Genomic DNA, 115,343 nt, shown 5'->3' on the forward strand with positions numbered 1-115,343 from the left:
CACCGCTAGCAACAATATTTCTAGCTGCTTCAGCAAAGGCAATTTGGCCTCCAATATAAGGGTCTAAGTAAATATAGCGACTATTACAATCAGTAGTCATCGATAATGATTTATTAGTATGCCTAACTCTTACAACGGCAGCATCACTACCAGGTGCCAAAACTGTGTTAGCTTGAACTCGACTATCATATTGACGATAAATATTTTCTTTAGATGCAATTGTTGGCTGGGATAATATTTTTAAAAGTGTTTCATATGAATTATCTATTTTAGGAATAAAGTCATCACTAGTATTTAGCAATCTTTCCGGTTTAATCACGGGATGCTTATACTCAGGAACATCGTCAACTAAACTGTTAGTTGGAATATCACAAACCAATTTGTTCTTGAAACTTAATCTATATTTTCCATCATCATTAACATTCCCAATTGTTATTGCATTTAAATTATATTCATTAAAAATATTAATAACTTCTTGTTCATGTCCTTGCTTAACACACAACAACATTCGCTCTTGTGATTCAGAAAGCATAATTTCATAAGGTGTCATGCCTTGTTCACGCTTAGGAACTAAATCAAGATTTAAATTAACTCCACTATTAGCTTTAGCGGCCATTTCAGCAGATGAAGAAACAATTCCGGCAGCTCCCATGTCTTGAATCCCAATTAAAATATCAGAATGATTTTTAATAATATCTAAGCAAGCATCTACCAGTAACTTTTCCATAAAGGGATCGCCAACTTGAACGGCAGAACGATCAGATTCTTCTTCTTTACTAAATTGACTTGAAGCAAACGTAGCACCATTAATCCCATCACGACCGGTTTTAGCTCCTACATAAATAATCGAATTGCCTAGGCCTTTCGACTGGCCTACTGCTAAATCTTTTTTGTCCATAATACCGACACACATAACATTTACTAATGGATTGCCATCGTAAGTATCATCAAAGCTAATTTCTCCACCTACAGTAGGAATTCCAATACAGTTACCATATCCAGCAATTCCTGAAACTACTTGATTTAATAAAAATCTGTTTCTAGGTTTCGATAAGTTTCCAAAGCGTAAACTATCTAATGATGCAATAGGTTTAGCACCCATCGAGAAGATGTCTCGAATAATGCCACCAACTCCAGTAGCAGCACCCTCATACGGTTCAACAAAACTAGGATGATTATGACTTTCTGCTTTAAAAACGACTGCCTGATTATCATTAATATCCAAAACTCCTGCTCCCTCACCAGGTCCTTGAATTACCCTTGAACCATCTGACCAGAACTTTTTTAATATCTGTTTTGAATTTTTATAAGAACAATGTTCACTCCACATGCCTGAATATAAACCAATCTCGGTATAATTAGGTAATCGATGTATTAATTTATTTACTATCAAGTCATATTCATACTCACTTAATCCCATATCAATATAAAGCTTTTTGTTTTTAATATCCTCTGGTGTTGGTTCCATATGCTCTTTTAACATGATTAGCTCCTTACATGACTTTTTAGAATTGATTGAAATAGTCTTAGACCATCTTTGCTGCCTAGAATTTTTTCCACTGCACGTTCAGGATGTGGCATCATGCCTAATATATTCCCCTGTTTGTTAGTGATTCCGGCAATATCGTCAACACTTCCATTTGGATTGTCTTTATAAGTGAAAATAATTTGTTTGTTTGCTTTTAGTTCTTTTAGTGTCTTTTGATCACAATAATAATGACCTTCACCATGGGCAACCGGTAAGTTAATTGATTCTTCTTTTTGATATTGATTGGTGAAAACACTATTGTTGTTTTGTACATTAATTTTTTCCCAAGCTGAAACAAATTGCATATTATTATTTTTGATTAATGAACCTGGTAATAAATTAGATTCAGTTAAAATTTGGAAACCATTACAAATACCAACAATGATTTTTCCGTCATTAGCTGCTTGTTTGATGCTTTTCATAATGGGAGCAAGATTAGCAATTGCACCACTTCTCAAATAATCGCCAAATGAAAATCCACCTGGAATTAAGATAACATTATATTTATCTAAGCTATCTTCATTAGAAGAAACCATTGTACAATTTTCTCCTAATGCATCCTTAACTGCATAATAAAGATCATTATCACAATTAGATCCAGGAAAAGTCACTACAGCAAAATTCATTTTTACACTTCCTTTATGTCATAATGATAAGTTTCCATATTTTGATTAACTAGTAGCTCTTTACATGCATCTTTTACAATTTGTTCTGCATCTTTTTTGTTATCATTGTCTAATTTCATTTCAAAATACTTACCTTGAGTAATTGAACTAACGTTTTGAAATTTTAAATTGTGTAAAGCATTTTTAATAGCTTCACCCTGTGGATCTAAAATAGATGGTTTATGTGTTACATACAGCTTGGCTAAATACATTATGATTGCTCCCTTTTTAATCTAATTTTTCTTGCAATTTATGTAACACTTTATAATAACCTTTCATCATATTTCCAGATTGATGTCTGAATATATCTTTATCTAGGGATGTATTTGTTCTCATATCAATTAAACGACATGAATCTGGAGATATTTCATCAGCTAGAATGACATTATTGTTGCTATCTATACCAAATTCCACTTTGAAATCAACTAATATAACATCAACTTCTTTAAAAAGTTTTGATAAAGCTTCGTTTACTTTTAAAGCAAGTTTGCGCATTGTATTAATTTCATCTGCACTAGCTATATTTAAAGCTTGTGCAGATGAATCATTTACCATTGGATCATGCAATTCATCACTTTTCATAAAAAACTCTACAACTGGTAAAGCTAGTTTAGCTAATGATTCAGTTCCAAAGCGCTTTTGAAAATGACCTGATGCTAGATTTCTAACAATAACTTCTAGTGGAATCATTTTAACCTTTTTATTTAATTGATCAGTTTTTGAAACCTGTTGAATAAAGTGATTGGGGACGCCTAGATTATTTAAATATTTAAATAATAAGCTGGAGATTTGATTATTAACGGCACCTTTATTATTAATCAATTCATTTCTTAATCCATCACCAGCCGTAGTGTGATTTGTATAATGAACTCTCAAAATATCTTCTTGATTAGTTTGAAATAGTTGCTTTGTTTTTCCAGAATCAATTAAATTAGTCATTTTTAAATACTCCTCAATTATTTAAACTGTTTCACTTTACCTAATAAATCTTCAATTGAATTTCCTATCACAGTGATGTGTCCCATTTTTCTTCCAACTCTAACTTCTGCTTTACCATAATCATGTAAATGCCAGTTAGGATTGTTCTTTAATTCTTTTCTAGCTTTTAAAACATTCTTACCTAACAAATTAACCATAACTGCTTTATGATCCATTTTGATTTTAGGTATTGATAATCCACATACGCATCTTATATGAGCTTCAAATTGTGATATATTACAAGCCTCAATTGTATAATGTCCAGAGTTATGTGGTCTTGGTGCCATCTCATTAACTATCAATTGATTATTCGGTAATAAAAAGAACTCAATGCCTAATACTCCAACTAAGCTCAATTTTTTAGCAATCTTTACTGCAATATTTTTAGCTTGTTCATGAACAGAACTTGGTACACGACCAGGAATAATACTTGTATGCAAAATATGATTCTTATGAATATTTTCACTTAATGGGAAAGTTTCAATTTGATTATCACTATTTCTTGCAACCATAATAGAAACCTCTTTACTAAAACTTACCTTTTGTTCTAGTAACCATTCGCGATCGCTTAAATTATTTGAGGCATATACCATGTCTCTTTCATTATTGATGTCAATTTGGTCGTGACCATCATAACCACCCTCACATGTTTTTAAAATGCTAGGAAAACCAATTTGATTAACTGCAGATGTTAATTCTTCCTTATTACTTACATATTTGTAGTTCACAACTGGTAAATCATTGTTAAACAAGAAATCTTTCTCATGTTTACGATGACTAGTAATAATTAATTCATTTAGCTTTTGTGGAACTAATACCTTATCTTCTATTTTTTGAATTGTATTTTGATCTACATTTTCAAATTCGTAAGTTATTACATCAGATTTATTAGCTAAACTATTTATAGCCTCTTGATCATCATAATTAGCAATGATTTGAAAATCAGAAACTTGAGCTGCAGGTGCATTAGGCGTAGGATCCAAGATTCCAACTTTATATCCCATTTGTTTAGCAGCTATAGCCATCATTTGTCCTAACTGTCCGCCACCTAAAATTCCTATTGTTTCTTGAGGAATGACTACGTTACTTAAGTTGTTCATTGCTTTCAATCGCCTCTTTGGTTTGATTTCTTCTAAATTCATTTAAATTTTTTTCTACAGATTTATTGCTTAGTGCAATGACTTGGGCTGCTAAAATGGCTGCATTTTTGGCACCAGCATCTCCAATTGCCACTGTAGCAACTGGAACCCCAGCAGGCATTTGCACTATGGATAATAATGAATCCATTCCATTTAAAATACTAGTTTTTACTGGTATTCCTATTACAGGTAAAGTAGTGTTCGCGGCTAACATACCTGGCAAATGAGCTGCACCTCCAGCTGCAGCAATGACAATTTTGTAATGTTCGTCTTTTAGCTTTGAAGCAAAATTTTGTAATTCAGTAGGCATTCTATGTGCAGAAATAATATGTTTATCAAAAGATACATTTAATTTTTGCAATAACTCAGCAGTGGCCTTTATTTTAGGCCAATCTGATATTGATCCCATAACTAATGCTACATCCATAAAAAAATTCCTTTCTAAATTTAATATCTTTATATTATCAATTAATTTTAAACTGGTCAACAAAAAAGCGAACTAAACATAAGTTTTCTTAAATAACGTTCGCTTTTTATTGTTAAAAATAAAAAAGCATGCGTTTAGCATGCTTAGTAGTCAAAATTTATGACATATATTAACAAGTTAAATATAATCATCAATATAGAAATAAATAATATTAAATTTTCTTTTTTGCCACCAACTTTATATCTAAAAGGACTTTTTTTACGGACATTAATACTTTTATCAAATGGATAAAACCATCGGACACCTTCAACTGAGAAGGAATCTTCAACTATATGTAATAAGGTGCCAAAAGAAATACCATAATATAAAAATAATAAAAATGGATTGTTAAAAAGGAATTGTCCATTTAAATAAGCATTATTAGATAGATAATATGATACAAAAAATAATAAAAGTAATATCCATATTGTATGTGACCATGTTCTGTGACCCCACCAGGTCATTGGTTTAGCTGCCATTCCAATTTTTTTATTTATTCTAGTCTGTTTTTGATCAATATCTGGTAATTGTGCGCCAATCCATATACCAATTATTTCTGCTCCTGATATTAATAATGACTGGTGTTCTATATTTATATAACCTAATGTAATTGCTTCTGATAAAGCAACGTGTGTTCTTCTTAAAGCCAAAAATAATCTTTCCTTTTGTTTTTCTTTTTTTATTTTATCATATTTTTTTGGTTAAAGTAACTATTTATTTTTAACAAATAATAAAAAAGAGCTCTTAAATTAAGCTCTTAATCTTTTCTATTTTTTCCATTTAGTATCTTTGAATTGTTGACGTCCACCAAGTTCTTCAATTTGATTTCTTAATGGATTTTTCTTATAGAAATCTTGGTGATATTCTTCAGCAGGATAAAATGGTTTGGCATCTTCAATTTTGGTAACTATCGGGTCATCAAACATCCCACTATTCGTCAAATCTTCTTTGGATTGTTCAGCAATTTGTCTTTGCTCATCACTATTGACGAAAATAACTGGACGATAGCTGTCTCCTCGATCTTGAAATTGACCAGAAGCATCTGTTGGATCTGTTTGTCTCCAATAAATATCTACTAATTGTTTGTAAGAAACTATTGAAGGATCAAAAGTTATTTCAACTGCTTCAGTATGACCAGTTGTATGTGAACATACTTCTTCATAAGTTGGATTTGGAACATGTCCACCTGTATATCCAGAAACTACTTTTTCAATTCCTGGTTGTTGATCAAATGGCTCAACCATGCACCAGAAACATCCGCCAGCAAAAATTGCAGTGTCTTTATTCATCATTTAAAGCCTCTTCCTTATTTAAAAATATCTAAATATTCTCCGTACCCTGAATTCTCTAATTGATCTACTGGGATGAATTTTAATGATGCAGAGTTTATACAGTATCTTAATCCCCCTTTATCCTTAGGACCATCAGGAAAAACATGTCCTAAATGAGAATCTGCCTTACTACTCTTAACTTCATTTCTAACCATACCATGTGATGTATCTAAGTTACTGTTAATATTTTTTTGATCAACTGGTTTAGTAAAGGCTGGCCATCCACAACCAGAATTGTATTTATCTCTAGATGTAAAAAGTGGTTCTCCAGAAACAATATCAACATATAATCCATCCTCAAAAAAATCATCATATTTATTTGTAAATGGCATTTCAGTACCAGCATTTTGGGTTACATTATATTGTTCATCGGTTAATACACTCTTCAAATCTTCTTTATTATATTTAGTCATAAGTAACAACTCCTTAGCAAAAGAATATATCTTGTACGACATATATTATATAATACTCAATTATATATATAATGCAAGTTTAATGAATAAAAAATACTCCTTAAGAATTTAAAATACTTAAGGAGTATCTCTAGAAAAACATTAATATAAAATATCAGTTAATGGTGGTACAACTTGTTTCTTTCTTGATACAACACCAGGTAAAGAAATTGTATCGTCTTCAGAAAGTTTACCATTGAAAGCCTTCTCAACAGCATCTTTAGGCTCTCCAACAACTAATAATTCTGAATTACTATCTAAAACATTAGTAGCAATAACTAGGAATAAATCATATCCCTCAGAATCTGATTCCGATTTCATAGCTTTTTTCAAATCATCTTTACGTTTTAAAACATCATTTAAATCAACAGTGTTAATTTGATCAATACGAATAGCTTTGCCACCCATTGTAAATGACTTAGCATCACCATCAATTAAATCTTTATCAGATCTAGCATCAACATTAGTACCAGCTTTTAACATTTTAATACCATAATCTTCATAATCAACATTAGCAATTTTAGCTAATGTTTTTACTGCATTTTTATCAACATCAGTAGTTGTAGGTGACTTCAATAATAAAGTGTCTGAAATAATTGCTGATAACATTAATCCAGCAATTTTTTCAGGAATTTCAACTGACTTTTCGTTAAACATTTCAAATAAAACAGTACTTACACAACCAACAGGTTCTGCACGATAGAATAATGGCTTTTCAGTATTAAAATTAGCAATACGATGATGATCAACAACGTGAGTAACATTTAATTTATCGATATCAGAAACACTTTGTTGTGGTTCATTATGATCAACTAACATAACTGAATCAACTTCTGGCTTAGCTTCTTTAATAACACGAGGAGCTTTTTGATTAAATTGATTTAAAACAAATTTTGTTTCTTCATTAGGTTCTCCTAAAGCTACAGCTTCAACATCATAACCTAATCTTTCTTGTAAATATGCGTATTCAATAGCAGCACAAATTGCGTCTGTATCTGGACTTTGATGTCCAAAAACTAATTCTTTAGCCATTAAAAAATCCCCTTTAAAATTTTAATTTTTTTCCTTAAGTCTAGATAAATAATCTTTTTCTTCCAAATACTTATCAAATTGATCTAGGAAATTACCAATACGAGGAATTAGACGCTTGTTTTTACGATAAACAAACGCTAAATCAAACTTAATATTGGGGGTCATTTTAGAAACCCATGTATCTACATTTTCCATTTTATTAACATCTTTGTCAATCATAAATGAGCTAGGTAAAGCCGTGTTAGACCCTGTTTTTAACGCAAATTTTAAAATTTGGTTCGGTGTTGTAAAACGAGCAGCACTCGTAGGTAAATCTACCAATTGATTTTTAAACTGTTCCTTTAGAATAAAGTCTAAGAAATATCCTTCTGGATAAGTAACCCAGCGAGTATCTAGAGTATCTTGAAATCTAACCTTACTATTTTTTGATAATTTATTATTATGATGAATAAACATTAAATCATCACTAATGATTTTCTTAGCTTCGTAAGGTTTCCAATTTTTAATGGATGAGTCTGGCAAATACATAATCGCTAAATCAATTTGGTTATTTTCTAAAGATTCCCAAATTTCTTTACGAGTTAACATACGAAGATTAATTGTTAAAGAGGGATTCTCTTTATACATTTCAATGCTAAAATCTTCGAGAACCTTATCTTGAATTGATGACAATACACCAATGTTAATTTCTCCACTAGTTGCACTATTAGATTGTTCAATTTCATCGGCTGTCTCATTTAAAATGCTATAAATTTCCTTTGTTGATTTAAGCATAATATTGCCGGCTGAAGATAATTTAAGCTTTTTACCAATAGAATAAAACAATGGTGAGCCAATTGTTTTCTCTAGTTTCTTAATTTGTTGAGTTAGTGCAGGTTGAGTTATTCCTAAAATCTGTGCAGCTTGGGTATAATTCATAGTATCTGCTAATTGCAAAAAATACGTTAATGTTTTAGATGAAAAAATATTTTCTTGTCTAGTCTTTTTCATAACTTACTCCTAATTTTTAATGATAACAAATTATTATAGTCATATGATTCAAACTACAATGATAAACTATAAAATTATAAATAACAATAATTTTATCATGATGATAAACATTTACTTTTATATAAAACTATTTACTATTAACAAAATTAGGATTAAGTATTTTCATTTTTACTGGCATCCCCTCATGATCTAAATCAATAATAGCAGATCCATTTGATTGTCTTTCATTAATAGGATGATCATTTGGAATAATATCATGATGTCTATTACGATCAGTAAATATTCTGATTGGACTAAACTCATTCTCAATTTTAGCAAGTTTTATAAAGTCGACTACTTCATGAGCATTACGTTTTAATGGTTTTAGAACTTGTACTCCTCTACGGCCACGACTTGCTAAAGGAATATCCATAGATAACATATTTTTGTAAAATCCACGTTGAGTAATCATAGCTAACGTATCATTATCATTAACTAATTGGCAATTAACAACGCGTTCATTGTCTCTAAGTTCCATAGATTTAACTCCAGTGGTTCTTGCACCATTAATTGAAACTTCTGCAAGTTCAAATCTAGTTGCTAAGCCAACATTAGATATAAGTACAACTTCTGGATTATCATTTTTACCTACATACTTAACATTAACAACTCTTGCATCATTATTCTTAAGTTTTTCATACATAGTTGCATGAGAACGATAAGTACGACCTGGTAATAGCTTACTAAATTCTGTTTGCTTAATATAGCCATCGCTAGTTGCAATTAAAAACTTACCTGACTCTTTAAGCGAATTAAAAGTAAAAATATTTATGATTTGTTCATCATTGTCTAAACCAATCGTTTGAGAAATATGTTCACCAGTTTCTTTCCATTTAGCCTCAGCTATTTCATGAACAGGTCGATATATTAAATGACCTTTATTGGTAAACATAAATATGTGATCCAAAGTACTCATTTCAGATGAAAAGATTGGATAATCATCTTCTTTGAGTCCATTTTCTTCAACATCAGAAGCTTTATAAGATCTAATACTACTACGTTTTAGGTATCCATCATGACTAACTAAAACAATTACATCTTCATCCGGCACAGTAATATTTTTACTAATCTTAAGTTCTTGTACATGTTCCTCAATTTTAGTACGACGAGAATTCCCATAATCTTTTTGAATTTGTTTAAATTCCTTAGTCAATACTTTATCTAATTCATTAGGATCATTTATGATTGTATTATATTCAATAATATCTTTACTCAATTTATCATTTTCTTCTTGCAGTTCAGTAACATCAGTATTAGTTAAACGATAAAGTTGTAATTTAACAATTGCATCAGCTTGCTTATTAGAAAAGTCATATTCTTTAACTAAATTTTGGCAAGCATCTTTTCGATTCTTACTTGATCTAATTGTTTTAATTACCTTGCTTAAAATAGACAATGCTTTAATAAGACCATTAACAATATGTTGACGATTCATTGCATTTTTTAAATCAAACTTTGTTCTGTTAGTAATGACATTTCGTTGATATCCAAGATAAGATTTTAAAATTGTTTTTAATGGTAATCTTTCAGGACGCATATGATTAATAGCAACTACATTAAAATGATAGTTAACTTGTAAGTCTGTATTCTTAAATAAATAATTTAAAATACCTTGAACATCGACATCTCTTTTTAGTTCGATTGCAATCGAAAGACCATTACGATCACTTTCATCTCGAACTTCTGCAATTCCATCAATTTTTTTGTTAATTCTAATTTCATCAATTTGCTTAACCATTTGTAACTTATTAACATCATAAGGAACTTCAGTAACACGGATAAGTGATTTATTACCACGTAATTGTTCAGTACTGGTCTTGGAACGAATAACAATTTTTCCACGACCAGTTTGATAAGCCTTTTTAATTCCATCTAAGCCTTGAACAATCCCACCAACAGGGAAATCAGGACCCTTGATAAATTGCATTAGTTCATCTAAAGATGCATCAGGATGCTTTTGTAAATATATTAAAGCATCTAATACTTCTGATAAATTATGAGGAGGAATTTCAGTTGCATATCCTGCAGAAATACCAGTAGCACCATTAACTAACAAGTTAGGGAAACGTGATGGTAATACAGTGGGTTCTTCTTCAGTATCATCAAAATTGGGTACCCAATCAACTGTATCCTTATCAATATCACGTAACATTTCAGATGAAATTTTACTTAAACGAGCTTCTGTGTAACGCATAGCAGCTGCAGGATCTCCATCCATGGAACCATTATTCCCATGCATTTCAATTAATGGTTCACGTAATTTCCAGTCTTGACTCATTCTAACTAAAGCTTCATAAATCGAGCTATCACCATGTGGATGAAAATTACCCATTACATTACCAACTGATTTAGCTGATTTTCTAAATCCTTTATCATAAGTATTACCATCTTTATTCATTGCATAAAGGATACGACGTTGAACTGGTTTCAATCCATCCCTAATATCTGGTAAAGCTCTTTCTTGAATAATTGATTTAGAATAACGACTAAACCGTTCACTCATAATTTGTTCTAGGGTTAATTTTTCAATAATTGATTTTTTGTCCAACTAAACTAACCTCCTTTATTCAGTTTCTTCTTTCTTAGTTTTATCCAAAATACTTCCATCTTCCTCAAGATTAAACTCAACATTTTTTTCAATCCATTCACGACGTGGTTCCACTTTATCACCCATTAAAGTAGTAACTCTCTTTTCAGCTAATGCTGCATCATCAATATTTACTTGAATTAAAGTTCTATTATCAGAATCCATAGTAGTTTCCCATAACTGATCAGCATTCATTTCACCAAGACCTTTAAAACGTTGTAATGATGGATGTTTACCAAAGTTTTTTAATTTTTCATCCATTTCATCATTGGTCCAAGCATAATCAACTTTGTTACTACGACCTTGCTTTTGTTGAATTTTAAACAATGGAGGCAATGCAATATAAACCCTTCCTTGTTCAATCATTGGACGCATATATTTGTAAAAGAATGTTAATAATAAAATTTGAATATGAGCACCATCATCATCAGCATCAGTCATAATAATGATTTTGTCATAATTAGCATCCTTAATGTTAAATTCAGGACCAACTCCAGCTCCGATTGTATAAATCATGGTACTAATTTCTTCATTTTTTAACACATCGTCTAATTTAGCACGTTCAGTGTTTAAAACTTTACCCCTTAAAGGCAAAATGGCTTGATGTTTACGATCACGACCTTGTTTTGCTGAACCACCAGCAGAATCACCTTCCACTAGGAATAATTCATTTTTTGAAACATCTTTAGATTGAGCAGGTGTTAATTTACCAGATAACAATCGCTCTTTTTTATGATGCTTTTTGCCACTTCGACTTTCATCACGGGCTTTACGTGCAGCTTCACGGGCTTTACGCGCTCTCAATGATTTTTGAACTAAGCTTTGTGCAAACTCACCATTTTCCATTAAATAGTACCCCAACTGTTCAGAAACTACATTATCAACAATTGAACGTACCTCAGGGCTTCCCAACTTTTCTTTAGTTTGACCTTCAAATTGAAGCATTTCTTCAGGTACCTTAATAGAAATAACCGATGATAGCCCTTCTCTAACATCTGAACCATCTAGATTTTTTTCTTTTGGTTTCAATAATTTAACTTTTCGAGCAAATTCATTAAAAGATTTTGTCCAAGCACTTCTAAATCCGGATTCATGAGTTCCACCATCTTTAGTACGTACGTTATTAACAAAAGACAAAGTATTTTCAGTATAACCATCGTTATATTGGGCAGCTACCTCAACTTCAACACCATCTTTTTTACCATCAAAATACATAATGTTGTCGCCTAATGTATGCTTATCTTCATTTAAGTAAGCAACAAATTCTTTAATTCCATCTTCATAATGGAATGTATCTTTTTGTTCTTGTCCACTTCTTTCATCGGACAAATTAATTTTAATCCCATTTAATAAAAATGCAGATTCTCTTAAACGTTGTTTTAAAATATTATAGTTAAAAATAGTTGTTGTAAAAATACTATTATCGGGTTTAAAAGTAACAGTAGTACCACTATGGTCATTTGTTTTACCAATATTTCTTAAAGTTCCTACTGGATGACCACCATCTTTAAAATCTTCTTCATATTTATATCCATCACGGACAATAGACACACTTAAATTGGTTGAAAGTGCATTTACAACACTAGAACCAACTCCATGCAAACCACCAGAAGTTTTATATCCACCATTTTCTGAGAATTTTCCCCCAGCATGCAATATAGTAAAAATGACTTCAGGCGTAGGCTTACCAGAAGAATGCATTCCCACTGGCATACCACGACCATGATCTACAACCGTAATACTATTATCTGGATGAATTGTAACGTCAATTTCGTCACCAAAACCAGCTAATGCTTCATCAACTGCATTATCAACGATTTCATATACTAAATGATGTAGCCCCTTACTATCAGTAGAACCAATATACATTCCAGGACGTTTTCTAACTGCTTCTAATCCCTTTAAAACTTGGATTGAAGAGTCATCATAATTCTGTGTATCTTTAGGCATTACAAAACACTCCTTTACTACAATATAATATATTACCTTATTTAATATGCATTTTAAAGGGTAATAAGTATAATTAAGAACATTTGTTCTCATTTATAAAGTTGTCATAATAAATATAAATGGTAAAATGAAATAATAATATATTTATGGAGGAAAAAATTTGAAACTAGTTATTTTATTGGTAATTGCATACTTGCTAGGTTCCATTCCTAGTGGTATATGGATTGGAAAATGGTTCTTCAATGTTGACGTTAGAAAACATGGATCGGGTAATATTGGTACAACAAATACCTATAGAGTATTAGGCAAAAAAGCAGGTACTGTTGTTATGATTATAGATATATTAAAGGGAACAATAGCAACTTCATTGCCTTTACTTTTCAATGTAAATATATCACCTATCATTTTTGGCTTATTTGCAATTGTAGGTCATACATTTTCAATCTTTGATAAATTTAAAGGTGGAAAAGCCGTTGCAACTAGTGCTGGAATGTTACTAGCTATTCATCCAGTATTATTTTTATGTGCATGTATTTTTGAATTATCATTTACTTATATAACAAGTATGGTAAGTTTGGCAAGCATGATTTCATTTCCATTAATTGTAATTTTATTGTTTCTAGATAAAGATCCATGGCTGGGTACAATCGGTTTATTATTAACCATCTTTATTTTTATTAGACATAGAAAGAATATTATTAGAATTAAAGATGGAAATGAAAACTTAGTCCCTTTTGGTTTGATATATAATAATAAAAACAAATAACCTTATTTTTAGGGTTATTTGTTTTTATTATGTTTAGTTAAAGTAACTTTTAATTTATACAATATAATAAAAAAAGAAACCTTTTAATAAAATGGCTTCTTTAAAAAATTCTAATCGAATAATCAGTATTAAACGTTTGTTCAGATAATAAATGTTTTATGCCATTCTTATGAGATAAAATACCGTCAGCATTTATATCATCAGCAACTCCCCACCATGGTTCTAAGCAAACAAATGATGCATTGTTAGCTGACCATAGTCCAGCATATTCTGGATTATTAGCTTTAACTTCAACTCCATGATTAAAGTTTTGGTTTCCTAAACGACACATCACTTTATTATCATCTATTTTAATAATTTTAGCATCATCATAAAAAATTTCATGCTTTAATTGCAGCGGCTTATACAAATTAATATCATAAGCATTTCTTAAGTCAATATAAGGTGCTTTAAAAGGAATCTGTTTATAAATTTTGTTTGGAGAAACATTAATATAATATTCATCATAATTTTTCTCAGCCAGGTTACCTAAAGGAACATTAAATGCTGGATGTGCTCCTATTGAAAATAGCATTTCATTTTTACCATCGTTAGTAACACTTAAGTTAATTTTTAATTCAGAATCAGATAATAGATAATTAATTTTCAAAGTGAAATCAAAGGGATACATTTTTAATGTTGCTGCATTTGATTTTAATTGCATTGTAACGGAATCATTAGTTTTCTTAACAATTTCAAACTCCATTTCCCTAGCAAATCCATGTTGACCCATAGAATAAATTTGCCCATTATATTCATATTTGTCATTTTTTAAGCGACCCACTATCGGAAATAAAATTGGTGCATGTCTACCCCAAAAATTACTATCTGCTTGCCAAATATATTCAATGTTTTGATCATTCTTTATACTTGTAACTTCAGCACCTTTTGTGTTGATTATGACATTCAAGTACTCATTACCTAAATTAACTAGCATCATAACCCTCCGAAAATTCGTAATATATTAATTTTACAATAAAAATAATTAAAAATAAAACAAATACTAAGCCCTAGGGAAAAATTTGTTATAGTTTTTTAACAAATTATCACTAGTAACATGCGTATATATTTGAGTTGTTGATAAACTACTATGACCCAATAATTCTTGTACAGTTCTTAAATCAGCACCATTATTAAGCATTTCAGTAGCAAATGTATGACGTAACATGTGCGGATGAATTTTAGTTGTCAATGAAGTGTTTCTTATAATTTCATTCATGGCATATTCAATTCCACGACTAGTGATGTGTTTTCCATATTGGTTAACAAAAACAAAATTATGGTTTTGATTATACTTATGCATCAAAGGATTACGACAATACTTAGCGTAATCATCTAGGGATTGAATCAGATATTTTCCAAATGGTAAATATCTTTGTTTATTTCCCTTACCAATAACAGTGATAATCTTATTTTCGAAATCAATTTCATCATAAGACAAGTTAGCACATTCACTAACACGCATTCCTGTATCATAAAGAGCTTCCAACAAAGCATAATTACGATAATTTAACATCTTATTATTACCTAATTTGGCTCCTTTGAATAACTCAAATAATTCCTGTTGATAAAGGAATCTAGGTAAATGTCCACTATGTCTTTTTAAATTAACAAAACTAAAAGGATTTTCATTAATTAACTCATTCTTCATAATAAAATTATAAAATGAGCTTAAAGATGATATTTTTCTGGAGATAGTATTTCTACTATCATCATTTTTGCGAAGATGATTTAAATAAGTTTCAACATCTAAATCATCTATTTGTAACAGTTTGCGATCATTATCATGCATTCCATTAACAAATTGATCTATATCATTTTTGTAAGCGATGGCTGTATTATCAGAATATTGTCGTTCATCTTTTATATATTCCATAAACCAATTAATTAATTTTGCATCATCATACTTTTTCATTTTTAATCACTCAATCTAATAAAAAGAGCTCTTAAGTGTATTAAGAGCTACATTATTATTTTTGGACATCCTCTTTATAGTCACCATTAGGGCAAACAACTTGAATGCCGCCTTTAACTTTTTTCTCAACTAAATATTCACCATCTTTAGGACAATTTCTCCCAATTGGCTTATTCCAAGTAACAAAATCACAATCGGGATATCTTGAACAACCATAAAAGATTCTATTTTTCTTAGATTTACGTTCAATAACATCGCCCTTTTTACATTTAGGACAAGTAACCCCAATTTTCTTAACTATGGCTTCTGTGTTACGACAATCTGGGAAACGAGAGCATGCATAAAATTTACCATAACGCCCCATTTTAATAACCATTGGAGCACCACAGATTTCACAATTATATCCTGCTGGCTCATCTTTAATTTGCACATCTTCCATATTTTTTTCAGCATTTGAAACTTCTTTGGCAAATGGTTTATAGAACATATCCACTACCTTGATCCAATTTTGCTTAGCTTCTTCTATCTCGTCAAGGTTGTTTTCCAAATCAGCCGTAAAGTCTATGTTAATAACATCAGGAAAGTACTTTTCAATAATATCATTAACAATTTCACCTAGTTCAGTCGGTTCAAACTTACGACCAACTAATTTTACATAATAACGACGTTGAATTGTACCAAGGGTTGGTGCATATGTTGATGGACGACCAACACCATTTTGTTCAAGCGCATGAATCAACTTAGCTTCACTATATCTTGCAGGTGGTTGAGTAAAATGTTGATCAGGATTATCCTTCAACATTTTAACTTGATCACCGTTTTTAATATCGGGTAATATGTTATCTTTTTCTTTACCTCGTTTATAAACCTTTAGGAATCCATCAAATTTTAGCTTAGATCCGTTTGCTCTAAAATCGACACCATTCTGATTCATATTAACAGTCATAGTATCCATAACAGCTGGAGTCATTTGACTTGCTAAAAAGCGACACCATATCAAGTTATAAAGCTTATATTGATCATTACTTAAATATTTTTTTAAACTAGAAGGTGTTCGATGAACTGAGGTAGGGCGAATAGCTTCATGGGCATCCTGAGCTCCTTCAGGCAATTTACCTTTAATTGGCTTAACTGCTGCATATTGAGCTCCATAATTTTCATGTAAGAAATTAGATGCTTCATGTTTAGCAACCATAGAAATTCTAGTAGAGTCAGTCCTCATATAAGTAATCAAACCTTGATTACCCTCTTTACCAATATTAATTCCTTCATATAACTGTTGAGCATTCATCATTGTTTTTCCAGTTTTGAAGTTTAATTTATTATTAGCATCTTGTTGCATTGTACTAGTTGTAAACGGTTGTTGTGGTTGACGCTTACGCTCTTTCTTAATAACACTGGTAACGTCAAAGGGCTTTCTTTTATCAATTTTATTTAAAATTGACTTTACTTCTTCATTATCATGAATTTCAGTTTTTTTATCATTCAAACCATAGAAATTAGCTTTAAAATCATCACTATCTTTTTTCATATCAGCATCAATGGTCCAATATTCTTTAGGAACAAATTTCTTTATTTCACGTTCTCTTTGAATAATCAACCATAATGCTATTGATTGAACACGGCCAGCACTCAAACCTTTTTTAACCTTTTTCCATAATAGTGGTGATATTGAGTAACCAACTAAACGGTCTAATACTCGACGAGCTTGTTGAGCATCTACTAAGCTCATATCAATCGTGCGAGGATGCTTAAACGCTTCTTTAACCGCATCTTTAGTAATTTCATGAAAGGCAACTCGATTTTCATTGTTTTCATCTAATCCTAATAAATGAGATAAATGCCAAGCAATGGACTCACCTTCACGGTCAGGATCAGATGCTAGATAAACGCTTTTAGCTTTTTTGGCTTCTGAACGTAATTCTTTGATTGTATCGCCCTTACCACGAATAGAAATGTAATGAGGAGAATATTCATTTTCAATATCTACACCCATTTTGCTTTTTGGCAAGTCACGAACATGCCCTTTACTTGCAATCACACGATATGTTCTCCCAAGATATTTTTGAATTGTTTTAGCTTTAGTAGGCGATTCAACAATAACTAATTTTTTCTTGGGTGATCTTCTTTTTTTCTTTTTAGTTGTTTTTGTAGTCATCCATATCCCTCATTAATTTATAATCTTAAATCAAAATATTTTATTTATAATAAAATTCTTCAATAATATCTTTGGCAGATAAAACTGGTTTTGTTCCTGCCAGAATTAACTCATTACACCCTACAGAAGCCAAACTATCTATTCTTCCAGGAACCGCTAAAACATTGCGATTGTTTTGCAATGCTAAATTTGCAGTAATTAAGCTACCAGATTTATTTTTTGCTTCTATAACCAATAATGTATCAACTAAACCAGCAATAATACGGTTTCTCTCAGGAAAATGAAAACGTAACGGCTTACTGCCAACTGGATATTCACTAATTAACAAATGATTGATTGCAATATTACGCTGCAACTTCTCATTTTCCTTGGGGTAATATATATCTAGCCCAGTTCCAATCACAGCCACCGTTTTTCCCCCATTAGCAATAGTACACTGATGGCTTAATTTATCAACCCCATACGCCAATCCAGAAACTACTACAATATCTGATTTCGCTATTTGAGGAATTAAAATATTTAAAATATTAACAGAATAATCAGTATTGTTTCTGGATCCAACAATACCTAACATTTTATTTTCTATTAAAGAAATATCGCCAAAATAAAAAACAATGATTGGTGGTAAATATGATTCTTTTAATCCAAGCGGATAATTATCATCCAAAATAGAAATAAAATTAACATGCTCCAAATGATAAGATAAACTATCAGCGACCTTTTCGCTATTAAAAGATTCACAAAATTTATCATAATATCGATTAGATAGATTAATAGAATTGGCTATATCTTTTGCATTCAATTTAATTTCGTTAGGTATAATCTTATATTTGTTTATTAACCATTTATAAAATGCATATTCTGATTTAATACCAAAGCCACTGGTAAGTTTTAGTTTAAGCAATAAATTACGTAGTTTCATTTTAAAATCTCCTAATTGGGGTTTTAAACTAATTACGTATTTAATAATTAGTTAAGTCTAAAACCGGTTTAAAAGATTTGCGATGAATAGGTGTTGCACCATATTTGCTCAGTGCTTTTAAGTGTTTTTTAGTTCCATATCCAGCATTATGAATAAAGTCATATTCTGGATATTTCTTATCATACTCATCCATTAAATGATCACGATATACCTTAGCCAAAATACTTGCAGCTGATACACTTGCACTTTTAGCATCACCCTTAATTAATCTAACCTGTTTATTAGGGATATCAATATTCATTGCATCAACGATTACAATTTTAGGCTCAACATCCAAATCATTAACTGCATCTTTCATTGCTAATCTAGTGGCCTCATAAATATTAATTTTATCAATTATTTTGTTTGATGCAACACCAATACTATAATATAAGGCTTTTTGTTTAATAATTTTAGATAATTCAAGGCGTTTTTTAGGTGATAATTTTTTCGAATCATTAACTTCATAAGCATCAAAGTCATGAGGTAATACGACTGCAGCAGTTACTACCGGGCCAGCCAACGGGCCTCTGCCAACTTCATCTACTCCAGCAATATATTCAATACCTTCATTCCAAAAATATTTTTCATATTTAAGTCTTTTTTGAAAATCTGATTTATCTTTTTTCAATTTTCTTAATTGATTTATTCTATGATTTAATGCAACTTGAATTCCTTTACGAGAATCATCTTTATACTCATTAAAAATACCGTCCGATAAAGTTGTAACTTTATCAACTACTTTTTTGAAATCATTAATGGATAATTTATTATTCATTTTGATTTTCCTTATCTAAACTATCTAACGTAAACAAACCTATTTTACCTTTACGACTATCCAAAATTAAACGCATGGATGCTCTTTCATAATCATCGCGCATTCCAATATTTTTGGTTATTTTTAATAATAGATTAACATCACTTAATGCCAAATCTTCTTTAGTTAAACGATATCTTTTAATTAAGCCCTCACGATTATGTTGTCTAAAGAATTTTAATGCAAACAAGGCTACATCATCGCTAGCATAAATACTGTCTTTTATAGCACCAGTTAAAGCTAATTTATTAGCAATTTCTTCGTTTTCAAATTTAGGCCATAGAATACCAGGAGTATCCAATAATTCTAATTCATTACCAGCTTTTAACCATTGTTGTCCTTTTGTAACACCAGCACGATTACCGACTTGAGCAGCGCGTCTCTTAACAATTTGATTTAGTAATGTTGATTTCCCCACATTAGGCACACCTACACAAATTGCCCGAATAGCCTTGTTATCAAGGCCTTTATCTTTACTAGCAGCAATTTTATCTCTTAATAGATCTTTTACTACTTTTGTGATGTATTTACCCGTAGTATTATTTTTAGAATCAACTGAAATAGCAGCATATCCTTTATTTCTAAAATAACTTAACCATTGATTAGTAATATTAGGATTAGCTAGATCACTTTTAGTTAATATCATTAAACGCGGCTTATCTTTACTAATTTTTTCAACTTCCGGATTAATAGAACTAAAAGGACATCTAGCATCTACTAACTCAAAAACAATATCTACTAAATGAATGTTTTCTTCAAACTGACGAATGGCTTTAGCCATATGTCCTGGAAACCATTGAATCATATATATTCGCTCCTATCTATAATTTTTATTGTACTATATTTTTTATCTTATTAGCATAAAAAAATAAACCTAAATCATAATCTAGGTTTATTTTTGTTTAATTATTGTGATCCTTAAAAGTTTGCCAAGCTTCATCAAAAATAGTCATACTAGGTAAATAACTTGCGTTTTCTTCTAAATATTCAGAAATATCATCATAATAAATTGATTGTTTAGGAAAAGATTGATCATAAAATGCATTGTTGGCAAATTGAGCAATTGGATCATTACTACCAGAATTACGCTCTGTCATCAAAAATTGATAAAAAGTTTTCATTAAACTCCTCCAAATTAATCATTAGGAACTAATGCTTTAAATCTAAAGTCTCCATCACCATTCATATCAATTTTATTAGCTTGATATGAAACCTTGTTTTTTCCACCTAATTCATTAATGTGTAATATAATTTTGCTTTCTTTACTATTAAGTTCTATCCAATTAGGAATATGATATTTTTTACCAACATACGCTATCACAAACTTGGCCGGAATATCAAGACGACCAACTTCAAGATTTTGAGTATCTAATTCAATATTTCCATCATTTAATAATTTAGGATTCATAGATAAAATATAATTAACACTAGATCCTAAAATTTTAATATTCCCATAAATATAAGCTTTCTTATCCAAAATAAATTTATAATTCATCGATGAATTATGATATTTGTCAAAGTTTTTTAAATAATAAGAAGAAAGGGAATTAATTTGATTTTTATTAAGTTGAACAGCAATAGGTGTACCATCCTTAGAGGTATTGTTATTTTGAACAGAATTAACAGTACTATCGTGAATTTGTAACCATAAATATCCTAATCCTAATATTATTAATATGATCAAAATAAAAAATAAATATTTAAAAATATTATGTTTTCTAGATTTATGCATTTAAATAATCCCCTTGAATTTTAATACCATTCATTATATTTTTTCATTGCATTAAATAATTGATTAGTCATAAAATCATATCCTAATGAGTTAGGATGAAAATGATCTTTTGAAGATAAATATTCATTTAATTCTTTTTTATTGTCATATAAGCTATCTAAAGACAAAGGATTAAAAGAATCATCACTAGATTTGAGTAATCTATTTTTTTGGTTATTAGTCCTGTATTGTCCATATGATAATGAATTAATATTAACAAAATGGATTAGCTTATGATTATAACTTATATTATAAATAATATTATTATATTTATTAACATACTCTTCAATTATATGCACCTTAGGAAAGTATACATAAAATGGATTATATATGCTAAAAATATAAATAGGTATTTCGTTATTTATATTACGAATGTTCTTAATTAAACCATCAAGATTATTTTTATAATTTTCAATGTCAGCACTCATAATTTTATCAAATCTATTTTTATCATTAACTAATGCGTTTTTTTGTAGTGCTTGTAATAAATCATTACCACCAGCAGTTAAAATAACCGCATTAGAATGTTTAATATGGTTGGACAAATCTTTTGTATTATTAGTAACTCTTTGATCAATTTGATCAGTTCGTTGTCCAGCAATGCCATAATTATAAACATTTAAATTAACATCTTTAAATTTCACAAACTTATCTCTGATTCTATTAACATATCCGTCATTATTATTGTTGTCACCAACACCTTGTGTTAAAGAATCCCCAATTGCTGTAAAAGTAAGGACTTGTTTAGAATTATAATTTTTAGATGAATTATAATGTTTATATGCATATAAACCGGATATTAACAAAATGAATAAAATAAGGAGTAGCAAAATATATTTTAATATTCTTTTCGTTTTAATCACTCCAAATAAAATTTATATTATTCACTATAATACATTAAAGCAAATGCCCCTAAACCACCATAAGTTGCTATGATAGGTACAGTTTCACGCATTACTATTTTGACATTTGGACAAATAGATTCTACTTCAGCTTTGATTTTATTAGTGAAATCAGTTGAACCAACATATGAAATACCAATATTTTTTATATTTTTGTTTTTAAGAGTTTCCTTCATTTCAGGATAAACATATTGAATAAAATATTTATGAATTGATTTCAAGCCACGACCTTTAGAATCAACTGTTATATCGCCATTAATTAATTTAACTACTACTTTAATATTTAATAAATTAGATATTGTTCCTGCCCATGGTTTTAGACGACCGCCCTTAACAATATTGTCTAAGTTTAAAATGCCCATATAAAGTTTCGTATTTTTACGAACATCATAAACTGCTTGAATAATTTCTTCCATATTTTTTCCTTGTTTTGACATTTCAGCTGCTTTTAATACTTGAAAAGCTAATGAACGATCAGTAGTTAAGCTGTCAATAACTTTAACATTAGATTTTGATAAATTAGCTGCTTCACAAGCGGTTTTATAAGTTCCACTAATTTTACTATCTAAATTTATTGATAAAACATCACTACCATCAGCACCTAATTTATCAAATTTTTCAATGAATTTTCCTAAAGGTGGCTGACTGGTCTTTGGCAGCCCCTTAGAAGTTTGCATTTTTTCATAAAATTCTTCATTAGTTATAGTTTCACGTTCTGTGTAAACAGTATCATCAATCATAACTGATAAAGGCACGATACTAATATCATAATTAGTAATTTCTTCATCGGTTAATCCTGCTGTTGAATCAGTAACAATTTTAATCTTTGACATTACTATCACCTTCACTGAAAGTTAGATTATTTTCTTTCAAATACATCAAATTTATGTGGATATATATTTTTACTATCTACTTTCCCTAATTTTTCTTTAATTAAATTAAACTTATCATAATTTATTTCAGGCATTTTTGTATCACCATCAAATTCATGATCAATCAAAGTACGGTATAGTCTATCAACATATGGAAGCAGTAGTTTAAATATTTGGGAACCACCAACCACAAATATTTCTTTATCTTTATTATCATTAGCAAATTTCAAAAAGTCATTTACATCATGAACAACCATTACTTCATCTGGGAAATTATTATCTGCTTGATGTGTTAGGACAACATTTAAACGATTAGGCAATGGTCTACCAAAGCTTTTGTAAGTCTTGGCACCTGCTAATATTATATTATTGGTAGTCGTTTGCTTAAAATAATGCATATCTGCTGGCAATCTCCAAGGTAAATTACCATTTACACCAATAATATGGCCTTTTGATTCAGCCCATAAATAAGAAATCATATTATCATCTCCATTTTAAACTGCAACTGGTGCTTTAATTGGATCATGATGCTTATAATCGATAACTTTAATATCATTAATATCATAATCAAAAATGCTCTTTTTATCAGGATTCAACCACAATTTAGGTGCTTGATAAGGTTCTCTGGATAGTTGTGTTTCAATTTGTTCAATGTGATTAGAATAGATATGTGCATCGCCCAAAGTATGAATAAAATCACCTGGTTTTAATCCACATTCCTTAGCAATTAAAGATGTCAATAGTGCATAACTAGCAATATTAAATGGTACTCCTAAAAAGACATCACCTGAGCGTTGATATAATTGGCAGCTTAATTTACCATCATTGACGTAAAATTGAAACATTGTATGACATGGTGGCAATGCCATTGAAGGAATATCTTCTGGATTCCAAGCAGAAACAATTAGTCTTCTAGAATTAGGATTCGTTTTGATTTGTTTAATAACATTTTTAATTTGGTCAATAGTACCACCTGTAGATTTCTTCCAATGACGCCATTGACTTCCGTAAACTAGTCCTAAGTCACCATATTTATCAGCAAATTGGTCATCCTCTAAAATTTTTTGACAAAATTTCTTTTTTTCTGCTAAATAAACTTTTTTAAATTCCTCATCTTCATTTGCACGTAAACCAAAATTAGTCATGTCAGGGCCATCATAATCTTTTGACTCAACAAAAGATTTAAATGCCCATTCATCCCAAATATGATTCTTATGCTGTAATAAATATTTAATATTAGTTTGTCCATGTAAGAACCAAAGCAGTTCACTTTTAATTAATCCAAAAGGAACTTTTTTGGTTGTAAGCAATGGAAAACCTTGGCTTAAGTCAAAACGCATTTGATAACCAAATGTACTAATCGTTCCAGTACCCGTGCGATCTCCTTTTTTATGCCCATTTTTTAAAATGTATTTTGCTAAATTCAAATAAGTATCTTCAAGCATTCTATAAACTCCTATTCTGCAAATTGACTTAAATATTCCCAACGTTGCATTTTTTGATTAGATTGTTTGTTTAATTTATCAACTTGTGATTGTAAATCAGCCAACTTATCATAGTCATCACCATAGTTTTGCATTTCTGATTGAAGAGATGAACTTTTAGAATCCAATTTATCAATTTCATCTTCTAACCCATCAAACTCAATCTGTTCAGCATAAGTTAGCTTTGTTTTCTTATTTGCATTACTTTTCTTTAACTTATTATCTTCATTAGATTTTTTATTATTTTTATCATTAGTTTTATTGCTAGTATCATTTTTCAAACTAGCTAAATAATCAGTAAATAATCCAACATGTTGTTCAATTTTACCGTTACCATCAAAGATTAATAGCTTATTAGAAACCTTATCTAAGAAGTAACGATCATGGGAAACTGTAATAACTGTTCCAGCAAAGCCTTTAATATAATCTTCAAGAACTGTTAATGTCGATATATCCAGGTCATTAGTAGGTTCATCTAGTAACAATACATTAGGTTGTTGCATTAATAATTTTAATAAATATAAACGGCGCTTTTCCCCACCTGACAATTTACGAATCAATGTTCCATGCATAAACTTAGGAAATAAAAATTGTTCTAATAAATCAGTAACACTAATTTTATTTCCAGTATTATCAGTAACATTTTCTCCAACATCCGTTAAATATTTAATCACTCTTTTATCATCAGGAATAGGTTCGGTTTGTTGAGTATAATATGCCATTTTAACAGTTTCACCAATTTCAACAACCCCACTATCTGGCTGAATTTTACCAGCAATAACATTTAATAATGATGATTTTCCAGCTCCGTTTTCTCCACTAATACCAATTCTTTCATTAGGTTGTACTAACAGACTAAAATCATTTAATATTTTTTTATTATCTAAAGTCAAATTAGTATCTTTCAATTCAATAACCTTTTTACCCAAGCGTTGTTGACCAAGGGTAATGTCAACATCTTCATCTGTTTGTAGGTTTCCAACATTATTTTTTAAATCATTAAAACGATTAATACGAGCTTGTTGCTTAGTAGAACGAGCTTTAGCTCCCTTTTTCATCCAAGCTAACTCTTGCTTGTATAATCGTTGCTTTTTATGTTCAGCATTAACTTCAAAATCAACGCGCTCAGCTTTTTGTTGTACATATTTTTCGTAATTACCTTCATACTCATATAGTTTTCCAAAAGATAATTCCCAAATATTATTAGCAATATTATCTAGAAAGTAACGATCATGAGTTACAAAGAGTAATGATCCTTTATATTTAGCTAATAAATCTTGTAGCCAATCGATAGAATCAAAATCCAAATGATTAGTAGGCTCATCTAAAATTAACAAATCTGGAGATTGTATCAATACTTGCGCTAATCCTACACGTCGTTTTTGACCACCTGATAGTGTTGATACTTTTTGATTCATATCATTAATTTTAAGTTGCGTTAAAATAGTTTTAACGTCACTTTCAGCATTCCAAGCATCTTCTTCGTTCATTTTTTCTTCAGCAGACAAATATTGATGCTCTGCTTTTTCATCTTCTGGATGTTTCGAATAAACATCTAAAGTATGTTCATAATGTCTAATTGTATTAAAAATATCTTGACTACCAGCAAAGACAGCATCAAGAACTGTCAATGATTCATCCAACACTGGCTCTTGCTTCAAATAACCAATTGTATATGTCTTGGAAGTAATAATATTACCAGTGGAATCATGGTCAAACCCAGAAATAACATTTAATAAAGAAGTTTTACCACTACCATTAGTCCCAATTAATCCAATTCGATCGTGCTCTTTAATAATGAAATTTAAATCTTTAAAAAGTGTTTTCTCACCATACGTTTTAGTTAAGTTTTCCGCTCTTAAAGTTTGCACAAAATCACTCTTTCAAATATTGTTTTGTAAAATTAATTATATCATCAGTATCATTATCTATATTGCCAATAATAACTTGTTTTTCAATCTCATCTAGTACTTTGCCAAGCATTGGTCCAGGCTTTATAATTCCATTTTTAATTAAAATCCCACCATTAATTGATAATTGTTTTTTATTTTTTATTGGTAAACAATTATATTTATCTTTCAACAATTCATTGTCGATTGAGAATCCATAAAAAGATGCAATGTAATTTGCTTCAATTAAAAGATGTTTGCCGGTTTGATACATTAGGAATTCACTCATCTCATCATTTTTAATAGAATTTAATGCACGACAACAAATTTGAGTACTTTTTATAATATCATTAGAAGCTTTCCAAGCTTTCAATAAATTACTGATTTGTTCTTTACCAAAATTAAATTCAAAACAAATTAAGCTCCATACTTCTACTTCATTATTTAAGTTAAGATTTTTCAAATGTGAAATGTCAGATAATTGTTTTCTGTAATTATCAAAAAAAGGAACATGCAAATACATATCAGTGCTTAACATGTCATCAATTCCCTGTTTGGGTCTTAATCCTTTCATCATCTTAATAAATTCTACATAAATTCTTTCAATAGCGATTTTTTCTAATAGTGAACTATGTCTTTTGATAGCATTAAAAGTGTCGCTTTCAATATTAAAATCCAATTTACTAGCAAATCTCACTGCACGCATCATTCTTAATGCATCTTCATTAAATCTTTCATTAGGATCACCAACAGCTCGAATGATTTTTCTTTCTATATCTTTAATTCCACCAAATAAATCAGTAACTTCACCATTTTCGCGCATTGCTAAAGCATTAATCGTAAAATCACGTCGTTTTAAGTCTTCTTTTAAAGAACGAACAAATGTTACCTTATCTGGTCTACGATAATCTTGGTAACCGGATTCTGTTCTAAAAGTTGTAATTTCATATCCTTTTTTATTATCAAGAACCATCACTGTTCCATGTTCAATTCCAGTATCAACAGTTCTTTTAAATAATCTTTTTATTTCTTCAGGATAGGCACTAGAAGCAATATCCACATCATGAATATTTTCGCCTATTAGTGTATCTCTAACACTTCCCCCCACAAAGTAAGCTTCATATCCAGCCTCTTCAATTGTCTGCATAACAGGGCGAGCTTTTTCAAATTCATCAGGTAAATTTTTAATCTTTATCATTGTTTATACCCCTATCTTTACTATATAAATATTAACAGATAAATAGTATTATTTACAAAGTTTTATATTTTTATGTTATTATGTTAGTTAAAGTAACTTTTGACATTTTAGAGGTGCAAAAATGACTACAAATAATTATCCTTATCAAAAAAGCTTTGAAAAATACTTAAACATTAACGGACTGGCTAAGGTCACAATTAAAGAATATACAAGCACTTTAATTGATATGTTTGAATATTTATCCAATTTTAATATTGGTTACCAAAAGAACCACCATGTTAATCAATTGTTTGATCGTGATATCCAACAATACATGAACATGTTAGTTGAAAAAAGACAGATTAATAATTCCACATATAACAAAATATTGTCACATATAAATATTTATTTTAAATATTTATTTAGTCATGATTTTTCGGAAAAATTGCCTACTTTAACATTAAAAGGTAGAGATCGTAACAAGAAATCTAAAATCAACATCAAATGGATCGCAGATATGCCAAAAATTTTAAACAATCCAAATATTCATCCATATACTAAAATGACATTATTATTAATAAGCAAAGGTTTTAAGTCTTCGGAATTTTTACAAAGCAATTTTTATAAAATCTTCTTAAAAATCAAATTCAATAATTATGAATCGAAATTTGTCGAACAATTTAATGACTTTATTAAACCTATTCAAAATAAACAATCTTCAAAAGATATATTTTTAAAGCAGCGGCTTTCCAATGATCCTCATTTAACTTTACCTGGACTGCATAAATATCTAAAACCAAGTGAAGAATATCTATCATTTAGTCTAAGCCCAACTGATCTATTTCAAGGTTATATTTTAAATTATGTAGTAAAAAATCCAGGAGAAAATGAATTTGAGCTTTCAAATCATCTTAATCTGGATTTAGCATCAGTTCTTTATTATAAAAAATTATCAACAAAAACAATAGAAGACTAATAGTCGCGATAATCTTCTAACATTAATGCAGCTTCATCATCGGACGGTACAGCTTGAACATATATTTCAAGCAATGATATAGCATTGTTAATATCTCCACTTTCTCTAAAGAATAAAGATGCAGACTTTAAGAAAGTTGTATTATCCATAAAGTATGGTTTCGCAGCCAAATAATATTTATGAGCTTCATTAATATCATCAATTGCAGCATAAGATTTAGCTAAATTCCAATAAAATTGAGGATCCATCTCATGATCATCTAAATATGAAGATAATAAGTTAATGTTGTCTTCATATTTTTCTTCAGAAACAAATAAGTTAGATAACTCAAGAACAATTTCAATATCATCAGGATTAATTTTATTACCTTGCACTAAATAGTTCTCAGCAAGTTCTTTATTATCCACCTTGGTTGCCGTACGGGCACTTAACAAATACAATTTTTCATTATATTGATCAACGCTAAGTCCTTCTTGATATACTAATAAAGCATCTTCTTCCTTATTCTGTTTTTCTAATGCTTGTCCTAAATAAGGATATAAAGTTGCATATTGAGGATCACTTTCACGAAGTTCTTGAAATAAATCAATTGATTTATCATAGTCTTTTAGCTGTAAATAAGTAAAAGCAGTTTCAAATTTAACATCAGAAGTCATATCAATTGTTTTAATTTGCTTTAAATAACCAATTGCATGTTCAAACTTACTATCATTAGCATAAGAAATTCCAACTCTTTCAACTAGATTAACTGAAGAAATATTGGTTACCCCTTCTTTAATTAGTCCTAAATACAATGGAATTGCTTTGTTATACTCACCCATAGTAAATAAAAGTTCAGCTAAAGCAAACGTTATAACATTTTCATGAGGCGCTAATTCTTTAGCTTTCAGTAGCTTTTCTCTACTTACGTCTAACAAACCTTGTGTTTGATATAAATCTGCTTGAGTCACTAAAGATTGTAAATAAGCATCAGAATCAGCAGAAATAATGCTTAATTGGGATAATGCTTCATCTGTTTTGCCTTCACTAATTAAAATATCTGAAATATCAACTCTTAAACTATCTTCATCAGGAAACTTTTTTAGCAATTTTTGATATATTTTTTTAGCCTGTTCACTAAATCCATATGAATATAATTCTTCAGCTAGTGAATAAAGCATATCATCACTATCATGATGATATGCTAAATTATATTGTTTATTAAAATCATCAATTTTACCAGATTCTAAAAATTCTAATGCTTTTTCAGAATAACTCATATAAAATTCCTCCCATAATAAAATTTGGAGATAATATAAAAAAGAGTCAGTTCGACATCATTAGCCGAACTGGCTCTTTTTATCAATAAAGTCAACTGTTTTATTTAACAGCATCCTTTAAAGCTTTACCTGGCTTGAATGCAGGTACTTTACTTGCAGGAATTTGAATTTCTGCACCAGTTTGAGGGTTACGACCCTTACGAGCGGCACGTTCACGTACTTCGAAATTACCAAAACCGATTAGTTGTACCTTTTCGCCTTTAGCCATGTTGTCTTGGATTGAACCAAAAACAGCATCTACAGCAGCAGTTGCATCCTTCTTAGTTAAACCAGTTTTTTCAGCAACATTACTTACTAATTCTGCCTTGTTAGCCATGTGTTTTCACCTCCCAATAGTTCGGAAAACAATCAATGCTTTTCGACATATGTAATAACAACATTTTTGGTGTCATTACATTTATTCAAGATATCACATAAAGCCCTACAATTCAATCATTTAATGGCTATTTTAATAAAAAGTCTGCAAAACTACTTACGTTTTCTAGTAATAAGTTTAATTGGAGTTCCAGAAAAATCAAAATGCGTCCTAATTTGATTATCCAAATATCTTTCATAAGAAAAGTGCATAAGTTCTTCATCATTTACGAAAATTACAATTGTAGGTGGCGCAGTTCTGATCTGAGTAGCATAATAGATTCTAAGCTTTCTACCTTTAATACTAGGAGTTGGCGTCATCGCAATGGCATCCATAATCACATCATTTAAATTGGAAGATGAAATTCGCTTAGAATGATTTTCATTAACCTTTTTAATTAAAACTGGCAACTTGGTTAATCTTTGCTTAGTTAGTGCTGAAACAAAGATTGTCGGTGCATATGATAGATATTGAAATTGAGTTCTAATTCCAGCTTCAAATTCACGTTGAGTTGAACTTGTTTTTTTAAGGGTATCCCATTTATTTACAACAATGATTACCCCTTTGCCACCTTCATGGGCATAACCAGCAATCCGTTTATCTTGTTCACGTATACCTTCTTCAGCATTAATCACAATTAGTGCAACATCACTATTATCAATCGATCGCATAGCACGCATTACAGAATAACGTTCAGTATTTTCATATACTTTTCCACGTTTTCTTAAACCAGCAGTATCAACCATCGTATATTCTTGACCATCTTGAATAAATTTCGTATTAATTGCATCTCTAGTTGTACCAGCAACATCAGAAACAATTACTCTCTTTTCACCCAGAATAGCATTTACTAATGATGATTTACCAACATTAGGACGTCCAATCAAGCTAAACTTAATACTATCATCATCATTATTATCTGTTTGTTCAGAAAAGTTTTTAATAACTTCATCTAATAAATCACCCAGTCCTAACCCATGTGCTCCAGAGATTGGATATGGATCACCAAAACCTAATGAATAAAAGTCATATATATCAGCACGAGCTTCAAAATTATCTACTTTATTAACTGCTAATACAACAGGTTTATTAGTTCTGTATAAGATTCTAGCAACGTTATCATCAGCATTTGTGATGCCTTCTTTACCATTAACCATAAATATAATAACATCTGCTTCATCAATAGCAATTTCAGCTTGAGCTGTAATTTGTTTAACGAACGGTTGATTATTAATTTCAATTCCACCAGTATCAATCATACTAAATTCATGACCCAACCATTCTCCATGAGAATAAATTCTGTCTCTTGTAACACCTGGAGTATCCTCAACAATAGATATTCTTTCTCCAGCAATTCTATTAAAAATTGTAGACTTACCTACATTAGGACGTCCAACAATTGCAACAACGGGTAATCCCATCTAAAAGTCACCCTTTCTATTAATAATAAAAAAATATCCTTCAACAAAAAGAAGGATATTTTTAAAGATTATAAACTATTATTGATTATCTTTGTCTAATCCTTTACCTACAATGTCACCTAAAGTAAATCCGTTTTCTTCTTCAGGAGCATCTTCAGTAGAATTATCAGAAACCTTAGCATTTTCCTTTGAAGAATCATCACCATTTTCAGGCTCTGGTTCAAGTGCTCTCATTGATAAAGCTAAACGATGATTTTCAGGTTGAACATCAAGTACTTTAGCTTTAACAGTTTGACCAACTTTTAATACATCAGCAGGTGTATTAACATGTTCATGAGAAATTTGTGAAATGTGAATTAATCCTTCAACACCAGGAATTACTTCAGCAAAAGCACCAAAGTCAACTAAACGTTTGATGGTAACTTCAACAATGCTACCTTGTGGGGCTTTTTCTTCAATTTCATCCCATGGTTGAGGCATAGTTTGCTTAATTGATAATGAAATACGACCCTTATCCTTATCTAAAGCAATAACCTTAACTTTAACTTCTTGACCATTCTTTAATACATCAGAAGGCTTATTAACACGTTCATATGAAATTTCTGAAACGTGAACTAATCCGTCAACTCCGCCTAAATCAACAAATGCACCAAAATTAGTCATACGTGCAACCTTGCCTTCAACAACGTCACCAACACTTAATTTACTCATAACTTCTTCAAGAGCTTTTTCTTGTTTTTGTTCCATTACATCACTATGTGATAGAACTAAGCGGTTCTTTTCAGGAATGATTTCAACAATCTTGCATTCAAATTGTTGACCATCATATTGATTTAAGTTTCTTACAAAATGATTAGTAATCATTGAAGCAGGAATAAATCCACGAACACCAGCATCAACAACTAATCCACCACGAACTGCATTTTTAACAGTTACATTGATAGTTTCATCATTCTTAGATTTTTCTTGTAATTCATCCCAAATTTTACGTTCTTGTAAGCGACGAACAGAAAGTAGAAAACTTCCACCTTCTTTATCATCACCAATTCTTGAAAGAACAACAAATTTGCCCTTATCGCCCACTTTGTATTGTGAGTCTTCATCATTGTTAGAACTTGATGAAATTTCGTGACGAGGAACAACACCTTCGACACCAGCATTATCAATTCCAATGATTAATTGATGATCGTTATCAATGGCTAAAACTTCACCACTAACTACATCATTAATATTGACTTGGTCCACACTATCCAAGGCTTCTAATAAATCTTTATTTGTTTTTTCATCTGATTCACTCATCTGATAATTCCTCCTTGAGACAACTATAACTAATATTCTAGACTAACTTTTAAAGAAAATCTAGTTATATGACTAAGTTATCCGTTATTTTTAATAATTTTAGATATTTCACGAACTACGTCATTTATCGACATTGAAGTAGTATCGATTTCAATAGCATCATCAGCTTTAACTAATGGTGAAATTTCACGATGTGAATCTTTATAATCACGATCTTCAATTTCATTTTTTAGCTGATCTAATGGAACATGAATATTCTTTTCTTTGTTGTCTTTAAAACGACGTTCAGCTCTTTCTTGAACACTAGCAATTAAAAATATTTTTACTTCAGCATCTGGTAAAACAGTAGTACCGATATCTCTACCGTCCATTACAATCCCACCATCACTAGCAATTTGCTGCTGTCGCTTAACTAAATCAGATCTAACACCACTTAAACTAGCTATTTCAGAAACTGAATTAGTTACATTTTCTTGACGAATATCGTCAGTAACTTCTTTTCCATCTAAAAACACTTTTTGCTGTTCTGCATTAGGTTCAAATGAAATATCAGTATCTTTCAACATTTTTACTATTTTTACTTCATCACTTAAATCATAACCTAATTCCATGGCTTTAAGTGTGATAGAACGATACATTGCACCAGTATCACAATAAATATATGAAAAGTTGTTAGCAACTAATTTAGCCACTGTACTTTTACCAGCAGACGCTGGACCATCAATTGCCACTTGTAATTTTTTTAAACTCATTTAACATACCCCAGTCAGTTTTATCTTACTCTGATTTTTTGATTAATTGAAACATTATCACTAGTTAATCCATTTAGTCGTTTTAATTGATCAACAGTAAGACCACTATTTTTTGCAATTCTGTATAAATCATTTTCACCATTTTGACCAACAATAGCATAATCTCTATTATTACTGTTATCAGATGATGAATTACTTACAGAACTACTACTCGATGCATTAGAATCTTTGCTTGCAGATGAACTTTCGCTAGAAGACTTTGAAGAACTATTAGCATTTTTTTTAGAATCTTCGTTATCATCATTCTTAGTGGTATAAGAACTACTTTGATTAGTATTATCAGAGCTTGAAGTAGATTTTTTAGTAGTTTTATTCTTTTTAGCAGAGTCTTTTTTCCTATTAAATTTTATCATACTTGAAGATGAACTTGAAGATTGATTCTGACCATTGTCACTAGGATTGCTCATCATTCCAAAAACAAGTGTAAATAGCCCTATAACTATGATGATAGTAATCAATATAATAGCTATTACTTTATGGCCGCGACTTTTTTTTCTTAATTCCATTCTTGATAAATCATTAGATTCATCTTTATTGTTATTATTCAAAATAACAACCCTCCTAATCTATTGTTAATAAAGATTATTATACATTATTTAATGTAATTTGTTGAAAAGAGAATTAATTATAGAATGCCAATCATAATTATCCTTATAAATTATTTTATCATTATTTGATCTAATTAAATTAGATGCCTGCAAATTTAGCTTAGTATGATTACCATCGCAACAATACTCATTATGATCATCAAAAGCTTCATCAAAATGTGTTAAAAGTTTTTTGCGACGACAATGATTGTTCAAAACATACGATAACATTTCTGCTAAACTATCTTTTTGCTCTAGTCGTCTAGCTTGAAAAATATTAGTAACATCATCTTTCGAGTAACCATTATCGTAATAATATTTTAGTAATTTAGTTTGTTCATCATTATTATCCAATTTGTTATAGTTTTGATAATAAAAAGAAATCATATCATCATCTGGAATATTATCCATTAATAAATTATACTGAAGAATTTCATCATTTTTTTGATAAAGAATAATAGAAATACTCTCGTCCATATCTCGTCCTGCGCGTCCCATTTCTTGAACATATGATTCAATATTGGAAGGCATATGATAGTGAATAACATATCTAATATTATTTTTATCAATTCCCATACCAAAAGCACTAGTAGCACATATAACATCTATTTGATTATCCATAAATTGATGCTGAATGCGATAACGATTTTCATTATTTAAATCTGAATGGTAAGCTTCAACTCTCAAATGAGCTTCTTTTCTTAAAAAGATTGTAACCATATTGGCCATTTTTTTACTAGAAAAATAAATAATTCCTGGACTACGTAATTTATTAACTAATGATAGTAATTTATTATTTTTATCATTAGAATCATCACAATATTCAACAGATAACATTATGTTAGAACGATTAGTAGACTTAACTATATTTTTAACATTATGCAATCCCAATTTATCAACAATTTCATAACGCACTTTTTTGGATGCAGTGGCAGTTAACATTAATACTTTAGGGTTATTTAAGTAATTAATTATCCTATGTAAGTTAAGGTATTCAGGTCTAAAATCAGTTCCCCATTGAACAATACAATGAGCTTCATCAATGACAAAAAGTCCAATATCAAGTTTTTTAAAAGATTCTAAAATATCAGATTGAGATATCATTTCAGGAGAAATATATATATAACTATATTTACTTAAATTCTTTAAAATTCTTTTTTTCTCTATAAAATTCAAATTAGAAGTTATGGCAACTGTATTTTTTGATCCTAAATATCTCATACGATCAACTTGATCTTGCATTAATGAAATCAATGGCGAAATAATAACAACTGGCTTTTTTATCATTAAACCAAACAACTGATATATAAGTGTTTTACCAGTACCAGTTGGTAACATGCCAAAAGTATTTTTTCCCTGATTCAAAGCAGCTAATACTTCGGATTGACCTGGACGAAAATCGTCAAATCCAAACCACTTTTTTAAATTCTGACGTAAATAATCCATAACTATTTACTCCTCATTATTTGATATAATCGAAATTTAAAAAAATCTATATTAGAATCATTTAATTTACTAAATTTCCATAAATCAATTGGCTGCTGCAAATATGTTTTATTTAAATAAGATATATTTGCAGTAGATAAAAGCTTGTTATATGGAAATTCTGTTGCACTTAAAAAAATTGCATTTTCTAATAAATGTTCCTTAATTGTAGATTCCTTAAGGTTGTATTTTTTGGCAATACTAGAAATTTTAAGTCCACTATTAAGTTCATTGAATGTTCTTTTGGCACTTTCATTAATTTTATTTTTCACTATATTCTTCAGTAAAATTTTCAAAAAGGAACTATTATTTTTAATAAAACGGATAAGCAAAATCCATAAATCTATATTAATAAAATATATTTCCAATTGGGAATAATTATATTGTTTTGATAATTGTTCATAAGTTAAGCCATAATTATCATGTCCAATCATTAAATTAGCAAAGATACTAGCCCTTTCTTTATCTAAAGTAGCTAAAAAAGAATTAATAATATTATAGATTTTATCAACAAAATTATCATTTTTATGTTTGTGAAAAAAAGCTTTGATTAAGTTAGTATCATAAAAGTCTGCTTGAACAGGATAATAGCTACTATTATTATAACTATATTCTGAAGCAACTTGTATAAGTAATAAAAATCTTGATTTAAACTCTTCAATATCATAATCAAAACCATAAGATAATTCTTTAGGTAAATAAAAGGATTCAATTAATGAATCCTTTTTTGTTTTACCCTTATTGGTTAATTTATATTGATATTTATCATATGGAAAAACATAACCATATTTGATTAATTCATTTATTATTTTATCTTCATTTTTAATGGAATCAAAATGTTTCATAATTCCTGAATAATCTAACATATGATAACGACTACCCCAAAATAAAGTTGAAACGGTTTTTTTACCATCTAATAAATTTTTAATTAATTTTAGTCTTCTGGGTTGTTTATTAGATAACATTAAAAGTAAAAGCTTCTTATTCATTAATTAATCTCTTTTCTTATAAGTAGACCAAACTTTACTACGACTTAAGATTATCACAAATACAATCCCGATAAAAATGCCCTTAATGATATTAAATGGAATTACGACATATAGAATGGAATCTGCAAGGCTAAAATTAAAATGAAATCCAGCAAGATTGATATATAGCGGAGTTATAACAAAATAATTTGCTAAGCTCATGATTAAAGTTAAAGATATAGTTTCAAATAAAACCATCAAAATATACTTAAGTTTATTAGAGAATATTTTATCGATAACTGCCATTGAAAGGACAATGGTTAAACTAGCAAGCAATAGTGAAGAAACACCAATCAAATTAATTATTGAAGGCCCCGTAAAAATAAAATATAAAAATGCCCTCATAAAAGCAACAACAATTCCACTACTAGTCGATAACAAAATTGTTGCTAGTAAAATTGGAATATCACCAAAATCTAATTTCATATAAGGTGCGATAGGAATAATTGATACTGAGATGTAGGATAATAAATAAGCTAACCCACTTAATATTGAAATTTGAACAATTCTTTGTAGACTAATTTTTTTTGCATTAAACATAAAAATTCCTCCAAATGAGGATTATCTTCAAAAAAAGGCCTCTGCTAAATAAATAACAGGGACTTTTCCACACTAAAAAATAGATCTTCTTTATACCAGACTTTACTGTCGGCTTTGGAATTTAACCAAATCAACCATCATAAAATGGGTAGCGGGCTGTACCGCCGGTCGGGAATCTAACCCTGCCCTGAAGATAAACCATATAATATTATTTATACTAATGTACCAAAATATTAAGCAAAAAACAATAATTAAGATTTCTTATCGGTAATTTCATAAAGTTTTTCAACTTCCATTTTCTTTAATGACCTAAATTCACCTGATTGTAAACCTCTTAAATTCAAAAATGCATATGATTCACGTTTTAACTTTTTAACTGGGTGATTAATTGCTTTAAACATATTTTTAACTTCATGGTTTTTGCCTTCATGAATTGTTAATTGAACAACTGCAGTTTTCTTTTTAGGATCAGTTTCCAAGACATTAGTTTTGGCTGGACTTGTTTTTTTACCGTGAATTTTAATTCCTAATCGCAACTGTTTTAGTTCATCATTTGTTGGAATCCCATCAATTTTAGCTACATAAGTTTTTTCTACTTCATATTTTGGATGAGTAAGACGATTGTCTAAATCACCATCGTTCGTTAATAATAACAATCCAGAAGTATCATAGTCCAATCTACCAACTGGATAAATTCTTTCTGGAATATCTGCAAAAAAATCTACAACTGTTTTTCTGTTTTTTTCATCAGATACTGATGAAATAATTCTCCTAGGTTTGTAAAAAAGAAAATAAACTTTCTTTTCTTTACCACCAATGGGTACCCCATCAACTTCAATCGAATCAGAAACTTTAACCTTAGTTCCCAGCTCAGTTACAACTTTACTATTAACTGTAACTCTTCCTGAAGCAATAATTTCTTCTGACTTTCTTCTAGAAGCAACTCCAGCTTTTGCCATTACTTTCTGTAATCTTTCAGCCATTATTTTTCCTCCCTAGTAAGTAAATTTTTATCGATTTTTGGTAATTCATCTAAGCTAGATATTCCAAACAGTTTGAAAAAGTTACCAGTAACTTCATAAAGCTTAGGGTTACCAGGTACTTTTTTGTGTCCATTTACTTTAATTATTTCTTGCTTTATCAATTTTTGAATTGTTTTATTACTATTGACGCCTCTTATATCATCAATCTCGACTCTAGTAATTGGTTGATTGTAAGCAATAATAGTTAAAACTTCTAAAGAAGTTTGAGTTAGTGAAAATTCTCCATCATCCACTATGTAATCTTTTATAATTGAATCTAATTCATCTTTAGTAGCAAAAGTATATTTATCATCATATTTTATTATTGTAAAAGGACTATCAGAATCATCAACTAATCTATCATTTAGTTTATCAATATTAATTAAAAGTTCTGCTTCACTTATATTTAATAATTTCGACATATTTGATAGTGAAATACCATCATCACCAGCAATATAAATTAAGCCACTAATTTTCGCTAAATTACTTACCAATCAATATACACTCCAATCTATTTTTTACGAATATATATTTTATTATCAATTTGTTCAACAACAATAAAATGTTCCTTCATTAACTCCAAAATTGACAAAAAAGTGGTTATAATTTTTTCTAAGTTATCATTTTCATTGAATAAAGAATTAAATTCGATAACATCTTTATTTTCTATTTTTGTAATAATCCAATTAGATTGTTCTTTTACAGTGTAATGCCATTCATTAATTTCATGAACGTAAGGTTTATGATAATGATGATTTTTTTTAATGATTGCATCAAAAGCATCCTTGATTAAGTCAACATTCATTATTTTATCGCCATTAAAGTCTAATATTTCACTAACTGTTGGTAATCTAGCTGGAATACTATGATGCATACTACTTCGTTTTTTAAACTTTTTTAATACTTTTGAAGCTTCTTTATATTGTTGATAAACAATCAACTGATTAACAAGTTCGTTTCTGGGATCTTCATAATCATCATTTTCATCAGCTAAATCATCTTTTTTAGGTAATAATAATTTAGACTTAATTACCATTAAATTTGAAGCCATAACAAAATATTCACCAATTACATTAACATTTAATTCTTTCATTTTATTTAAATATTCAACATATTGATTAGTTATTTTTTCAATTTCAATATCATATATGTCCATCTGAGATTGTTTAATTAAATGCAACAATAATTCTAATGGCCCATCAAAATCATTTATATGAATATTCATAGCATTATTGCTTGGTTCCATTGCGTTTCTCCCAAATCTCACAAATTTTAGTTGTATCCATGGTTCCAATTATTCGTTTGTTCATATATAAGTCTGATAACTGATTTAACATAACACAACAATTGTTCATGTTCCAAGAATCAGGAGTTAGTATAATTCTACGAACAACTAATAATGAATTGTTAGATTCAATTGATAACATTCCAGCCCAGTTATTATTTTCATTCTTCCATAAATAGATCACTCGATTGTCTGAATTCTTATACCAATCTAATTCAGACTTCAGAAGTTCATTATTCATATCAGGTATTAAGGAAAGCATATCCATAACTATTTTTTCATATTCACTACGATATTTTAATAACATTATAAAACTCCTCTTTAATAAAAAATTATGCTCTTGGATGATACTTATTAAACGACTTGTTTAAATGTTCATGCGAAATATGTGTATATATTTGAGTAGTAGAAATATCAGAATGCCCCAACAATTCTTGAACAATTCTTAAATCAGCACCATTTTCTAAAATATGAGTCGCAAAAGAATGTCTCAAGGTATGTGGCGTTACATCTTTTTTAATACCTGCCAAAGATACATACCGTTTTATTTTTTGCCAAATACTTTGCCGACTTAAGCCACTACCATGAGCATTTAAGAATAAATAGTCACTACGACGATTTTTTAATAGCTTAGAACGACTATTACTTATATAAAAATTAATCCATTTAATTGCTTGAGTTCCTATCGGAATAATTCTCTCTTTATCACCCTTACCTAGGGTTTGAATAATTCCCATTTCTAAATGTAAGTTATCCATTTTCAGATGAACCATTTCGCTTACACGTAAACCAGTCGCATACATAACTTCAAATATAGCCCGATCACGAATTCCATACTTATCATTAGTATTAGGAACACTCAACAATTTATCTACTTCTTTTATAGTTAAAACCGACGGAAAATGTTGAGCTTGCTTAGGAGTATCTATCTTAACCATAGGATCATTTTTAATATAATGAAATCTCAATAAGTACTTAAAAAACTTTCTCATTGTTGAAATAAAACGGATGATGGAATTCCTAGCTTTACCATGTTCTTTCATACTTTTCATATAATCTAATATAATAAGCGAATTAACATCATTAAGGTTGTTTATACTTTTGTTAGAAAGATAATTGGCAAATTCTTCCAAATCTTGATGGTAACTTTTAATCGTATTTCCAGATAAGCCACGCTCAATTAATAAGAAATGTAAATAATCCTTAATTATCTCATCCATAATTAATCACCTATTCTTCAATGTTAAATTCAATACCCTTTTCAGTTAGCTTAAGTTCCCCATTGTTTTTTTCAACTAAACGCTTCTTTAGTAAATTTCCAATAGCACGTTTAAATTGCCCTTTACTTATACCAAAATACTTTTTAATATCATCTGGTTTGCTTTTGTCAGTATACGGTAATTTATAATCATCAGAATGTTTTAAAACTGCAAATAACATTTTAGCATCACCATCAATGGCCTCATAGCCACGTGGCTTCATCGACAAATTCAAAGTTCCATCACGTAATATCCCAATTACTCTCACATTAACATGCTTACCAAGATTAGGTTCAATATCGCGTTCACTAGGATGGATAAAACCTAAATGATAGTCGTCAGTAATAACTCTAGTCCCCGCCAATTTAAGACGATAAGTAGTAGCTTTTAAATTATGATTCATTAAATTTTTACTGCCTGGAGTAGAAATATCTTTAAACACTTCTTCATCAGCTAATTCTCCCCATATACGACCTTTTTTATCTATTTTCAAAGAAATCATAAGATAGTCCCCATACTTAGGCCATAATTTAGTCAGCTCAGGTAAATCATCAATTGATACAGCAATATCTTTATTAGGCAAACCAATATCAACAAATACACCTAGGCCATATTTACTTTGTACAACTTGCCCAAAAGCAAAATGATCAACTTGAACCTTAGGTACATCTCTTGTAATTTGCATTTTATGGTCCTCATTTTCATAGGAAAAACCACTAAACTTACTTCCAATATGCAATGGTTTAACAATTTCTGATTTATCTAATAAAAATGTTACCCCTTCAATTTGAACAAAATAACTTTTATCATTTTCATCAGTAACTTTTCCAGAAACTATTCTACCTAATATATTGTTCATTAATATACCTCATTTCGATTATTTATATTATAATTTTACACTAATTTCCATAATATTTCGATAGCAAAAAAGGATACGCAAAATGCGTACCCTTTTTATCAAATAATTATTATTTAATTATTATAATGAATTAGCAGCACCACTGTAAACGATACCACGACGAGCATCAACAGTGATTGTTTGTCCATCAGAAATTTCTTCAGTTGCGCCAGTTGCACTAACGATAACTGGAATACCTAATGAAATACCAACTACCGCTGCATGTGATGTCATTCCACCATTTTCAACGATAATTGCGCTAGCTTTCTTCATTGCTGGTAAGAAGTCTTTGTTAGTGTTCTTAGCCACTAACACGCCACCGTCTACAGCTTTGCTGTTTGCGTCGGCAGCGTTACTTGCTAAAAAAGCCTTACCAATAACAGTCTTATCACCGATTCCTTGTCCTTGTGATAATTCTGAGCCGATTAATTTAACACGCATAACGTTAGTAGTACCTTTTTCGCCAACTGGAACACCAGCAACGATCAATACTAAGTCACCTTCATTAGATAAGCCTGATTCAACAGCCTTTTTAGCAGCAAAATCAAACATACCATCTGTAGTTTCTGGCTTGTCAACAACAATTGGTTGAACACCCCAGTTAACCATTAGACCACGACGTACACGATCATCAAAAGTTAATGCTAAAATATCAGCATTTGGATGATATTTAGAAATCATACGAGCTGAGTAACCAGTAGTAGTAGTAGTAACAATTGTCTTAATGTCTAAGTCTTTAGCCATTTGAGCAACTTGTTTACCAAAAGCTTCAGTTACATCACCATTTTTGAATTCAGGACGTGCGTCACCATATTCAGCATAATGGTTTTCAGCTTTAATATCTAATTTGTTCATCATTCCAACAGCTTTAGCTGGGTAAGCACCATTAGCACTTTCACCTGAAAGCATAGTAGCATCAGTACCACTTAATACAGCATATTCAACATCTGAAGCTTCAGCACGTGTAGGACGTGGATTTTCAATCATTGAATCTAGCATTTGAGTAGCAGTGATAACTGGTTTACCCATTTCATTACATCTGTGAATCATATGTTTTTGAACGATTGGAACATTTTCAGCAGGAATTTCAACAGCCATGTCTCCACGAGCAATCATTAAACCGTCAGAAACCTTCATGATTTCTTCAAAGTTATCAATTCCTTCTTGTGATTCAATCTTAGGGAAAATTTGAACATCTTCCATATGTTCTTCTTCAAGTAATTTACGAATATCTAAGATATCTTGAGGTTTTCTTACGAATGAAGCGGCAATGTAGTTAATGTTCATCTTTGATAAACCAAAGCGAATATCACTTGAATCTTTTTCAGTGATACCTGGTAAATTAATTGATACTCCTGGAGCATCAACAGTTTTACGTGAACCTAAAGTTGCGTTGTTTTGAGCAGTAACAATTAATTCCTTGTTATCAGCATCTTTGTCTTCAACAACAGCATCTAAAATACCATCATCAAATAAAACATGTCCGCCAACTTTAACATCATCAAATAGGCCTGGGTAAGTAACAGCAATTTTGTCCTTAGTACCTTCTAGGCTACTGTCCATTGAAATTCTGAATTGGTCATCAGTGTGAAAATCAATCTTACCATCTTTTTGCTTAGAGGTACGGATTTCAGCACCTTTAGTATCAAGCATGATACCCATTGATTTACCTGTTTTCTTTTCAGCTTCATGAACCTTGTCTAAACGACCTAAATGTTCTTCATGATCACCATGTGAAAAATTAAATCTGAAAACATTAGCTCCTGAGTTAATTAAACTAGCAATAGTTTCAACATCATTACTAGCAGGTCCTAATGTACTTACGATTTTTGTTTTTTTCATAAGTAAAATCTCTCCTTTTATTTTGTATCAAATATACAATTCAATACATAATGGATTTCAATGTAAATTGTATCACTTTTTAAAATCTATGTCTGCTATTTTCTTTATAGTTTCCATAATAAAATTATCATTTATAAACAACGTTACCATTTCCTAATATATGAATTAGTTTTTTGAATAATTTTGAATCATAACTTAAATTATAATTCTGATTAAGTAGAGTTGTTTTATCGCTTTTTGTCCGGTAAATAATAACCCGATTGTTTCCATAATTGCTTTTTATTTCTTTATATAGCATATTAATATTTGCATTTGAGTCATGATCAGCATCTATTCTTAAATACCATTTTTTGGTAGAAACATTTTTGCCATTCTTCAAAAGATTACTTTTAACGTTTGCTGCGGGATATATTTTGTTGGCAATAATTTGAGCACCATCTCGTTGCTCTGATTTTCCTTTGATTAAAACAACAATGCCATTTTTCAACCAGCTTTTATTCACACTAAAAACATTAGGAAAAATAGTAACGCTGAGTCCGCCAGCTAAATCAGTTCCATGAGCAAAAGCCATTTTCTTACCATTTTTAGTTCTAATCCGCTTGATAGAATCCAAATATAAAATTGTATATATGTCATCGCTATATTCCAATACACTATCAGATGAAACAATCTTAATATCATTAAAAAAGTTTATATATTGTTCTACAGGATGTCCGGACAAATATACACCTAAATATTCATTTTCTTTTTGTAATTTTTCATTTAAAGAAATTTCATCTAAATGTTTTATTTTAGGTTTTAGTGCATCAAATAGTTCCATTGAATTACCACTTAAATTAATAGAATCAATAAATTCAGGAATTGATGCTAATAGTTCTGAACGATTATATCCAAAATCATCCATTGCACCTGAATAAACTAGTGAACTAATCAATTCTATTTTTCTATATTTAGGATCAATTCTTTGAATGAATTGCTCTAAATTATTAAATAATCCATTTTTGCTTCTCTCATCAATTAAATCTCTGATAAAGTCACTACGAAGACCCTTAATGGATCCTAGGCCAAATAAAATGCTATTATCATATATTCTAAACTCTTTATTGCTCGTATTAATATTGGGACCGTTAACATTTATATTGCGTTTTTTTATTTCAGTTAAATAGATCTTAGTTTTTTTACTATTATTCAAAACTGAATTTAATATACTAACAAAGAATTGCATACTATAATGGGCTTTTAAATATGCCAAATCAAATGCCATTTTGCTATAAGCAACCGCATGAGATTTATTAAACCCATAGCTAGCAAATTGATCAATATAATCAAACGTTTGTTGAGCAGCTTTTTTACTATATCCTTTTTCTAAGGCACCACTAATGAATTTAGTTTCCATTGAGTCCATTACATCATGTTTTTTCTTACTCATAGCTCTTCTAAGTAAGTCGGCTTCACCCAAAGTAAACCCCCCCATTGTAGATGCAACTCGCATAACCTGCTCTTGATAAACAATTATCCCAAATGTTGGTCCTAAAATAGGCTTTAATGTTTCATCAGCATAAGTAACATGTTCTTGTCCCTTTTTACGTTTAATAAAAGACTCAATATTTCCCATTGGTCCTGGGCGATACAAAGCATCAACTGCAGCAACTAGATTAAAATTATCTGGATGTAGCAACTTTAAGACTCTTTTAATACCAGCAGACTCAAATTGAAATACACCATTAGTATCACCCATTTGAAATAACGATAAAGTTTTTGGATCATTTAAATTAATTTGTCTAATACTAAAATTACTATTTACTTCTTTTTTTACATGATTAACAATATCTGCAAGCAATGAGAGATTCCTTAACCCCAAAAAATCAATTTTTAAAAGGCCTATCTCTTCAACATAATTTTTAGAATATTGGGTCATCAAAATACCCTCACTACCATTTTGCAAAGGTGAAGTTTGAACTAATTTATTTTTACTTAAAATTAAGCCAGCAGCATGGGTTGAATAGTGTCGTGGCAGGCCCTCTAATTTTTTAGCAGTGTTAAATAGCAAACGATTAAGCTGATTATCACTCACTAAATTTTTTAGCTTTTGTGACTGATCATAAGAAGCATTTAAAGTAATATGCAACTGATTATTAGGAATCGCATTACTCCAGTCGCTCATTTGATAAGGAGATAAACCAAAAGTTCTACCGACGTCTCTTAAAACTTGTTTTGCTGCCATTGTGCCAAAAGTAACAATTTGTGCAACATGGTCATTACCATATTTATCATGAACATAATCCAAAACTTGTTCCCTTTTATCATCTGGTATGTCTAAATCAATATCTGGCATTTGAGCACGTTCTTCATTTAAAAAACGCTCAAAAATTAAATCATAACCAATTGGATCAACATCAGTGATATATAGGCAATATGCTACCAAAGATCCAGCAGCAGATCCTCTTCCCGGGCCAGTCATAATATTAGATTTATGTGCATAATTAATAACGTCCCAAACGATTAAGAAATAATCATCAAAATTCATACGATCAATAACTGATAGCTCATATTTTAATCTTTCATAGTATTTTTTTTGAGCTTCTTTAGGTATATTTAATTCATTAAAACGAGCCAATAATCCTTTTTTACACAATTGATTTAAATATTTTTTAGATGATAATCCGTAATCATTATTAAACTTAGGTAATTGTGGCTGTTTTTTATCGATTTTCACTTTAGAATCTTGAATTATTCTTTCATTATTTTGAACAATATTTTGATGACCAGATGAAATAAAACTATTAATCAAATCATTTTTAGGCTTTAACCAATTATTATCTTCTAAATTACTTTCTTCTAAAGGATTAGCAAACTTTTCTCCATTATCAACATATCGCAAAACCTTTAGAGCAAAAGAATCATCTTTATCTATATTTTGCACTTTAGAGAAAGCAACAAGATTAATACCTAATTCTAATTGAATTATAGAATCGTAATATCCATTACTAAAGTCTTGATCACTAACGCCAAAATATAGATTATTACTGTGCTTAGAAAATTTAGTTAAAAGATTTGAAATTTGATCTAAATTATTTTGCTTAATATAATTTGCAATCACGCCATAATTAGGAATAATAATAAATAAATCATCTAGGAATGAGTTGATATCAAGTAAAGTTAATTTATCAGCTTCATTGGTCATCTTTTTGGTAGATATCGCCATTAGATTTTGATAACCACTATTATTTTTTGCAAGTAAAACTAGTTGAAATTTCTCATCATCAGTTAATCCACTAAGCTCAATCGTTAAACCAATAATCGGATGAATATTATTTTTTATGCACTTATTATAAAATTCAATAGCACCATACATAACGTTCTCATCAGTTAAGGCTAAAGAATTATATCCTCTTTGCTTAGCTGCTGAAATTAAATTATCAATTGAAATAGTACTTTTTAATAAACTGTATGAGCTTATTATATTTAAAGGTACATAATCCATAATATAGTCATCCCTTTCTAGTTGAATATTATAACAAATAATTTTATCATGCTCATATGATTATATTTATAATTGTATTTAAAGATAGATATGTGATAAAATTTTTATGAATTGCGAGGTGGATAGTAATGAAATTTCTTACAAAAAATTTAACAGTTGTTTTTTGGTCAGCTATTTTTGGTGAAATTATCGGATACATCGTAGGTCAATTGGAGAGTCAAACTTATTCTTCAACTAGTATCGCAGTTGTAACAGTAATTACTGCACTTATTTTAGTTAACTGTGTAACTTTAATTTCTGGTAATGCAAATAAATAAGCAAACAAAAAAGAGTTTAAGCTATAAAAGCTTAAACTCTTTTTATCTATTTAAATGATAATTTATCCCCGTCTAAATTAATGTTAACAGTTGATTTAGGCTTTATTTTATTACCAATAATTAATTTAGCTAATGGCGTCTCAACATGACGGGTCACAAATCTTTGTAATGGTCGAGCACCATATTGTGGTTCGTATCCATTTTTAGCAATCCAATCTAATGATTCATCGCTAATTTCAATTTTAATTTGTTGATCTTGTAGACGTAAAGTTAGTTTGTCAATTAATTTTTTAACTATCAACTTCACATCATCAATTGATAATGGTTTAAACATAATTACATCATCAATACGATTTAAAAATTCAGGCTTAAAGCTTGTCTTTAACAAATCATTAACTTGGCTTTTAGCTTTACTACTAATATCACCATTTTTATCAGTACCTTCTAATAACAAATCTGATCCTAAATTAGAAGTCATAATTAAAATAGTGTTTTTAAAGTCAATCGTACGTCCTTGGCCATCAGTTAAACGACCATCATCTAAAACTTGTAATAAAATGTTAAATACATCTGGATGGGCCTTTTCAATTTCATCAAATAAAACAATTGTATATGGATTTCTTCTAACAGCTTCTGTTAATTGGCCACCCTCTTCATATCCTACATATCCAGGTGCTGCTCCTACTAGCCTCGATACAGAAGCTTTTTCCATATATTCTGACATATCAATTCTAACCATGTGATCTTCAGAATCAAATAAATTAGCAGCAAGTGACTTAGCCAATTCGGTTTTACCTACACCAGTAGGTCCTAAGAATAAGAAAGATCCTAAAGGTTTACTTGGATCTTGTAAACCTGCACGAGACCTTAAAACTGCATTGGAAACTGCTTCAACAGCTTCATTTTGACCAATTACACGTTTGTGCAAGTTATCATCTAAATGAAGTAACTTAGCACGTTCGCCTTGCATTAATCGGTTAACTGGAATCCCAGTTTCTCTACTTAACACATTTCCAATTTCATTTTCAGTAACAGATTCACTAACTAACCAATCATCATTATGATTTTGGCTTTCCATTTGCTTAAGTTCTTCTTCTAGCTTAGGAATAGTCCCATGTTGTAAGACCGCAGCTTTATTTAAATCATAAGAACTTTCAGCTTGTTGTAAATCATTCTTAGCTTGATCTAATTCAGATTTTTTATCTCCTAATTTTTGAATAGAATTTTTCTCTTGTTGCCATCTAGCATTTAAATTATTAACAGTTTCCCTTAAATTAGCCAACTGAGGTTTCAATTCTGACAAACGCTTTTTAGATTCATCATCACTTTCATTTTTTAAAGCAGCTTCCTCAACCTCAGCGCGAATAAGCTTGCGATGAGCTTGATCTAATTCAGTAGGACTAGAATTCATTTCAACTTCAATAGTAGAAGAAGCTTCATCAACTAAATCAATAGCTTTATCCGGTAAAAATCGATCAGTAATGTATCGATCAGATAATTTAGCTGCGGCTACTAATGCATTATCGTGAATTCTTACCCCATGATGAATTTCTAAACGTTCTTTAATTCCTCGTAAAATGGTAATAGTATCATCAACACTTGGTTCATTAACATGGACTCTTTGGAAGCGACGTTCGAGTGCTTTGTCTTTTTCTAAATATTTACGATATTCATCTAAAGTAGTAGCACCAATTAAATGCAACTCACCACGTGCTAACATTGGTTTTAACATATTACCAGCATCCATACTACCTTCAGATTTACCGGCACCAACAATATTATGAATTTCATCAATAAACATGATGATTTTACCCTCAGATTTCTTAACTGCTTTTAAAACCGCTTTTAATCGTTCCTCAAATTCACCACGATATTTAGCACCAGCAATTAATGAACTCATATCTAATTCAAATAATTGCTTATCCTTTAAATTATCTGGAACATCATTTACAGCAATTCTCTTAGCTAAACCTTCAACAATCGCAGTTTTTCCAACACCAGGATCACCTAATAAAATTGGATTATTTTTAGTCATACGCGAAAGAATTCTAATAACATCTAATATTTCTTCATCACGACCAATAATTGGACCTAGTTTACCAGCACGAGCTTCTTTAACTAAATCAACCCCATATTTTTTCAATGCTTGAAAATTATCTTCTTGATTCTTAGAAGTCACTTTTTCACCTCCACGAATTTTTTCTACTTCATTAATTACTTTTTGTTTAGTAATATCATTTTCTTTTAAATAGTCACTTAATTTGTCACCACTAACATCCATCAAAGCAATTGTTAGTGTATCAACGGAAACATATTGGTCGCCTAATTTACCTTTCATTTGATTGGCATTTTGCATTAACTGATACATATTTGATGAAATATTTTGTCCATAAGAGACATTACTGCCCTCAACAGTCGAAATACTATCTAATTCTTTATCAATTTCTGCTTCTAACTTCTTTATGTCTAAACCTAATTCAGAATAAATTTGGCGAGCTAGTTCACCCGGCTGAATCAAAAATTTAAATAAATGAGCAATCGTAATTTCTTGATGTTTACGGTTAACTGCAACTTTTTGAGCTTCAGCCAATGCTTTTGTTACCGCTTCTGTTAAATTATCTGGATTCAATATATTCCACCCACTTTATATAATAAAAAATACTTATAAGTTGACTAATCAACCTATAAGTAAATTTTACCAAAACACTAATTTAATTAAAAACAATTTGACCATTGTTGACTAATCGTTTTTAGCATTTAAATTAGCAATTTCAATTAACAAATCGCAGGCCTTTTCCATAGTTTGCAAGGAAACATATTCAAAACGCCCATGCATATTTTCACCACCAGCAAAAATATTAGGCGTAGGCAATCCCATGAATGATATTTTAGATCCATCTGTCCCACCACGAACTGGAAAAATATCAGGCTCTATATCAACGTTTTGCATTGCCCCTTTGGCCAAATCAATAACGGTCATATCTTGGTTAATAACTTCTGCCATATTATAATATTGATCTTTTATATCAACATTAATTCGTAATTCATCAAATTGTTTATTCATTTCATCTGCAATCTTATTAAAATATTTTTTTCTAGCAGCAAAACGATTCTTGTCATGATCTCTAATAATGTACTTTAATTTGGTATGATCTACCGTTCCATTAAAACTAGTTAAGAAATAAAATCCTTCTCGTCCATCTGTAAATTCTGGACGTTCATACTTAGGCAAACTTTCATTAAATTTTATGCCAAGTAATGAAGAATTAACCATCACTCCCTTGGCCTCTGCAGGATGCACATCTGTTCCTTTAATATCAATATGTGCTACAGCGGCATTGAAAGTCTCATATTGCAATTGGCCTAACGACCCGCCATCAACTGTGTATGCAATATCAGCACCAAAATCTTTAGTATCAAAATTATCAGCACCAGTGCCAATTTCTTCATCTGGACCAAAACCAATTTCAATTTCACCATGTTTAATTTCTGGATGATTAATTAAATAATCCATAGAGGTTATGATTTCAGCTACTCCTGCCTTATCATCAGCTCCTAATAAGGTATTACCATCGGTAGTAATTAAGGTTTGCCCATTATACTTTTTTAAACTAGGAAATACCTTTGGATCTAATTTGTATTCTCCGTCACCTAAATTAATTACTGAATTACCATCGTATTTTTCAATTATTTGCGGATTTACGTTATCAGAATTAAAGTCAGCAGTGTCAACATGTGAAATAAAGCCAATCTTTTTTACATCTTTATTAATGTTTGAAGGTAAAGTTGCAAATACATACCCACTTGATTCATTAGTTCTAACATTTTTTAAACCAATTGAATGTAACTGATCTTTTAAGTCATTAAGAAAACTAACTTGTGCCTTAGAAGAAGGTATTTTATTAGTAGTTTCATCAGAACGAGTGTTAACTTTTACATAGCTTAGGAATCTTGGTAATAAGGATTCATATTTGTGCATATTAATTAGCCACCTTTTAAATAAATGTAAATGGATCTGTATTTATATTAGACTCTATCACTTCTATATTCCAATTCAATTGTTTTGACCATTTTTTAAACATTGCTGCTAAATAAGGCTTACAAATGCTTTCAATATGATGACCTGGGTCAACAACCGAAAAATCAGAAGCTAGCATATCGTGACCCGTGTGATAATATACATCTCCAGTAACGTAAATATCAGCACCTTTATTTTTAGCGATATTAAAGAATTTACCACCATCACCACCTAAGATTGCTACTTTATTAACTAGTTTATCTGAATTGTTACTAATTAATCGAAGGCCATTGACATTAAATTGCTTTTTACAAAATTTGGCAAATTCATAAACTGTCATAGTATTAGAAAGTCTTCCAATTCTTCCCATAAAGTATTTATGATTGTTCGTTTTAGTCTGATAAACCAGTCCCTTAGTATCTTTTAATTGCAAGCTATCTGCTAACCAATCATTCATCCCATTAACAGCATTATCTAAATTGGTATGAGCTGAATAAACCGTAATATGATTTTCAATAATTTTAGCGTACATTTTATTTTGCGGATTATTAAGATCTAAGTTTTTAGCTGGACGAAACATAACTGGATGGTGAGAAAAAATAAAATCAACATGATTATTAATTGCTTCATCAACTACTTCAGGTCTTACATCTAGGGTAGTCATAACTTTATGGATTTCTTGATTTAATGAACCAATTTGCAATCCAATTGGATCTCCATCAACAGCAATATCTTTAGGGGCAAATTTTTCAAACCTTTTTACTAAATCAACTACTTTCATTTATAAAACTTCCTTAATTTCTTTAATTTCTTTCTGCATTTTATGGATCTTACTTATTGGCTTAGGTCCTTTCATATTATCCATATTAGAAATAATATTTTCTAAACGTTTAATTTCATTTTGCCATTTTTCAATAAAAACAGATGATTTTTTCTCTAATAATATTGGACCAAATTTTAATTCCTCTAGCGTATAAATAATTTTATCATTAACTTTTTGCGCTTCAATTATTTCATAATTGTGACCATCTTCTCTAAGAATCTGCTCATTCTTTATTACATAATTATTATTCATTAACCAATTCCTTAAAATATCTTCACCAACATTCGGTTGAAGCACCAATATCTCTTTACCACTAAGATGATTTTGACCATTTTCCAAAATATCACGAATCAAAATTCCACCCATTCCTGCTATTACAACACAATCAATTTCATCTTCTTTTCCGATAGAAAGTAAGCCATTAGCCAATCTTGTATCAGTTTTATCTGCTAAATTTTCTTTTAAAATTTCATTCTTTGCATTCTGTAAAGGTCCTTTGGCAACTTCACTGGCAATAGCATATTTGATTAATCCTTTCTTCAATAAATAAACCGGCAAGTAAGCATGATCAGAGCCAATATCTGCTACTCGGCTATTATTTGGAACATAATTTGCAACTGCTTTTAAACGTTGTGATAAGTGATTGGAATCCATTTAAACACCTTTTTCTAAAATTTTATTTAATAATTAATTATAACAAAAAACAGGTAGTAATTAATCTACCTGTTTTAGTAAGTCTATTCTAAAAAGTCTTTCAATTGCTTACTACGTGAAGGATGACGTAATTTACGCAATGCTTTTGCTTCAATTTGTCTAATTCTTTCTCTAGTAACACCAAATACCTTACCAACTTCTTCAAGTGTTCTAGTTCTACCATCATCTAAACCAAAACGAAGTCTTAGTACATTTTCTTCACGATCAGTTAAAGTATCAAGAACACCTTCTAGTTGTTCTTTTAATAATTCATATGCAGCGTGATCAGCAGGACTAGTTGCCTCTTGATCTTCGATAAAGTCTCCTAAGTGAGAATCATCTTCTTCACCAATAGGAGTTTCAAGTGAAACCGGTTCTTGAGAAATTTTAAGAATACCACGAACCTTTTGAGTTGGCATATCCATTTCAGCACCAATTTCTTCTGGCGTAGGTTCACGTCCTAAATCTTGAAGTAGTTGGCGTTGAATTCTAATCAATTTGTTAATGGTTTCAACCATATGAACAGGAATTCTAATTGTTCTAGCTTGATCAGCTATAGCACGAGTAATAGCTTGTCTAATCCACCAAGTAGCGTAAGTTGAAAATTTGAATCCTTTACGATAATCAAACTTTTCAACCGCTTTCATAAGTCCCATGTTTCCTTCTTGAATTAAGTCTAAGAACTGCATTCCACGACCTACATAACGCTTAGCGATTGAAACAACTAAACGTAAATTAGCTTCTGCTAATTCTTGTTTAGCTTCTTCATCACCTTTTTCAATTCTTAAAGCCAATTCAACTTCTTGATCAGCAGTTAGAAGTGATACACGACCAATTTCCTTAAGATACATTCTAACAGGATCATTAATTTTAACTCCTGTAGGTGCTGAAGAAGAATTCTTTAATTCTGATTGAGTAACTTTTTTGGCAGCTTCTAGTGCTCTTGGGTCAGGATCACCATTTTCGTCTACAACACTAATTCCTTTATCTTCAACTTTTTCTAAAAGATTGTACATTTGTTTCTTTGTTAACTTAAACGGAACAGCAATACTATCATTTAAGTCATCATAAGTTACATGTCCAACTTTCTTTTGTTTTTTAATTAGTGCATTAACTGATTCTTTTAGTTCTTTTTTATTAGATTTTCCAGCCATTAAACTGCCTCCTAAATTAAGCTTAATTACTAATTTGTTTCTTACGCTGTAAATTAATAATGTCCGTGGTTATATCAATTTGGCGATCAACATCGCCTAGCTTTTTAGCCTCATCTAATTCAGCCTGTTTAGTCTTAAGCTGTTTTTCAATGGGAGCATCATTCATTATTATATTAACATAATCATCTATCTCTGAGTTAGTAGGTTCACCTGATAAGTCAATTAAATCAACATTTATTAACAATTGTTGCAAATCTTCTTCTTTAACAAAATCTTGGAAAGCATCCGCCTTATATTCTGAATGATTTCTAAAATATTCTTGAGCCAAAATATAAATTAATTGATATTTCTCATCAGCAAAGCAAAAGCCATCTTTCCCCAATAACCTTAACCACATTTCATGATCATTTAAAATACGATTTAGCAAACTTCTTTCAGCCATTTCAACTCGTCCAATGGATTTAACATTACCAATTAAAGCCGAATTAACATGACTAGTATCAATACCTGACTTATAGTCATTAGCTTTTTTACCTAAATTATTCCTATTAACTAATTTATTCAATTGATTAGTTAAATCCAGTTTGTTTAGATTAAATTGTCCAGAAATCTGATTAATATATATATCACGTTCAATAGGTTGAGAAACTTTAGCAATTTCACAAAGCACATCATTTATATAATTAATTTTATCATTTTCATTATCTAAGTTACGGTTTAACTTTAAGAAATGCATTTTAAATGAAATTACAGATTCTAAAGCCGAACTCATATATGATTTAAATTTGGCTTCGCCGTTTTGCTGCCGATATTCGTCGGGATCAATTCCACTTGGCATTTGAATAATACCTAATTTTAATTTGGTTTGTTCCAAAATACCTATAGATCTGTTAATAGCATTTTGTCCAGGAGCATCACCATCATAACAAACATATAAATTAGTAATATTTCTTTGCAATAAATATATTTGCTCATCGGTTAAGCTTGTTCCCATTGAAGCAATTCCGTTTTGAATCCCCGATTGATCTGCTGAAATAACGTCCATAAATCCTTCATACAAAATAGCTGTCTTTTCTTTTCTAATTGTTTTCCTAGCATTAGAAAAGTTAAAAAGTACTTTTCGCTTGTTAAAGATTGAAGTTTCAGGACTATTTAAATATTTAGCCTGATTATCATCCTTATTTAAGACTCTCCCAGAAAATGCAATAACGTTTCCAAATTCATTAGTAATTGGATAGATTATTCGATTGAAAAATCGATCTTTTAAATCGCCATTGTCATCCTCAAAAAATAAACCAGATTTTCTTAATTCTTGATATTGATATTTTTTTTGAGATAAAAAAGTTTTTAAAATTGAATTGCTTGGAGCAAAACCTAATTGATATTTATTGATTACTTCATCTTTCAACCCACGATTGTGAAGATAGTCTAACGCTTGTTGCCCAATCTCAGTATTCATCAAGATATGGTGATATAAGTCGGTTGATTGAGTATGCATATCAATTAAAACTTGCTCATTAGAATCAACTTTTTTATTATTTCGGGATTGTAAATAATTATTATCTATCTTAATACCTTGCATATCAGCAACTTTTTTAACTGCTTCAGGATATGATAAATTTTGTAATTCCATTAAGAACTTAAAAACATTTCCTCCACGACCACAACTAAAGCAATGGAAGATCTGTTTTTGCTCATTTACTGAAAAAGATGGTGTGTTTTCTTCATGAAAAGGACATAATCCAAATAGGTTTTTTCCAGATTTATGCAATGACACAAATTGACTTACAACATCAGAAATATTGGTTTGATCTCTTACTTTATCAATAACATCTTCAGGAATCATATTTATCACCCCTTTTGCAGATATAAAAGTCGCACTTAAAATAAAAAGTGCGACTTTTATCCTCAATCATCACGTACAAGTAACTAACATTTTAACAATCTATTATTATTTTGTCTAACTATATTACTTAACAATTAATTTATCTAAATTAGCAAACCAATTAATCATGTTAGCGATAATTGTTAATTGTTTTAAATGATTATTTTTAATATTTTCATCTTTTGCCATTACCATTGTTTCATCGAAGTAATCATTAATATAATCTTTCAATGACATTAATTTATCAAATTCAGCATTTGCATCTAATGCATAATAATCTTCACCAATAGAAGAAACTTTATTATATAAATTCTTCTCAGAATCATTTTCAAATAATGATTCATTAATAGTCAAATCATTGTTAAAACTTTGTTTTTTAGAAATTCTTAATACTCGAGTTAAAGCTTCAATAGATTTTTTAAATTCTTCATCATCTTTATGTTTATTTAAAACATTTGCAACTTCAAAAATGAATAAAATATTATGATTTTTCGTTCCTGCAATCGCATCAATAATATCATGTCTTAATTTATCATCCTTTAATACCTTCCAAATACGGTCGTTAATAAAGGCAACGATATCATTAAATTCTTTAGTTTGGTCTAATGCTGGAGCAACTTTATGTTCAGCCTCATTATTAACAAATGAACTCATCATTTTTTCTAAATTAAAGTCCCATTTTTGATCTTTGATAATTCTTACAATCCCATTTGCTTGTCTTCTTAAAGCATATGGATCATTAGATCCACTAGGAATCATACCAGCAGCAAAGAAAGTTAAAATACTATCAAATTTATCAGAGACAGCTAACACCGCACCAACTTTTGTTTGTGGTAAATCACCATTAGCTGAAATAGGCATATAATGTTCACGAATTGCAGTTGCTACTGATTTATTTTCACCCTTAAGTAATGCATATTTTTCACCCATTACTCCTTGTAGTTCTGAAAATTCACCAACCATACCAGTAACTAAATCAAATTTATAAATTTGAGCAGCTCTTTTAACATCAGAAAGCTCAGTATCATTTAGTCCCACATATTTACCTAAAACTTGAGTAATGATTTCAACACGTTGCATTTTTTCATACATAGTTGAGATTTTATCATGAAAACTAACTTTTTTAAGTTTATTTACATAAAAATCAATATCCCTAGATTGATCTTCTTTGTAGAAAAACATTGCGTCTTCTAGACGAGCAGTTAAAACTTTTTCATTACCCACAGCAACATTTTCAATGTAATCTTTGTTTCCATTTCTTACAGAAATGAAGTAAGGTAAAATGTTTTTGTCATGATCTTGTACATAAAAGAACCTTTGATTGTCGCGCATTGAAGTAATAAGAACATCAGCCGGTAATTCTAAATACTTCTTGTCAAAATTACCATAAAATGCAGTTGGCCATTCAACTAAGTTATTAACTTCTTCTAATAGAGAAGGATTAATATTGACAATCCAATTATTATCCCTACTTATTTTTTCAATTTGGTCTTTGATCAATTTTTTACGTTTGTCAGCATCAACAATAACAAATTGATCATATAAAGATTTTTCATAATCAGCGGCATTGTTAATACTAGTATTATGTCCCAAGAAACGATGTCCACGGCTAACATTACCAGCAGTCACATCAAGAATCTTAATTGGTAATACTTGACCATCTAATAATGCAACCATCCATCTAATTGGACGAATAAATTCTAAGTCATAGACATTCCATTTCATAAGAGTTGGGAAAGTCATACTAGTAATAACATCTTTCATTCCCATTAATACTTCACTGACAGGTTTACCATCAATATGTTTTTCGACAAATACATATTCAGTACCCTTTACTTCTTTAAATGTAATATCATCAGTTGTAGCGCCTTGGCCCTTAGTAAAACCGATGGCAGCTTTACTCCAATTACCATCATCATCCTGAGCAATTTTTTTAGCAGGTCCTTTAACAGATTCATCAATATCTTCTTGTTTATCTGCTAAACCAGTAATTTGAATTGTTAAACGACGTGGAGTTGAAAAAGGTTTAATATTGTCAAATTCAATTCTTTGATCTTTTAAATAATCTTTAGTTCTTTTGACTAATTGTTTAATACTTGGAGTAACCACATGAGCTGGCATTTCTTCAAGACCAACTTCTAATAAAAATGTATGTGCCATTATTTTTCCTCCTTGTTATAATCAGCTAATAACTCTTTACGTTTCTTATCATCTTTGATTAATGGGAATCCACGTTTGGCACGTTCTTCAATAAATGCCTTTGCAATAGATCTAGCCATTCTTCTAATTCTAGATAAATAACCTGCTCTTTCAGTAACTGAAACTGCTCCTCTAGCATCTAATAAATTAAAAGTATGACTACACTTCAAAACATAATCGTATGCAGGGTGAACTAAACCATTTGCAATTTGTTTCTTAGCTTCTGTCTCAAAATTATCAAACATCTTTAATAGCATTTCTTGATTGCTTTCCTCAAAACTATATTTTGAATGTTCATATTCTGGTTCTTTAAAAATATCCCCATATTTAACGTTATCATTCCAATTTAAATCAAAAACATTATTAACATCTTGAATATATGATGCTAATCGTTCAAGACCATAAGTAATTTCTGATGCAACAGGATTCATTTCCTGTCCACCAACAATTTGAAAGTAAGTAAATTGGGTAACTTCCATACCGTCTAACCAGATTTCCCAACCAACACCAGCACAACCCATTGAAGGATTTTCCCAGTTATCTTCAACAAATCGAATATCGTGTTCAATTGGATTGATTCCTAATTCTTTTAAACTATCTAGATAAAGTTCTTGAATATTTTCTGGTGATGGTTTCATAATAACTTGAAATTGATGATGTTGATACAAACGGTTAGGATTTTCACCATATCTACCATCAGCAGGTCTTCTAGAAGGTTCAACATATGCAGCATTCCATGGTTCTGGTCCCACTGCTCTTAAAAAAGTGTAAGGACTCATAGTTCCTGCACCTTTTTCTGTATCATAAGCTTGCATCAACATACAACCCTTAGATGACCAGAATTGTTGTAATTTTAAAATAATTTCTTGCATAGACAACTTCTTTGTCATAAATAATTCCTCCTATTGATTGGGTGAGACACAAAAAATCCCTACTGTAAAAAAGCATAATAAAATGCAAATTTACAGCAGGGACGAATTTATTCGCGGTTCCACCCTACTTCTAGCCCTAATCAGAACTAGCAGCTTAATTAGTTTGGTTCAAAAAGCGCCAATTATTATAGACTATTAATGACTAGCTTGCACTATCCTAGACTCGCTAATAAACAATCTTATAATAAAATTCTTTTATCTTTACCTATTAATTCATTTAATTTAATAATAATTTAGCAAACTGAAAAAGTCAATTCTATAATTTCAAATCATTAATTTGATCCAAAAAATGTTTACTTTTTAGATTTATACCCACAGTATCTTGATATAACTTATCTAAAACACTTCTTAAACTTTTTTTAGTATATTTATTAACATTTATATTATTAATTTTTTGAATATCAATCACTGAAAATTTTCTTAAATAAAATACTGTCTTAGCACTCAAATTAAGTCGATGTGGATCCAGATGATAGTGCTTGGCGCAAATTAATCCACCATATGCTTCAGAATAATCCATCGACAAATCATTTCGACCACAAATTGCACAACCTCTGAGTTCTGGCTTAACACCAAAAACATTAAGAAGTTGTATTTCAATGATATTAGTAATAATTGCTGCATCAATACCGCTATCAATTAATTTTAAAGATGTAAAAAGTTTATTAAACCAAGCTAATACTGGAGTTGAATCTGGAAAAGCAACATCAATTAAAGACATTATATAAGTTGCATATGCATTTAAATAAATATCTTGGCTAATATTCTCGTAATGGTCTGTATCAAGTGCACTATAAATGTAAGACAAGTTATCTCTACTTATTTTTCCGGAATATAATCCATAAGTAAATGGTAAAATATCAGGCATCATTTTAAAACCTCTTTTACGTGCACCTCGAATAAAAAACATTTTTTTGCCGGCTTCAGCTGTCATAAACTTAACCAACATATCACGTTCTTTAAAATTTTTACGATATAATAAAATTCCGTGAAAATTCATGTATGTTTGTGCATTCATCAATATTCACCAACCAAATCATTAATAGTTCTCTTTCTTGTTATATCCTAATGATTTTAGAATTGAAGGATTGTCTCGCCAACCAGTTTGAACTTTCACCCACAATTTTAAATAAACTTTGCTACCTAACAAATCTTCAATATCCTTACGTGCTAAAGTACCTATTTTCTTAAGCATTGATCCTTGCTTACCAATTAGAATTCCCTTTTGGCCAGGACGATCTACTAAAATATCTGCTTGTATATCAACGTTACCATTGTCTTTATTTTTCATACTTAAAATATCAATGGCTACTGAATAAGGAATTTCTTGACGAGTCAAGGAAAGAATTTTTTCTCTAATCAGTTCAGCTACAATAAATCGTTCCGGATGATCTGTTACTTCATCTTCAGGATAATATTGAGGCCCTACTGGTAATTTATCTTTTAAGTTATCCATCAATTCATCAATATTGTTACCTTGAAGTGCAGAAATAGGAAATACTTCATTCCAATTAAGTGCTTTTTTATAAGTATCCATAATTTCTAATAATTTATTAGGATTAATTTCATCAATTTTATTAATAATTAAATAAACTGGTTTATCAATCTTTTTAAGTTGATTAATAATAAAGTTATCACCAGCACCTCTAGTTTCAGTGGCACTAATCATGAATAAAACTGCATCAATATCCTTTAAAGCAGAAAAGGCAGATTTATCCATAAAATCATCCAATTGGTTGCTTGGCTTATGAATACCAGGAGTATCTAAGAAAACAATTTGTGAATCATCATCTGTATAGACTCCTTGTATTTTATTTCTGGTTGTTTGAGCTTTATCACTCATAATAGCAATTTTTTGACCAATAATACGGTTTAAAAATGTTGATTTTCCAACATTAGGTCTCCCCACAATTGCTACAAATCCTGAATGAAAATTAGGATCTAAATCCATAAAGTACATCCCCTATTTAATTTAATTTTTGTAAAATGATTGGTAAAAATATAATTAAACCTATTAATATCGAAAATAATGAAGCAATTAATACACTACCAGCAGCAACATCTTTTGCTTTTTTAGCTAAATTATTATATTTATCACCGACAAATAAGTCTACAACTGTTTCGACAATTGTATTAACAGTTTCAGATAAAATAACTAAAAATAATGCTAATAATATCCAAAGCCATTCGTTCAAGTCTATATGCAAACAAAATGAAATGATGATTACAATTAAACTACTAAATAAATGAAACCTAAAATTACGTTCGTCTTTAATTAAGATTAAAATACCATTTAAAGCATGCAAAAAAGACACGATAAAGTGTTTGTTTTTGTGAATCTGTTTTTTATCTTTTAAGCCCATAGCTATCCATTATTTTTCTTTGTAAAGGAAACATAACAGCTTCATCCTCAGGTTTCATATGGTCATATCCATTTAAGTGTAAGAATCCATGAACTACTAAGAATCCCAATTCTCTTTCATATGAATGATTTAAAAATTCAGCTTGTTCTGCCACCTTATCGATTGAAACAAATATGTCACCAATATTTTCAGGTATTTCATTAGCCATTTCATCATCCATAATCACAGGAAAATCATCATCACCATCTTCAATTGCAAAACTAATCACATCAGTAGCTCGATCTACGCCACGATATTCTTTATTAATATCCTTAATTTTATCATTATTAACAAAAGTAACTGACATTTCTGTGTTTTCTTTTAAATCAAGATATTTACCAGCATACTCTAAAACATCTTGAACTAAAGAGGTATCCTTTTCAGAGACTCCATTATTTGTATTATCATAAATTTCTAAATCCATATGATTTCCTACTTTCATTATTTTTGCTTGTCAGCATAGTTTTCATAAGCATCGATTATCTTAGCAACTACTGGATGTCTTACTACATCATTAGAATTAAATGTAACAAATCTTATTTTCTTTACATTCTTTAAGATCTTTTGTGCTTGAACTAATCCGCTACTTGCATGTCTAGGCAAATCAATTTGGGAAATATCACCATTAACGATCATATTAGAACCAAAGCCTAGACGTGTTAAAAACATTTTCATTTGAGCAGTCGTTGTATTTTGAGCTTCATCTAAAATGACAAAAGCATTGTCTAATGTACGACCACGCATATATGCTAATGGCGCAATTTCAATAACTTCTCTTTCCATCAAACGAGCAGTATGTTCGCGACCTAAAATTGCATGTAAAGCATCATAAATTGGTCTTAAATATGGGTCAACTTTTTCTTTTAAATCACCAGGCAAGAAACCTAAGCTTTCACCAGCTTCAACAGCTGGACGTGTTAAAATAATTTTATCAACGTCTCCGTGTTTTAAGGCTGCAATAGCCATAACAACAGCCAAGTATGTCTTACCAGTACCAGCAGGACCTATTCCAAATGTTATATCATTACGCTTTACTGACTGCACATATTGTCTTTGACCAAAATTTTTAACCCTTACAGGTTTCCCTTTGGCATCTTTAATTAAGATTTGATTATATAAATCTCTAAAATATTTTAAAGTACCATTTTTTGCCATATTAATAGCACTAACGAAATCACTACTATTTAATGTTATACCATCTTGTAATAACTTTACTAAATTATCTAAAATTGAAATAACCAGATTAACATTATCCTCATTACCTGAAACTTTGATTTTAGTTCCGAAGGCATTAATAGAAACATTCATACCTTCTTCAAGAATTGAAATATTTTTATTTTGTGGGCCTAATAGTATTGGCTCAAAATCTAAATTATTTAAAGTAAATTCTTTTTTTGCTGAAGTATTTTCTGTCAATATAGCGACTCCTTTTATAATATAATAATCAAATCTTAGCATAGTTTATAATTTAAAAAAAGCTATGCATTATGTATGACAAGATTAATCAACAGTTAATCTTGTTTTAAAAAAATTATTTTAAATTGTTTTTAACTGATTTCTGTACTAAAGATCCATCAGCTTTTCCTTTAACCTTAGGCATTACAGCACCCATAACTTTACCAAAGTCAGACATATTGGAAGCACCTACTGATTTTATGGTTTCAGAAACAATTTCGTCAATTTCTGTTTGTGACAATTGCTTAGGAGCATATTTTTCTAAAACTTTCATCTCAGATTCTTGAGTTTCTACTAAGTCATCACGATTAGCCTTTTTAAAATCGCTAATCGATTCTTTATGCTGCTTAACTTCACGACTGATAACGGTTAATTCTTCGTCTTCAGATAAATCATGACCCAATTTAATTTTCTCATTCATTAAATCAGTCTTAATCATTCTGATGACTGTTAAGCCAACCTTATCATGTGACTTCATTGCATTCTTTAAATCATTATTAATACTACTTGAAATACTCATATTTATAATCCCCCACGTTGATCATTGCTAGTAAAAAAACGTTCCTGAAATAACAGGAACGTTTTTTAATTAAAAGCGACGTCTTTTCTTCTTGTTGTTACGCTTTCTTGCTGCTTCAGATTTTAATTTACGTTTAACACTAGGTTTTTCGTAGAATTCTCGCTTACGATATTCACGTAAAGTACCATTTTTGGAAACTGTACGTTTGAAACGACGAAGAGCATCATCAAGAGATTCGTTTTTGCGAACGACTGTTTTTGACATATGAAAATTCCCTCCCTCCGAGCTCGAAATATAACTGTTTCAATTGCTATGTAGCATTAATTAAAACTGTTCTTAATAATTATACAAAACAATATATAACACGTCAATATCACAATAGAAAAATAATTGTAATTGTTTTATGATAAAATGATTACAATTATTTAAAATAACTAAAGGAGTTTGTTTATATGGATAAATTACATATATTCGCAATATCTGATTCTAGTGGTGAAACTGCTATGCAAGTAGCTAAAACTGCTGGCTCTCAATTCAATAAAACTAATTTAAACTATGAAAGATATCCCTTTATAACAACCGAATCAATATTAAATGGAATTTTAAAAATTGCTGCTGAAAAACAAGCAGTTATTTTTCATACCTTAGTCAATCCAAAATTAAGTGATATTATAGAAAATTTTGCCGAAGAAAATGATTTACAAAGTGTTGATTGTATACAGTCACCTATGAAGGCAATTAGTAATCGGTTAGGAAGTAAACCTGAAAGAGTCAGTGGAATGGTTCATGACCTAAATGAAGAATATTTCAAAAGAATTGCGGCAATGGAATTTTCAGTAGAAAATGACGATGGTAATAATCCTCAAAACCTAAAAGATGCTGATGTAGTGATTCTAGGAATCTCAAGAACTTCAAAAACTCCATTATCACTATATTTAGCAAACAAGAAACTAAAAGTATCTAACGTGCCAATTGGTCCAGAGACTCAATTACCAGAAGAAATTTGGCAAATTAACAATGAAAAAATTTTCGGACTAACAAGTGATATCTCTAAAATTCAAAAAATAAGAAAAGCAAGGATGCTTTCTTATGGCTTAGAAGAAGAAACTCCTTATTCAAATTCATATAATATAAAAAAAGAATTAGAGTATGCCAAAAATTTATATAATAAATTAAATTGCTTACAAATTAATGTTGCTGATAAATCAATTGAAGAAACCGCAACAATAATAATGGAAAGTTTAAATATAGATACAAAATAAAAAAGAGCTTTAAAGGCTCTTTTTTATTGATTAATAATGTCATCCATCAAATTAGGATTAAACTTTTCATTTTTCAACATTTGAACTTCAAAATAATGAGGAGAAACTTTTTTCTTTTTGTCTTTATCTATAACAACAGCTGGAGTTTCCATAATTTTAGGCACATTCACTAAATCTTTATGATGAGCTACATAATTAAGACAATCAAATCCTAATTCACCCAATCCAATAATTTCATGTCTATCTTTATGACTCCCCATCGGATTCTTAGAATCATTTAGATGAACAACTTTTAGTCTATTAAGACCAATAATATGATCAAATTCATTTAAAACTCCATCAAAGTTATTCTTGATATCGTATCCGGCATCACTAGTATGACATGTATCAAATGTAACTGATAATTTATCGTTGTCTTTAACCCCATCAATGATTTGAGCTAACTCATCAAAATTACGACCTACTTCAGTTCCTTTGCCAGCCATAGTCTCTAAAGCTATTTGAATCTTTTGATCTGGTTCAATAACTTCGTTTAAACCTGCTGAAATTTGTTTAATAGCCGCATCTGCTCCAGAACCAACATGTGATCCCGGATGCAAAACAATTTGTGTTGCCCCTATTGCTTCTGCACGTTTTATTTCATCATGCAAAAAGTTAATTCCAAAATGAAAATTACGTGGTTTATTAACATTACCAAGATTAATAATATAAGGAGCGTGGACAACAACCTCTTTCAAGCCGTTTTCTTTCATATAGGCTTTACCGTCATCAGCTCTTAATTCACCGATTGACTTTCTTCTAGTATTTTGAGGGGCACCTGTGTAAACCATAAAAGCATTTTCATCATAACTTTTAGCCTCTTCAGCTGATCCTAAAAACATTTTAGAACCGTTCATACTAACATGTGAACCAATTAAGAAATTATCTTTCATTATTAATCCCCCTCATAACTTTTACAAAATTTTTAGACGAATTAGAAGATTCCCAAGAACAAAACTTATCATAAAAATAATTAAATTGTTTATCATATCCCTTAAAATTACCAATTTCATTAAATTCATGAATTTTATTATAAAAAGAATTAACATCTTGAACCAATGGTCCAGGAACATCCCTTTTATAATCAAAATAAAATCCCCTTAGTTCTTCTTCATAATGATCTAAATCATAAGCAAAGAAGAGCATTGGACGTCTGAGATTAGCATAATCAAACATTACAGAAGAGTAATCAGTAATTAGTAAATCAGAAATCAAATATAAATTACTAATATCCTCTTCTGCCATAATCTTCACTCTTTTTTCATATCCGCTAATATTAATAGCATCTTTAACTAAATAATGTGGTCTTATGATCAAAATAGTATTTTCATCAACATTATTAAAAAACTCTTTAAGACTAAATGGCAATTCAAAATTATAAATACCTCTAGTTTTATAATCATCATCACGCCAAGTAGGAGCATAAGTTACTACATTAGCATTTTTATTGCCAATCAAACGATCCTTTAATTTTTCAATATTTTCAGAATTATCATTATTATATAAAACATCATTTCTAGGATATCCAATATCTAAAAATGTATTATTGAAATCAAAAGCCCTAGCAAAAATTTGATGGGAATATTGATTAGGAGCAATTAAATAGTCCCAACGATGAGCTTCATTAACAAAGCGTTTTTTATAATGATCAGTATCAGTCCCTGGCATTTTTACATTAACAATATCAATTCCTAATTTTTTTAATGGTGTTCCATGCCAAGTTTGCATATAAGTAGTACCCTTGTTTTTTTTCCACCAATTAGGTGTTCTAGAATTAAAAATCCAAAAATTAGCCCTAGCCATCAGCCAAACCCATTTTGGTAAAAATCTTCTTACCATCTGAACATCCGGATATTTTTCTTTTAATTTCTTGAATTCAGAAACCTTAACAGCAAAGTAAGCTAAATCTTTATTTTCTGGGTACTTTTTAGTCCATTCATTATAAATAGCTGCTGGATTATCATTAATATCTTTGCCCTTAAAGCTTTCAAATACAACTAAATTCTTCTTAACAGGAAAAATAATAAAGATATCATTTAAAATAATTAAACAAAATCTTATTAAAAGTTTAATCATTTTAATTATTTTGCTTTTTATTTTACTCATAAAGATAACCAATTCCTTTTAGAATTAAATGTAGTCAACAAATCTTGCTCTAAACTTATAATGTAAATGTGAACCTACAAGCAAGAAGAACAATACCATTAGCCAAAAAATTAGCATTAATAGTGGCTTTTGCCAGAACCAATCTTGTCCTAACATTGATTCTCTAAATCCAGAAACAATATAGAAGAATGGATTTAATTGTAGAATTCTAACAAAGAAAGCTGGAAATGCATTTGTTTCAAAATTGAATAGTACCCCTGACATGTAAAATAGAACACGCATTAATGATTGTAAGAAAATACGATAGTCACGAACTAAGATGGTAACTGTAGAATTGAAAGTACCAAATGCAACTAACCAACAAATCATTGCAAAGAAATAGTAGAACCATTGTAGCCAATAAACGTTAGGAACAATACCACCCTTTACATATGCTATAAAGATAGAAAAAATAAGCATTGCCCAAAATGAACTTAAGTTAGAAATAACTTTAATTGTAGGTAAAACACTAACCGGAAACTTCATCTTAGAAACCATACCTACTTGTTGATAGATACTTTTTGATGAATCAAGTGTGGTGGCGTTCATATAAAACCATGGAGTGATTCCAATTACCATCCATGTTAAATAGTCAATCCCATTAGAAGTACCCTTTTTAAGACCAATTCCGAAAACCAACCAATAAATACCAATTTGAATTAATGGGTATAAATATTCCCACACCAAGCCTAAATAATGACTTTGATAATCAGACTTATCTTGGTATTTAGAGATTCTAAACATAATTCCTATATTACTAATTTGTTCTTTAATTAATGTAATGACTTCCTTCAAGCCAATCACACTTCCTTTACTTTAAAGTTTTTATATATCTTTCTATTACCCGATTTGTAGCAAAACCATCATTATATTTATTCCAAATATTATTAAATTTTTTCAAATCAGTTTTTGCATTTTCTTTAATTGCATTTTCTAAATCATCTGTAGTTTGAATTGGATTATTTGGTAGCCAATTAAGCATGTCATCTTGGATACCTGGATGCTTTTGATATTGGTCAATATCAAACATATAAAATAGCAGCGAATGTGCATTAGGTAATAAAGAATAATCAAATGCTATTGAAGAATAATCAGTAACCAAAGTATCGGTTACAACTAATAAATCAGTAGTAGATAATTGACTGCAAAATAAAACATTATTAGATGTAGCTTCTCTTTGCATTTTTTGTTCTATTTTATTCAAAAGTGGATGTAGTTTAATAATTACAATTGCATTAGGATCCGCTGTTAAAGCTGAAATAACTTTTTTAGGTGGGTTAAAAGATTTACCATCATTACGATAAGTTGGTGCATATAAAATGACTCGCTTACCTTTTAATTGCGGAGCAAAATGATAGACTCTTCTTTTAGCTATATCGCGCCATTTATCTTTAAAAAGACGATCAGATCGTGGATAACCCAGCATCTTCATCCTATTAAATGGCACATGATAGCTTTTTTCAAAAACCTGCCCCATCGTTTTAGATGCAACTACATAATCATCAAAGTGATTATAAACTTTTTGAAAACGACGTTTGTCACTTTTACTACGTTCATTAGTTGAAGGATCTTCCCAACCAAATTTTTTGATTGCACCATTAGCATGCCATAATTGAACAATTTTAGTCTTATTACTATGAATAATTCCACCAATAAAGGCAAAATAATTATCGCAAAAAATAATTTGACCAGTCATAATTTTAGGAATCACATTAAATATAAGATTGATTCCATCTTTAAATTGAATTGTCTTAATGCCATAAGCTGCTAAATCAGTTGCAACCGCTTCATTATCAGACTGATAAAAAACAATTAATTTTTTACCGCTTGGTAAATTTCTAGCCATTGATTTAATCAAGCCTGGATTGTTATCAAAACTCATTATGTAGATAACATTTTCTTTTTTTCTAAATAAACATAATAAAGAAACTATTTTTATTAAAAATAAATATATAACCTTCAAAACTTACCCCACCATATTACTGTTAATTGGAACCTTATACAAACAATTATTATAACACATTCGTCAATTAACAATTAATTCAACATCCTATTTTAATTTATGCTCGTAAAAGTGTCCCAAAATATTTTCGGCTTCTGTAATACTTGCAAATGCTTGTGGATCAGACTCAGCTAAAGCCTCTTCTAATTCAGACATTTCATATCTCGAGATAGTTGTGAACAATATTTCTTTTTTATTATGATTATAAGCACCCTCGGCATTGTGAATAATAGTAATCCCTCTAGGCATATGGCTTTGAATGCTATCAATCACTGTTTTAGGATGATCTGTTACTATTAAAACTTGCATTCTTTGTTGCCTAGTATATGCAAAATCAATGGCCTTGGCATTAACAACGATTCCAATCGCAGAATAAAATGCATAAGGCCAACCATATTCAAACCCAGCAGCCGTAATTATAAAGACGTTAAATGCTATATTGATAGTTCCAATACTACGACCTGTTTTTCGTCGGATCACTATTCCTAGTATATCCAATCCACCAGTTGAAATTTCATTTTTTAAACTCATCCCAGTTCCCAATCCATTTACGACACCACCAAAAATGGCACATATCATTGGATCATGAGTTAGATAAACTGGATGAATAGCTTTAATCATAAAACTAGCTAAGAAAACAGTTAAAATCGTAAAAAAAGTAAACTGATGGCCAATTTGTTTCCAAGCTAAAACAAAGAAAGGAATGTTTAGCATAAATAAACCAATTGAAGGTGTTATTGTAATTGGAAAATATCTAGTTGATAAGGTATTTATTAATTGTGACAAACCAGTAAAACCAGATGAATAAATATTACCTGGAGTCCAAAAGAAATTCATAGCAATTGACACCATAATTCCATACATGACTGCTGTAGAAGCTTTTGCTACATATTGATGTCTTTTTAAAATCCGTTGAACATCATCCATAATTCTCATTACTCCTCTTATAAAGATGCAAATAGTATAACATTAATAATAAATTAATCATATTTTATTTAAGATAAAAAGAACTTCCTCAAATAGGAAGTCCTTTTTAAATTTTAATCTTTATAAGTATCTTCGCTTTCAAGTCCTAAATCATCCAATTGTTTTTGTGATACAGGAGCAGGAGCATTAGTCATTGGTTCAGTTGCTTTAGAGTTCTTAGGGAATGCAATAACATCACGAATATTTTCAGTTTGTGCTAATAATCTAGCAAAACGATCTAAACCTATAGCTAAACCGCCATGAGGTGGAAAACCATAATCTAATGCATCCAAAAAGTAACCAAATCTTGCTTGAGCTTTTTCACGATCAAATCCTAATGCTCTTAACATCTTCAATTGTAGTTCTTTATTATGAATACGGATAGAACCGCCGCCTAATTCCAAACCATTTAGAATAATATCATAGCTTTGTGCGTGAGCAGCATGTGGATTTTCGCCTTCATTAAGATAATGTTCATCGCCTTCATTAGGCATAGTAAATGGATGATGAGCAGGTACCCATTTTTCAGCACCTTCATCATATTCAAACAATGGCCAGTCAACTACCCATAAGAAATCAAATACATCTTTTGGAATCATATCTAATTCTTCAGCAATTGCACAGCGTAAATAACCTAAAGTATCAGCAACAACTTTATCGCGATCTGCTGCAAATAATAATAAGTCACCAGATTTAGCACCCATACGTTCTTTAATTGCTTCTTCAGTAGCATTATCAAAGAACTTAGCAATTGGTCCTGTAAAGCCATCATCGGTTATCTTCATCCATGCTAATCCCTTAGCACCAAAACGTTCGATATATGAAGCATATTTATCTATGTCTTTTCTAGAGTATTTTTCAGCACCATCAGGTACAGCAATTGCCTTAACCTGACCACCATCTTTAATAGTATTTGAGAATACTTTGAAGTTAACATCTTTGACAATGTCTGATAAATCTTTTAGTTCCATACCAAATCTAACATCTGGTTGATCAGTACCAAAACGATCCATTGATTCTTGCCAAGTAATACGTTTAAAAGGCGCTTTAATATCTAATCCTAGAGTATCTTTCATAACCTTAGAAATTAAACCTTCAGTTAGTTTTTGAATATCTTCAGCATTTAAGAATGAAGTTTCCATATCAATTTGTGTAAATTCTGGTTGACGATCACCACGTAAATCCTCATCACGGAAGCAACGAGCAATTTGATAATAACGGTCAAATCCAGCACCCATTAACAATTGTTTAAATAGTTGAGGTGATTGTGGTAAAGCATAAAATGACCCATGATATAGTCTTGAAGGAACTAGATAATCACGAGCTCCTTCAGGAGTAGAAACAGTTAAATTAGGAGTTTCAATATCAATAAATCCATTATTATCAAAATAACTATGAACAGATTGCATAATTCTGTTTCTTAACATAATTCCTTTTTGTACTTCTGGACGTCTTAAGTCTAAGTAACGATACTTTAATTTAGTTTCTTCAGAGGCATTGATATTGTTTTTAATATCAAAAGGAGGATTCTTAGCTTTATTGAAGATCTTTACATCATTAACATCTACTTCAATTTTACCAGTTTTCATGTCTTCATTAATTTCATTTTCAGCTCTAGCAACTACAGTTCCCTTAACTTGAATTACATATTCATTTCTTAATTGATCAGCCGTTTCCAATGCTTTTTGACTGTATTCATCACTAAATACCAGTTGAACAAGACCTTCTCGATCTCTTAAATCAATAAATATTAATTTACCAAGGTCTCTTCTTCTTGAGACCCATCCATCTAGACAAATTTCTTTGTTCAGATATTTTTCATCAACTAGTCCGCAATAAGTTGTGCGTTCCATAATCTTTTCCTCCCCTTGTTATTCGAAGTTTTCTTCGATTAACTTTCCAAAATTATTTTTTACATCTTCTAATTTAAAAGTAACTTCTTTTCCAGTTTCCATATGTTTAACATGAACTGTGCCATTTTCAATTTCTTGATCGCCAATAGTTAATGTAAAGTTAGCATTAAGTTTATTAGCACTCTTAAATTGAGCTTTAGGTTTACGACTTAAATAGTCACGATCTGCAGCAAAGCCGTTCATTCTCAATGATTGAACAACCTTTAGAGTTTCTAGGTTGGCTTTATCCCCAATACCTACAACGTAAGCATCCAGAGGATTAAATGCTGGAAATTCTACTTTTTCAGATTCCATAAGAAGTAATAATCGTTCAACTCCTAAACCAAATCCTACTCCTGGCATTTCCGGACCGCCTAGTTCTTCAACTAAACCATCATAGCGTCCACCAGCACAGATTGTAGTATAGCCTTCACCTAAAGCTTTTGAATTAGCCATAATTTCAAAAATAGTGTGATTATAGTAATCTAATCCACGAACAATAGTATGATCAATGCTATATTTAATTCCCAGTTCATTCAATAAAGTAGTAACTTTATTAAAATGTTTTTTAGCATTTTCTGATAAATAATCCAAAATTGAAGGAGCATTATCAACAAAAACTTGATCTGCAGGATCTTTACTATCTAAAACACGTAATGGATTTTTATTAAGTCTTTCCTTAGAATCTTCACTTAAACTATCAAAATGAGGTGTTAAATAGTCTATAAGTGCTTTGCGATAGTTTTCTCTAGTTTCCTTATCGCCTAAAGTGTTAATGGCTAATCGTAAATCATGAATTCCATAGTGTTGTAATAAATCCATTGCCATTGCAATAATTTCTACATCTAATTCAGGAGCTTCACTACCAAAAGCTTCAACTCCAATTTGATGAAATTCTCTTAAACGACCAGATTGTGGTCTTTCATATCTAAACATTGGTCCCATATAAAAAACTTTCACAGGCTTTTGCGTATCAGGACCATAAAGTTTGTTTTCGACAAATGAACGAACTACTCCAGCAGTTCCTTCTGGTCTTAATGTAACGTGACGATCACCTTTATCATAAAAATCATACATTTCTTTAGTTACAATATCTGAAGTTTCTCCTGATGTTCTTGAAAATACATCAAAGTTTTCAAACATTGGGGTTCTAATTTCTTGATAACGGTAATCAGAAAATATCATTCTAGCGGTTTCTTCAATATATTGCCATTTTTCTGATTCTCCAGGCAAAATATCTGCAGTTCCTTTTGGACGTTGATATCTCATTAGCAATACCTCCAATTTAAAATTAAAAACAGGTCGAATAAAAAAGCCCTTGTCTAATATTATAAAATATAGACAAGGGCGCAAAAAAGCACGGTACCACCTTTACTTTGACTATTATGTAACGTATAAAACGAATGATCTATTAATAAAAAGACCATTAGCCTCCAAAGTGTCATTTCTGGAATTTTAACAGTCGTCATTTCACCACATTGACGCTCTCTTTTTTCAGAAAAATTCCGTACTTTTCTTTTTCATCAGCGAACTATTCTATTCAATTTTTAGATTAATGTAATTATACTGAAAAGTCAAGGCTTACTTGTAAGCATTTATAAATTTATTTACTATAATGTAAGTATTGGGGGTAATAATTATGAAAAAATTAGATAATAAATGGTTGTCTCAACTACCTTTTAATAAAATTGAAAAATTAACTCCAGTAAGTGGTGGCGACATTAATGATTCATATTTATTATTAGCAGATAATAATAAATATTTTATGAAAGTACAACCTAATAGAGGTAAAAAGTTCTTTGAACATGAAGCACAAGGAATTCATCTTCTATCTAAAGCGGCTAGAGTTCCAAATATAATACAGTATGGACAAATAGATAATGACGGATTTTTAATCCAAGATTGGATTAATGTTAAAGTCAATGGAAACCAATATGATTTAGGTAAAATGGTTGCAAAAGTCCATGAAATTCATAACTCAAAATTCGGCTTAGATAAAAACTTTGACCTTGGTAAAATACCAAAAAATAATCAGTGGAATAATAGTTGGACTGACTTTTATATAAATCAAAGATTAAATCCATTAGTAAATATGGCTCAAAAAAATGGTCTATGGAATAAATTTAGACAAAAAGGATATGAACAATTAAAAAATAATTTCATTTCAAACTTTAATAAAAGAAACATAACTCCTTCTTTATTACATGGTGATTTATGGTCAGGTAATTTTATGTTTAACGAAAAAGGATTACCTTTACTAATTGATCCCGATGTATTTTACGGCGATCGTGAAATGGATATTGGTATAACTACTGTTTTTGGTGGATTTAATGAACAATTCTATCAAGGATATAACGAGGAATATCCACTGGAACAAGGTTGGAAACAAAGATTGATATATTATCAATTTTATTACTTAATGGCTCATTTAAATCTATTTGGAGAAACTTATGGCTTTGCAGTTGATAATATTTTAGACAAATTTATTTAAAATATTCTTGCAAAAAATCATAATAATTATTAATTTGTATTTCAGGATTGCCTTTTGATTCAATTAAATTATTGTTATCAAAAAGACATCCCTCAATTGATGCATTGTGCGCAGCATCAATATCTAACTTACGATCACCAATCATTATAGAATCAGAGCGAATAATATTATGCTTTTTAATTAAATAGTTTAAGGATTCTGGATCAGGCTTTCTCTTGAAGGCCTGATTTTTTGTAACAACATCCGCAAATAAATTTCTTAAATTAAAATCTTGTAATAACTTTAAAGAAGATTTATCTCGATGAGTTAATAAATAGTTTTTTCCTCCATTCTCAGTAATTTTCTTTAAAACTTTTTCAACATTCAAAAATGGCTTGGCATATATAATATCTTCTTTTTCAAAACTATGATAAATATTGGATAAATCATCTTTATTGATACTAAATTCAGCAGCAAATTTTTGTAGCGCTGTTCCTAAAGAATGTTGGCGCATTGTTAATAAAATATCATACTTATCAATTTCCACTTCATCAATGCTCATTTCTTCTAGTGAATCCGCAAAGCTATCAACCATAATTGGATAAGTATTAAATAAAGTTCCATCAAAATCCCAAAAAACATTTTTTTGCATAATTAAAGATCTCCTATCATAAAAAGGGAGCAAAATAGCTCCCTTTTTGTATTATTTATTTTCAGTATCAAAAACAAGTGTAAATGGACCATCATTTTGCAAATCTATTTGCATGTCAGCACCAAATTGACCAGTTTTAACTTGATTACCAGCATCTGATAACTTTTGATTGAACAAATCATACATTTTAGATGCAAATCTTGGTTCTCCAGCATCAATAAAAGATGGACGATTTCCATGTTTGGTATTAGCGTATAAAGTAAATTGAGAAATAGATAGTATTTCACCGTTTACAGATGATAAGCTTAAATTTGTTTTTCCATCATTATCTTCAAAAATTCTTAGATTAGTAATTTTACGTACTAAATAGTCAATATCATCTAAAGAATCGCTATTCTTAACACCGACTAATAATAAGTATCCATTATTTATTTTATTAAATAAATGATTATCAATGGAAACACTCGCATTATTTACCCTTTGCAAAACAACTTTCAACACTAAAACTCCTTTTTATTTAAATGGTCTTTTAACAAAATAAACATCATGAACATTCTTAACATGATTCATAACCATTTCCAATTGTGATAAGTTTTTAACACTTATTTTCAAAGAAATAGTCACAGTTTTATCGTGATCAACCTTGCCTTCTACTGAATTAATCTGCTTACATACTGCACTAATATTCTTAATCACATCATTAAGCATACTATTTCTGTTGTAACCCTCAACTTGAACATATGCATTAAATAATGTATGAGAATCATCAGGAATATCCCAGTTAACGTTTACTAATCGATCATCATCCTCTATAACATTAGGACAATTAGCACGATGTACCGAAACACCTCTTCCTTTGGTTATATATCCAACAATTTTATCTCCAGGAACAGGCGCACAACAATGACTTAAACGGATTAATAAGTTATCAACATCTTTAATAACAACTCCATCAGACGGTTTATTTAATTTACTATTTTTATTATTGGGATGATCATTACTTTTTTCAATAGTTTGATGATTTTCTAAAATGTCTTTTTGTTCCTGCTCTTGACGCTTTTTCTCAGCATCATCACGAATTTGTAAAGTTAGAATATTAACTAATCCATTTGGTTGCTTATTGCCAAATCCTAATTCGGCATACATATCATCAACATTTTTATAATAAGTTTTATTCAATAACCTATCCATATTGGTCTTTGTTAGAACATCGTTAATGTTATATCCATTATCTTTTATAGCTTGATTTAACAGTTCTTTACCTGCAATAATATTTTTTTCGCGATTTTTATGTTTAAAAAATTGCCTAATTTTATGCTTGGCCCGACTAGTAGTAACTAAGTTTTCCCAATCTTGACTGGGTCCAGTTGAACTAGCAGATGTCATAATAGTAACTATATCACCAGTTTTAATCTCATAATCTAAAGGCTCAATAACTCCATTAACTTTAGCTCCAGTGGTTTTATTTCCAATATCCGTATGAATTAAATAAGCCATATCTAGAGGCCCTGCACCCTTAGGTAACTCTAAAACATCTCCTTGAGGCGTGAAAGCATAAACATGGTCACCAAATAATTCACCTTTAACACCATCCATAAATTCAGATGCATTATCAGTATCTTCTTGAATTTCAATAATACGTTTAAACCAGTTTAAACGATTATTATCAGAGGAAGATTGAACTTCATCGGTCATCCCTTCTTTATAAGCCCAATGAGCCGCAACCCCATATTCAGCAATTTGATGCATTTTCTTAGTTCTAATTTGTACTTCTAACGGTTTACCACCTGGTCCAAAAACAGTAGTATGAAGCGATTGATACATATTAGCTTTAGGCATTGCAATATAATCTTTAAAACGACCAGGCATCGGTGACCATTTAGTATGAATAGCACCTAATACGGCATAGCAATCCTTAATCGAATCAACTATACATCTAACAGCCAATAAATCGTAAATTTGACCAAATTTTTTATGTTTAATCACCATTTTACGATAAATGGAATACAAATGTTTAGGACGCCCATAAACTTCAACATTGGGCAAGTTCATATCACTAACTTGTTTTTTTACTTCTCTAACAGCTTCATTCACATATGCAACACGTTCATTACGTTTGGAGTTCATTAAATGAACTATTTTATAATATTGTTGTGGATTCAAGTAACGAAGTGATATATCTTCAAGTTCCCATTTAATAGTTCCAATACCCAATCTATCAGCTAATGGAGCATATATTTCAAGCGTTTCATTAGAAATACGTCTTTGTTTTTCGGATTTTAAATGTCTTAAAGTTCTCATATTGTGCAAACGATCAGCTAACTTAACGATCATAACACGAATATCTGTACACATAGCTAATAAAAGTTTTCGATGATTTTCAGCTAATTGTTCTTGATTAGATTTATATTTAATTTTGCCTAATTTAGTCACACCATCGACAATAATTTCAATATTTGTACCAAACAATTTACCAATATCATCTAAAGTAGCACTAGTATCTTCAACCACATCATGTAACAATCCTGCACTAATCGTTTCTGGATCCATTCTTAATTCAGCCAAAATACTAGCAACTTGAATTGGATGAATAATATATGGCTCCCCTGATTGCCTAAATTGACCTTCATGACAATCATAAGCATAGTTGTATGCTTTTTTAATAATGTCAACATGATCTTTGTTCATATATTTATTAACTTCATTAAATAAGTCTTTAGCAGACCATACTTTATGCTTAGACATTCTAATCACTTCTTTTTAATCATTTTTATAAATTTTATCATAATTATTTAAAATTTAATTTAACAAATCAAACCACACTGATATAGATGAAAGGAAATACAAAGGTGCTGTTTCAGTCCTCAAAATTCGAGGTCCTAAACCACAGGTCTGGTAACCATTCTCCTTTAGTTTAGATACTTCATCAGGAGCAATACCACCCTCAGGGCCAAAAAATGCAGCTACTTTATCTGATGGATTAGTATTTTTAAAAGAATTAATCAAGTCAGCATGTTCACCTTGCTTAGCAGATTCTTCATAAGCAATCAATTTTTGATCATAGGACGTATCATCCAAATCATTTATAGAATCTATATACTTAACATCTGGTATTTGATTACGATGTGATTGTTCTGCTGCACTTTTAGAGATTTTATTTAATCGATTAATTTTTTTTAAAACCTTATTGTTTTTCCATCGAGCAATTGACCAAGCCGTTTGTAAAAAAATAATATGATTAACACCTAGTTCAGTTGCTTTTTGAACAATCCATTCAGATTTGTCTTTTTTTGGTAGCCCACAAATGATTGTTACATCAACAGGCAATTCAACTGAACTATTTTTCTGTTCTATTATTTTTGCTTTATTTAAATCCTTATCGATAACTTCTGCAATAAAAAGGTGATGATTATCATCAACAATTTCAAATTTATCACCATTGTTAGCTCTTAGTACTGATATAAAATGGTGTGAAATATCATCAGACATTAAAAAAGTTTCATTTAATTTTAAACTATTATCAATAAAATAATGTTGCATCTTTAATTATTCACCTTTCTTTTTTAAATGGGCAACAATTCCACGCCAATCACCTAAAGTCATTACTTCATCCAAAACAAATCCATTAGACTGAAGAGTTTCTAAAGTAATATTTAATTTTTCCTTAATAATACCAGAGATAATAATCGTTCCACCTGTGTATAGTGTATCTTTGGCTTGTGGAATTAAAGGTAAAACTGCTTCAGGTAGCATATTTGCCAAAATAACATCACTTTTTTCTTTTATTCCATTTAGCAAACTATTTTTAGATACAGAAATCTCATTTTTATAACCATTAAGATCAATATTTATTTTTGCAGAATCAATGGCATCATCATCGTAATCGTAAGCCTTAACAGAATCAGCTCCCAATAACTTTGCAACAATACTTAAAACTCCAGAACCAGTTCCAACATCTAATACAGACTGATTTTCTCTTAAATAAATTTCCATAGCTTGCATACATAACTTAGTAGTTGGATGAATCCCCGTTCCAAATGCTTTTTTAGGATTTAATTTAATAACCATTTCTTGTTCAAAAGACTTTTTATATTTTTCCCATACCGGAGAAATTGTAAGATATTTTGTAATTCTACTTGCATGATAATACTTTTCCCACTCTTTACTCCAATTATTATCACTTAAATCTTTAGAAATAACCTTACCTGTACCTGGATTCAATCCGTATTCAGTTAGTTTTTCAACTTTTTTTTGAATTAAAGGGGTTTGCTCGTTAATATTAAAATTTTTGGGAAAATAAGAAGTAATTATTACTTCATTATTCTTTTCTCCAATTTCTACTCCTAACGAACCAAAATCCATTAAAATGTTTATTACTGCATCTTGTGACTCATTATTTGTTAATACTGAAAGCTTTGTCCATTGCATTTGAAATTCTCCTTATTTTTTCCAACCATATGTTTTTAAATTAAAATTACTAGTTTTCATTTTTGACACATAGGGATTATTAGATACATAAAAACGTAACCTTTTATTGGTCCATATTCCTTTATTTTTAATGCCAATTCGAGGAGAAGAATTAATATATTTTGGTATCTCCCTATTATAGATTTCTAAAGATAAAGAACACTTATTTAACATTTGGCCATTTAAATTCATTTTAATATTAAAAGCTTGCGTTAACTTACCAGGGCCATTAGTAATTTCATAACTATCTTTAGCTCTATTATTAATCATATTATCTGTTATTTTAATCGGTTGAACTGCTCTAATCAATACTCCTTCTGGAATCCCTTCAGATTGAGTAATAATGTTCAAAAGATTATACCCAAACATCGTATAAATATAAATAGTTCCTGCTTTTAAATACATAGAATTATTTTTAATCGAATGATAACCATTATAAGAATGACAAGCCTTATCAGAGATTCCTAAATAAGCTTCATCTTCAACTATATATCCACTAAAAACATTACCAAAATTGTCTTTTAAGGTTATTATATTTCCTAGTAACTTTTTAGCAATATTTTCGGTAGAATCATTTGATAAATATTTAATAATATCCAAAAATAATACTCCTATCAAATAAAAAAATAGTGCATCCAACTAATCGGACGCACTATTTTTAGCTTCTTTTCTTTTTTGTTCCTTTATTTGTTTTAACTTTTCCTCATGTTGCTTTAAGTGTCCCTCTAAATATATAAGCAAAGAATTTTCATCTTTAAAAATTCGAGGATGCTTTTGTTTATGAAGCCTTAAATCAATCTCATTAATTTTTTGTCTGCCAGTCCAACGATGACCATATCTAATAATTAATCGATTGTTTAATCGTTTCTTACCAAATCTAAAGACATAAACATTATCGGGTGTAAGTAGTGGTCTGATATATGTTTTTTTATAATAATATCCATTATCTCTTAAAAACTTTTTTGTTCTATTTAACATCTATCACACCTCCCAACTAAAAAACATTAAATAAAATATCCATGACAAATAATATACTTAATATAAATTTTATATTAAGTTATTTAAATTGTCCACCAAATTAATAAAAAAGTCTTGTTATTAAAAATTAAACAAGGCTTTTTAATAATTATTCTTTTGTTGATCCAACATCAATAGCTTGATGTTTCAAGCTTCTAAATACAAATGCATCAGCAATACCTGTAATTCCACCTTGGAAGAAGAAAGCAAATACAGTTCCTAAACCAAAGTTAGTGAATTGATGAGTAATAATAATAGCAATAATTGCCATTATTGTAGGTGGAATATATGAGAACCACATTGCTTTAGCAGCATTACCACCACAATATTTAAATCTAAGAATTTGCATTAAATCATCAGCCGGATGTAGAGCAATATTTACTCGTTGATAAATAGAAATTGCAATTGCAATTAATGCAACACCAAAGAAGTTTAAGAAAACATACAATAAAATCATCCAAATACTGTGTGCTTCTGGTAACCATTGAGTAACTAAACCATTAAAGTAATTAATTAGTAATGAAAATGGTCCCAAGAAAGCAGCATTACCAATAATTCTACTCCAACTCCAATGTCCAACTAAAATTGCATTAAAAACGGCAATCAACATTCCTAGTCCAAAGAATGCCCAAAATAAAACCCATTGCCCATTTCCTAAAACTGCAAAACCTAAGTTATTTTCAGCAGCTGTCCAATAAGCTGATCCTAAAAATGAAGGATGAATTTTAACACTTGTAATTAATGTTAAAACATTTCCCATTGCATTAATAACTAATGAAATAACAAAGTACATAATCGTACTAGACCAAGAAATTGTTCTTGGTGTCTTTGTTGACTTTTTTGCATCTGCAGACTTTTGCATAATATCAATACTCCTATCTATAAAATCAAATCATTATATTGTGAATTATTTATCTATCAAATCTATAAGTTACATTTAAATATTTTTTATTTAATAAAAATATAAGCACAAAAATAATATAAATAGCTAATTAATCGGCAATTACAAATATAATATAACAATTAATAAGTATTTTTTAATTGTGAACTTCATAACAAAATAAATTATAACCTATTTAATTAATAAAATAAAGGGAATTTTAAAAAAATGTAAGCGATTTTATAAATTATAATACACATTTATGCTAAACAAGTGAAATATATATCAATAAAAAAGTCATTAAAGCAATCAACAAGATACTTTAATGACTTTTATTTTTAATAAAGATTTTCAACATTAACCCATAATTTGTTTCCTCTAAGTTGTACTAGAGCATATTTCATTCCAATTCTTTCTTTAAAATCAGGATCTATTAATTGCATAACTTTAGAAACTTTAATAGTATCACCTTTATTATTATAATTATGAGAAAAGCTTACGTCATCATGGTTAGTAAAATCTTTTTCAGAGCTCCATAAAGAAGATCCATCATGAATTTTCATTTCATTTTTTAAATTATACTTAGCTATATTATCATCAAAGTATTCATTCATGTTACTTTCATTTAAGAATTGATTAACTGCACGTTTGGATGATTTACCATCCATCCATGGAGTAAATTTATCAATGAATTTTTTATAATTATCATTCATAGTCCAATTCCCAGATAATATGCGATTTAGTTCATCTATAACCCCATCATTAGTTTTAACTATTTTACCTGGGGCATCTTTAACAAAATCAAAGTAGAATCCTCTAATTTCATTAGCATAATCATCTAAATCATAAGTAAAGAAAATCATTGGACGTTTTAAAACAGCATAATCAAACATTACTGATGAATAATCTGTAATTAAAACATCACTAATCAGATATAATTCAGCAATATCTGGATATAAACTAACATTTAAAGCAATATCTGAATAAGCAGATAAATCTAAATTATTAGCGATTAAATAATGAGTTCTAACTAAAACAATTACATTTTTACCAAAATGTTCTTTAATTTTTTCTAAGTCTAAGTGAAGCTTTGCAGTAAATTCGTTAGCTTTAACGTATTCATTATCACGCCAAGTTGGTGCATACAAGATTACTTTCTTATCAGCAGATATATTTAAAGATTCCTTAATTGAAGCAATATCCTTCCATGAAGAATTAATTAAAACATCATTTCTAGGATATCCATCTAACATCATTTGATTAGCATTCATTCTAAATGCTCTTCGCATAATATTAGCAGAATACATATTAGGAGCAATCATTTTATCCCAACGACGATCATCTTTAAATACATCTTTATGATATCTAGCAGCATTAATTCCTGGCATAGTAACCAAATTAACATCAGCAGCTAGTGTCTTTAATGGAGTTCCATGCCAAGTCTGAATTAATTTGGTACCTTTACCAGGCTTCCATCTAAATGGTCGTCTAACGTTAGTAACAAAATACTTTGCCCTAGCTTGCTTAAATATACCACTATAACTGAATCTAATAACATAAGGAATATTATTTTTCTTAAAGTAATCAACATATTCTCTATTTACGTTCCAATACATTTTATATTCAGGATGATTATTCTTCATGTATTCATAAATTGCTTTAGGATTGTCTGAATATTGAGTACCAAAGAAACTTTCAAAAATAATAATATTCTTTTTAGAAAGCATATTAGATAGTTTATTAAGAACAGAGGCTTGTAAATAATTAACTTTAAATAAATGACCAAATTTTCTAGCAATCAAACGCTTTTCTGGAACTTGATCCAGATCACTATTTTTAGTTGATAATACTTTTTCTACTACTTCTTTTGCAGCATCACCATTTTGTCCATATTGAGCAAACTTATTATAAAAATCAATTAATTTATCATGATAATTATCTGAAACCGCATCTAAATGTTGAATACGGTTAATTAAATCATCTTCATTTTTTACAACTGGTCCGGGAATTTCTTTATCATAATCTAAATAAACACCACGATTTTCATCATCTAAATACCAATCCTTATCATAAGCGTAAAATAGCATTGGACGTTTTAAATGAGCATAATCAAACATTACTGATGAATAGTCAGTAATCATTGCATCACTAATTAAATATAAATCATTGATATTATTATAATCGCTAACATCAAAAACAAAACCCGGATTACTATAGAAACTGTTTGAATGGGCTACAAAATAATGAAGTCTAACTAATAATACATATTTATCAGAAAGTTTGGCTTGCATCTTATCAAGATTTAATTGAAAATCAAATCCCTCATCTTCTCGATAAGTTGGTGCATATAATATAACTTTCTTATCTAATGGAATACCCAATTTATTTTTAATCCCATTAATATATGAATCATTATTATTTATATATAATTCATCATTTCTAGGAAAACCAGATTTGATTAGTTTTTGACTATAGTCAAAAGCCTTAGTAGCAATGTCCCCCATATAATCAGAAGGTACTACCATGTAATCCCAACGGCGATTTCTTTTAGCAAAACGATTTTGGACACCATGCGAAGCAAATTTAAAATGAGGTTCATCAAATCCCATATGTTTCAAAAAAGTTCCATGAAGTGTTTCTACTTCAATTTGACCTTTACGTTTAGCATATCGATTAGGCATATTGGTATTTTGAATAATATATTTAGAAACAGCTAGATAATACCAGTACATAAAACTGTTTACTTTAACCTTACTTGCTTCTCCATCAATATAAGTTTGAGTATTGTTAAAAAACCAAACAGTTTTAATTTCAGGATGATTTTTTTGCATGTACTCATACATTAGTCTTTCATTACTATCAAATTTACTAGACCAATAACAATCAAACACCATGATTTTTCTTAACGGTAGAAAACGCATAAAAGGATACAATAACGAATATGAAAGAGCTCTAAAGACTTTTTTAGAATCAATAAAACTAGAAAATGGCTGATTGATTTTAAGTTCTAAATCATTATTATTACTGTTTTGGATTTGATAATATATCTTATCTTTGCCATTAAAGGGTAAACTACTTTTAGAAATTAAATGTGATTCATCAGTTAATAACCTAAAGACTTTAATTTCATTATTAATATATAAATAAATTTTAAAAATATATTTACCTGATAAAACATATAATTGATTTTTGTCTTTATTGGTCATTTGAATGTCTAAAGATAATAAATTTCTATTTAATTCCAAGTCACTGTTATTATTATCAAAAACTTTTCTAACTGTCTTATCAGTACTAATCATTTCAATTTTGCTATTGTTAATATTCAAATTCTTATTTTTAAGGTAATCGGGAATATTAATTGATAATTTCAATAAATTAGATGCATCAAAATTAACACTATTAGTGGTAAAAGGTGTATTTTCATATATAACTTCAATGCCATTCCTATTACCGTAAAATATAGTATAACTCATATTATTATCAGTATTAATTTGATGATTTAATTGATTTTGATCAAACACATAATTTATTTGATTATTAGTTAAAATATCCTTCATAACTAAAAGAGCTGTTTGATTTAACATCCCGTTATACCAACTAGCATTATCAAAAACAATATTATCTTCATTCACTTTACCAACAATACTTTTACCATCTGGCATAACAAGTTCAGCATTAATATTTTTATTACCAGTATTGGTTATATCAAAAACTAGATTTTTACCAGATTTTAAAACATTAGAAACAATTGGTTCTTTAATATCTTTTTGATATAAACTGGTTGATTTAATTACAAAATCATTAACACTATTAAAGCGAGCACTAATTTTTGTATATTTATCTTCATTTAAATATGGAAGAATAAATTTATTCTTAGTCTTTTTATTAGGGTCTGCAACATAACGACTTACTAAATATTTGTTAGCAATTAAGTCAGTTATTAAAATTTTCCATGTTCCTAATCCTAATTTTTCAATAGCATCGTTAATATCAAAATTAAATTGATATCTAGCATTAGTCCATTTACCACGAGCATTTAACAATCTCTGAGATAATGATGTTTTAGGTCTATTGATATTTACTTTCATTTCTTTATCATTATCAATATTAACTAATTTAGCTGAAAACAACTCATTAACATTACCTAAACTAAGTAGATGTTTAGATAATTTCATATTTCTAATAATAAAAAATCCACGACCAATAAATTGGCCATCATCATTGATTTGATAATTAGTCATTTTTTGGTTAATTTTTGCGTTATCATTACCTAATTCAATTGCAGAAGATATTTCATCACTATAGTCAAATATTTCTGGCATATAATATTTATAAGATAATCCATGAAAACTTTTCCTAAAATGACCAACAGATTGGCGGTAAGTATAAGTATCAAGAATGTTAAACTCACCATGTCTTAATGCATAATAAACAACTTGATGTTTAACTGGTAAGTTATTCATAGTCTTGGAATCCCATAAATTCCAATCACGTAAAAATTTATAAACCATTTCTTGTGCTTTATAAATATAACTTTCTTCGTTATCACCAATATTTTCTATAAATATGAAAATGTCTAGAAATAAAACCTTATATTTAAAATCTTTAAATAAAGAACTATTCTCACCTTGTCCCACTTTTTCGAGCATATCTCGACACATATCTAAAGCATCTAGTCGGCTTTGAAAGTTAGATAAAGCACTCCTACTCTGAGTAATTGAATCGTTACTTTCACGCCAGCGCCATTTATAAACAACGTCTTCAATTATATTAGTAATTTTAGACTTTAAATGTACTTTCAGAGTAAAAGGTATATCTTCATAGATAATTCCTTCAATAAATTTTATATCATTGTTTAACAAAAAACTGCGACGATATAATTTATTCCAAACTGTCGTATCATATAATAAATCGTGATTATCATAAATATTAGTGTTATCAGCATTATCATGAATGGCAAAAGAATGTAAATAAGAATTTTTATAACGGTTTTTATCAAATCGTTTAACAAATCCAACAACTACATCAGCATTATTTTGATTTGAATTATATGATAGTTTAGAGTAACCGTCTTCTGGAACCAAGTCATCCCCATCAACAAATGCAATGTATTCTCCTTTGGCATGATTTATTCCATAATTTCTAGTAGAACTAATTCCACCATTTTCTTTATGTAATGCCTTAAAGAAATCATATTTTTCTGCATATTGATCAACAATAGATGATGTATCATCAGTTGATCCATCATCGATCATTAATACTTCCATATTTTCTTTAGGAAAATCGGTTTGTGCAATAGATTTAAGACAAGCAGCAACGTAATCTTGAACGTTGTAGCAAGCTACTATTACAGATAAATATGGTTTATTCATATTTAATACCTCTCCTTAATTTTTTCATATACTATTTAAATAAAAAATACCCATTAAAATGATTGGGTATAATTATAAATATAAACATACATTATAATTATATCATTAATATAACCATTTTTAATCGATATTTAGAGCAAAATTATTTATTTTCTTTTGGTAAAATTAAATTTAAAATGATTCCTAGCAAAGTAGCAATTGCTAGTCCGTTAAGCGGTAAGGTTCCTATTTTCAACATAAATCCACCTACACCTATCACTAGTATTGATGAAATAATCATTAAATTACGCTTAATATTCATATCAATATTATTCTCAATTAATATTTTAATTCCACTTGAAGCGATTGTACCAAACAGTAAAAAGCTAATTCCACCAATAACCGGTAAAGGCATTTGCATAATAATAACATTTAATTTGTTCACAAAAGAGAAAACAATTGCAAATATGGCAGCTCCAATTAATACATAAACACTATGAATTTTGGTAATAGCCATTACACCAATATTTTCACCATAACTAGTTACTGCTGGGCCTCCTACTAATCCAGCAAAAATAGATGCCATACCATCACCACTTAAAGTACGACTTAATCCAGGATTTTTAAAATAATTACGACCTGTTAATTCATTTAAAACCATAATATGGCCTAAATGCTCAGTAATGGTAACGAATGCAATTGGAGCAATCGCCAATATAGCCCCCCATTCTAAATGGACATTATACGAAACAAATGGTATCTCAAATTTAGGTAAAGCAAACCAAGGCGCATTAGAAATTGTGTTTAAATTAACCTCACCCATAAAAATGGAGATTACATATCCACAAACAATCGCTAATAAAATCGGCATAAAACCTAAAAATCCTTTTAAATAAATATTAAAGGATATTGCTAATAACAATGTAATTAGAGCAATAAACACAAATTTTAAGTCATATTTACCGTTGTTCATCATAGCATTATTTGCAGCACTACCAGCTAAAGATAATCCGATCACAATTACAATTGGTCCCACTACCACTGCTGGTAAAATTTTATCAATCCAGTCCAATCCAAAAAAACAAATAATAAGCGCAACGACTAGATAAATTAATCCAACTGCAATTACTCCTTGAGCAATACCAGGATATCCAGTTGTTTGCATTAAATATTTCATAGGTACGATAAAGGCAAAACTAGATCCCATATAAGCAGGAATTTTCTTTTGTGTAATTAAAATATGCAATAAAGTACCCACTCCAGATGCAAATAATGCAATACTAGGACTAAGTCCTACTAATAATGGAACAATCACCGTACTTCCAAACATTGAAAACAGATGTTGCATTGAAAGCATTAACCATAAAAAGAAACCTGGTTTCTCATTAACATCTAAAACAACGTTTTTATTTTTCATTTAAAAATACCACCTTAATTAAAAATTAAGAGTAGTTTTAACTTAGTAAAAAAAGTCTACTTATCCGTGTTTGGGTAAGTAGACTTAATTAAGATTCGCCGTATCTTACTAGCCTCACGGGACTAAGTTAAAGACTCTTTATTAAACATAATCATATATAATTTTTGACTAAGCGTCAAATTATTTACTACCTTTTTCTTCTTCATCAGTTTGCAAAACTGCCATAAATGCTGCTTGAGGAATTTCAACTTTACCAACAGACTTCATACGTTTCTTACCTGCCTTTTGCTTTTCTAACAGCTTCATCCTTCTAGTACGATCACCACCATATAGATGAGCAGTAACGTCTTTTCTATATGCTTTAATATTAGTTCTAGCAATTACTTTTGCTCCAATAGCAGCTTGTACAGGAATTTCAAAGTTTTGTCTAGGAATAATATCTTTTAACTTAGTTACAATCACTCTTCCACGACTTGCAGCAAAAGAACGATGGGAAATAAAGCTAAGTGCATCTACTTTTTCACCATTTAATAGAATATCAATTTTCACTAAATCGGATGGCTTATAATCGGAAATTTCATAGTCTAATGAAGCATAACCTCTAGTTGCAGATTTCAATTTATCAAAGAAGTCAAAAATAATTTCAGACAATGGAATATAATAAACAACATTTACTCGATAGTCATCAATATATTCCATAGTATCAAATTGTCCTCTACGATCCTGACAGAGTTCCATAACTGGACCTACATAGTCATTGGGAACCATTACAGTTGCTTTAACAAATGGTTCTTCAACACTTTTAATTTCAGATGCATCAGGCATTTCAGAAGGATTTTCAACATCTTTTAACTCATCATCAGTAGTTTCTATATGATAAGTAACAGATGGTGCTGTCGTGATTAAGTCAAGATTAAATTCACGTTCCAAACGTTCTTGAACAACATCCATATGCAATAATCCCAAGAAGCCACAACGAAAACCAAATCCTAGAGCTTGTGATGATTCCGGTTCAAATTCCAAGGCTGCATCATTTAACTTAAGTTTTTCAAGTGCTTCTCTTAAGTCACCAAATTTAGCATTATCAGTTGGATATAATCCAGAATAAACCATAGGTTCCATTTCACGATATCCAGGTAGAGCTTTTTCAGCAGGATTATCAACTTTTGTTATTGTATCACCAACTCTAGTTTGAGTAATATCCTTGATACTTGCAGTGATATATCCTACATCACCAGACATAAGATAGTCTCTCTTTACTGGATGAGGTGAATTAACACCTACTTCAGTAACTTCATATTCACTTCCGCTATTCATTAAACGAATTTTATCGCCAGGTTCAACCGTGCCATCATATAAACGAACACTTAATACAACCCCACGATAATCATCATAAACCGAGTCGAAAACTAAGGCTTTAAGCGGATCTTCAACATTTCCTTGAGGAGCAGGAACTTCATGCACAATTTTTTCTAATAATTCTTCGATTCCAATACCTTTTTTAGCACTTGCTAAAACTGCATCATCTGCATCTAATCCAATAACATCTTCTACTTCTTTTTTTACCATATCTGGTTGTGCAGATGGCAAATCAATCTTATTTATTACTGGGACAATTTCTAAATCATCATCAATTGCTAAATAAACATTAGCTAATGTCTGTGCTTCAACCCCTTGTGCTGCATCTACAACCAAAATAGCACCTTCGCAAGCGGCTAAACTTCTAGACACTTCATATGAAAAGTCCACATGTCCAGGTGTGTCAATTAGATGAAATTCATAATCATGACCATCTTTGGAATGATATTTTAGTTCAACGGCATTTAATTTGATTGTAATTCCACGTTCTCTTTCAAGATCCATGTTATCAAGCAATTGGTTTTGCATATCACGCTTAGCAACAGTATCTGTCATTTCCAAAATACGGTCGGCTAATGTTGATTTACCATGATCAATATGTGCCACAATCGAAAAATTACGAATATATTTTTGGTGCTCCTTCATTTTTTTGATATCCATTTTTATTCCTACTTTCAACTGATTAATTATTATATTTAATTATAACAACCAGTAACATAATGCACAAATTAAAAAAGAGTTGATACCATAGTTAGCATCAACTCTTTTTATTATTTTTTACCATTAATGGCATCCTTCATTTTTTCAAAGAAGCCACCATTTTTATAACCTTTTTCGCCACTAGCTTCAGCAAAAGCTCGTAAAGCTTGTTTTTGATCACGGTTCAAACTCTTAGGTGTATCAATTTTAACATGAACTAATTGATCACCCTTACTGCTACTATTTAATCTTTGAACACCTTTACCTCTTAGTCTAAAGGTTGTTCCAGATTGAGTTCCAGCAGGAATGTTTAATTTAACATCACCATAAACGGTCTTAACATCAATTTCACTACCTAAAGTAGCTTGAACAAATGATATAGGTTGATTATAGTATAGATTATATCCATTACGTTCAAAATCTTTGCTTGGTTTTACTTGGAAAATAATGAATAAGTCACCATAAGGACCTCCATTAGTACCAGCTTCACCTTGATTTTGTAATCTCATTTGTTGTCCATCGTCAACACCAGCAGGAATATTTACTTCTACTTCATGGCTTTCTTGTTTATGACCAGAACCACCACAAGTAGGACATTTTTCCTTAATCTCCTTACCAGTTCCATTACATACAGGACAAGGATGTTGAGTTTGCATTCTACCTAATGGTGTATTTTGAACAGAAGTTACATAACCACTTCCACTACAATTATGACATGTTTCGGGATGAGTACCTGGTTTAGCACCCGATCCCTTACAAGTACTACATTGTGCTTGACGATTATATTTAATGGTGGTTTTCTTACCAAAAATAGCATCCTCAAATTTAATTGTCATTTGATATTGCAAATCACGACCAGGTTTTGGCGCATTTGGATCACGACGTGCTCTTTGACCACCACCGCCAAAGAATTGACTAAAGATATCATCAAAGCCACCGCCGCCGGTGCCACCAAAGCCACCGAAGCCACCAAAGCCACCGCCAGAACCACCAGCGCCGCCAAAGCCACCGCCGGTAGGACCATCAGCTGAACCAAATTGATCATAGTTTTGACGTTTTTGAGGATCACTTAAAACTTCATAAGCTTCATTAATCTCTTTAAACTTTTTTTCAGCACCTGGAGCTTTATTAATATCGGGATGATATTTTTTTGACATTTTACGATAAGCATGTTTAATGTCATCTTGACTTGCATCTTTGGATATTCCAAGAAGACCGTAATAATCTTTTTCAGCCATTTTTATCCCCCATAAAATTATTATATATATTCAATAAAAAGCCAAAGCCCAACGAGTCAGACTTTGACTTTTCATTTAGTAATCATTGATTACTTATTGTTTTTGTCATCATCATTGTGAACTTCGTGGAAATCACCGTTTACAGTGTCACCATCGTTGCCATTTTCTTTTGATGAGTCTTTACTATCAGCTTGACCATCTTTAGCTTGGCCTTGTTGATCAGCAGCTTGTTGTTGATATAACTTAGTAGCTAATTCTTGAACTTGTTTACTCAATTCATCTTTCTTAGCCTTCATATCATCTAAGTTATTATCTTCCTTAGCCTTCTTCAATGCATCTTCAGCATCTTTAGCTTTCTTAATTTCATCTTCAGAAACCTTACCGTCAACTTCTTTCAAAGTCTTGTCAGTTTGGAAGATTAATTGATCTACTTCGTTCTTTAGATCTACTTCTTCCTTACGTTTGTTATCGGCTTCTTCATTTTTCTTAGCTTCATCCATCATCTTATTAATTTCATCATCTGATAGACCATTGGAATCTTTAATGGTAATCTTTTGTTCCTTACCAGTACCCTTATCCTTAGCAGAAACATTAACAATACCATTCTTATCAATATCAAATTTAACTTCGATTTGAGGAACACCACGAGGAGCAGCAGGAATATCGGTTAATTGGAAATTACCCAATGTCTTATTATCAGCTGCCATTGGACGTTCACCTTGTAGTACGTGAATATCAACAGCTGGTTGATTATCAGCAGCAGTTGAGAATACTTGTGATTTTGAAGTTGGAATTGTAGTATTTCTATCAATTAGCTTAGTAAATACTCCACCCATAGTTTCAATACCTAATGATAATGGGGTAACATCTAATAATACAACATCCTTAACATCACCAGTTAAGACACCACCTTGGACAGCAGCACCTAAAGCAACAGCTTCATCAGGGTTAATTGAATGGTTTGGTTCTTTACCAGTCCAGCTCTTAACAGCTTCTTGTACAGCTGGAATACGAGTTGAACCACCATTTAAAATAACTTCATCAATATCTGATGTGCTTAAGCCAGCATCCTTAAGAGCTTCATCAAATGGTTTCTTAGTCTTATCAACTAAATCAGAAGTTAATTCATTAAATTTAGATCTACTTAACTTAGTTTGTAGATGTAATGGACCATTTTCGCCTGAAGCAATGAATGGTAAGCTAATTTCGGTTTCAGAAACACCTGATAAGTCTTTCTTAGCTTTTTCAGCAGCATCCTTCAAACGTTGTAATGCCATCTTATCATTTGATAAGTCTACACCATTTTCATCTTTAAATTGTGTAACTAGGTAATCCATAATCTTCTTATCGAAGTCATCCCCACCTAAGTGAGTATCACCATTAGTAGATAGAACTTGGAATACACCGTCACCTAATTCAAGAACGGAAACATCAAAAGTACCACCACCAAGGTCATAAACAAGAACTTTTTCATCTTTGTCTTGTTTATCTAGACCATAAGCTAATGAAGCAGCAGTTGGTTCGTTAATAATACGTTTTACATCTAAACCAGCAATCTTACCAGCATCTTTAGTAGCTTGTCTTTGAGCATCATTAAAGTAAGCAGGAACAGTAATAACTGCTTCGCTAACAGTATCACCTAAGTAATCTTCAGCAAAGCCTTTAATGTATTGTAAAATCATTGCTGAAATTTGTTGAGGTGTATATTTCTTACCATCAACATCAACAGTGTAACCTTCTTCACCCATATGACTCTTAATTGATGAAATGGTGTTAGGGTTGGTGATCATTTGACGCTTTGCAACTTCACCAATTTGTGTTTCGCCATCTTTAAATGCAACTACAGATGGTGTAGTACGTGATCCTTCTGGATTTGTAATGATTTTTGGTTCTTTACCTTCAAGAACAGCAACGGCTGAGTTAGTTGTTCCTAAATCAATTCCGATAATCTTATTACTTGCCATAATTATCTTTCCCCTTTTTATTTATTATTGTGCAACTACAACCATGCTAGGTCTAATTACTCGATCAGCTAGTTTGTAGCCCTTTTGTAAAACTTCTACAACTGTATCTGCAGGATGATTATCATCTGCATCAACAGTTTGAACAGCTTGGCAAAGTGTTGGATCAAATTTTTGACCTTCAGCATTAATTTCTTCAATGCCATTTTCAGACAAAGCCTTATTCATATGACTAAGCACTAATTCAACACCTTGTTTAAGTTGTTTCCCAGCATCATCAGTAACTTCAGTACTTAAAGCACGTTCTAAGTTATCAACTACTGGCAAAATACTTGTGGCCAATTTTTGACCATCATATTTATAAATATCAGCACGTTCACGTTTGAAACGAGTTTGCATATTTTGCATTTCGGCTTCTGCTCTCAAATATTGATCAGAAACTTCATCCACTTTTTGTTCAAGCTTTTCTATCTTAACTTGAGCAGCATCTTTTTTATCCTTTTTTGCATCTTTCTTGGCAGCCTTAGCTTCCTTTTTAGATACATCTTTTTTAGGATCAGATTGCTTTAAGTCTTTTTTTTCGTCTTTATTTGACAAGTGAATAACCTCCCTTTACTGATCATATTTATTATAATAGTTTAATAATTTCTTTGACAATTCGTCTCGGAAACTTTCTACTATTCCAATAATTCTTGAATATGGCATTCTCGTAGGTCCTAATACAGCAACTACTCCCTTACCATATTCACCAACATCATAAGTTCCTGTAATAACACTATAATCTTTTAATAAATTATTACTGATTTCAGGACCTATTTTCACTGAAATTGATTTCCCAGAATTATTTATAAATTGAGAAATATCATCAGTATCATTCAATAATGAGTATATTGGTTTTAGATAACTGATATCATTATTATCAGTAAAACTTAATAAATTCAATTCACCGCCGATATAGAATTGATTTTTAGAAGCTTCAGTTAATATATTGTTGAGTGTACCTAAGATTCCTTTTGGATCGTTGATATACTTAACAATTTCTTTAGTAAAATCACCTTTTAACAATGATTTTAAAATATCTGATAAGGATTTACCAACCATTTTATCGTTGATTAATCTAACAATAGCATCTAGTTGTTCACCATGAATATCATCAGAAATATGAAAAATTTGATTAATAACATCTTGACTGTCAGTAATTAAAATTGCCATTACTTGTCTATCACCAAGAGGAACCAAATGAAAGCTTCTTAATCTACGGCTTACTTGCTGCTCAGGCTTTAAAGCTAAAGCAGTATAATTTGTTAAGTTCGATAAAATATTAGCAGATTGCTCAACAATTTCATCTATCTTTCCAAAATTACCACCCAATGCAGTTTTAATAATTCTAATATCACTATTATCAATAGGATTAGGATTAAGAAGATTATCTACATAATATCGATATCCCTCAATCGAAGGAACTCTTCCAGAAGAAGAATGGGTTTTGGAAATTAAACCAATTTTTTCAAGATAAGCCATATCATTTCTTACGGTAGCTGAACTGACATGTATGGGTAGTTGATTCGATAATGCTTTGGAACCGACAGGTACACCAGATTTTGTATAATCACTAACGATTACTTCTAAAACGGTTTTTTGCCTTTCGCTGAGCATATATCAATCACTCCTTTAATAGTTAGCACTTTTAGCACTCTTAATCACTAAGTGCTAACTACAATATATAATTTAACAAAGCATAATATATAAGTCAAGAAAACTACCCTCGTTTTTTATTAAAAAATTCCCTAGTAAATTTTTCATCCATTGATAGTTGATTAATTAAGTTATCAATGCCATCAAATTTCACTTCACCACGGATACGATATAACCAGTCTATAGAAACATTTTCGCCATAGATATTATGATCAAAATCTAAAATATTAATTTCAACTGTAATTGGATTCTTATCACCAAAAGTAACATTTCGGCCGATTGAGGCCATTCCTTTATAGGTTTTGTCACCAATAGTAATTTCCACTACATAAATGCCAATACTTGGTAACCATTGTAACTCACTATGTTCAATATTTGCTGTTGGATATCCTAGTTCTCTCCCCCTAGCTAATCCATGAACGACTAAACCAAAAGTTTTGAACGGCCGTCCTAAAAGATTATTTACAGTTTGTATGTCTCCTTGATCGAGGTTATTTCTGATAGAAGTAGAACTAATTTTCTTATCATCAAAATTACTTAAATCAACTGCACACACCTCAAAACGACCATCGGAGTATCCAATCATATTTTTCATATCAGCATTTTTAGAGCCATAAGTATGATCAACACCTGCCACAACAGTATCTACATTAAATCGTACTAAATAGTTATTGACAAATTCCATTGGGGATTGATTTTGAAAATCAAAACTATAATTTACCAAAAAGACCTTTTTGACACCCATATTTTTAAATAACTTCATTTTATAGTCATTAATAGTTATACTTCTTCTTTCATGACTACTGATCTGTTTATAAACAACTGAAGGTTTGTGGTCATAGGTAAGAATTGCTAAATCTAAGTTTTTACTTTGAGCGATCTTCTTTGCTGTTTCAATAACCTTTTGATGACCTAAATGAACACCATCAAAATATCCCATAGCAAGCACACATTTATTATCAATGCTAAAGTCCTTGTCTATTGGATGATGAATTTTAATAATTTCCATTATAAAGTATCCCCTCTATTTATTACTAAACATTTTTTCTGGCTTAAATGCTTGCTTGTTTTTACTAAAATAATATAAAGCTTTTATTTCTTTTTTATAAGTAAGAACACATTTTTCATCGTTAATATTTAATTCATCTGGACGCAACCATACACCATTTTGAACTAGCTTCCACTGCGAATCTGACATCTCAATATGTTTATATTTCGACAAAGCATGATCGATAGAATATATAACACTATCAATGTTATTCTTATGCATTGCATTTTCAACATCTGACAACTTAAACGTTTGATCAATTGTAAAGTTCCCACTTTTAACCCTAGTTAAACTAGACATTACAGCAGGCATTCCTATTTTTTTACCAAAATCAACTGCTAAAGTTCTAACATATGTTCCTTTACCACAGCCAACTTCAAAGTAAATTGTTTGTTCTTGTTTTTCACTGTCATAAAAGCTATTTTTAATTTGTTTAAAATAATTAATTTGAACATGATGTTCTGGTCTTTTTACTGTTTCATTATTTCTAGCATATTCATACAATCTTTTACCATTTACTTTAATAGCAGAATACATTGGTGGAATCTGAACTAAATCATCAGATACAAAACTATTAAGTAATTTATTTATTTTTTCATTTGATAACTCTTTTTTCAAGGATTTACGCTCAATAACATCACCATCTAAATCTTCAGTTGTTGTTGAAAAGCCTATGGTAATACTTCCTCGATAAACTTTTCCAGATGCCATTAAATAATCAACGACTTTAGTACCCTTACCAACGCATATTGGTAAAACACCATCAACATTAGGATCTAGAGTCCCACTATGACCTATTTTTTTAGTTTTTAATATACCACGCATTTTCCTAACACAATCAAAGCTTGTCATACCTTTTTCTTTAAACAAAGGAATAATTCCATTTAACATATTTATTCTCCTAAATACAATCATTAATTGAAATTATATCATAATGAAGTCATACTCATAAATTTATGATAAAACAAAAAAAGGCAGATATAATCTGCCTTTTTTTGTTTTATCTATCTGACTTTTTTAATTTATTAATAAGTTGATCAATTTTACTACCATATTGAATTGATTCATCTAATTTAAAAATCAATTCTGGAGTTCTATAAATACTCAAACGAGAACCCAGTTCGCCTCTAATTAAAGAAGTAGCCTTATCCAAACCTTTTTGTGTTTCATCTTCATCACTTTCATGATCAGATAAAATACTGTAGTAAATTGTTGCATGTTGTAAATCACCAGTTACATCTACACCAGTAATGGTAACTCCTTGAACACGAGGATCTCTAACTCTCTTCAAAAGGATATCATTAACCTCACGTTGAATTTCTTGTTCCAATCTACCAACTCTATATTGTGCCATTAAATTCACCTCTTATTATTTAACAGGTATTTGTTCCATTTTGTAGGCTTCTACAACGTCACCTTCTTTGATGTCATTGTAGTTTTCAATTGTAAGCCCACATTCAAAACCTTGTTTGACTTCCTTAGTATCATCCTTGAAACGTTTTAAACTATTTAACTCACCATTATAAACGACTACGTTATCACGAATTAATCTAATCTTACTATCGCTTCTAACATAACCATTAGTTACCATACCACCAGCAATGGTACCAACTTTAGATGCTTTATATAGTTGTCTTACTTCAACTTCACCAGTAACAACTTCTTTATACTTAGGTGCTAACATACCCTTCATAGCTGATTCAACTTCATCAATGGCATCATAGATAACTTGATGTAAACGAATATCAACTTTATCAGTATCTGCTTGTTCTCTAGCTTGTGAAGTAGCACGTACATTAAAGCCTAAAATAATAGCATTACTTGCTTCTGCTAAAGCAACATCGCTTTCATTAATAGCTCCCACTGAACTATGAACAATGTTCACCTTAACACCTTCAACATCTATTTTTTGTAAACTAGATGCTAAAGCTTCAACTGATCCTTGAACATCAGCTTTAATGATAACATCGACTTCTTTCTTTTCGCCTTCTTTAATTGAATCGAATAGATTATCTAACGTTACACTGTTATTCTTTTTACGTTCTTCCATTTGAGCTTCTTTAGCTCTTTCTTCACCAGCTGCACGAGCAGTCTTTTCATCATCAAAGACGATAAAACGATCACCAGCTTCTGGAACATCATTTAAACCAGTAACCTCAATTGGAGTAGAAGGAGTAGCACTATCTAAGTTCTTACCCTTCTCGTTCATCATTGTTCTAACACGACCAAAAGTATCACCAACAACAATTGGATCTCCAACATGCATCGTTCCTTGTTGAACTAATAAAGTTGCAACAGGTCCACGACCACGGTCTAAACGTGCTTCAATTACTGAACCAGCAGCATTTTGATCTGGATTAGCTTTTAGTTCCATAACATCTGATTCAAGTAAAATCATATCGATTAATTCATCAACGTTAGTTCCCATCTTAGCTGAAATTTCAACAAAAATAGTGTCACCACCCCAGTCTTCTGGAACTAAGCCATGACCAGTTAATTGTTCAATAACATGATTAGGATTTGCACCTGGCTTATCAATTTTATTAATTGCAACAATAATTGGGGTTTTAGCAGCTTTGGCATGATCAATTGCTTCGATTGTTTGTGGCATTACACCATCGTCAGCTGCAACTACCAAAATAGTGATGTCAGTAATATCAGCACCACGTGCACGCATAGCAGTAAATGCAGCATGCCCTGGAGTATCTAAGAAAGTGATAGTCTTACCATCTTTTTTCAATTGATAAGCACCGATTGCTTGAGTAATTCCACCTGCTTCACCAGCGGTAATATGAGAATTTCTCAAGTAATCAAGTAAAGTAGTCTTACCGTGATCAACGTGTCCCATAATAGTAACAACAGGGGCTCGATCCTCTTGATTTTTCTTATTATTTTCTTCTTCTTCAAAGAACTTATCAAGATCTGATACGTTAACAACTTCTTTTTCTTCTGCCTTAATACCATAGTCAGCAGCTAAAAGTTCGATTGTATCTTTATCTAAAGATACATTTTGATTAACCATAATACCTAGCATAAATAATTTCTTTACTATTTCAGCTGGTTCTCTATGAAGAACTTTACCAATTTCTTGTGCATTCATTCCAGTATTATAAACAAATGTTTCTGGTAATGGACGTTCCTTTCTTTCTGGTGCTTTGTTTTTCTTATTATTTTGTCTAATTCTTTGATTCTTAGTATACATTCCAGCAAATCTATTATGACGATTATGACGCTTATTAAATTTCTTCTTGTTCTTTTTACCTTGCTTAAAGTTATTATTAAAACTTGATTTCTGATTATTGTTACCATGATTACTGTTATTGTGGTTATTATTATTTACATGATTGTTATTACCATGATTAGTATTAGAGTGTTGGTTTGTATTATTCATTGGCTTATTGTTGTGATGCTTCTCTGAAGGTTTTTTAGAATGATTAGTATGATTAGTCTTTTTGCCTAAGATATTTCTAATTACTTTTTCATCACTATCACTTAAAGTAGACATATGATTTTTAACATCCATGCCTTTTGATCTAGCAGTATCTAGAATTTTCTTACTAGCTACTCTCATTTCTTTTGATAGTTCATAAATTCTCTTTTTACCCATACCATCACGTTCCTTTACAATTATTTGTCATTTCATTCAAACGTTTGGCAAATCCGGAATCAGAAATTCCAATAATCGTTCTCTTCATCCCTATAGCATTACTTAGGTCACTTTTAATGAACATATTATTTACCGGAATACCATAATAGCTTGATTTATCCATAAATTTTTTATAGCTTGCTTTGCCAGCATCAGATGGAATAAATAGAAACTTTATTTTATTCTTTTTAATTGCATTTAATAAAATATTTTCTCCAGTGATAATCTTACCTGCACGCTTAGCAATTCCTATAAAATTTAAAATTCTATCTTTATTTTTCATCTTTAAATAGTTCTTTTCTAGCTTGTTTATGATCAACATATTCGATTAAATCATCGTAAAATGTATCATCAAGATCAACAGAAAAAACTTCATTAAAAGTTTTATTCTTTTTAGCTTGTTTAGCAACATCCACATTGATTGAAACATAAGCACCTCTACCAGACTTTTTACCAGTTTCATCAATTGAAACATTACCCTCTTTATCTCTTACAACTCTTACTAATTCTTTTTTGGGAGCCATTTCTCCGGTGACAATGTCTTTTCTCATCGGAATTTTTCTACGTTTCATCGAATTATCACTCCTTAAACATTAAATTTCTTCATCTGAAGAATTATCATCAATTGTATCAGATGGATCCTTAGATACTTCTGATTCTGACTTAATATCAATCTTATATCCTGTTAATTTGGCTGCTAAACGAGCATTTTGTCCTTTTTTACCTATAGCTAATGATAGTTGATAATCAGGTACGATCACAGTACATGCATTTTCATTTTCTTCATCAAACACAACATCAACAACTTCTGAAGGATTTAAAGAATTAGAAATAAACTCAGCAGGATCATCTGTCCATTGAACAATGTCCATATTTTCTCCACCAAGTTCATTAACAATGGTTTGTACTCTTTGTCCTTTGGGTCCAACTGTGGTTCCAACAGGATCAATATCATCATTAGTAGAACGGACTGCAACTTTAGCACGATCACCAGCTTCTCTAGCAATTGAAACAATTTCAACAGTTCCATCGTAAATCTCAGGAACTTCTTCTTCAAACAATCGCTTCAATAGTCCAGGTGCAGTACGACTAACAAATATTTGCGGTCCCTTAGTAGCATCTTCAACTTTATTAACATAAACCTTAATACGGTCTTGAGGACGATACTCTTCATTTTGCATTTGATCATTACGAGGCATAACAGCTTCTACTTGGCCTAAATCAATATATACAAAACGATTATCTTCTCTTTCAACTTCACCGGTCATTAATTCATCTTGATACTTGCTGTATTTATTATAAACAATATTTCTTTCTGCTTCACGAACCCTTTGCATAATAACTTGTTTAGCAGTTTGAGCAGCAATCCTACCAAAGTTTTTAGGCGTAACTTCAAATCTAATATCATCACCTAATTCATAACCACGATTAAGTTGTAGAGCATCAGATAAACTGCATTCCAAGCGACTATCAACAACATCATCAACTACTTGCTTTACAGCGTAGACATGAACTTTTCCTTTTTTATCATCAAATGAAACTTCAACATTTTGTGCTTGATTGTAATTGCGCTTGTAAGCAGAAGTTAAAGCTGCTTCCAAAGCATCAATAATCGTTTCTTTTGCAATCCCTTTATCATTTTCCAAAGCGTCTAAAGCGCCTAAGAGTTCTTTACTCATGTTAATTTTCTCCCTTAATTAAAATTTAATTGCTAATCTAGCTTTAGCAATAGATTTTTTAGGTATCGATAAATTTTTAAATCGACCCTTCATATTAATGTTAATAACTAAATCATTGTCGTTATATTCTTTTAAAGTACCTTCATAAATTTTGTTCCCATCAATTGGTGCATAAAGAGAAACATGAATATATTCATCAATTGCATTTTCAAAATCAGAAGGTTTCTTTAGAGGTCTTTCTGCTCCTGGAGAGGAAACTTCAAGAAAATATGCTTGTGGAATTGGATCTGGTTCAATTGAATCTAACTTTTCGCTTAGTTCATCAGATACAAGTGCACAATCTTCGATATTAATTCCATTCTTCTTATCAATATACACTCTTAAATACCAACTTTTACTTTCTTTAACAAATTCAATGTCATATAAATAAAAGTCATGTTCAGTAAGAATTGGATTTACTAAATTCTTAACTGTCTCTGTAATTTCACTCAATGAAACGCCTCCTAAAAAATCCAATAAAAAGAGCGAGCATCTCTGCTCACTCCCTTCCATGGATACTAATCAAATTTTATAATATCACATATACATATATAATTCAATTTTAACTACATCATATCAAACAAGCTTAATTGATTTTCATCAGGTAAATCATCGATAACGTGATTATCATTCATAAATTCAATTATTTTTTTAGAAACTTTACCACGTTTTGATAAATCTTCCTTAGAAATAAATGGTTTATCAGCTCTAGCCGCGACAATTTGTTTTGCAACATTTAATCCCAGACTAGGAATTGCTCTAAATGGAGCAATTAATTTTTTACCATCTATTAACCACTTTTCAGCATCAGATTTTTCTAAATTAACCATTTCAAAATCAAAACCACGTTCAACCATTTCATTAGATAGTTCCAAAACTGTTAATAAGTTTTTGTCTTTTGATGATGCATCATTACCTTGATCATTAATTTCTTTCATTTTAATTTTTATTTTTTCTTTACCATTACACATTGATACTAAATCAAAATCATCAGCACGCACTGAGAAGTATGCACAGTAATATACTAAAGGAAAATAAACTTTAAAGTATGCAACACGTAAAGCCATTAAAACATAAGCAGCGGCATGCGCACGTGGGAACATATATTTAATTTTTAAACAAGAATCAATATACCATTGGGGAATATTGGCTTCATGCATTTGTTTTTGCCATTCATCTGGAATTCCACGACCATGACGAACCGATTCCATAATTTGGAAAGAGGTTTCTGAATCTAATCCCCAATTGATTAAATCAGTCATAATATTATCACGACAACCAATAACGTTAGCAATAGTAGCCTTGCCTTCCTTAATTAATTCATCAGCATTTCCTAGCCAAACATCAGTCCCATGAGATAACCCTGAAATCTGTAATAGCTGCGAATAATTATTAGGTTTGGTTTGTTCTAACATCCCTCTAACAAACTTAGTACCAAATTCAGGAACTCCAAGAGTCCCAGTTTTTGATTGTATTTGTTCAGGAGTGACTCCAATTGTCTCGGTACCAGAAAATAGTCCCATAACCCCAGGATCATCCATTGGTATGGATTGAGGATCAATACCTGACAAATCTTGGAGTGTTCTAATCATAGTCGGATCATCATGACCTAAAACATCCATCTTCAAAATATTATCGTGAATTGAATGGAAATCAAAATGAGTAGTCTCCCAAGCGGCATTTTGATCATCAGCTGGATATTGAATTGGTGTAAAATCAAAAATATCCATATCGTCGGGCACAATAATTATACCAGCAGGATGTTGTCCAGTAGTTCGCTTAACTCCAGTATCACCTTTAGCTAACCGATCAATTTCAGCTCCTCTAATTACTTGTTCTGTATCACGTTCATAGGCTTTTACGAATCCATAAGCAGTTTTATCAGCAACTGTGCCAATTGTTCCAGCACGATAAACATTTTTTTCACCGAAAAGAACTTTTAAATAGTTATGAGCGATTGGTTGATAATCACCAGAAAAGTTTAAATCAATATCAGGAACCTTATTTCCTTTAAAGCCTAAGAAAGTTTCGAAAGGAATATTATGTCCATCACCCGTCATTAAAGTCCCACAATTTGGACATTCTTTATGGGGTAAATCATATCCAGAACCATATTCTCCTTTTGTAAAGAAATGAGAATATTTACATTTAGGACAACGATAGTGTGGTGGCAAAGGATTAACCTCAGTTATTCCTGCCATAGTAGCAACTAAACTAGAACCAACAGATCCACGAGAACCTACCAAATAACCATCTTTATTACTTTTAGATACTAAACGTTTAGCAATCAAATAAATAACAGAGAACCCATTTCCAATAATACTCTTCAATTCTCGATCTAAACGTTTTTGAATTATTTCAGGTAAAGGATCACCATACAGTTCATGTGCTTTATCCATTGTACTATTCTTGATTTCATCTTCAGCCCCCTGCATATGAGGCGTATATAATTTATCAAGAACTGGGTGAATATCATCATCAATCATATCAGCAACTTTATTAGAATTTTCAACTACAATCTTATTATCCAATTCGTCACCTAAGAATTTAAAATTGTCTAACATTTCATTAGTAGTAAGAAAATGAACGTCTGGTAATTCTTGACGATTCAATGGATTAGCTCCACCTTGAGAATTAATTAAAATTTTTCGATAAATATAGTCATGAGGATCAAGATAATGCACGTCTCCAGTAGCAACTACTGGTTTTTCAAGTTCTTGACCAGTTTCCACCATATTAGAAATAATTTCTTCTAAATGTTTTTCATCATGAATTAATTGGGAATCAATTAAAGGCTTATAAGCGGCTTTAGGTTGAACCTCTAAATAGTCATAAAATTTTGCTTTTTCAGCAGCTTCTTGTTTACCTTTTTGCATCATTGATGTAAAAACTTCACCACTTGAACAAGCAGACCCAACTAAAATACCTTCTCGATACTTTTCTAAAACGCTTCTAGGAATTCTAGGAACTCGATAAAAATATTTCACATTAGATAGGGAAATTAATTTAAACATATTTTTTAACCCAGATTGAGTTTTAGCGAGTAAGATTGCATGAAATGGTCGTGCATGCTTGTAAGCATCATGTTCGCTCATATGGGCGTTAAACTCATCTACTTTAGTAATACCATATTTATCTTCAGCTTCCTTAACAAAAATATAGTTTAAATGTCCCGTACTTTCAGCATCATAAACAGCTCTATGATGGTGTTCAAGAGAAACATCAAATTTTTTAGCTAAAGTATTTAAACGGTAGCTTTTAAAATTAGGATATAAAAATCGTGCTAAAGGTAAAGTATCAATGATAGGATTTTGAATTTTTTCCATGCCATATTTGGCATAACCAACATTCATAAAACCAACATCAAATGTAACATTATGTCCAACAACAATTGAATCACCGCAAAAGTCCCTAAAGAGTTTAAAAACTTCTTCTTCAGGTTTAGATCCTTGAACCATTTCATCAGTGATTGAAGTTAATTGTGTAGTAAAATCAGATAAATGAAATCCTGGATCAATAAATTCTTCAAACTGGTCAATTACATTATCATGTTGCATTTTAACAGCTGAAACTTCAATTACATTATCATAGATTGCTGATAAACCAGTAGTTTCAATATCGAATACTACATAAGTTGCATCATATAATTCACGATCATCGGCATTAAAAGTGATTGGAACTCCATCATCTACAACGTTAGCCTCAACCCCGTAGATCATTTTCATATCATTCTTTTTAGCAGCAGTATATGCAAAAGGAAAGCCCTGAACGGCAGCATGATCTGTAATAGCGATTGCTGATTGCCCCCATTTTTTGGCTCTCGAAACAAAATCACTAATACTATTAGTAGCATCCATTTGACTCATCTGTGTGTGTAAATGAAGTTCAACACGTTTATTTTCAGCGTTATCTTTGCGTTCTTCATGTTTTAAAGGATTAATGTCATAAGCATTTAATGTTAATTCATGAGTATAATTATCTTCTTGTACTCCACCGCGGGCTTTAATCCAATCGCCTTCTTGAATAGCAGCAAATTGATTTTCATCATCCTCATTATTAGAAAATTTCTTAATTTCAATAGACGATGAATAATCAGTAACTTTTAAAATCATCAATTGACGACCAGAACGCAATGATCTAATTTCTTTATCGAAAATATGGCCATTAATAATAACTAGTCTTTCTTCTTGAATAATATCACTCATTTTAGTAATTTCAGCATCATTCTTAATTGGTCTACCAATCATTACTTTGCCTTTAGGAACCGCTTTATTACTATTTTTTTGTCTTTTAGCAGTAGATTCTTTAATTGCTTTTACTGCTTTTTGAGCTAATTGTGCATCACGTTTTTCTTTTTGAATCTGAAAATCCTTTATTTTTTCTTGAGAAGCACTTTCATCAACATAAACATGAATATTAAACTTGGGAAAACCAAGTTTCTGATAAGTTTCTTCAATTGGTTCTAAAGCTTTGCTAACCAAAAAGTTTTTGACAATTTCATTTTCAGCAATATATTCAACTCTTTGATTATTCAGCTTTAAGTCATTATGTTTAAGTAATTCTTGCTTTAAAGATTCAGAAATATCAGTATTTTTCACTACCCAATTCCAATATTTTCCTAAAATTTTATTATCAAATTCACTATTTTGAGTTGATATATTTAAAGAAGAATGGGCAATTTCATCAAAAGTCGCATGAAACCGATTATAAAAATCCACAAAAACTTCATAAGGTAAAATATTTGGCAAATTTAAAAAGAATGTCCAAGCTTTGGATTTTTTATGAATTTCAATTTGCTCAATTTGACCATTTTTAAAGTAAGTCTCATCCCCATTGAATTGGAGTTGATTTATTAATTTTAGAAACAGTTTCTCTTTATCTAACAAAGACTAAACCTCCAATATATAAAAGCTGAAAAAAGATCAGTTATATAATTCAAACTGATCTTTTTTCTAACTATTTCAAATCTTTAAATAAGATTTGAACAGTGTTAACAACTTCTTCTTTTTTAACTTCGATAGTTTCACCAGTTTTTCTGATTTTAATTTCAACTATTCCATCAGTAGCTTTTTTACCTACAGTAATTCTTATAGGAATACCAATCAAATCAGAATCAGCAAATTTAACACCTGCTCGTTCTTTCCTATCATCGGTTAATACTTCATATCCGTTATCCAATAAACCTTTTTCAATTTCATTAGATACTTTAACTTGATCATCTTTTTTGACATTAACGGGAATTAAATGAATATCAAATGGAGAAATATTTTTAGGCCAAACCAATCCATTTTCATCAGATTGTTGTTCAGCAACTGCTGTTAATAACCTACTAATTCCAATACCATATGAACCCATAACTACTGGCTTTTGACGCCCATTATCATCCAATACAGTAGCGCCTAAATCTTTAGAGTATCTAGTTCCTAGTTTAAAGATATGCGCAATTTCAATGCCACGAGTAAATTTTAATACTCCTGAACCATCAGGAGAAATTTCTCCTTCTTTAACAGTTCTTAAATCATTATAAGAAACATTTTCAAAATCTCTAGTTGGATTAACATTAGCAAAATAATAACCATCTTCATTAGATCCAACATAAACATTATGCATATTTTTAATATTATTATCAGCCAAGATTTTGACGTCATCTTTTACATTAAATGGACCAACGTAATTAAGGTTAGCACCCATATATTCTTCAATTTGTTTTTCATTGGCTAATACTAATTGAGAACCATTAAAATAATTTTTGACCTTAACATCATTAATTTCATCATTACCACGCACCATTACTAATACTGGCTTTGAATCAATTATAAATAAAACGCTCTTAATAATATTATCTTTATCGGTATCAAAAGATGTCGCAACATCTTCAATCCCCTTAACATTTAGAGCAACAACTTTATCTATATCATTTAATTCAGGATGTCCTTGACTAGGTTCTAACATACTTTTTGCCATTTCTAAATTAGCAGCATAGTCGCTATCATCTGAGTAAACAATTGTATCTTCTCCAACTGCAGCAGGAGCAGAAAATTCAATAGAATCAGATCCCCCCATTGCTCCACCATCACCGATGATAGTTCTGTAATTCAAACCAATTTTATCAAAAATTACTCGATATGCGTTTTCCATATTATTATAGATTTTATCTAAATCTGTATCATCAATCGAAAATGAATACCCATCTTCCATAATAAATTCACGACCACGTAATAATCCATAGCGTGGGCGATTTTCATCACGATATTTAGGTTGAATTTGATATAAAATCAAAGGCAATTTTTTATATGATTTTATGGAATCTCTAATTAAACTGGTAAATGTTTCTTCATGGGTTGGTCCTAAGATAAAATCAGTATCATGGCGATTTTTTAATTTAAATAATTCAGGTCCATAGGTTTCTAGACGTCCTGATTCTTCCCATAATTTGGCTGGTAAAACAGCAGGCATTAATGTTTCATTTGCATCAATGCTATTCATTTCTTTTCTAACAATATTTTCAATTTTAGAAATTACTCGATATGCCAGTGGTAAATAGGCATACATTCCCGCTGAAACTTGTTTAATATATCCAGCTCTAAGCATTAATTGATGACTTAACGCTTCAGCTCCTTTTGGAGCCTCCTTTAATGTGGGAATTAACATTTTAGACTGTTTCATAAAAATCTCCTTTAGTTTTACTTAATTAATGTAAAAAATATCTTTGTATATCATTTAAAGTAACCAAAATCATAAGAACAACAATAAAGGCAAAACCAATTAAAGTAACAATCGTTTCAACTTTTTCTGATGCTGGCTTTCTTCTAATCGCTTCAATAATGTTCAATAATATTTTACCACCATCTAATGCAGGAATTGGAATAAAGTTAATAATAGCCAAGTTAATTGATAAGAAAGCTATAAAATATACTATTCCTTCAATTCCTAACTTTGCAGCTTGAGAAGTATTAGCAAAAATTGCCACTGGTCCTCCCAAATCATTTAGACTAAAATGTCCAGAAAACATAGATATTAATTTTGTAACTAATAGTTTAGTGAAATTCCATGTTTGATTAAATCCAGATAAAGATTTTGCAATGAATGAATTATCTAGAGTTTGGGATACTCCGATAATTCCATATTTAGTAGATCCACTCTTAGCAGATTGTGTTGTTAGAGAAACTTTTTTCTCAGTTTTATTGTTTAAAACCTTTAAATTAATTTTTTGATTTGGTTTAGATTGAATGGCAACAGTTAAGTCTTTCCAAGTGTTAGTTTTTTGTCCATCAACACTTAATATTTTATCGCCATTTTGGATTCCCGCATTTTTAGCAACAGAATTATTTTGTTGAACATTAACAGTATTTGTATTTGAAGGTGCACCACCTTGTAGAAAAGACAAAATAGAAAATGCAATAATCGCTAAAAGAATATTATTAAAAATACCAGCAAAATTAGTAATTAATTTTTTCCAAACTGGAGCATTTTGAAATTGAACATCTTTAGGAGCTATTTGAACGGCAGTTCCATCATGCTCAATTATGACTGCATCATGGCTAACTTTATATAATTTTTTAGACTCTTCATCACCATTTTCATAACCTTCAATAAAAAGATCATTTTCTAAATCACAATTTGTTACTTCAAGAGGTAAGCCTTGATATAAAGTTTGCTTTTTACTAGTGTTAATTGAATTTACAATATGATTATCATCAAATTGTAAACTAACAGGTGTTCCTGGCTCTAATTCTTGCGATTCATTATCGGCAGATCCAGCCATACGAACATATCCACCTAATGGCAATAATCTAATAGTATAAGTTGTAGAATTATGCCGATAATAAAATAATTTAGGTCCCATTCCAATAGAAAATTCACGAACCATAATGCCAGATTTTTTAGCTACTATAAAATGCCCAAATTCATGAACAAATACAAGAATTCCAAAAACTATTATGAAAGCTATGATAGTTATAATCAAAAAAATCGCTCCTTTAAATAATTAGCTAAATTATACCGAATAAATGTAGAATCGGTAATACAAAAAGCAAGCTATCAAAACGATCTAGAATACCACCATGTCCGGGCAAAATTTTTCCAGAATCTTTAACTCTGTAAAAACGTTTTAATGATGATTCTACTAAATCTCCAAATTGTCCAACAATAGAAAGTACAATGGTTATAACAACTGCTCCTAAAATTGAAACATTTCCAATATTATACATTAACATCCAAATAGTTCCTATTATAGTAGCTATTAAAGACCCACAAACTGAACCTTCCCACGTTTTATTAGGACTAACATGCGGGGCCAACTTATGTTTACCAAATTGCTTGCCAAATATATAGGCTCCACTATCGGTTAACCAGACAATAAATAGCGCATAAAATAAAGTAGCTATGCTATCATATCTAGCTAAAATAAAATAATGAAACCCAACGCCTATATATAGCATCGCTAAAGTCATTACACCTGTGTCATCAAATGAGAATCTATTTTTAGTAAATACATTTCTAAGCAACAACAACATAATGACTATATAAAATAAAAATTGTGCTGATAAAAAGCTTGGTAAATGTGAATACCATTGATCAGGAGCGATCACTATTGCAACACCTAAAAAAGAAAGCATCGCTTCAGGAGATACAACAAGTTTCTTTTTCATAACTAAAACTTCAGATACAGCAACTATTCCTAATAATAAAGCCGCAATATCTATAAATATTTCACCAATTAAAACAATTGGAATAAAAATTATCAACGCGATAATCGCAGTTAAAACTCTTTGTTTCATTCTTAATTCCTCAATTTATTTATTTTTTAAGCCACCAAATCGACGGTGACGATTTTGATATTCATAAATGCATTCTTTCAAATTAGAATCTTTATAATCAGGCCATTTGGTTTGATCAAAAACAAATTCACTATAAGCAACTTGCCAAAGAAGAAAATTGGATAAACGTTCTTCTCCACTAGTTCTAATTAATAAATCAGGATTAGATAAGTTCTTAAGATTAGCTGTCATTAAAGATTCTTCAACAATATCGTTATTGATATCATCAACACTTAAATCACCATTTTTAACTCGACTAGATATTTTTTTTATTGCTGAAACAATTTCATCGTGACTACCATAATTCAAAGCAAAATTTAAAATCATTCCATTACAATCTTTAGTATCATGAATCGCCTTTTGCACAGCATTCTTAGTACTATTTGGCAATTTATCAATTTCTCCCATGACATTTACTTTAACATTGTTTTCTATTAATTCTGGAACAAACTTATTAAAAAAACGTTCCGGTAATCCTAATAAATAGTTAACTTCTTTATCAGGACGATGCCAATTTTCAGTAGAAAAAGCATATAAAGTTAATACCTTAACACCGAGATTACTGGCAGACTTAGTTATAGTTCTAACAACTTCCATTCCTTGTTTATGGCCAGCAATTCTAGGCAAATGCCTTTGTTTAGCCCATCTTCCATTTCCATCCATAATAATAGCAATGTGAGCGGGAATGTTATTAGGATCTAATTGGCGCTCTTCAAATGAATTATTTTTATTAAACATATTATCACCTATAAATTAACTATAAACAAATAAAGGATGAGTAATATTCTCATCCTAATTTGCCAATTAAATTTTATTGAATTAGTCTCCATTCTCCACGTTTAGTATCAACTAATGTTTGGAAATATTTCAATAATTGGTTTGCATCTGCCGCACTTTGTTCACCAAGCATATTTAAACCTTTACCTGTAGGAATTGGATCTGTCAAATCAGTAATTTCATTCTTATCTTCAATAGTAGCTTGAGTGAATGCAACAATCCAATCATCTTCGATTAATTTAGAAATAACAAAGAATAAATTAAAATCATCAGTAACATAAGCAGGCATTACATATACGTCATCCTGAATTTCTTGTAACTTATTACCATTATATTCTAAAGCTTGAATATTGGAATTATCCATATCCTTATTTAATTTGAAAATCATTTTTTCAAAATCTTTTGTACCTGGGGTTAATTCTTGTTCTGCCATAAATATCTCCCTTATCCGTTCATTACTTCGTTTTCTTTATCAGAAACGATTTGATCGACATGTTTAATTTCTTTATCAGTTAATTGTTGAACTTGATCTTCAAGGCGATGTGCTTCATCATCATTGAAATCATCACTCTTATTTCCCTTTTTAACTGCATCCATTGCTTCACGTCTAACATTTCTAATGGCAACTTTATTACTTTCCCCAGTTGCTTTAACTTTTTTAGAAACTTCAGCACGACGTTCTTCAGTTAATTGTGGAACAACCATTCTAATTTTGTCTCCATCATTAGCTGGATTAATTCCTAAGTCTGCTTCCAAGATACCTTTTTCAATATTATTTAAAGCTGATTTATCATAAGGACTAATCATAATAACTCTAGCTTCAGGAACTGTAATTGCAGCAATTTGATTTAATGGAGTAGTAGCACCATAATAATCAACCGTAACACCTGATAATAAACTTGGGTTAGCACGACCAGCACGAATACCACCTAAATCATGTTTTAATGCTTCGGTAGTTTTTTGCATTTTATTTTTTGCATTATCTAAAACTTCTTTTGAAGTAACCATTAATTATTTCCCCCTAACAGTTGTTCCAATCTTTTCACCTTGAACAACCTTTTTAATATTTCCACTTTCATTTAAATTAAATACTACCAAAGGAATATTATTATCCATTGATAATGAACTTGCAGTAGTATCCATAACATTTAAATTTTTGTTAATAATATCCATTTGGGTTAATTCATCATACTTAACAGCATTTGGATTTTCATTAGGATCAGCAGAATAAATTCCATCTACGCCATTTTTAGCCATTAAAATAGCATCAGCATGAACTTCAGCAGCTCTCAAAGCAGCTGTAGTATCAGTGGAAAAGTATGGATTACCAGTACCACCAGCAAAAATAACTACTCGATTTTTTTGCAAATGACGAACAGCCTTTCTTCTGATGTATGGTTCAGCAATTTGTCTCATTTCAATTGAAGTTTGCACTCTGGTGGGAACATCAATTGATTCTAAATTATCTTGTAATGAAAGTCCATTCATTATGGTTGCAAGCATTCCAACATAATCAGCCTGAGTTCTTTCCATTCCCATTTTGGCACCAGCAACACCACGCCACATGTTACCACCACCGACAACAATGGCAACTTGGATACCTAATTTACATACTTCTTTTATTTCTTCGGCAATTTTTTTAATAACTGGAGGATTAATTCCAAATCCTTTATCTCCAGCTAAGGCTTCACCACTTAGTTTCAAGACGATACGTTTGTATTTTACGTCTGACATTGAACTTCCTCCATTAAAATAATTCATCAATATAATTTTAGCATAACATAAATAACAAAAACAGATTAATAAAATAAAATTAAGTAAAATGTAAAAAAGGGAGTGCCAAAATATAGCACACCCTCCTTATTTTAAATATTTAAATTATTTAATTTGACTATTTACTTCGTCAGCAAAACTTTGTTCTTCTTTTTCGATACCTTCTCCAACTTCGTAACGAGCAAAAGCTTCAAGTTCTCCACCATTATCTTTAACGAATTGAGCAACAGTTTTGTCAGAATCCATAACGAATTCTTGGTCGGCTAAACTAATTTCTGATAAGAATTTGTTTAGACGGCCTTCAACCATTTTTTCAACAATTTTTTCTGGCTTACCTTCATCTAAGGCTTCTTTCTTCAATTCTTCACGTTCTTTATCTAAACGATCTGAAGGAACAGAATTTCTATCTAAGTATTCAGGGTTAGTAGCAGCAATATGCATAGCAACATGCTTAGCAACTTCTTCATTAGCACCCTTAATTTGTACTAGAGCACCAATTAAACCACCATTATGCAAGTAAGCACCAAAATTAGCATCGTCATCTTTATTAAAGATTTCAAAACGACGTAAAGTAATTTTTTCACCAGTAATTTGAGTTGTGTTAATGATCTTGTCATTGATAGTTTCACCATCAACATCCAGTTTAAGTGCAGCTTCAACATCAGCAGGTTGTTCTTCAACAATCTTAGCTGCAACCATATCAATTAAGTCTTTGAAGTCATCATTACCAGAAACAAAGTCTGTTTCGGCATTGATTTCAACAATAGCAGCTGAATTACCATTAGTAACAACACGTGTTAAACCTGCATTAGCAACGCGATCACTCTTCTTTTCAGCCTTTGCAATACCTTTTTCACGTAAAAACTCTAAAGCAGCTTTTTCGTCACCATCAGAAGCAACTAAGGCTTTTTTAGCATCCATCATACCTACACTAGTTTTGTCACGTAAGTTTTTTACTTGAGAAGCAGTAATTTTTGCCATTTAAATGGCCTCCTTAAAATATTTAATATTTTTTATAAAAAAAGCTGACTCTGCATTAGGCCTTTCGGTCCAAACACATGAGTCAGCCTAAGTGCACAAATATAAATAATTATTTAATTAATTATTTGTTTTCACTTTCATCTTTTGAATCATTTCCATCTTTGAAAGTGTTTTCGTCAACTTCTTCTTCGCCTTGGTTACCTTCAACAATAGCATCTGCCATCTTAGAAGTAATTAAGCGAACAGCACGAATAGCATCATCATTTGATGGGATAATTACATCGATATCGTCTGGGTTAGTGTTAGTATCAACCATAGCAACGATAGGAATATTTAATTTGTGAGCTTCGTTAACAGCAAGTTGTTCTTTACGAGGATCAACAATAAACATAACATCAGGAATCTTAGGCATATCTTCAATACCACCTAAGAATTTTTCTAACTTTTCAGTTTGTTTCTTCAATAAAGAAACTTCTTTCTTAGGTAATCTTTCAAAAGTACCGTCTTCGGCCATTTTCTTAAGATCTTTTAAGTATTTAATACGACTTTGGATAGTATCCCAGTTAGTTAAAGTTCCACCTAACCAACGGTGATTAACGTAAAATTGTCCAGCACGAGTTGCTTCTTCTTGAATAGAATCTTGTGCTTGCTTTTTAGTACCTACAAATAAGAATACAGCATTTTTTGATGCTTCATCCTTAACGAATTTGTACGCATTATCAATCATCTTTACAGTCTTTTGTAAATCAATGATGTAAATACCATTACGTTGAGTAAAGATGTACTTCTTCATCTTAGGATTCCAACGACGAGTTTGGTGTCCAAAGTGAACACCAGCTTCTAACAATTGTTTCATAGAAATAACAGCCATTATAATAGCCCTCCAAATAGTTTTTTCCTCCTCAATGATCAACTAATATGGTGACTTATTAAAAAGCACTAGCCAAATTATCACATTGAGTGTGAATTAGTAATTAAATTACCAAATATAATGATAAATCATTAACAATAATTAATCAATATTAAAATTAAATAATTATTGAAAAAGATTTTTGCTTACACCATTGTTTATAAGATATTGTATTTTTTGATATCTAGATTGATGTTTAAACGCATATTCGGCTTTTAAAGCATCCCGTTTATGTTCAAAT

105 protein-coding genes and 1 riboswitch (2 of these 106 running past the window's edge) are annotated in these 115,343 nt (G+C 30.4%); of the genes, 5 read left to right on the plus strand and 100 right to left on the minus strand.

Annotation, left to right across the window (positions count from 1 at the left end):
* The 13 genes from purL to parE form a co-directional block, all read right to left on the minus strand.
* Positions 1-1,483: the 5' portion of a phosphoribosylformylglycinamidine synthase subunit PurL gene (purL, locus tag C7N44_RS00935; protein WP_105956047.1), read on the minus strand. It extends 725 nt beyond the left edge of the window; only the first 1,483 of its 2,208 coding nucleotides appear in the window; it begins with the start codon at positions 1,481-1,483; its stop codon lies beyond the left edge, outside the window.
* A 2-nt stretch (positions 1,484-1,485) separates the two neighbouring features.
* Entirely contained in the window at positions 1,486-2,154 is a 669-nt protein-coding gene (gene purQ / locus C7N44_RS00940; protein ID WP_105956048.1) for a phosphoribosylformylglycinamidine synthase subunit PurQ, read from the minus strand.
* A gap of 2 nt (positions 2,155-2,156) precedes the next feature.
* Positions 2,157-2,405 (minus strand): phosphoribosylformylglycinamidine synthase subunit PurS, encoded by a 249-nt coding sequence (purS, locus tag C7N44_RS00945; protein WP_105956049.1) that lies wholly within the window; start codon positions 2,403-2,405, stop codon positions 2,157-2,159.
* Positions 2,406-2,421: 16 nt separating this feature from the next.
* Positions 2,422-3,132, minus strand: coding sequence for a phosphoribosylaminoimidazolesuccinocarboxamide synthase (purC, locus tag C7N44_RS00950; RefSeq protein ID WP_105956050.1), 711 nt, complete (start codon positions 3,130-3,132; stop codon positions 2,422-2,424).
* A gap of 17 nt (positions 3,133-3,149) precedes the next feature.
* On the minus strand, positions 3,150-4,271 hold the full coding sequence (gene purK / locus C7N44_RS00955) for a 5-(carboxyamino)imidazole ribonucleotide synthase (protein ID WP_105956051.1): 1,122 nt from the start codon (positions 4,269-4,271) through the stop codon (positions 3,150-3,152).
* Positions 4,255-4,737 (minus strand): 5-(carboxyamino)imidazole ribonucleotide mutase, encoded by a 483-nt coding sequence (purE, locus tag C7N44_RS00960; RefSeq protein WP_105956052.1) that lies wholly within the window; start codon positions 4,735-4,737, stop codon positions 4,255-4,257. The genes purK and purE overlap by 17 nt, the downstream gene beginning before the upstream one ends.
* A 143-nt stretch (positions 4,738-4,880) precedes the next feature.
* Positions 4,881-5,426 carry a metal-dependent hydrolase gene (locus tag C7N44_RS00965; RefSeq protein ID WP_157945003.1) on the minus strand — a complete coding sequence of 182 codons (546 nt, stop codon included), beginning with the start codon at positions 5,424-5,426 and terminating at the stop codon, positions 4,881-4,883.
* A gap of 117 nt (positions 5,427-5,543) precedes the next feature.
* A complete protein-coding gene (msrA, locus tag C7N44_RS00970; protein WP_105956295.1) occupies positions 5,544-6,065 on the minus strand; it encodes a peptide-methionine (S)-S-oxide reductase MsrA in 522 nt (173 codons plus the stop codon).
* Positions 6,066-6,082: 17 nt separating this feature from the next.
* Entirely contained in the window at positions 6,083-6,520 is a 438-nt protein-coding gene (gene msrB, locus C7N44_RS00975) for a peptide-methionine (R)-S-oxide reductase MsrB (RefSeq protein WP_105956054.1), read from the minus strand.
* Positions 6,521-6,661: 141 nt separating this feature from the next.
* Positions 6,662-7,591, minus strand: coding sequence for a manganese-dependent inorganic pyrophosphatase (locus C7N44_RS00980; protein WP_105956055.1), 930 nt, complete (start codon positions 7,589-7,591; stop codon positions 6,662-6,664).
* Between the two features lie 21 nt (positions 7,592-7,612).
* Complete coding sequence (locus C7N44_RS00985; protein ID WP_105956056.1) at positions 7,613-8,581, minus strand: LysR family transcriptional regulator; 969 nt, start codon at positions 8,579-8,581, stop codon at positions 7,613-7,615.
* Between the two features lie 127 nt (positions 8,582-8,708).
* The gene (gene parC, locus C7N44_RS00990; protein WP_105956057.1) at positions 8,709-11,168 is read right to left on the minus strand and encodes a DNA topoisomerase IV subunit A; all 2,460 of its coding nucleotides are present in this window, start codon (positions 11,166-11,168) and stop codon (positions 8,709-8,711) included.
* Positions 11,169-11,183: 15 nt separating this feature from the next.
* On the minus strand, positions 11,184-13,157 hold the full coding sequence (gene parE, locus C7N44_RS00995) for a DNA topoisomerase IV subunit B (protein WP_105956058.1): 1,974 nt from the start codon (positions 13,155-13,157) through the stop codon (positions 11,184-11,186).
* Positions 13,158-13,317: 160 nt separating this feature from the next.
* Here parE and plsY point away from each other — a divergent pair, with 160 nt between their 5' ends.
* The gene (gene plsY, locus C7N44_RS01000; protein WP_105956059.1) at positions 13,318-13,923 is read left to right on the plus strand and encodes a glycerol-3-phosphate 1-O-acyltransferase PlsY; all 606 of its coding nucleotides are present in this window, start codon (positions 13,318-13,320) and stop codon (positions 13,921-13,923) included.
* 100 nt (positions 13,924-14,023) lie between these two features.
* Here the strand turns inward: plsY and C7N44_RS01005 are convergent, their stop codons facing one another.
* The 14 genes from C7N44_RS01005 to C7N44_RS01070 all read right to left on the minus strand — a co-directional run bounded on the left by C7N44_RS01005 (position 14,024) and on the right by C7N44_RS01070 (position 27,926).
* Positions 14,024-14,899 carry an aldose 1-epimerase family protein gene (locus C7N44_RS01005; RefSeq protein ID WP_105956060.1) on the minus strand — a complete coding sequence of 292 codons (876 nt, stop codon included), beginning with the start codon at positions 14,897-14,899 and terminating at the stop codon, positions 14,024-14,026.
* Positions 14,900-14,965: 66 nt separating this feature from the next.
* Positions 14,966-15,877, minus strand: a complete 912-nt coding sequence (locus C7N44_RS01010; RefSeq protein WP_105956061.1) for a tyrosine recombinase XerC — start codon at positions 15,875-15,877, stop codon at positions 14,966-14,968.
* Positions 15,878-15,932: 55 nt separating this feature from the next.
* The gene (topA, locus tag C7N44_RS01015; protein WP_105956062.1) at positions 15,933-18,035 is read right to left on the minus strand and encodes a type I DNA topoisomerase; all 2,103 of its coding nucleotides are present in this window, start codon (positions 18,033-18,035) and stop codon (positions 15,933-15,935) included.
* Positions 18,036-18,075: 40 nt separating this feature from the next.
* Positions 18,076-18,957 carry a DNA-processing protein DprA gene (dprA, locus tag C7N44_RS01020; RefSeq protein WP_105956063.1) on the minus strand — a complete coding sequence of 294 codons (882 nt, stop codon included), beginning with the start codon at positions 18,955-18,957 and terminating at the stop codon, positions 18,076-18,078.
* A 40-nt stretch (positions 18,958-18,997) separates the two neighbouring features.
* Positions 18,998-19,774, minus strand: coding sequence for a ribonuclease HII (locus C7N44_RS01025; protein ID WP_105956064.1), 777 nt, complete (start codon positions 19,772-19,774; stop codon positions 18,998-19,000).
* Entirely contained in the window at positions 19,767-20,618 is an 852-nt protein-coding gene (ylqF, locus tag C7N44_RS01030) for a ribosome biogenesis GTPase YlqF (protein ID WP_105956065.1), read from the minus strand. The genes C7N44_RS01025 and ylqF overlap by 8 nt, the downstream gene beginning before the upstream one ends.
* 97 nt (positions 20,619-20,715) lie before the next feature.
* A complete protein-coding gene (locus tag C7N44_RS01035) occupies positions 20,716-20,934 on the minus strand; it encodes a YozE family protein (protein WP_105956066.1) in 219 nt (72 codons plus the stop codon).
* A gap of 14 nt (positions 20,935-20,948) precedes the next feature.
* On the minus strand, positions 20,949-21,545 hold the full coding sequence (locus tag C7N44_RS01040) for a YpmS family protein (RefSeq protein WP_105956067.1): 597 nt from the start codon (positions 21,543-21,545) through the stop codon (positions 20,949-20,951).
* Positions 21,546-21,565: 20 nt separating this feature from the next.
* Entirely contained in the window at positions 21,566-22,414 is an 849-nt protein-coding gene (locus tag C7N44_RS01045) for a GDSL-type esterase/lipase family protein (protein ID WP_157945004.1), read from the minus strand.
* A gap of 50 nt (positions 22,415-22,464) precedes the next feature.
* Positions 22,465-23,319 (minus strand): DegV family protein, encoded by an 855-nt coding sequence (locus C7N44_RS01050; protein WP_105956069.1) that lies wholly within the window; start codon positions 23,317-23,319, stop codon positions 22,465-22,467.
* Between the two features lie 26 nt (positions 23,320-23,345).
* The gene (locus C7N44_RS01055) at positions 23,346-23,837 is read right to left on the minus strand and encodes a dihydrofolate reductase (RefSeq protein WP_105956070.1); all 492 of its coding nucleotides are present in this window, start codon (positions 23,835-23,837) and stop codon (positions 23,346-23,348) included.
* Positions 23,838-23,852: 15 nt separating this feature from the next.
* A complete protein-coding gene (locus C7N44_RS01060; protein ID WP_105956071.1) occupies positions 23,853-24,803 on the minus strand; it encodes a thymidylate synthase in 951 nt (316 codons plus the stop codon).
* A gap of 11 nt (positions 24,804-24,814) precedes the next feature.
* Positions 24,815-26,713 carry an ABC-F family ATP-binding cassette domain-containing protein gene (locus C7N44_RS01065; protein ID WP_105956072.1) on the minus strand — a complete coding sequence of 633 codons (1,899 nt, stop codon included), beginning with the start codon at positions 26,711-26,713 and terminating at the stop codon, positions 24,815-24,817.
* Between the two features lie 4 nt (positions 26,714-26,717).
* The gene (locus tag C7N44_RS01070) at positions 26,718-27,926 is read right to left on the minus strand and encodes a CCA tRNA nucleotidyltransferase (RefSeq protein WP_105956296.1); all 1,209 of its coding nucleotides are present in this window, start codon (positions 27,924-27,926) and stop codon (positions 26,718-26,720) included.
* 124 nt (positions 27,927-28,050) lie between these two features.
* Between C7N44_RS01070 and C7N44_RS01075 the strand changes: the two genes are divergently transcribed.
* Positions 28,051-28,884, plus strand: a complete 834-nt coding sequence (locus C7N44_RS01075; protein ID WP_105956073.1) for a phage integrase N-terminal SAM-like domain-containing protein — start codon at positions 28,051-28,053, stop codon at positions 28,882-28,884.
* On the opposite strand, the gene C7N44_RS01080 is transcribed toward C7N44_RS01075, so the two are convergent.
* The 17 genes from C7N44_RS01080 to dnaE all read right to left on the minus strand — a co-directional run bounded on the left by C7N44_RS01080 (position 28,881) and on the right by dnaE (position 47,520).
* Positions 28,881-30,143 (minus strand): tetratricopeptide repeat protein, encoded by a 1,263-nt coding sequence (locus C7N44_RS01080; protein WP_105956074.1) that lies wholly within the window; start codon positions 30,141-30,143, stop codon positions 28,881-28,883. The genes C7N44_RS01075 and C7N44_RS01080 overlap by 4 nt on opposite strands.
* A 100-nt stretch (positions 30,144-30,243) precedes the next feature.
* Positions 30,244-30,519, minus strand: a complete 276-nt coding sequence (locus tag C7N44_RS01085; protein ID WP_105956075.1) for an HU family DNA-binding protein — start codon at positions 30,517-30,519, stop codon at positions 30,244-30,246.
* 152 nt (positions 30,520-30,671) lie between these two features.
* Positions 30,672-31,979: a ribosome biogenesis GTPase Der gene (gene der / locus C7N44_RS01090; protein ID WP_105956076.1), complete on the minus strand. Its 1,308-nt coding sequence runs from the start codon at positions 31,977-31,979 to the stop codon at positions 30,672-30,674.
* A 78-nt stretch (positions 31,980-32,057) separates the two neighbouring features.
* On the minus strand, positions 32,058-33,278 hold the full coding sequence (gene rpsA, locus C7N44_RS01095) for a 30S ribosomal protein S1 (protein ID WP_105956077.1): 1,221 nt from the start codon (positions 33,276-33,278) through the stop codon (positions 32,058-32,060).
* A gap of 77 nt (positions 33,279-33,355) precedes the next feature.
* Positions 33,356-34,030, minus strand: coding sequence for a (d)CMP kinase (gene cmk / locus C7N44_RS01100; protein WP_105956078.1), 675 nt, complete (start codon positions 34,028-34,030; stop codon positions 33,356-33,358).
* A 20-nt stretch (positions 34,031-34,050) separates the two neighbouring features.
* Positions 34,051-34,638 carry a LysM peptidoglycan-binding domain-containing protein gene (locus tag C7N44_RS01105; RefSeq protein ID WP_105956079.1) on the minus strand — a complete coding sequence of 196 codons (588 nt, stop codon included), beginning with the start codon at positions 34,636-34,638 and terminating at the stop codon, positions 34,051-34,053.
* A 48-nt stretch (positions 34,639-34,686) separates the two neighbouring features.
* Entirely contained in the window at positions 34,687-36,123 is a 1,437-nt protein-coding gene (locus tag C7N44_RS01110; RefSeq protein WP_105956080.1) for a RecQ family ATP-dependent DNA helicase, read from the minus strand.
* A 2-nt stretch (positions 36,124-36,125) separates the two neighbouring features.
* Positions 36,126-37,151: a helix-turn-helix domain-containing protein gene (locus C7N44_RS01115; protein ID WP_105956081.1), complete on the minus strand. Its 1,026-nt coding sequence runs from the start codon at positions 37,149-37,151 to the stop codon at positions 36,126-36,128.
* A 3-nt stretch (positions 37,152-37,154) separates the two neighbouring features.
* Entirely contained in the window at positions 37,155-37,730 is a 576-nt protein-coding gene (locus tag C7N44_RS01120; protein ID WP_105956082.1) for an ECF transporter S component, read from the minus strand.
* 79 nt (positions 37,731-37,809) lie between these two features.
* A riboswitch (FMN riboswitch) is annotated at positions 37,810-37,929 on the minus strand.
* Between the two features lie 52 nt (positions 37,930-37,981).
* A complete protein-coding gene (locus C7N44_RS01125; RefSeq protein WP_105956083.1) occupies positions 37,982-38,713 on the minus strand; it encodes a pseudouridine synthase in 732 nt (243 codons plus the stop codon).
* Positions 38,713-39,246: an SMC-Scp complex subunit ScpB gene (gene scpB, locus C7N44_RS01130; RefSeq protein WP_105956084.1), complete on the minus strand. Its 534-nt coding sequence runs from the start codon at positions 39,244-39,246 to the stop codon at positions 38,713-38,715. Before scpB ends, C7N44_RS01125 begins: the two co-directional genes overlap by 1 nt.
* A gap of 17 nt (positions 39,247-39,263) precedes the next feature.
* Positions 39,264-39,998 (minus strand): segregation and condensation protein A, encoded by a 735-nt coding sequence (locus C7N44_RS01135; RefSeq protein ID WP_105956085.1) that lies wholly within the window; start codon positions 39,996-39,998, stop codon positions 39,264-39,266.
* A complete protein-coding gene (locus tag C7N44_RS01140) occupies positions 39,982-40,344 on the minus strand; it encodes a hypothetical protein (RefSeq protein ID WP_105956086.1) in 363 nt (120 codons plus the stop codon). Before C7N44_RS01140 ends, C7N44_RS01135 begins: the two co-directional genes overlap by 17 nt.
* A gap of 25 nt (positions 40,345-40,369) precedes the next feature.
* Positions 40,370-41,257: a site-specific tyrosine recombinase XerD gene (gene xerD / locus C7N44_RS01145; protein WP_105956087.1), complete on the minus strand. Its 888-nt coding sequence runs from the start codon at positions 41,255-41,257 to the stop codon at positions 40,370-40,372.
* 10 nt (positions 41,258-41,267) lie between these two features.
* Positions 41,268-42,155, minus strand: a complete 888-nt coding sequence (locus C7N44_RS01150; RefSeq protein WP_105956088.1) for a CvfB family protein — start codon at positions 42,153-42,155, stop codon at positions 41,268-41,270.
* Between the two features lie 120 nt (positions 42,156-42,275).
* Complete coding sequence (pyk, locus tag C7N44_RS01155) at positions 42,276-44,036, minus strand: pyruvate kinase (RefSeq protein ID WP_105956089.1); 1,761 nt, start codon at positions 44,034-44,036, stop codon at positions 42,276-42,278.
* A gap of 127 nt (positions 44,037-44,163) precedes the next feature.
* A complete protein-coding gene (gene dnaE, locus C7N44_RS01160) occupies positions 44,164-47,520 on the minus strand; it encodes a DNA polymerase III subunit alpha (protein ID WP_105956090.1) in 3,357 nt (1,118 codons plus the stop codon).
* A 128-nt stretch (positions 47,521-47,648) separates the two neighbouring features.
* Between dnaE and C7N44_RS01165 the strand changes: the two genes are divergently transcribed.
* Positions 47,649-47,837, plus strand: coding sequence for a DUF2929 family protein (locus C7N44_RS01165; protein WP_105956091.1), 189 nt, complete (start codon positions 47,649-47,651; stop codon positions 47,835-47,837).
* Between the two features lie 46 nt (positions 47,838-47,883).
* Here the strand turns inward: C7N44_RS01165 and clpB are convergent, their stop codons facing one another.
* The 15 genes from clpB to rpsU form a co-directional block, all read right to left on the minus strand.
* Positions 47,884-50,466, minus strand: a complete 2,583-nt coding sequence (clpB, locus tag C7N44_RS01170; protein ID WP_105956092.1) for an ATP-dependent chaperone ClpB — start codon at positions 50,464-50,466, stop codon at positions 47,884-47,886.
* 111 nt (positions 50,467-50,577) lie between these two features.
* A complete protein-coding gene (pepT, locus tag C7N44_RS01175) occupies positions 50,578-51,816 on the minus strand; it encodes a peptidase T (RefSeq protein WP_105956093.1) in 1,239 nt (412 codons plus the stop codon).
* A gap of 16 nt (positions 51,817-51,832) precedes the next feature.
* The gene (locus C7N44_RS01180; protein WP_105956094.1) at positions 51,833-52,636 is read right to left on the minus strand and encodes a Nif3-like dinuclear metal center hexameric protein; all 804 of its coding nucleotides are present in this window, start codon (positions 52,634-52,636) and stop codon (positions 51,833-51,835) included.
* Positions 52,637-53,332: a tRNA (adenine(22)-N(1))-methyltransferase gene (locus C7N44_RS01185; RefSeq protein ID WP_105956095.1), complete on the minus strand. Its 696-nt coding sequence runs from the start codon at positions 53,330-53,332 to the stop codon at positions 52,637-52,639.
* A gap of 83 nt (positions 53,333-53,415) precedes the next feature.
* Positions 53,416-54,525 carry an RNA polymerase sigma factor RpoD gene (gene rpoD, locus C7N44_RS01190; protein WP_105956096.1) on the minus strand — a complete coding sequence of 370 codons (1,110 nt, stop codon included), beginning with the start codon at positions 54,523-54,525 and terminating at the stop codon, positions 53,416-53,418.
* A gap of 22 nt (positions 54,526-54,547) precedes the next feature.
* Positions 54,548-56,371, minus strand: a complete 1,824-nt coding sequence (dnaG, locus tag C7N44_RS01195; RefSeq protein ID WP_225362916.1) for a DNA primase — start codon at positions 56,369-56,371, stop codon at positions 54,548-54,550.
* 123 nt (positions 56,372-56,494) lie between these two features.
* Positions 56,495-58,570: a glycine--tRNA ligase subunit beta gene (gene glyS, locus C7N44_RS01200; protein ID WP_105956097.1), complete on the minus strand. Its 2,076-nt coding sequence runs from the start codon at positions 58,568-58,570 to the stop codon at positions 56,495-56,497.
* Positions 58,570-59,499, minus strand: coding sequence for a glycine--tRNA ligase subunit alpha (glyQ, locus tag C7N44_RS01205; protein ID WP_105956098.1), 930 nt, complete (start codon positions 59,497-59,499; stop codon positions 58,570-58,572). The genes glyS and glyQ overlap by 1 nt, the downstream gene beginning before the upstream one ends.
* Before the next feature lie 298 nt (positions 59,500-59,797).
* On the minus strand, positions 59,798-60,559 hold the full coding sequence (gene recO, locus C7N44_RS01210; protein ID WP_105956099.1) for a DNA repair protein RecO: 762 nt from the start codon (positions 60,557-60,559) through the stop codon (positions 59,798-59,800).
* A gap of 21 nt (positions 60,560-60,580) precedes the next feature.
* On the minus strand, positions 60,581-61,492 hold the full coding sequence (gene era, locus C7N44_RS01215; RefSeq protein ID WP_105956100.1) for a GTPase Era: 912 nt from the start codon (positions 61,490-61,492) through the stop codon (positions 60,581-60,583).
* Positions 61,493-61,508: 16 nt separating this feature from the next.
* Positions 61,509-61,904, minus strand: a complete 396-nt coding sequence (locus tag C7N44_RS01220; RefSeq protein ID WP_105956101.1) for a diacylglycerol kinase family protein — start codon at positions 61,902-61,904, stop codon at positions 61,509-61,511.
* Positions 61,888-62,367 (minus strand): rRNA maturation RNase YbeY, encoded by a 480-nt coding sequence (gene ybeY / locus C7N44_RS01225; RefSeq protein ID WP_105956298.1) that lies wholly within the window; start codon positions 62,365-62,367, stop codon positions 61,888-61,890. Before ybeY ends, C7N44_RS01220 begins: the two co-directional genes overlap by 17 nt.
* Positions 62,368-62,384: 17 nt before the next feature.
* A complete protein-coding gene (locus tag C7N44_RS01230) occupies positions 62,385-63,359 on the minus strand; it encodes a PhoH family protein (protein ID WP_225362917.1) in 975 nt (324 codons plus the stop codon).
* A gap of 115 nt (positions 63,360-63,474) precedes the next feature.
* Positions 63,475-63,918, minus strand: a complete 444-nt coding sequence (locus C7N44_RS01235; protein ID WP_105956103.1) for a GatB/YqeY domain-containing protein — start codon at positions 63,916-63,918, stop codon at positions 63,475-63,477.
* A gap of 69 nt (positions 63,919-63,987) precedes the next feature.
* Entirely contained in the window at positions 63,988-64,182 is a 195-nt protein-coding gene (rpsU, locus tag C7N44_RS01240; RefSeq protein WP_105956104.1) for a 30S ribosomal protein S21, read from the minus strand.
* A 188-nt stretch (positions 64,183-64,370) separates the two neighbouring features.
* Here rpsU and C7N44_RS01245 point away from each other — a divergent pair, with 188 nt between their 5' ends.
* Entirely contained in the window at positions 64,371-65,180 is an 810-nt protein-coding gene (locus C7N44_RS01245) for a pyruvate, water dikinase regulatory protein (protein WP_105956105.1), read from the plus strand.
* 23 nt (positions 65,181-65,203) lie between these two features.
* On the opposite strand, the gene C7N44_RS01250 is transcribed toward C7N44_RS01245, so the two are convergent.
* The 7 genes from C7N44_RS01250 to hisS all read right to left on the minus strand — a co-directional run bounded on the left by C7N44_RS01250 (position 65,204) and on the right by hisS (position 73,493).
* Positions 65,204-66,112 (minus strand): deoxyribonuclease IV, encoded by a 909-nt coding sequence (locus C7N44_RS01250; protein ID WP_105956106.1) that lies wholly within the window; start codon positions 66,110-66,112, stop codon positions 65,204-65,206.
* Positions 66,102-67,325, minus strand: a complete 1,224-nt coding sequence (locus C7N44_RS01255) for a CDP-glycerol glycerophosphotransferase family protein (RefSeq protein ID WP_225362918.1) — start codon at positions 67,323-67,325, stop codon at positions 66,102-66,104. Before C7N44_RS01255 ends, C7N44_RS01250 begins: the two co-directional genes overlap by 11 nt.
* A 24-nt stretch (positions 67,326-67,349) precedes the next feature.
* Positions 67,350-68,159 (minus strand): ABC transporter permease, encoded by an 810-nt coding sequence (locus tag C7N44_RS01260; protein ID WP_105956107.1) that lies wholly within the window; start codon positions 68,157-68,159, stop codon positions 67,350-67,352.
* A gap of 16 nt (positions 68,160-68,175) precedes the next feature.
* On the minus strand, positions 68,176-69,327 hold the full coding sequence (locus tag C7N44_RS01265) for a CDP-glycerol glycerophosphotransferase family protein (RefSeq protein WP_105956108.1): 1,152 nt from the start codon (positions 69,325-69,327) through the stop codon (positions 68,176-68,178).
* Positions 69,328-69,414: 87 nt separating this feature from the next.
* On the minus strand, positions 69,415-70,293 hold the full coding sequence (locus C7N44_RS01270; RefSeq protein WP_105956109.1) for a YitT family protein: 879 nt from the start codon (positions 70,291-70,293) through the stop codon (positions 69,415-69,417).
* Between the two features lie 113 nt (positions 70,294-70,406).
* Complete coding sequence (gene aspS / locus C7N44_RS01275; RefSeq protein WP_105956110.1) at positions 70,407-72,185, minus strand: aspartate--tRNA ligase; 1,779 nt, start codon at positions 72,183-72,185, stop codon at positions 70,407-70,409.
* 18 nt (positions 72,186-72,203) lie between these two features.
* Positions 72,204-73,493 (minus strand): histidine--tRNA ligase, encoded by a 1,290-nt coding sequence (gene hisS / locus C7N44_RS01280; RefSeq protein WP_105956111.1) that lies wholly within the window; start codon positions 73,491-73,493, stop codon positions 72,204-72,206.
* 370 nt (positions 73,494-73,863) lie between these two features.
* Here hisS and C7N44_RS01285 point away from each other — a divergent pair, with 370 nt between their 5' ends.
* Positions 73,864-74,715: a fructosamine kinase family protein gene (locus C7N44_RS01285; protein ID WP_105956112.1), complete on the plus strand. Its 852-nt coding sequence runs from the start codon at positions 73,864-73,866 to the stop codon at positions 74,713-74,715.
* Here C7N44_RS01285 and C7N44_RS01290 read toward each other — a convergent pair.
* From C7N44_RS01290 to C7N44_RS01455, 34 genes are all read right to left on the minus strand, one after another.
* Positions 74,708-75,346, minus strand: coding sequence for an HAD-IA family hydrolase (locus C7N44_RS01290; RefSeq protein ID WP_105956113.1), 639 nt, complete (start codon positions 75,344-75,346; stop codon positions 74,708-74,710). The two genes, C7N44_RS01285 and C7N44_RS01290, sit on opposite strands and share 8 nt — an antisense overlap.
* A 51-nt stretch (positions 75,347-75,397) precedes the next feature.
* On the minus strand, positions 75,398-75,844 hold the full coding sequence (dtd, locus tag C7N44_RS01295) for a D-aminoacyl-tRNA deacylase (protein ID WP_105956114.1): 447 nt from the start codon (positions 75,842-75,844) through the stop codon (positions 75,398-75,400).
* A 15-nt stretch (positions 75,845-75,859) separates the two neighbouring features.
* Positions 75,860-78,091 (minus strand): RelA/SpoT family protein, encoded by a 2,232-nt coding sequence (locus tag C7N44_RS01300; protein WP_105956115.1) that lies wholly within the window; start codon positions 78,089-78,091, stop codon positions 75,860-75,862.
* Positions 78,092-78,145: 54 nt separating this feature from the next.
* Positions 78,146-78,886 (minus strand): 16S rRNA (uracil(1498)-N(3))-methyltransferase, encoded by a 741-nt coding sequence (locus C7N44_RS01305; RefSeq protein WP_105956116.1) that lies wholly within the window; start codon positions 78,884-78,886, stop codon positions 78,146-78,148.
* Between the two features lie 6 nt (positions 78,887-78,892).
* Positions 78,893-79,774: a 50S ribosomal protein L11 methyltransferase gene (gene prmA / locus C7N44_RS01310; RefSeq protein ID WP_105956117.1), complete on the minus strand. Its 882-nt coding sequence runs from the start codon at positions 79,772-79,774 to the stop codon at positions 78,893-78,895.
* Positions 79,775-79,786: 12 nt separating this feature from the next.
* Positions 79,787-80,413 carry a DNA-3-methyladenine glycosylase gene (locus C7N44_RS01315; protein ID WP_225362919.1) on the minus strand — a complete coding sequence of 209 codons (627 nt, stop codon included), beginning with the start codon at positions 80,411-80,413 and terminating at the stop codon, positions 79,787-79,789.
* 39 nt (positions 80,414-80,452) lie between these two features.
* The gene (locus C7N44_RS01320; RefSeq protein ID WP_105956118.1) at positions 80,453-80,791 is read right to left on the minus strand and encodes a hypothetical protein; all 339 of its coding nucleotides are present in this window, start codon (positions 80,789-80,791) and stop codon (positions 80,453-80,455) included.
* A 148-nt stretch (positions 80,792-80,939) separates the two neighbouring features.
* Positions 80,940-81,692: a fructose permease gene (locus tag C7N44_RS01325; protein WP_105956119.1), complete on the minus strand. Its 753-nt coding sequence runs from the start codon at positions 81,690-81,692 to the stop codon at positions 80,940-80,942.
* A 356-nt stretch (positions 81,693-82,048) separates the two neighbouring features.
* Positions 82,049-87,082 carry a bifunctional glycosyltransferase/CDP-glycerol:glycerophosphate glycerophosphotransferase gene (locus C7N44_RS01330; RefSeq protein WP_105956120.1) on the minus strand — a complete coding sequence of 1,678 codons (5,034 nt, stop codon included), beginning with the start codon at positions 87,080-87,082 and terminating at the stop codon, positions 82,049-82,051.
* Between the two features lie 142 nt (positions 87,083-87,224).
* Positions 87,225-88,478 (minus strand): solute carrier family 23 protein, encoded by a 1,254-nt coding sequence (locus tag C7N44_RS01335; RefSeq protein ID WP_105956121.1) that lies wholly within the window; start codon positions 88,476-88,478, stop codon positions 87,225-87,227.
* A gap of 180 nt (positions 88,479-88,658) precedes the next feature.
* Positions 88,659-90,497 carry a translation elongation factor 4 gene (lepA, locus tag C7N44_RS01340; RefSeq protein WP_105956122.1) on the minus strand — a complete coding sequence of 613 codons (1,839 nt, stop codon included), beginning with the start codon at positions 90,495-90,497 and terminating at the stop codon, positions 88,659-88,661.
* A 110-nt stretch (positions 90,498-90,607) separates the two neighbouring features.
* Positions 90,608-91,774: a molecular chaperone DnaJ gene (gene dnaJ, locus C7N44_RS01345; protein ID WP_105956123.1), complete on the minus strand. Its 1,167-nt coding sequence runs from the start codon at positions 91,772-91,774 to the stop codon at positions 90,608-90,610.
* Between the two features lie 89 nt (positions 91,775-91,863).
* Positions 91,864-93,738, minus strand: coding sequence for a molecular chaperone DnaK (gene dnaK, locus C7N44_RS01350; protein ID WP_105956124.1), 1,875 nt, complete (start codon positions 93,736-93,738; stop codon positions 91,864-91,866).
* 24 nt (positions 93,739-93,762) lie between these two features.
* The gene (gene grpE / locus C7N44_RS01355; protein ID WP_105956125.1) at positions 93,763-94,332 is read right to left on the minus strand and encodes a nucleotide exchange factor GrpE; all 570 of its coding nucleotides are present in this window, start codon (positions 94,330-94,332) and stop codon (positions 93,763-93,765) included.
* Between the two features lie 15 nt (positions 94,333-94,347).
* A complete protein-coding gene (hrcA, locus tag C7N44_RS01360; protein WP_105956126.1) occupies positions 94,348-95,391 on the minus strand; it encodes a heat-inducible transcriptional repressor HrcA in 1,044 nt (347 codons plus the stop codon).
* 103 nt (positions 95,392-95,494) lie between these two features.
* Positions 95,495-96,439: a riboflavin biosynthesis protein RibF gene (gene ribF / locus C7N44_RS01365; RefSeq protein ID WP_105956127.1), complete on the minus strand. Its 945-nt coding sequence runs from the start codon at positions 96,437-96,439 to the stop codon at positions 95,495-95,497.
* A 15-nt stretch (positions 96,440-96,454) separates the two neighbouring features.
* Complete coding sequence (truB, locus tag C7N44_RS01370; RefSeq protein ID WP_105956128.1) at positions 96,455-97,369, minus strand: tRNA pseudouridine(55) synthase TruB; 915 nt, start codon at positions 97,367-97,369, stop codon at positions 96,455-96,457.
* Between the two features lie 109 nt (positions 97,370-97,478).
* A complete protein-coding gene (gene rbfA, locus C7N44_RS01375; protein ID WP_105956129.1) occupies positions 97,479-97,832 on the minus strand; it encodes a 30S ribosome-binding factor RbfA in 354 nt (117 codons plus the stop codon).
* Between the two features lie 15 nt (positions 97,833-97,847).
* Positions 97,848-100,085, minus strand: coding sequence for a translation initiation factor IF-2 (gene infB, locus C7N44_RS01380; protein WP_105956130.1), 2,238 nt, complete (start codon positions 100,083-100,085; stop codon positions 97,848-97,850).
* A 4-nt stretch (positions 100,086-100,089) separates the two neighbouring features.
* Positions 100,090-100,407, minus strand: a complete 318-nt coding sequence (locus C7N44_RS01385) for a L7Ae/L30e/S12e/Gadd45 family ribosomal protein (protein ID WP_105956131.1) — start codon at positions 100,405-100,407, stop codon at positions 100,090-100,092.
* Positions 100,397-100,696 carry an RNase P modulator RnpM gene (gene rnpM, locus C7N44_RS01390; protein ID WP_105956132.1) on the minus strand — a complete coding sequence of 100 codons (300 nt, stop codon included), beginning with the start codon at positions 100,694-100,696 and terminating at the stop codon, positions 100,397-100,399. Before rnpM ends, C7N44_RS01385 begins: the two co-directional genes overlap by 11 nt.
* A 21-nt stretch (positions 100,697-100,717) precedes the next feature.
* Positions 100,718-101,803 carry a transcription termination factor NusA gene (gene nusA / locus C7N44_RS01395; protein WP_105956133.1) on the minus strand — a complete coding sequence of 362 codons (1,086 nt, stop codon included), beginning with the start codon at positions 101,801-101,803 and terminating at the stop codon, positions 100,718-100,720.
* 18 nt (positions 101,804-101,821) lie between these two features.
* Complete coding sequence (gene rimP, locus C7N44_RS01400; protein ID WP_105956134.1) at positions 101,822-102,295, minus strand: ribosome maturation factor RimP; 474 nt, start codon at positions 102,293-102,295, stop codon at positions 101,822-101,824.
* 113 nt (positions 102,296-102,408) lie between these two features.
* Positions 102,409-106,728 (minus strand): PolC-type DNA polymerase III, encoded by a 4,320-nt coding sequence (locus C7N44_RS01405; protein WP_105956135.1) that lies wholly within the window; start codon positions 106,726-106,728, stop codon positions 102,409-102,411.
* 70 nt (positions 106,729-106,798) lie between these two features.
* On the minus strand, positions 106,799-108,508 hold the full coding sequence (locus tag C7N44_RS01410; protein WP_105956136.1) for a proline--tRNA ligase: 1,710 nt from the start codon (positions 108,506-108,508) through the stop codon (positions 106,799-106,801).
* A 25-nt stretch (positions 108,509-108,533) separates the two neighbouring features.
* Positions 108,534-109,808 carry an RIP metalloprotease RseP gene (gene rseP, locus C7N44_RS01415; RefSeq protein WP_105956137.1) on the minus strand — a complete coding sequence of 425 codons (1,275 nt, stop codon included), beginning with the start codon at positions 109,806-109,808 and terminating at the stop codon, positions 108,534-108,536.
* Positions 109,809-109,833: 25 nt separating this feature from the next.
* Entirely contained in the window at positions 109,834-110,622 is a 789-nt protein-coding gene (locus C7N44_RS01420) for a phosphatidate cytidylyltransferase (RefSeq protein ID WP_105956138.1), read from the minus strand.
* 15 nt (positions 110,623-110,637) lie between these two features.
* The gene (locus tag C7N44_RS01425; RefSeq protein ID WP_105956139.1) at positions 110,638-111,399 is read right to left on the minus strand and encodes an isoprenyl transferase; all 762 of its coding nucleotides are present in this window, start codon (positions 111,397-111,399) and stop codon (positions 110,638-110,640) included.
* 73 nt (positions 111,400-111,472) lie between these two features.
* Positions 111,473-111,871 carry a hypothetical protein gene (locus C7N44_RS01430; RefSeq protein WP_105956140.1) on the minus strand — a complete coding sequence of 133 codons (399 nt, stop codon included), beginning with the start codon at positions 111,869-111,871 and terminating at the stop codon, positions 111,473-111,475.
* 11 nt (positions 111,872-111,882) lie between these two features.
* On the minus strand, positions 111,883-112,446 hold the full coding sequence (gene frr, locus C7N44_RS01435) for a ribosome recycling factor (protein ID WP_105956141.1): 564 nt from the start codon (positions 112,444-112,446) through the stop codon (positions 111,883-111,885).
* 3 nt (positions 112,447-112,449) lie between these two features.
* Entirely contained in the window at positions 112,450-113,172 is a 723-nt protein-coding gene (gene pyrH / locus C7N44_RS01440; RefSeq protein ID WP_105956142.1) for a UMP kinase, read from the minus strand.
* A 144-nt stretch (positions 113,173-113,316) separates the two neighbouring features.
* The gene (tsf, locus tag C7N44_RS01445) at positions 113,317-114,192 is read right to left on the minus strand and encodes a translation elongation factor Ts (protein WP_105956143.1); all 876 of its coding nucleotides are present in this window, start codon (positions 114,190-114,192) and stop codon (positions 113,317-113,319) included.
* Positions 114,193-114,313: 121 nt separating this feature from the next.
* The gene (gene rpsB, locus C7N44_RS01450) at positions 114,314-115,063 is read right to left on the minus strand and encodes a 30S ribosomal protein S2 (RefSeq protein WP_105956144.1); all 750 of its coding nucleotides are present in this window, start codon (positions 115,061-115,063) and stop codon (positions 114,314-114,316) included.
* Between the two features lie 165 nt (positions 115,064-115,228).
* On the minus strand, positions 115,229-115,343 hold the final stretch of the coding sequence (locus C7N44_RS01455) for a GIY-YIG nuclease family protein (RefSeq protein ID WP_105956145.1). 161 nt of this gene lie beyond the right edge of the window; the window shows 115 of its 276 coding nt (coding positions 162-276); its start codon lies beyond the right edge, outside the window; it ends in the stop codon at positions 115,229-115,231.

The organism is Apilactobacillus quenuiae (genome assembly GCF_002994005.1).
Lineage (GTDB): Bacteria > Bacillota > Bacilli > Lactobacillales > Lactobacillaceae > Apilactobacillus > Apilactobacillus quenuiae.

Bases quoted from the DNA above. Each gene is read 5' to 3' on its own strand.
- C7N44_RS01410 (WP_105956136.1), bottom strand. From the start codon at position 108,508: ATGAAACAGTCTAAAATGTTAATTCCCACATTAAAGGAGGCTCCAAAA.
- rpoD (WP_105956096.1), bottom strand. From the start codon at position 54,525: ATGGCTGGAAAATCTAATAAAAAAGAACTAAAAGAATCAGTTAATGCA.
- glyS (WP_105956097.1), bottom strand. From the start codon at position 58,570: ATGGCACATACATTTTTATTAGAAGTTGGTCTTGAAGAAATGCCAGCT.
- dnaJ (WP_105956123.1), bottom strand. From the start codon at position 91,774: ATGGCTGAAAAAGATTATTACGGTCTTCTTGGAATATCCAAAGATGCA.
- C7N44_RS01085 (WP_105956075.1), bottom strand. From the start codon at position 30,519: ATGGCTAACAAGGCAGAATTAGTAAGTAATGTTGCTGAAAAAACTGGT.
- C7N44_RS01290 (WP_105956113.1), bottom strand. From the start codon at position 75,346: ATGCAAAAAAATGTTTTTTGGGATTTTGATGGAACTTTATTTAATACT.
- C7N44_RS01250 (WP_105956106.1), bottom strand. From the start codon at position 66,112: ATGAAAGATAATTTCTTAATTGGTTCACATGTTAGTATGAACGGTTCT.
- rpsA (WP_105956077.1), bottom strand. From the start codon at position 33,278: ATGAGTGAATCAGATGAAAAAACAAATAAAGATTTATTAGAAGCCTTG.
- truB (WP_105956128.1), bottom strand. From the start codon at position 97,369: ATGTTAAATGGAATTATTCCTTTGTTTAAAGAAAAAGGTATGACAAGC.
- C7N44_RS01005 (WP_105956060.1), bottom strand. From the start codon at position 14,899: ATGCTAGTTAATTTAGGTAATGAGTACTTGAATGTCATAATCAACACA.
- C7N44_RS01135 (WP_105956085.1), bottom strand. From the start codon at position 39,998: ATGGAACCAAGCAATAATGCTATGAATATTCATATAAATGATTTTGAT.
- msrA (WP_105956295.1), bottom strand. From the start codon at position 6,065: ATGAATAAAGACACTGCAATTTTTGCTGGCGGATGTTTCTGGTGCATG.
- rnpM (WP_105956132.1), bottom strand. From the start codon at position 100,696: ATGAAACGTAGAAAAATTCCGATGAGAAAAGACATTGTCACCGGAGAA.
- C7N44_RS01060 (WP_105956071.1), bottom strand. From the start codon at position 24,803: ATGCTTGAAGATACTTATTTGAATTTAGCAAAATACATTTTAAAAAAT.
- C7N44_RS01125 (WP_105956083.1), bottom strand. From the start codon at position 38,713: ATGGCTGAAAGATTACAGAAAGTAATGGCAAAAGCTGGAGTTGCTTCT.
- C7N44_RS01320 (WP_105956118.1), bottom strand. From the start codon at position 80,791: ATGTTAAATAGAACAAAAAAGTTTTTAAGAGATAATGGATATTATTAT.
- pyk (WP_105956089.1), bottom strand. From the start codon at position 44,036: ATGAAAAAAACAAAAATCGTAAGTACATTAGGACCTGCTAGTAATGAT.
- purE (WP_105956052.1), bottom strand. From the start codon at position 4,737: ATGGATGTAGCATTAGTTATGGGATCAATATCAGATTGGCCTAAAATA.
- C7N44_RS01335 (WP_105956121.1), bottom strand. From the start codon at position 88,478: ATGAAAAATAAAAACGTTGTTTTAGATGTTAATGAGAAACCAGGTTTC.
- glyQ (WP_105956098.1), bottom strand. From the start codon at position 59,499: ATGACAAAGAAGTTGTCTATGCAAGAAATTATTTTAAAATTACAACAA.
- C7N44_RS01285 (WP_105956112.1), top strand. From the start codon at position 73,864: ATGAAAAAATTAGATAATAAATGGTTGTCTCAACTACCTTTTAATAAA.
- rbfA (WP_105956129.1), bottom strand. From the start codon at position 97,832: ATGGCACAATATAGAGTTGGTAGATTGGAACAAGAAATTCAACGTGAG.
- hrcA (WP_105956126.1), bottom strand. From the start codon at position 95,391: ATGCTCAGCGAAAGGCAAAAAACCGTTTTAGAAGTAATCGTTAGTGAT.
- msrB (WP_105956054.1), bottom strand. From the start codon at position 6,520: ATGACTAAATATAATAAAGAAGATTTGAAGAGTGTATTAACCGATGAA.
- rpsB (WP_105956144.1), bottom strand. From the start codon at position 115,063: ATGGCTGTTATTTCTATGAAACAATTGTTAGAAGCTGGTGTTCACTTT.
- dnaG (WP_225362916.1), bottom strand. From the start codon at position 56,371: ATGATTCCTGAAGATGTTATTGATAAAGTAAGAGATCAAACCAATATT.
- C7N44_RS00980 (WP_105956055.1), bottom strand. From the start codon at position 7,591: ATGGCTAAAGAATTAGTTTTTGGACATCAAAGTCCAGATACAGACGCA.
- topA (WP_105956062.1), bottom strand. From the start codon at position 18,035: ATGACTACAAAAACAACTAAAAAGAAAAAAAGAAGATCACCCAAGAAA.
- C7N44_RS01165 (WP_105956091.1), top strand. From the start codon at position 47,649: ATGAAATTTCTTACAAAAAATTTAACAGTTGTTTTTTGGTCAGCTATT.
- ybeY (WP_105956298.1), bottom strand. From the start codon at position 62,367: ATGGATTTAGAAATTTATGATAATACAAATAATGGAGTCTCTGAAAAG.
- C7N44_RS01305 (WP_105956116.1), bottom strand. From the start codon at position 78,886: ATGCAACATTATTTTATTGATAATAGTTTAAAATTAAATGAAACTTTT.
- C7N44_RS01385 (WP_105956131.1), bottom strand. From the start codon at position 100,407: ATGAAAAATAAAGATAGAATTTTAAATTTTATAGGAATTGCTAAGCGT.
- purQ (WP_105956048.1), bottom strand. From the start codon at position 2,154: ATGAATTTTGCTGTAGTGACTTTTCCTGGATCTAATTGTGATAATGAT.
- C7N44_RS01035 (WP_105956066.1), bottom strand. From the start codon at position 20,934: ATGAAAACTTTTTATCAATTTTTGATGACAGAGCGTAATTCTGGTAGT.
- C7N44_RS01040 (WP_105956067.1), bottom strand. From the start codon at position 21,545: ATGCATAAATCTAGAAAACATAATATTTTTAAATATTTATTTTTTATT.
- C7N44_RS01050 (WP_105956069.1), bottom strand. From the start codon at position 23,319: ATGTCAAAGATTAAAATTGTTACTGATTCAACAGCAGGATTAACCGAT.
- C7N44_RS01330 (WP_105956120.1), bottom strand. From the start codon at position 87,082: ATGAATAAACCATATTTATCTGTAATAGTAGCTTGCTACAACGTTCAA.
- purC (WP_105956050.1), bottom strand. From the start codon at position 3,132: ATGACTAATTTAATTGATTCTGGAAAAACAAAGCAACTATTTCAAACT.
- C7N44_RS01180 (WP_105956094.1), bottom strand. From the start codon at position 52,636: ATGAAAGTAGTTGATTTAGTAAAAAGGTTTGAAAAATTTGCCCCTAAA.
- dnaE (WP_105956090.1), bottom strand. From the start codon at position 47,520: ATGGATTATGTACCTTTAAATATAATAAGCTCATACAGTTTATTAAAA.
- purS (WP_105956049.1), bottom strand. From the start codon at position 2,405: ATGTATTTAGCCAAGCTGTATGTAACACATAAACCATCTATTTTAGAT.
- C7N44_RS01075 (WP_105956073.1), top strand. From the start codon at position 28,051: ATGACTACAAATAATTATCCTTATCAAAAAAGCTTTGAAAAATACTTA.
- purK (WP_105956051.1), bottom strand. From the start codon at position 4,271: ATGAACAACTTAAGTAACGTAGTCATTCCTCAAGAAACAATAGGAATT.
- dprA (WP_105956063.1), bottom strand. From the start codon at position 18,957: ATGAAACTACGTAATTTATTGCTTAAACTAAAACTTACCAGTGGCTTT.
- C7N44_RS01425 (WP_105956139.1), bottom strand. From the start codon at position 111,399: ATGTTTAATAAAAATAATTCATTTGAAGAGCGCCAATTAGATCCTAAT.
- C7N44_RS01120 (WP_105956082.1), bottom strand. From the start codon at position 37,730: ATGTTTAATGCAAAAAAAATTAGTCTACAAAGAATTGTTCAAATTTCA.
- C7N44_RS01025 (WP_105956064.1), bottom strand. From the start codon at position 19,774: ATGAATAATAAATTATCCATTAATGATTTCAAAAAAGTAGTTGATAAA.
- C7N44_RS01010 (WP_105956061.1), bottom strand. From the start codon at position 15,877: ATGAAAAAGTATGATGATGCAAAATTAATTAATTGGTTTATGGAATAT.
- C7N44_RS01220 (WP_105956101.1), bottom strand. From the start codon at position 61,904: ATGGGCTTAAAAGATAAAAAACAGATTCACAAAAACAAACACTTTATC.
- tsf (WP_105956143.1), bottom strand. From the start codon at position 114,192: ATGGCAAAAATTACTGCTTCTCAAGTAAAAAACTTACGTGACAAAACT.
- rpsU (WP_105956104.1), bottom strand. From the start codon at position 64,182: ATGTCAAAAACAGTCGTTCGCAAAAACGAATCTCTTGATGATGCTCTT.
- cmk (WP_105956078.1), bottom strand. From the start codon at position 34,030: ATGAGTTTAAAAAAATTACAAGTGGCAATTGATGGTCCAGCGTCTGCT.
- hisS (WP_105956111.1), bottom strand. From the start codon at position 73,493: ATGAGATATCAACGTCCAAAAGGAACTGCAGATATTTTGCCTGGAGAA.
- C7N44_RS01420 (WP_105956138.1), bottom strand. From the start codon at position 110,622: ATGAAACAAAGAGTTTTAACTGCGATTATCGCGTTGATAATTTTTATT.
- parE (WP_105956058.1), bottom strand. From the start codon at position 13,157: ATGCCTAAAGATACACAGAATTATGATGACTCTTCAATCCAAGTTTTA.
- C7N44_RS01235 (WP_105956103.1), bottom strand. From the start codon at position 63,918: ATGAGTATTTCAAGTAGTATTAATAATGATTTAAAGAATGCAATGAAG.
- aspS (WP_105956110.1), bottom strand. From the start codon at position 72,185: ATGGAACGCACAACTTATTGCGGACTAGTTGATGAAAAATATCTGAAC.
- prmA (WP_105956117.1), bottom strand. From the start codon at position 79,774: ATGCAATGGACAAAGCTTTCAGTATTAACAAATAATGAGTCACAAGAT.
- frr (WP_105956141.1), bottom strand. From the start codon at position 112,446: ATGGTTACTTCAAAAGAAGTTTTAGATAATGCAAAAAATAAAATGCAA.
- pyrH (WP_105956142.1), bottom strand. From the start codon at position 113,172: ATGTCAGACGTAAAATACAAACGTATCGTCTTGAAACTAAGTGGTGAA.
- C7N44_RS01255 (WP_225362918.1), bottom strand. From the start codon at position 67,325: ATGAGTAAAATAAAAAGCAAAATAATTAAAATGATTAAACTTTTAATA.
- C7N44_RS00985 (WP_105956056.1), bottom strand. From the start codon at position 8,581: ATGAAAAAGACTAGACAAGAAAATATTTTTTCATCTAAAACATTAACG.
- C7N44_RS01150 (WP_105956088.1), bottom strand. From the start codon at position 42,155: ATGAACAATATATTAGGTAGAATAGTTTCTGGAAAAGTTACTGATGAA.
- xerD (WP_105956087.1), bottom strand. From the start codon at position 41,257: ATGGATGAGATAATTAAGGATTATTTACATTTCTTATTAATTGAGCGT.
- C7N44_RS01270 (WP_105956109.1), bottom strand. From the start codon at position 70,293: ATGGATGATGTTCAACGGATTTTAAAAAGACATCAATATGTAGCAAAA.
- C7N44_RS01245 (WP_105956105.1), top strand. From the start codon at position 64,371: ATGGATAAATTACATATATTCGCAATATCTGATTCTAGTGGTGAAACT.
- dnaK (WP_105956124.1), bottom strand. From the start codon at position 93,738: ATGGCAAGTAATAAGATTATCGGAATTGATTTAGGAACAACTAACTCA.
- der (WP_105956076.1), bottom strand. From the start codon at position 31,979: ATGGGATTACCCGTTGTTGCAATTGTTGGACGTCCTAATGTAGGTAAG.
- C7N44_RS01140 (WP_105956086.1), bottom strand. From the start codon at position 40,344: ATGTTATTAAAATATCGTAGTGAATATGAAAAAATAGTTATGGATATG.
- era (WP_105956100.1), bottom strand. From the start codon at position 61,492: ATGGATTTAGATCCTAATTTTCATTCAGGATTTGTAGCAATTGTGGGG.
- C7N44_RS01430 (WP_105956140.1), bottom strand. From the start codon at position 111,871: ATGGCAGAACAAGAATTAACCCCAGGTACAAAAGATTTTGAAAAAATG.
- C7N44_RS01325 (WP_105956119.1), bottom strand. From the start codon at position 81,692: ATGCAAAAGTCTGCAGATGCAAAAAAGTCAACAAAGACACCAAGAACA.
- C7N44_RS01055 (WP_105956070.1), bottom strand. From the start codon at position 23,837: ATGATTTCTTATTTATGGGCTGAATCAAAAGGCCATATTATTGGTGTA.
- nusA (WP_105956133.1), bottom strand. From the start codon at position 101,803: ATGAGTAAAGAACTCTTAGGCGCTTTAGACGCTTTGGAAAATGATAAA.
- C7N44_RS01185 (WP_105956095.1), bottom strand. From the start codon at position 53,332: ATGGATTCCAATCACTTATCACAACGTTTAAAAGCAGTTGCAAATTAT.
- recO (WP_105956099.1), bottom strand. From the start codon at position 60,559: ATGAATGCACAAACATACATGAATTTTCACGGAATTTTATTATATCGT.
- ribF (WP_105956127.1), bottom strand. From the start codon at position 96,439: ATGGAAATTATTAAAATTCATCATCCAATAGACAAGGACTTTAGCATT.
- C7N44_RS01110 (WP_105956080.1), bottom strand. From the start codon at position 36,123: ATGGATTATTTACGTCAGAATTTAAAAAAGTGGTTTGGATTTGACGAT.
- C7N44_RS01115 (WP_105956081.1), bottom strand. From the start codon at position 37,151: ATGAATAAGAAGCTTTTACTTTTAATGTTATCTAATAAACAACCCAGA.
- ylqF (WP_105956065.1), bottom strand. From the start codon at position 20,618: ATGATTCAATGGTTTCCAGGACATATGGCTAAAGCCATTCGTCAGTTT.
- C7N44_RS01300 (WP_105956115.1), bottom strand. From the start codon at position 78,091: ATGTCTAAGCATAAAGTATGGTCTGCTAAAGACTTATTTAATGAAGTT.
- C7N44_RS01080 (WP_105956074.1), bottom strand. From the start codon at position 30,143: ATGAGTTATTCTGAAAAAGCATTAGAATTTTTAGAATCTGGTAAAATT.
- pepT (WP_105956093.1), bottom strand. From the start codon at position 51,816: ATGCACAAATATGAATCCTTATTACCAAGATTCCTAAGCTATGTAAAA.
- lepA (WP_105956122.1), bottom strand. From the start codon at position 90,497: ATGGATATCAAAAAAATGAAGGAGCACCAAAAATATATTCGTAATTTT.
- infB (WP_105956130.1), bottom strand. From the start codon at position 100,085: ATGGGTAAAAAGAGAATTTATGAACTATCAAAAGAAATGAGAGTAGCT.